At 69.5% G+C, this 111,450-nt stretch carries 110 protein-coding genes, 3 pseudogenes and 1 riboswitch (1 of these 114 only partly in view); of the genes and pseudogenes, 45 read left to right on the top strand and 68 right to left on the bottom strand.

What is annotated here, in order from left to right; all coding sequences use genetic code 11:
- The first annotated feature begins 63 nt into the window (after positions 1-63).
- The 3 genes from ACFYWJ_RS21270 to ACFYWJ_RS21260 all read left to right on the top strand — a co-directional run bounded on the left by ACFYWJ_RS21270 (position 64) and on the right by ACFYWJ_RS21260 (position 4,119).
- Positions 64-1,284, top strand: a complete 1,221-nt coding sequence (locus ACFYWJ_RS21270; protein ID WP_355272437.1) for a PE-PPE domain-containing protein — start codon at positions 64-66, stop codon at positions 1,282-1,284.
- Between the two features lie 105 nt (positions 1,285-1,389).
- Entirely contained in the window at positions 1,390-2,433 is a 1,044-nt protein-coding gene (locus ACFYWJ_RS21265; protein WP_355272439.1) for a TetR/AcrR family transcriptional regulator, read from the top strand.
- Between the two features lie 108 nt (positions 2,434-2,541).
- Positions 2,542-4,119, top strand: coding sequence for an FAD-binding protein (locus ACFYWJ_RS21260; RefSeq protein WP_355272440.1), 1,578 nt, complete (start codon positions 2,542-2,544; stop codon positions 4,117-4,119).
- Here ACFYWJ_RS21260 and ACFYWJ_RS21255 read toward each other — a convergent pair.
- Positions 4,112-4,930 carry a cyclase family protein gene (locus tag ACFYWJ_RS21255; protein ID WP_355272441.1) on the bottom strand — a complete coding sequence of 273 codons (819 nt, stop codon included), beginning with the start codon at positions 4,928-4,930 and terminating at the stop codon, positions 4,112-4,114. The two genes, ACFYWJ_RS21260 and ACFYWJ_RS21255, sit on opposite strands and share 8 nt — an antisense overlap.
- 128 nt (positions 4,931-5,058) lie before the next feature.
- On the opposite strand from ACFYWJ_RS21255, the gene ACFYWJ_RS21250 reads away from it, so the two are divergent.
- Positions 5,059-6,105, top strand: a complete 1,047-nt coding sequence (locus ACFYWJ_RS21250; protein WP_355272443.1) for an alpha/beta fold hydrolase — start codon at positions 5,059-5,061, stop codon at positions 6,103-6,105.
- A 4-nt stretch (positions 6,106-6,109) separates the two neighbouring features.
- Here the strand turns inward: ACFYWJ_RS21250 and ACFYWJ_RS21245 are convergent, their stop codons facing one another.
- A complete protein-coding gene (locus ACFYWJ_RS21245) occupies positions 6,110-7,018 on the bottom strand; it encodes a LysR family transcriptional regulator (protein ID WP_355272444.1) in 909 nt (302 codons plus the stop codon).
- 75 nt (positions 7,019-7,093) lie between these two features.
- Between ACFYWJ_RS21245 and ACFYWJ_RS21240 the strand changes: the two genes are divergently transcribed.
- From ACFYWJ_RS21240 to ACFYWJ_RS21230, 3 genes are all read left to right on the top strand, one after another.
- The gene (locus ACFYWJ_RS21240; protein WP_355272446.1) at positions 7,094-8,602 is read left to right on the top strand and encodes an MFS transporter; all 1,509 of its coding nucleotides are present in this window, start codon (positions 7,094-7,096) and stop codon (positions 8,600-8,602) included.
- 107 nt (positions 8,603-8,709) lie between these two features.
- Positions 8,710-9,600, top strand: coding sequence for an SDR family oxidoreductase (locus tag ACFYWJ_RS21235; RefSeq protein WP_355272448.1), 891 nt, complete (start codon positions 8,710-8,712; stop codon positions 9,598-9,600).
- Between the two features lie 175 nt (positions 9,601-9,775).
- Entirely contained in the window at positions 9,776-10,729 is a 954-nt protein-coding gene (locus ACFYWJ_RS21230) for a fatty acid desaturase (protein ID WP_355272449.1), read from the top strand.
- 141 nt (positions 10,730-10,870) lie between these two features.
- Here ACFYWJ_RS21230 and ACFYWJ_RS21225 read toward each other — a convergent pair whose 3' ends face one another.
- The 6 genes from ACFYWJ_RS21225 to ACFYWJ_RS21200 all read right to left on the bottom strand — a co-directional run bounded on the left by ACFYWJ_RS21225 (position 10,871) and on the right by ACFYWJ_RS21200 (position 16,553).
- Positions 10,871-12,118: an ABC transporter substrate-binding protein gene (locus tag ACFYWJ_RS21225; protein WP_355272451.1), complete on the bottom strand. Its 1,248-nt coding sequence runs from the start codon at positions 12,116-12,118 to the stop codon at positions 10,871-10,873.
- Positions 12,115-13,170, bottom strand: coding sequence for a branched-chain amino acid ABC transporter permease (locus ACFYWJ_RS21220; RefSeq protein ID WP_355272452.1), 1,056 nt, complete (start codon positions 13,168-13,170; stop codon positions 12,115-12,117). The genes ACFYWJ_RS21225 and ACFYWJ_RS21220 overlap by 4 nt, the downstream gene beginning before the upstream one ends.
- The gene (locus ACFYWJ_RS21215) at positions 13,167-14,048 is read right to left on the bottom strand and encodes a branched-chain amino acid ABC transporter permease (protein ID WP_355272454.1); all 882 of its coding nucleotides are present in this window, start codon (positions 14,046-14,048) and stop codon (positions 13,167-13,169) included. The genes ACFYWJ_RS21220 and ACFYWJ_RS21215 overlap by 4 nt, the downstream gene beginning before the upstream one ends.
- A gap of 3 nt (positions 14,049-14,051) precedes the next feature.
- On the bottom strand, positions 14,052-14,774 hold the full coding sequence (locus ACFYWJ_RS21210) for an ABC transporter ATP-binding protein (RefSeq protein WP_355272456.1): 723 nt from the start codon (positions 14,772-14,774) through the stop codon (positions 14,052-14,054).
- Positions 14,771-15,529, bottom strand: coding sequence for an ABC transporter ATP-binding protein (locus ACFYWJ_RS21205; protein WP_355272458.1), 759 nt, complete (start codon positions 15,527-15,529; stop codon positions 14,771-14,773). The genes ACFYWJ_RS21210 and ACFYWJ_RS21205 overlap by 4 nt, the downstream gene beginning before the upstream one ends.
- 262 nt (positions 15,530-15,791) lie before the next feature.
- Positions 15,792-16,553 carry a 3-hydroxyacyl-CoA dehydrogenase gene (locus tag ACFYWJ_RS21200; RefSeq protein ID WP_355272460.1) on the bottom strand — a complete coding sequence of 254 codons (762 nt, stop codon included), beginning with the start codon at positions 16,551-16,553 and terminating at the stop codon, positions 15,792-15,794.
- A gap of 81 nt (positions 16,554-16,634) precedes the next feature.
- Here ACFYWJ_RS21200 and ACFYWJ_RS21195 point away from each other — a divergent pair, with 81 nt between their 5' ends.
- A complete protein-coding gene (locus ACFYWJ_RS21195; RefSeq protein WP_355272461.1) occupies positions 16,635-17,279 on the top strand; it encodes a TetR/AcrR family transcriptional regulator in 645 nt (214 codons plus the stop codon).
- Here the strand turns inward: ACFYWJ_RS21195 and ACFYWJ_RS21190 are convergent.
- The 6 genes from ACFYWJ_RS21190 to ACFYWJ_RS21165 form a co-directional block, all read right to left on the bottom strand.
- Positions 17,213-18,091 (bottom strand): TIGR03619 family F420-dependent LLM class oxidoreductase, encoded by an 879-nt coding sequence (locus ACFYWJ_RS21190; RefSeq protein ID WP_355272463.1) that lies wholly within the window; start codon positions 18,089-18,091, stop codon positions 17,213-17,215. The two genes, ACFYWJ_RS21195 and ACFYWJ_RS21190, sit on opposite strands and share 67 nt — an antisense overlap.
- Positions 18,088-18,900, bottom strand: a complete 813-nt coding sequence (locus ACFYWJ_RS21185; RefSeq protein ID WP_355273048.1) for an SDR family NAD(P)-dependent oxidoreductase — start codon at positions 18,898-18,900, stop codon at positions 18,088-18,090. The genes ACFYWJ_RS21190 and ACFYWJ_RS21185 overlap by 4 nt, the downstream gene beginning before the upstream one ends.
- A 5-nt stretch (positions 18,901-18,905) precedes the next feature.
- On the bottom strand, positions 18,906-19,409 hold the full coding sequence (locus ACFYWJ_RS21180; protein ID WP_355272465.1) for a nuclear transport factor 2 family protein: 504 nt from the start codon (positions 19,407-19,409) through the stop codon (positions 18,906-18,908).
- Between the two features lie 90 nt (positions 19,410-19,499).
- Positions 19,500-20,030: a VOC family protein gene (locus ACFYWJ_RS21175; protein ID WP_355272467.1), complete on the bottom strand. Its 531-nt coding sequence runs from the start codon at positions 20,028-20,030 to the stop codon at positions 19,500-19,502.
- Positions 20,031-20,134: 104 nt separating this feature from the next.
- Complete coding sequence (locus ACFYWJ_RS21170; protein WP_355272469.1) at positions 20,135-20,452, bottom strand: hypothetical protein; 318 nt, start codon at positions 20,450-20,452, stop codon at positions 20,135-20,137.
- 122 nt (positions 20,453-20,574) lie between these two features.
- Complete coding sequence (locus ACFYWJ_RS21165; protein WP_355272470.1) at positions 20,575-21,453, bottom strand: helix-turn-helix domain-containing protein; 879 nt, start codon at positions 21,451-21,453, stop codon at positions 20,575-20,577.
- Positions 21,454-21,543: 90 nt separating this feature from the next.
- Here ACFYWJ_RS21165 and ACFYWJ_RS21160 point away from each other — a divergent pair, with 90 nt between their 5' ends.
- The 3 genes from ACFYWJ_RS21160 to ACFYWJ_RS21150 all read left to right on the top strand — a co-directional run bounded on the left by ACFYWJ_RS21160 (position 21,544) and on the right by ACFYWJ_RS21150 (position 24,391).
- Entirely contained in the window at positions 21,544-22,335 is a 792-nt protein-coding gene (locus ACFYWJ_RS21160; RefSeq protein WP_355272472.1) for an SDR family oxidoreductase, read from the top strand.
- 10 nt (positions 22,336-22,345) lie between these two features.
- Positions 22,346-23,443: a diacylglycerol kinase gene (locus ACFYWJ_RS21155; protein WP_355272474.1), complete on the top strand. Its 1,098-nt coding sequence runs from the start codon at positions 22,346-22,348 to the stop codon at positions 23,441-23,443.
- A 300-nt stretch (positions 23,444-23,743) separates the two neighbouring features.
- Positions 23,744-24,391: a cyclase family protein gene (locus ACFYWJ_RS21150; protein WP_355272475.1), complete on the top strand. Its 648-nt coding sequence runs from the start codon at positions 23,744-23,746 to the stop codon at positions 24,389-24,391.
- 25 nt (positions 24,392-24,416) lie between these two features.
- Here ACFYWJ_RS21150 and ACFYWJ_RS21145 read toward each other — a convergent pair whose 3' ends face one another.
- On the bottom strand, positions 24,417-24,992 hold the full coding sequence (locus tag ACFYWJ_RS21145) for a helix-turn-helix domain-containing protein (protein ID WP_355272477.1): 576 nt from the start codon (positions 24,990-24,992) through the stop codon (positions 24,417-24,419).
- Between the two features lie 61 nt (positions 24,993-25,053).
- On the opposite strand from ACFYWJ_RS21145, the gene ACFYWJ_RS21140 reads away from it, so the two are divergent.
- Positions 25,054-26,016, top strand: a complete 963-nt coding sequence (locus ACFYWJ_RS21140; RefSeq protein WP_355272479.1) for a TauD/TfdA family dioxygenase — start codon at positions 25,054-25,056, stop codon at positions 26,014-26,016.
- 60 nt (positions 26,017-26,076) lie between these two features.
- Here ACFYWJ_RS21140 and ACFYWJ_RS21135 read toward each other — a convergent pair whose 3' ends face one another.
- The 5 genes from ACFYWJ_RS21135 to ACFYWJ_RS21115 form a co-directional block, all read right to left on the bottom strand.
- Positions 26,077-27,141 (bottom strand): LLM class flavin-dependent oxidoreductase, encoded by a 1,065-nt coding sequence (locus ACFYWJ_RS21135; RefSeq protein WP_355272481.1) that lies wholly within the window; start codon positions 27,139-27,141, stop codon positions 26,077-26,079.
- A 242-nt stretch (positions 27,142-27,383) separates the two neighbouring features.
- Positions 27,384-27,875 carry a DinB family protein gene (locus tag ACFYWJ_RS21130; RefSeq protein ID WP_355272482.1) on the bottom strand — a complete coding sequence of 164 codons (492 nt, stop codon included), beginning with the start codon at positions 27,873-27,875 and terminating at the stop codon, positions 27,384-27,386.
- A gap of 150 nt (positions 27,876-28,025) precedes the next feature.
- A complete protein-coding gene (locus tag ACFYWJ_RS21125; RefSeq protein ID WP_355272486.1) occupies positions 28,026-28,199 on the bottom strand; it encodes a CsbD family protein in 174 nt (57 codons plus the stop codon).
- Positions 28,200-28,313: 114 nt separating this feature from the next.
- Entirely contained in the window at positions 28,314-29,420 is a 1,107-nt protein-coding gene (locus tag ACFYWJ_RS21120; RefSeq protein ID WP_355272487.1) for a glutamate--cysteine ligase, read from the bottom strand.
- A 152-nt stretch (positions 29,421-29,572) separates the two neighbouring features.
- The gene (locus ACFYWJ_RS21115) at positions 29,573-30,682 is read right to left on the bottom strand and encodes an AI-2E family transporter (protein ID WP_387162253.1); all 1,110 of its coding nucleotides are present in this window, start codon (positions 30,680-30,682) and stop codon (positions 29,573-29,575) included.
- Between the two features lie 178 nt (positions 30,683-30,860).
- Between ACFYWJ_RS21115 and ACFYWJ_RS21110 the strand changes: the two genes are divergently transcribed.
- Entirely contained in the window at positions 30,861-31,634 is a 774-nt protein-coding gene (locus ACFYWJ_RS21110; RefSeq protein WP_355272489.1) for a MarR family transcriptional regulator, read from the top strand.
- A complete protein-coding gene (locus tag ACFYWJ_RS21105) occupies positions 31,631-32,026 on the top strand; it encodes a VOC family protein (protein ID WP_355272490.1) in 396 nt (131 codons plus the stop codon). Before ACFYWJ_RS21110 ends, ACFYWJ_RS21105 begins: the two co-directional genes overlap by 4 nt.
- Before the next feature lie 27 nt (positions 32,027-32,053).
- Here ACFYWJ_RS21105 and ACFYWJ_RS21100 read toward each other — a convergent pair whose 3' ends face one another.
- The 3 genes from ACFYWJ_RS21100 to ACFYWJ_RS21090 are packed head-to-tail and all read right to left on the bottom strand — an operon-like array spanning position 32,054 to position 36,912.
- Positions 32,054-33,559, bottom strand: a complete 1,506-nt coding sequence (locus tag ACFYWJ_RS21100) for an aldehyde dehydrogenase family protein (RefSeq protein ID WP_355272492.1) — start codon at positions 33,557-33,559, stop codon at positions 32,054-32,056.
- Between the two features lie 31 nt (positions 33,560-33,590).
- Positions 33,591-35,378 (bottom strand): long-chain fatty acid--CoA ligase, encoded by a 1,788-nt coding sequence (locus ACFYWJ_RS21095; protein WP_355272493.1) that lies wholly within the window; start codon positions 35,376-35,378, stop codon positions 33,591-33,593.
- A gap of 49 nt (positions 35,379-35,427) precedes the next feature.
- The gene (locus ACFYWJ_RS21090; RefSeq protein ID WP_355272494.1) at positions 35,428-36,912 is read right to left on the bottom strand and encodes an NAD(P)/FAD-dependent oxidoreductase; all 1,485 of its coding nucleotides are present in this window, start codon (positions 36,910-36,912) and stop codon (positions 35,428-35,430) included.
- 108 nt (positions 36,913-37,020) lie between these two features.
- Here ACFYWJ_RS21090 and ACFYWJ_RS21085 point away from each other — a divergent pair, with 108 nt between their 5' ends.
- On the top strand, positions 37,021-38,076 hold the full coding sequence (locus ACFYWJ_RS21085) for an AraC family transcriptional regulator (RefSeq protein ID WP_355272496.1): 1,056 nt from the start codon (positions 37,021-37,023) through the stop codon (positions 38,074-38,076).
- 39 nt (positions 38,077-38,115) lie between these two features.
- Here ACFYWJ_RS21085 and ACFYWJ_RS21080 read toward each other — a convergent pair whose 3' ends face one another.
- From ACFYWJ_RS21080 to ACFYWJ_RS21065, 4 genes and pseudogenes are all read right to left on the bottom strand, one after another.
- The gene (locus tag ACFYWJ_RS21080) at positions 38,116-38,349 is read right to left on the bottom strand and encodes a DUF3263 domain-containing protein (protein ID WP_355272498.1); all 234 of its coding nucleotides are present in this window, start codon (positions 38,347-38,349) and stop codon (positions 38,116-38,118) included.
- Between the two features lie 66 nt (positions 38,350-38,415).
- Positions 38,416-39,165: an SDR family oxidoreductase gene (locus ACFYWJ_RS21075; RefSeq protein ID WP_355272500.1), complete on the bottom strand. Its 750-nt coding sequence runs from the start codon at positions 39,163-39,165 to the stop codon at positions 38,416-38,418.
- Between the two features lie 32 nt (positions 39,166-39,197).
- Positions 39,198-40,430: pseudogene (locus ACFYWJ_RS21070) on the bottom strand (class I adenylate-forming enzyme family protein); the annotation flags it as partial.
- A gap of 172 nt (positions 40,431-40,602) precedes the next feature.
- Positions 40,603-41,232: a TetR/AcrR family transcriptional regulator gene (locus tag ACFYWJ_RS21065; RefSeq protein ID WP_355272501.1), complete on the bottom strand. Its 630-nt coding sequence runs from the start codon at positions 41,230-41,232 to the stop codon at positions 40,603-40,605.
- 173 nt (positions 41,233-41,405) lie between these two features.
- Here ACFYWJ_RS21065 and ACFYWJ_RS21060 point away from each other — a divergent pair, with 173 nt between their 5' ends.
- The 3 genes from ACFYWJ_RS21060 (at position 41,406) to ACFYWJ_RS21050 (ending at position 46,660) form a co-directional block, all read left to right on the top strand.
- Positions 41,406-42,950 (top strand): long-chain fatty acid--CoA ligase, encoded by a 1,545-nt coding sequence (locus ACFYWJ_RS21060; protein WP_355272503.1) that lies wholly within the window; start codon positions 41,406-41,408, stop codon positions 42,948-42,950.
- Positions 42,951-43,080: 130 nt separating this feature from the next.
- A complete protein-coding gene (locus tag ACFYWJ_RS21055) occupies positions 43,081-44,277 on the top strand; it encodes a cation:proton antiporter (RefSeq protein WP_355272505.1) in 1,197 nt (398 codons plus the stop codon).
- Positions 44,278-44,440: 163 nt separating this feature from the next.
- Positions 44,441-46,660, top strand: a complete 2,220-nt coding sequence (locus tag ACFYWJ_RS21050) for an MMPL family transporter (protein WP_355272507.1) — start codon at positions 44,441-44,443, stop codon at positions 46,658-46,660.
- On the opposite strand, the gene phaZ is transcribed toward ACFYWJ_RS21050, so the two are convergent.
- The gene (phaZ, locus tag ACFYWJ_RS21045; protein ID WP_355272509.1) at positions 46,637-47,461 is read right to left on the bottom strand and encodes a poly(3-hydroxyalkanoate) depolymerase; all 825 of its coding nucleotides are present in this window, start codon (positions 47,459-47,461) and stop codon (positions 46,637-46,639) included. The two genes, ACFYWJ_RS21050 and phaZ, sit on opposite strands and share 24 nt — an antisense overlap.
- A gap of 10 nt (positions 47,462-47,471) precedes the next feature.
- Entirely contained in the window at positions 47,472-48,689 is a 1,218-nt protein-coding gene (locus tag ACFYWJ_RS21040) for a helix-turn-helix domain-containing protein (protein WP_355272511.1), read from the bottom strand.
- 398 nt (positions 48,690-49,087) lie between these two features.
- Between ACFYWJ_RS21040 and ACFYWJ_RS21035 the strand changes: the two genes are divergently transcribed.
- Positions 49,088-50,767, top strand: coding sequence for an alpha/beta fold hydrolase (locus ACFYWJ_RS21035; RefSeq protein WP_355272513.1), 1,680 nt, complete (start codon positions 49,088-49,090; stop codon positions 50,765-50,767).
- 236 nt (positions 50,768-51,003) lie between these two features.
- On the opposite strand, the gene ACFYWJ_RS21030 is transcribed toward ACFYWJ_RS21035, so the two are convergent.
- Positions 51,004-51,399: a hypothetical protein gene (locus ACFYWJ_RS21030; RefSeq protein WP_355272515.1), complete on the bottom strand. Its 396-nt coding sequence runs from the start codon at positions 51,397-51,399 to the stop codon at positions 51,004-51,006.
- 59 nt (positions 51,400-51,458) lie between these two features.
- Here ACFYWJ_RS21030 and ACFYWJ_RS21025 point away from each other — a divergent pair, with 59 nt between their 5' ends.
- On the top strand, positions 51,459-51,920 hold the full coding sequence (locus tag ACFYWJ_RS21025; RefSeq protein ID WP_355272516.1) for a MarR family winged helix-turn-helix transcriptional regulator: 462 nt from the start codon (positions 51,459-51,461) through the stop codon (positions 51,918-51,920).
- A 10-nt stretch (positions 51,921-51,930) separates the two neighbouring features.
- On the opposite strand, the gene ACFYWJ_RS21020 is transcribed toward ACFYWJ_RS21025, so the two are convergent.
- Positions 51,931-52,554 (bottom strand): TetR family transcriptional regulator, encoded by a 624-nt coding sequence (locus ACFYWJ_RS21020; protein WP_355272518.1) that lies wholly within the window; start codon positions 52,552-52,554, stop codon positions 51,931-51,933.
- Between the two features lie 75 nt (positions 52,555-52,629).
- Between ACFYWJ_RS21020 and ACFYWJ_RS21015 the strand changes: the two genes are divergently transcribed.
- Positions 52,630-53,841 (top strand): oxygenase MpaB family protein, encoded by a 1,212-nt coding sequence (locus tag ACFYWJ_RS21015; RefSeq protein ID WP_355272519.1) that lies wholly within the window; start codon positions 52,630-52,632, stop codon positions 53,839-53,841.
- Between the two features lie 39 nt (positions 53,842-53,880).
- On the opposite strand, the gene ACFYWJ_RS21010 is transcribed toward ACFYWJ_RS21015, so the two are convergent.
- The 4 genes from ACFYWJ_RS21010 to ACFYWJ_RS20995 all read right to left on the bottom strand — a co-directional run bounded on the left by ACFYWJ_RS21010 (position 53,881) and on the right by ACFYWJ_RS20995 (position 57,060).
- Positions 53,881-55,152, bottom strand: a complete 1,272-nt coding sequence (locus ACFYWJ_RS21010; protein WP_355272521.1) for a helix-turn-helix domain-containing protein — start codon at positions 55,150-55,152, stop codon at positions 53,881-53,883.
- 235 nt (positions 55,153-55,387) lie between these two features.
- Positions 55,388-55,555 carry a hypothetical protein gene (locus ACFYWJ_RS21005; protein WP_355272523.1) on the bottom strand — a complete coding sequence of 56 codons (168 nt, stop codon included), beginning with the start codon at positions 55,553-55,555 and terminating at the stop codon, positions 55,388-55,390.
- A gap of 139 nt (positions 55,556-55,694) precedes the next feature.
- Positions 55,695-56,444: a helix-turn-helix transcriptional regulator gene (locus tag ACFYWJ_RS21000; RefSeq protein WP_355272525.1), complete on the bottom strand. Its 750-nt coding sequence runs from the start codon at positions 56,442-56,444 to the stop codon at positions 55,695-55,697.
- Positions 56,445-56,463: 19 nt separating this feature from the next.
- Positions 56,464-57,060, bottom strand: coding sequence for a TetR/AcrR family transcriptional regulator (locus ACFYWJ_RS20995; protein WP_355272527.1), 597 nt, complete (start codon positions 57,058-57,060; stop codon positions 56,464-56,466).
- Between the two features lie 83 nt (positions 57,061-57,143).
- On the opposite strand from ACFYWJ_RS20995, the gene ACFYWJ_RS20990 reads away from it, so the two are divergent.
- The 7 genes and pseudogenes from ACFYWJ_RS20990 to ACFYWJ_RS20960 form a co-directional block, all read left to right on the top strand.
- Positions 57,144-58,259 carry a cytochrome P450 gene (locus ACFYWJ_RS20990; protein WP_355272529.1) on the top strand — a complete coding sequence of 372 codons (1,116 nt, stop codon included), beginning with the start codon at positions 57,144-57,146 and terminating at the stop codon, positions 58,257-58,259.
- 14 nt (positions 58,260-58,273) lie between these two features.
- Entirely contained in the window at positions 58,274-59,401 is a 1,128-nt protein-coding gene (locus tag ACFYWJ_RS20985) for a cytochrome P450 (protein ID WP_355272531.1), read from the top strand.
- 70 nt (positions 59,402-59,471) lie between these two features.
- A complete protein-coding gene (locus ACFYWJ_RS20980) occupies positions 59,472-60,263 on the top strand; it encodes an alpha/beta fold hydrolase (RefSeq protein WP_355272533.1) in 792 nt (263 codons plus the stop codon).
- 112 nt (positions 60,264-60,375) lie between these two features.
- A complete protein-coding gene (locus ACFYWJ_RS20975; RefSeq protein ID WP_355272535.1) occupies positions 60,376-61,338 on the top strand; it encodes a hypothetical protein in 963 nt (320 codons plus the stop codon).
- Positions 61,335-62,096, top strand: coding sequence for an SDR family oxidoreductase (locus tag ACFYWJ_RS20970; protein ID WP_355272536.1), 762 nt, complete (start codon positions 61,335-61,337; stop codon positions 62,094-62,096). The genes ACFYWJ_RS20975 and ACFYWJ_RS20970 overlap by 4 nt, the downstream gene beginning before the upstream one ends.
- A gap of 134 nt (positions 62,097-62,230) precedes the next feature.
- Positions 62,231-62,781 (top strand): annotated as a pseudogene (locus ACFYWJ_RS20965) (class I SAM-dependent methyltransferase).
- Between the two features lie 131 nt (positions 62,782-62,912).
- Positions 62,913-63,185: pseudogene (locus ACFYWJ_RS20960) on the top strand (prenyltransferase); the annotation flags it as partial.
- A gap of 33 nt (positions 63,186-63,218) precedes the next feature.
- On the opposite strand, the gene ACFYWJ_RS20955 reads toward ACFYWJ_RS20960, so the two are convergent.
- Positions 63,219-63,875 carry a class I SAM-dependent methyltransferase gene (locus ACFYWJ_RS20955; protein ID WP_355272537.1) on the bottom strand — a complete coding sequence of 219 codons (657 nt, stop codon included), beginning with the start codon at positions 63,873-63,875 and terminating at the stop codon, positions 63,219-63,221.
- Positions 63,876-63,960: 85 nt separating this feature from the next.
- Between ACFYWJ_RS20955 and ACFYWJ_RS20950 the strand changes: the two genes are divergently transcribed.
- The gene (locus ACFYWJ_RS20950; RefSeq protein ID WP_355272539.1) at positions 63,961-64,107 is read left to right on the top strand and encodes a DUF1059 domain-containing protein; all 147 of its coding nucleotides are present in this window, start codon (positions 63,961-63,963) and stop codon (positions 64,105-64,107) included.
- 210 nt (positions 64,108-64,317) lie between these two features.
- Here the strand turns inward: ACFYWJ_RS20950 and ACFYWJ_RS20945 are convergent, their stop codons facing one another.
- Positions 64,318-64,641, bottom strand: a complete 324-nt coding sequence (locus tag ACFYWJ_RS20945; RefSeq protein ID WP_355272541.1) for a DUF4333 domain-containing protein — start codon at positions 64,639-64,641, stop codon at positions 64,318-64,320.
- Positions 64,642-64,842: 201 nt separating this feature from the next.
- Here ACFYWJ_RS20945 and ACFYWJ_RS20940 point away from each other — a divergent pair, with 201 nt between their 5' ends.
- The gene (locus ACFYWJ_RS20940) at positions 64,843-65,904 is read left to right on the top strand and encodes an acyl-CoA desaturase (RefSeq protein WP_355272542.1); all 1,062 of its coding nucleotides are present in this window, start codon (positions 64,843-64,845) and stop codon (positions 65,902-65,904) included.
- Here ACFYWJ_RS20940 and ACFYWJ_RS20935 read toward each other — a convergent pair.
- Entirely contained in the window at positions 65,892-66,794 is a 903-nt protein-coding gene (locus ACFYWJ_RS20935) for a hypothetical protein (protein WP_355272544.1), read from the bottom strand. The two genes, ACFYWJ_RS20940 and ACFYWJ_RS20935, sit on opposite strands and share 13 nt — an antisense overlap.
- Before the next feature lie 356 nt (positions 66,795-67,150).
- Here ACFYWJ_RS20935 and ACFYWJ_RS20930 point away from each other — a divergent pair, with 356 nt between their 5' ends.
- Positions 67,151-68,803 carry an ABC-F family ATP-binding cassette domain-containing protein gene (locus ACFYWJ_RS20930; RefSeq protein ID WP_355272546.1) on the top strand — a complete coding sequence of 551 codons (1,653 nt, stop codon included), beginning with the start codon at positions 67,151-67,153 and terminating at the stop codon, positions 68,801-68,803.
- Between the two features lie 23 nt (positions 68,804-68,826).
- Here the strand turns inward: ACFYWJ_RS20930 and ACFYWJ_RS20925 are convergent, their stop codons facing one another.
- Complete coding sequence (locus ACFYWJ_RS20925; RefSeq protein WP_355272548.1) at positions 68,827-69,609, bottom strand: SDR family oxidoreductase; 783 nt, start codon at positions 69,607-69,609, stop codon at positions 68,827-68,829.
- Between the two features lie 96 nt (positions 69,610-69,705).
- On the opposite strand from ACFYWJ_RS20925, the gene ACFYWJ_RS20920 reads away from it, so the two are divergent.
- Positions 69,706-70,341, top strand: coding sequence for a TetR family transcriptional regulator (locus ACFYWJ_RS20920; RefSeq protein ID WP_355272550.1), 636 nt, complete (start codon positions 69,706-69,708; stop codon positions 70,339-70,341).
- A gap of 11 nt (positions 70,342-70,352) precedes the next feature.
- On the opposite strand, the gene ACFYWJ_RS20915 is transcribed toward ACFYWJ_RS20920, so the two are convergent.
- From ACFYWJ_RS20915 to ACFYWJ_RS20905, 3 genes are all read right to left on the bottom strand, one after another.
- Positions 70,353-71,561, bottom strand: a complete 1,209-nt coding sequence (locus tag ACFYWJ_RS20915) for an alpha/beta fold hydrolase (protein ID WP_355272552.1) — start codon at positions 71,559-71,561, stop codon at positions 70,353-70,355.
- 291 nt (positions 71,562-71,852) lie between these two features.
- Complete coding sequence (locus tag ACFYWJ_RS20910) at positions 71,853-72,269, bottom strand: hypothetical protein (protein WP_355272554.1); 417 nt, start codon at positions 72,267-72,269, stop codon at positions 71,853-71,855.
- Positions 72,270-72,380: 111 nt separating this feature from the next.
- On the bottom strand, positions 72,381-73,106 hold the full coding sequence (locus ACFYWJ_RS20905; protein ID WP_355272556.1) for an SDR family NAD(P)-dependent oxidoreductase: 726 nt from the start codon (positions 73,104-73,106) through the stop codon (positions 72,381-72,383).
- A 106-nt stretch (positions 73,107-73,212) separates the two neighbouring features.
- Between ACFYWJ_RS20905 and ACFYWJ_RS20900 the strand changes: the two genes are divergently transcribed.
- The gene (locus ACFYWJ_RS20900) at positions 73,213-74,052 is read left to right on the top strand and encodes a LysR family transcriptional regulator (RefSeq protein ID WP_355272557.1); all 840 of its coding nucleotides are present in this window, start codon (positions 73,213-73,215) and stop codon (positions 74,050-74,052) included.
- A gap of 94 nt (positions 74,053-74,146) precedes the next feature.
- Here ACFYWJ_RS20900 and ACFYWJ_RS20895 read toward each other — a convergent pair whose 3' ends face one another.
- Complete coding sequence (locus ACFYWJ_RS20895; RefSeq protein ID WP_355272559.1) at positions 74,147-74,620, bottom strand: hypothetical protein; 474 nt, start codon at positions 74,618-74,620, stop codon at positions 74,147-74,149.
- 88 nt (positions 74,621-74,708) lie between these two features.
- Positions 74,709-75,737 carry a WYL domain-containing protein gene (locus ACFYWJ_RS20890; RefSeq protein ID WP_355272561.1) on the bottom strand — a complete coding sequence of 343 codons (1,029 nt, stop codon included), beginning with the start codon at positions 75,735-75,737 and terminating at the stop codon, positions 74,709-74,711.
- A gap of 80 nt (positions 75,738-75,817) precedes the next feature.
- On the opposite strand from ACFYWJ_RS20890, the gene ACFYWJ_RS20885 reads away from it, so the two are divergent.
- Positions 75,818-76,285, top strand: coding sequence for a VOC family protein (locus ACFYWJ_RS20885; protein ID WP_355272563.1), 468 nt, complete (start codon positions 75,818-75,820; stop codon positions 76,283-76,285).
- 52 nt (positions 76,286-76,337) lie between these two features.
- On the opposite strand, the gene ACFYWJ_RS20880 is transcribed toward ACFYWJ_RS20885, so the two are convergent.
- The gene (locus ACFYWJ_RS20880; protein ID WP_355272565.1) at positions 76,338-76,727 is read right to left on the bottom strand and encodes a helix-turn-helix domain-containing protein; all 390 of its coding nucleotides are present in this window, start codon (positions 76,725-76,727) and stop codon (positions 76,338-76,340) included.
- Between the two features lie 78 nt (positions 76,728-76,805).
- Here ACFYWJ_RS20880 and ACFYWJ_RS20875 point away from each other — a divergent pair, with 78 nt between their 5' ends.
- Positions 76,806-77,216: a RidA family protein gene (locus ACFYWJ_RS20875; protein WP_387162126.1), complete on the top strand. Its 411-nt coding sequence runs from the start codon at positions 76,806-76,808 to the stop codon at positions 77,214-77,216.
- A gap of 111 nt (positions 77,217-77,327) precedes the next feature.
- Here the strand turns inward: ACFYWJ_RS20875 and ACFYWJ_RS20870 are convergent, their stop codons facing one another.
- Together ACFYWJ_RS20870 and ACFYWJ_RS20865 are read right to left on the bottom strand one after the other, a co-directional pair.
- A complete protein-coding gene (locus tag ACFYWJ_RS20870) occupies positions 77,328-80,291 on the bottom strand; it encodes a tetratricopeptide repeat protein (RefSeq protein ID WP_355272566.1) in 2,964 nt (987 codons plus the stop codon).
- Positions 80,288-80,713, bottom strand: coding sequence for a hypothetical protein (locus tag ACFYWJ_RS20865; RefSeq protein WP_355272568.1), 426 nt, complete (start codon positions 80,711-80,713; stop codon positions 80,288-80,290). The genes ACFYWJ_RS20870 and ACFYWJ_RS20865 overlap by 4 nt, the downstream gene beginning before the upstream one ends.
- Before the next feature lie 189 nt (positions 80,714-80,902).
- On the opposite strand from ACFYWJ_RS20865, the gene ACFYWJ_RS20860 reads away from it, so the two are divergent.
- Positions 80,903-82,051, top strand: coding sequence for a serine hydrolase domain-containing protein (locus ACFYWJ_RS20860; protein ID WP_355272570.1), 1,149 nt, complete (start codon positions 80,903-80,905; stop codon positions 82,049-82,051).
- A gap of 25 nt (positions 82,052-82,076) precedes the next feature.
- On the opposite strand, the gene ACFYWJ_RS20855 is transcribed toward ACFYWJ_RS20860, so the two are convergent.
- The 4 genes from ACFYWJ_RS20855 to ACFYWJ_RS20840 all read right to left on the bottom strand — a co-directional run bounded on the left by ACFYWJ_RS20855 (position 82,077) and on the right by ACFYWJ_RS20840 (position 84,111).
- Positions 82,077-83,291: an FAD-dependent oxidoreductase gene (locus tag ACFYWJ_RS20855; RefSeq protein ID WP_355272572.1), complete on the bottom strand. Its 1,215-nt coding sequence runs from the start codon at positions 83,289-83,291 to the stop codon at positions 82,077-82,079.
- A gap of 144 nt (positions 83,292-83,435) precedes the next feature.
- Complete coding sequence (locus ACFYWJ_RS20850) at positions 83,436-83,717, bottom strand: hypothetical protein (protein ID WP_355272573.1); 282 nt, start codon at positions 83,715-83,717, stop codon at positions 83,436-83,438.
- Positions 83,714-83,875, bottom strand: a complete 162-nt coding sequence (locus ACFYWJ_RS20845; RefSeq protein ID WP_355272575.1) for a hypothetical protein — start codon at positions 83,873-83,875, stop codon at positions 83,714-83,716. Before ACFYWJ_RS20845 ends, ACFYWJ_RS20850 begins: the two co-directional genes overlap by 4 nt.
- An 11-nt stretch (positions 83,876-83,886) precedes the next feature.
- Positions 83,887-84,111: a hypothetical protein gene (locus ACFYWJ_RS20840; protein WP_355272577.1), complete on the bottom strand. Its 225-nt coding sequence runs from the start codon at positions 84,109-84,111 to the stop codon at positions 83,887-83,889.
- A 171-nt stretch (positions 84,112-84,282) separates the two neighbouring features.
- Between ACFYWJ_RS20840 and ACFYWJ_RS20835 the strand changes: the two genes are divergently transcribed.
- Positions 84,283-85,632, top strand: a complete 1,350-nt coding sequence (locus ACFYWJ_RS20835) for a hypothetical protein (RefSeq protein ID WP_355272578.1) — start codon at positions 84,283-84,285, stop codon at positions 85,630-85,632.
- Here ACFYWJ_RS20835 and ACFYWJ_RS20830 read toward each other — a convergent pair.
- The 4 genes from ACFYWJ_RS20830 to ACFYWJ_RS20815 form a co-directional block, all read right to left on the bottom strand.
- Entirely contained in the window at positions 85,629-86,162 is a 534-nt protein-coding gene (locus ACFYWJ_RS20830) for an NUDIX hydrolase (RefSeq protein ID WP_355272580.1), read from the bottom strand. The genes ACFYWJ_RS20835 and ACFYWJ_RS20830 overlap by 4 nt on opposite strands.
- Positions 86,163-86,328: 166 nt before the next feature.
- Positions 86,329-87,432 (bottom strand): hypothetical protein, encoded by a 1,104-nt coding sequence (locus ACFYWJ_RS20825; RefSeq protein WP_355272582.1) that lies wholly within the window; start codon positions 87,430-87,432, stop codon positions 86,329-86,331.
- 275 nt (positions 87,433-87,707) lie between these two features.
- On the bottom strand, positions 87,708-88,607 hold the full coding sequence (locus ACFYWJ_RS20820; RefSeq protein ID WP_355272584.1) for a universal stress protein: 900 nt from the start codon (positions 88,605-88,607) through the stop codon (positions 87,708-87,710).
- Between the two features lie 92 nt (positions 88,608-88,699).
- A complete protein-coding gene (locus ACFYWJ_RS20815; protein WP_355273054.1) occupies positions 88,700-89,365 on the bottom strand; it encodes a TetR family transcriptional regulator in 666 nt (221 codons plus the stop codon).
- A 101-nt stretch (positions 89,366-89,466) separates the two neighbouring features.
- Between ACFYWJ_RS20815 and ACFYWJ_RS20810 the strand changes: the two genes are divergently transcribed.
- Together ACFYWJ_RS20810 and ACFYWJ_RS20805 are read left to right on the top strand one after the other, a co-directional pair.
- Positions 89,467-90,399, top strand: a complete 933-nt coding sequence (locus ACFYWJ_RS20810) for an SDR family NAD(P)-dependent oxidoreductase (protein WP_355272585.1) — start codon at positions 89,467-89,469, stop codon at positions 90,397-90,399.
- Positions 90,400-90,458: 59 nt separating this feature from the next.
- A complete protein-coding gene (locus tag ACFYWJ_RS20805; protein ID WP_355272587.1) occupies positions 90,459-91,466 on the top strand; it encodes a YafY family protein in 1,008 nt (335 codons plus the stop codon).
- Here the strand turns inward: ACFYWJ_RS20805 and ACFYWJ_RS20800 are convergent.
- From ACFYWJ_RS20800 to ACFYWJ_RS20790, 3 genes are all read right to left on the bottom strand, one after another.
- Positions 91,456-91,899: an RDD family protein gene (locus ACFYWJ_RS20800; RefSeq protein ID WP_355272588.1), complete on the bottom strand. Its 444-nt coding sequence runs from the start codon at positions 91,897-91,899 to the stop codon at positions 91,456-91,458. The genes ACFYWJ_RS20805 and ACFYWJ_RS20800 overlap by 11 nt on opposite strands.
- 173 nt (positions 91,900-92,072) lie before the next feature.
- A complete protein-coding gene (locus ACFYWJ_RS20795; RefSeq protein ID WP_355272590.1) occupies positions 92,073-93,005 on the bottom strand; it encodes an alpha/beta hydrolase in 933 nt (310 codons plus the stop codon).
- A 52-nt stretch (positions 93,006-93,057) separates the two neighbouring features.
- Positions 93,058-93,597 (bottom strand): nuclear transport factor 2 family protein, encoded by a 540-nt coding sequence (locus ACFYWJ_RS20790; RefSeq protein WP_355272591.1) that lies wholly within the window; start codon positions 93,595-93,597, stop codon positions 93,058-93,060.
- A gap of 475 nt (positions 93,598-94,072) precedes the next feature.
- Between ACFYWJ_RS20790 and ACFYWJ_RS20785 the strand changes: the two genes are divergently transcribed.
- The 3 genes from ACFYWJ_RS20785 (at position 94,073) to ACFYWJ_RS20775 (ending at position 97,201) form a co-directional block, all read left to right on the top strand.
- Complete coding sequence (locus ACFYWJ_RS20785; protein ID WP_355272593.1) at positions 94,073-94,927, top strand: hypothetical protein; 855 nt, start codon at positions 94,073-94,075, stop codon at positions 94,925-94,927.
- 199 nt (positions 94,928-95,126) lie between these two features.
- Positions 95,127-96,179, top strand: a complete 1,053-nt coding sequence (locus ACFYWJ_RS20780; RefSeq protein WP_355272595.1) for an alcohol dehydrogenase catalytic domain-containing protein — start codon at positions 95,127-95,129, stop codon at positions 96,177-96,179.
- Positions 96,180-96,415: 236 nt separating this feature from the next.
- Entirely contained in the window at positions 96,416-97,201 is a 786-nt protein-coding gene (locus ACFYWJ_RS20775; protein ID WP_355272597.1) for an SDR family oxidoreductase, read from the top strand.
- Between the two features lie 357 nt (positions 97,202-97,558).
- Here ACFYWJ_RS20775 and ACFYWJ_RS20770 read toward each other — a convergent pair whose 3' ends face one another.
- Positions 97,559-98,689: an epoxide hydrolase family protein gene (locus ACFYWJ_RS20770; protein ID WP_355272599.1), complete on the bottom strand. Its 1,131-nt coding sequence runs from the start codon at positions 98,687-98,689 to the stop codon at positions 97,559-97,561.
- A gap of 63 nt (positions 98,690-98,752) precedes the next feature.
- Here ACFYWJ_RS20770 and ACFYWJ_RS20765 point away from each other — a divergent pair, with 63 nt between their 5' ends.
- Positions 98,753-99,715, top strand: coding sequence for a WYL domain-containing protein (locus ACFYWJ_RS20765; protein WP_355272601.1), 963 nt, complete (start codon positions 98,753-98,755; stop codon positions 99,713-99,715).
- Here the strand turns inward: ACFYWJ_RS20765 and ACFYWJ_RS20760 are convergent, their stop codons facing one another.
- The 9 genes from ACFYWJ_RS20760 to ACFYWJ_RS20720 all read right to left on the bottom strand — a co-directional run bounded on the left by ACFYWJ_RS20760 (position 99,716) and on the right by ACFYWJ_RS20720 (position 109,639).
- The gene (locus ACFYWJ_RS20760; RefSeq protein ID WP_355272602.1) at positions 99,716-100,375 is read right to left on the bottom strand and encodes a GAP family protein; all 660 of its coding nucleotides are present in this window, start codon (positions 100,373-100,375) and stop codon (positions 99,716-99,718) included.
- 1 nt (position 100,376) lies between these two features.
- Positions 100,377-102,035, bottom strand: coding sequence for a SulP family inorganic anion transporter (locus ACFYWJ_RS20755; protein ID WP_355272604.1), 1,659 nt, complete (start codon positions 102,033-102,035; stop codon positions 100,377-100,379).
- A 47-nt stretch (positions 102,036-102,082) separates the two neighbouring features.
- Positions 102,083-103,057, bottom strand: a complete 975-nt coding sequence (locus tag ACFYWJ_RS20750; protein ID WP_355273056.1) for a DUF389 domain-containing protein — start codon at positions 103,055-103,057, stop codon at positions 102,083-102,085.
- Positions 103,057-104,949: an alkyl sulfatase dimerization domain-containing protein gene (locus ACFYWJ_RS20745; RefSeq protein WP_355272605.1), complete on the bottom strand. Its 1,893-nt coding sequence runs from the start codon at positions 104,947-104,949 to the stop codon at positions 103,057-103,059. Before ACFYWJ_RS20745 ends, ACFYWJ_RS20750 begins: the two co-directional genes overlap by 1 nt.
- 197 nt (positions 104,950-105,146) lie before the next feature.
- On the bottom strand, positions 105,147-105,761 hold the full coding sequence (locus tag ACFYWJ_RS20740; RefSeq protein WP_355272607.1) for a (2Fe-2S) ferredoxin domain-containing protein: 615 nt from the start codon (positions 105,759-105,761) through the stop codon (positions 105,147-105,149).
- Positions 105,758-106,546, bottom strand: coding sequence for an ABC transporter ATP-binding protein (locus tag ACFYWJ_RS20735; RefSeq protein WP_355272609.1), 789 nt, complete (start codon positions 106,544-106,546; stop codon positions 105,758-105,760). The genes ACFYWJ_RS20740 and ACFYWJ_RS20735 overlap by 4 nt, the downstream gene beginning before the upstream one ends.
- On the bottom strand, positions 106,543-107,610 hold the full coding sequence (locus ACFYWJ_RS20730; RefSeq protein ID WP_355272611.1) for an iron chelate uptake ABC transporter family permease subunit: 1,068 nt from the start codon (positions 107,608-107,610) through the stop codon (positions 106,543-106,545). Before ACFYWJ_RS20730 ends, ACFYWJ_RS20735 begins: the two co-directional genes overlap by 4 nt.
- Positions 107,607-108,605 (bottom strand): iron chelate uptake ABC transporter family permease subunit, encoded by a 999-nt coding sequence (locus ACFYWJ_RS20725; protein WP_355272613.1) that lies wholly within the window; start codon positions 108,603-108,605, stop codon positions 107,607-107,609. Before ACFYWJ_RS20725 ends, ACFYWJ_RS20730 begins: the two co-directional genes overlap by 4 nt.
- Positions 108,602-109,639: an ABC transporter substrate-binding protein gene (locus ACFYWJ_RS20720; protein WP_355272614.1), complete on the bottom strand. Its 1,038-nt coding sequence runs from the start codon at positions 109,637-109,639 to the stop codon at positions 108,602-108,604. The genes ACFYWJ_RS20725 and ACFYWJ_RS20720 overlap by 4 nt, the downstream gene beginning before the upstream one ends.
- A gap of 27 nt (positions 109,640-109,666) precedes the next feature.
- Positions 109,667-109,862: riboswitch (cobalamin riboswitch) on the bottom strand.
- Positions 109,863-110,112: 250 nt separating this feature from the next.
- On the opposite strand from ACFYWJ_RS20720, the gene ACFYWJ_RS20715 reads away from it, so the two are divergent.
- Both ACFYWJ_RS20715 and ACFYWJ_RS20710 read left to right on the top strand, forming a co-directional pair.
- Complete coding sequence (locus ACFYWJ_RS20715; protein ID WP_355272616.1) at positions 110,113-111,192, top strand: DUF1152 domain-containing protein; 1,080 nt, start codon at positions 110,113-110,115, stop codon at positions 111,190-111,192.
- Between the two features lie 194 nt (positions 111,193-111,386).
- On the top strand, positions 111,387-111,450 hold the start of the coding sequence (locus ACFYWJ_RS20710) for a hypothetical protein (RefSeq protein ID WP_355272618.1). Its footprint extends 287 nt past the window's final position; 64 of the gene's 351 nt are visible here — the first part of the coding sequence; the start codon lies at positions 111,387-111,389; its stop codon lies beyond the right edge, outside the window.

Raw genomic sequence — 111,450 nt, 5'->3', positions numbered from 1 at the left:
ACCGGTAGACGACGTTCAGCGGCACGCGGGAGTACATCCGCCGCGCTTCTCACGGCACTGGGTGTGGCATGGCTGGAGATACAGAGTGTCGGCGCGGTCGCGCTGGCGGCGACGACGGTGCTGATCGTGCCCGGCACGGGTACCAGCGACCCGTCGGTGGCCCACGATTTCGAGAGCAACGCGTACCAGAACTTCGTCGTTCCCGGCGCACACGGTTGTACCGACAACGCTTGTCCCGGCGTCACCTTCGTTCCCGTTCCCTATGACGCGTCGCTGTGGCCGGTCATCTCGTCGAAGGGCCCCGGGGCGTCGTCGGCGAAGTGGGATCCTTCGGTCGCCGACGGCGTCGCCACTCTCGGCGCGCTGGCCGCGCGTCAGCTGGGTGCCCCGGGGAACGGCGGCATCGTGATCTTCGGCTATTCGCAGGGTGCGACGGTGGCCAGTGCGGAGAAGGCCGCCCTGGCGGGGCTGACGCCGGCGGAGAAGAACCGGCTGACCTTCGTCCTCATCGCGAATCCGAACCGTCCCAACGGCGGCATCATCGAACGGCCGGTGCGTTTCGGTGAGATCCCGGTCGCCGACATCAGTTTCGGCCCGCCCACCCCGACCGACACGGGCATCGCGACCACGGATATCGCCATGCAGTACGACGGCATCTCGGACTTCCCCGCCTATCCACTCAATGTGCTCGCCGATGCGAACGCCCTGCTGGGCACCCTGCTGATCCACCCCTCCTACCTGCAGCCGAAGGGCGACGGCGCGGGCAGCGAACCCAAGGCGGGCGCGGCGATCTACGGCTACCGCGATCCGGCCGACTTCGTCGCCCAGCAGAACTGCGATGAGCATCCCGAGAATTGCCAGAGCCACGGTGACACCGTCTACAAGACGATCCCCAGTCCCGAGGGCACCTTGCCCCTGCTGTACCCCTTGCGCGCGGTCGGACAGCACACGAACACCACGAATGTCACCGAACCCGCCGCGGTCCTGCTGGAACCGGCGCTGCGGGTCCTGATCGAGACGGGATACGACCGCACCGACTACGCGGAGCCGACACCGTTGCGGTTCGACCAGCCACTGAACCCGAGCAAAACCGCCACCTTGCCGGTGGACCTGCCCGCCGCGATCGACGAGGGCATCACCGACGCCCTCGCGGAAATCGACGACCCGGCACGCACGCCGGACCGGACCCTGCCCCCGGCCGCGGCCCTGGCCAATCTCGACGACCTCCTGCCCCCGAACCCGGTGACACCGCTGCTGCGCGACTTCTTCCCACCCGCGCCCTGAGACCACGCCGGAATCGCCGCATGCTTGATACCGAAACTAATAGTTTCGTATGCTGCCCTGGTGGCGACAGGGCGACGAGGGGCCGGCCGACCGCGCGAGGAACGCGTGGACGCGTCGATCGCGGCGGCGGTGCGTGCGGTGCTCGACGAGCGCGGGTACGCGGGGTCGACCGTGGACGCGGTCGCGACCCGCGCGGGCGTGAGCAAGGCGACCATCTACCGCCGCTACGCGACCAAACAGGAGATGACCTTCGCCGTCCTGCTCCACGATCTGCGCGCGGCGGCGCCCGCCGACACCGGCAGCCTGTCCGGCGATCTGCGCGCACTCACCACCCAGATCGCGACGCAGGTGCGCGGCGCGGGCGCGGACAACCTGACCGGCCTGCTCGCCGACATCCGCGCCGACCCCCGCCTACGCACCCGTTTCGCGACGACCTTCCTGCCCGTGGAACGACGCATCATCACGACGGTGCTCGACCGCGCGATCGCCCGCGGTGAACTGACCCGCGCACCGGACCCGGCCGTGGTCCAGGCGCTGCTGCTCGGCCCGCTCTACTCCTGGCTGATCATGCTCGACGAAAACCCCACGCGCGCCACCGAACTCACCGGTCTCGTCGCCGCCGCGGTCACCGAGGCGCTCACCACGAATCTGCTGCCGACCCGCAGATCACCCGCCGCGCGGCCGAGGACCGCGCCCGGCGGGCCACGGCCACCACCGGCGCCACGAGCGTCCCCATGGCCAGGACTCAGCACTTCCACCGAAGATCGTCCCGAACAGAGGAGTTCCATGAACAAGACATTCACCGCCGTCGCCCGCGTCGCGGCCGCCGGGGTTTGCGGCCTGGCGTTCGTCGCCGTCATCGGTTCCGGCACCGCGCAGGCGGCACCGCAGGACTGCCGGGTCGAACGGGATTTCTTCGGCGCGGCGGCCACCTGTCAGCCCGACGGCGGAAGCAACTACGTCCTGCACCTCGACTGCTTCGGCTTCTACGCCAACGGCCCGTTCCCGATGTACACGATCGGCTCCTACACCGTGCTCAGCTACCCGTTCGAGCCCTCGGGCCAGCGCATCTCGGCCGCGTGCACCGGCATGGGCCCGGGTGTCGTCGCGGCCGCCACCAACGCGTACGTCGAGGTCTATCGGGGCTAGCGAGCCCGCGGCGCGCCCGATGTGGTGACCACTCGCATCGGGTACCCGCGGCACCCCGGTTCGGCTAGGGTCCGAGCAGATCGACCCGCGCCGAGCGAAAGGAGCACGATGTCGCTCTCCCGTCGGCAGTTGCTCGCCGCGGCCGCGCTCGGCGGCGCCGTCACCACATTCGGGCTGCCCGTCGCGCGGGCCGAGGGCCGTGTGCTCGGTGCAGGCGACCACGAGTACGAGGAGCTGACCCGGCGCGGCTACAACCGCCGGTTCCAGGCCCGACCCGCGAAGATCTACTTGCCCACGACGACCGAGGAGGTCCGCACCGCGGTCGCGAGATCCGTCGCCGAGGGGACGCGGATCGCCGCACGCTCGGGCGGCCACTGCTTCGACGACTTCGTCGACCACGCCGCCACCCGGTCGCTCATCGATCTGAGCAGGATCGACGCCGTGTACTGGGACGAGCGCCTGCGCGCGTTCTCGGTCGGCGCAGGCGCCGACATCGGCACCGTCTACGAGGCACTGCTCCGGAACGGGGGCGTCACCGTGCCGGGCGGGATCTGCCTCGGCGTCGGCATGGGCGGCCATCTCTGCGGTGGCGGCTACGGCCCACTGTCGCGGCGGCACGGACTCGTGGCCGACCACCTGGCCGGAGTGGAAGTGGTGACGGTCGACGCCGACGGCGCGGCGAAGGTGGTGCTCGCGACCCCCGACGGACCCGACCGCGATCTGTGGTGGGCCCACACCGGTGGTGGCGGCGGCAATTTCGGTGTGGTGACGCGGTTCCTGCTCCGCTCCCCCGGCGCCGACGGTACCGATCCCGCCGCGGCCCTGCCGAAGCCGCCGGGCAGCATGCTCAGCACGCGACTGATCGTGCCGGTCACGACGGAGGAGTCGTTCGTCCGCTTCGTCGGCAACTACCTCGCCTTCTTCCAACGGCACAGCGCGCCCGGCGACGAGTTCACCGGCCTGTACGCCCCGCTCATGATCAGGACGACCGGCACCGCCGCCGCGGAGCTGCTCGTCCTGCTCGACGCCGACGTACCCGACGCGCGCGCTCGACTGGACGCCTTCGTCGCGACGGTGACCGACGGTGTCTTTCCCCCGGCGATCCCGACGCCGGTCGCCCAGCTGTCCTACCCCGACACCGTGCGCCAGGTGTACTACGCGAAGGGCCCGAGTGCGCTCCGGGTCAAGGTGAAGGCCGCCTATCTGCGCACGGCGTACTCGCCCGACCAGCTCCGGATCTTCTACCGCTACCTCACCAATCCCCGGTTCCTCGGCGAGTCCCAGCTCGAATTCCTGCCGTTCGGCGGCGCGATCAACGCCGTCCCCGCCGACGCGACCGCCATGCCCGCGCGCGATTCGTTCATGACGATGCTCATCCACGCCGCCTGGCGCCAGCCCACCGGCGACGACCGCTTCCTGCGCTGGGCCCGCGAGATGTACCGCGACGTGCACGCCGACACCGGCGGGGTCCCGGTCCCCGGCGACACCTACGGCGGCAGCTACATCAACTACCCGGACCCCGACCTGGCCGACCCGGCGTGGAACACCTCCGGCCTGCCCTGGCATGCGTTCTACTACCGCGACAACTACCCCCGGCTGCACCGGATCAAAGCCGATCGGGACCCGGGAAACGTTTTCGCGCACCAGCTCTCGATCGGCAGGCCCGAGTGGGAACCGATCAGGTGAGGGCGAGCACCCGGCACGGTCCACCCGTGCCGCCCGCGTGTTTCGGCGCGCCAACGACGACCGTCGCCCCGGACGGCGGAACCGTCGCGAGGTTCGCGAGCATCTCCACGCCGTAGCGGCCCGCGCCGAGCAGCATGGTGTGCGCGCCGAAGTCCGGGTCCGCGCCGCAGTCCAGGCTGAGCGTATCGACGCCCGCCCCGACGATCCCGCACTGCGCGACAAGGTATTCCGCGGCATCGGCCGAGAATCCCGGCGCGTGCGGCCTGCCCTGACCGTCCAGGTTGAGGAAGGTCGACGGTTCGGCCAGGCGCCGCTCCCAGCCGGAATACATCGCGACGAAGGCCCGCTCGGGGATCTCCCCGAACTGTGCTCGCCATCGGTCGATATCGGCGACGGTGACCACCGCGTCGGCCTCGGTGGCGGCCTTCGCGCTGATGTCGATGACCACGAGCGGGGCGACCAGATCGTCGACGACCAGCGCATCCGTCGTCGCGCCGCCGACGATCCGATGCGCGGGCGCGTCGAGGTGCGTGCCGGTGTGTTCCCAGTAGCCGAGAGCGAACTGCCCGAAGCCACCGGAGGCGTGCCACGCCACCGGCACCAGGGCGATCGGCGGATTGCCCGGCCACACCGGCAACTCCGGTGTGAGCGTGTGGGTCAGGTCGATCACGCCCCCGGCACGCGGCGCGGCGACAGCGGGAGCGGGAGCCGCCGCGGCGAGCGCGGTCAGGCCCGCGAGACCGAACAGGGCCCGCCGGCTGGGACGCGGCGCACCGTCATGGGCGAGACGAACGATCTCCGGCGAGCACATCGGCCCAAGATAGCCGAGCGCGCCGGGCCCGGCGCAGATCTACGCGCCGGGCGAATGCGCCTCCCCGAGATAAGTCGGACACGATGTCCAGGTAAACTGTGTGGCGAGCACGGTCGTGGAGGTATGTGATGGTCAGCTGGGACAACGCCGTGCGCAATGTGGGCGCGCTGCTCGGCCCCGGAATCGAGCCGTATGTTCCGACGCCGTCGGAGGTCGTCTACGACCATCCGCACCGGCGGTTGCGGCGCTATCGCCGCAGCACCGAGAGCACCGGCAACCCCGTTCTGCTGGTCCCGCCGCTGGCGGTGACCATTTCCTGCTACGACCTGCGGCCCGGCCAGAGCCTGGTCGAGTATCTGCTGGAGATGGGGCGCGACGTCTACGTCCTCGACTACGGCGAGATCGGCTACGCCGACCGGAACCTGGGTTTCGAGGAATGGGTCGACGACATCGTGCCCACCGCCGTCCGCCGGGTCAGCGCGGCGCACGCGCACGCCCCGGTCGACGTGATCGGCTGGTCCTTCGGCGGCACGATCAGCCTGCTCACCGCGGCCGCCGACCCCCGGCTGCCGCTCGCCTCGCTCACCGCGGTCGGCACACCGTTCGATCAGCGCCGCAACGGCCCGATGGCGCTCGCGCGCTCGGTCGGCCGCCTGACCTCGGGCCGGATCGTCACCGAGCCGGTCCGGCTCGTCGGCGGAATACCGAAACAGGCTGTGCGGCTGGGCTTCCGGGCCCAGGCGCTCGATCGTGAACTCACCAAACCGTGGTACATCGCCCGCAATGCCGGTGATGTGGAGGCGCTGGCGCGTATGCAGGCCGTCGACCGGTTCATGGACGAGATGCCCGGCTATCCCGGCCGGTTCTACCGGCAGGTCTATCGCCAGCTGATCGTGCGCAACGAGATGTGGAAGGGCACCGTGCATCTGAGCCCTTACCACGCGATCGAGCTGGCCGCGATCACCGTTCCGGTCCTGCTGATCGGCGGCCGCCGCGACAAACTCGCCTCGGCCGCCTCCGTTGCGGCCGGGACCGAGGTGCTCACCGGCGCGCCGGTGCGCTTCGCCGAGGTCGACGGCAGCCACCTGGGCATCATCGCCGGTCCCGGTGCCCGCGACTCCAGCTGGGCCGCGATCCGCGACTTCCTCGCCACCGAGGTCCCGCAGTGCGTCTGAGCCGCTAGTCCGGCTCACTCGCGAAGGCACCGAGGATGGTGTCACGCAGCCAGCGCTGCGCCGGATCGGTGTCGAGCCGGGCGTGCCACGACAACCGCACCTCGACCGCGGGCAGCGGCGCGGGCATCGTGAACCAGCGGATGCCGAGGGCCGGACCGTATTGCTCGGCGAGGCGCTGCGGAACGAGGCCGACGTAGCGACTCGACGACACCAGCAGGGCGGCGACCGCCGAGGTGGGCACCACGGCGGCGACCTGACGGCGCAGCCCGGCGGCCTCGAGCACCTCGTCGAGCGGACCCCTGGTCCGTCCGCGCCGGGACGCCGACACGTGCGGATGACGACACAGCTGCGCCAGGGTCGGGCGCCGGTGCCTGCCCAGCGGGCTGTCGGCGCGGACGATGCCGACGAGTCGTTCCCGGTACAGCGGCGCCGTCCGGATATCGGGTGCGGCGCCGTCACCGGCGCCGATGTCCAGGTCGACGGAGCCGTCGCGTAACGCCTCCACGCTCTCGGTGCCCTCGGTGACGAACCGCAGGATCACTCCCGGGGCCAGCGCCGCGGTGGCCTCCACCACGGTGGTCGCCAGGGTGGCGGCCACGCCGTCGTTGATGCGAATCGTGAAGGTGCGCTGCAGATCCGCCGCGGCGATGTCGCGCTCGGCGCTGATCAGCGCCGACGCCTCGTCGAGCAGTGAGCGCACGCGGGGCGCCGTGCGCAGCGCGAACGGGGTCGGCGTCATCCCCCGGCCCGCCCGGACCAGGATCGGATCGTTCATCGCTCGCCGCAACCGGCTCAGCGCACGACTCGTCGCGGGAATCGACAGGTGCAGCCGTTCGGCCGCCAGGGTGACGCTGTGGTCCTGCAACAGCGCGTCGAACACCCGCAGCAGGTTCAGATCGAGCTGCTCCGCCATAGTTGCATCCTACGCAAAGTATTCTTGCCAAAGTTGCGTGGCAGGAAGTAATAGCAGGCACATAGCGTTTTTCCCATGCAATGGAATGTGCTCACCCGCGAGCGGATGCCGCGGGAATCGTCATCGTCACCGGCCTCGGGCCCCGCCCTCCTCGCGATCATGTGCGCCTGCGTCGTCCTCGTCGTCGGCATGGTGGCCGCGATCAACCTCGCCGTCCCGATGCTGGCGTCGAGCGGCCTCCGCCCGTCCGCGTCGGCACTGGTCTGGATCGTCGACTCGTATGTGATCGTGTTCGCCTGCCTGGTGATTCCCGGTGGGGCGGCGGGAGATCGGTTCGGCCGCAAGGGCGTGCTGATCGCCGGTCTGGTGGTGTTCGCGAGCGGTGCACTGCTGTCCGCCGTCGCGCCGAACATCGCGGTCCTGCTCCTCGGCCGGGCGCTCACCGGGGTGGGCGCCGCCGCCGTACTGCCCAATACGCTGGCGGTGCTGCTGCACGCCGTCGCCGCCGAACGCCGGGGCCCGACCGTCGCGACCTGGGCGTCGATGACCGGCATCGGTGGTGTCGTCGGCAATGTCGGCGGCGGGGCGATCCTGTCCGGAGGATCCTGGCGGTGGCTGTTCGTGGCGGTGGTGCCGATCGCGCTGGTTCTCGTGGTGCTGGTGGCCCTGTTCGCGCCGGTGTCACCGCGGCACGACCGGCGACTCGATCCGCTGGGAACGGCCTTGCTCGTCGGAGCCTCGGTGGCACTGCTGGTCGGCATCGTCGAGGGGCCCGAGGCGGGGTGGGGCAGCACGGTCGTGATCGCCGGATTCGGCTGTGCCGTCGTGCTGTTCGCGCTGTGGGTGTTCGTCGAGCTGTCGGTCGAGCATCCACTGCTGGATCCCCGCGTGTTCCGCTCGCCCGAGCTGCGCAGCGCCTGCCTGGGGATGACGACGATCTTCTTCGGCATGTTCGCGCTGTTCTATGTGAACGCCTCGTTCCTGCAGTACGGCAAGGGGTTCGGGGTGCTGCGGACCGGGCTGGGCATCGTCGCGCTGACCGTGCCGATCATCGTCGGCGCACGCCGGGTCGGCGGGCTGGTGCGGCGCATCGGCGCGGACGCGACGATCGCGCTCGCGTTCGTGTTCGTCGGTGGTGGCCTGCTCGGGTTGTCGACCTGTACCGCGAGCACGCCCTATCCGGCCTATGCCGCCTGGCTCGTCGTCACCGGAATCGGTGTGACACTGGCCCTCCCGACGCTCTCGGCCGCCATCGCCGGATCGCTGCCGCCCGCACAGGCCGGTGTCGGCGCCGGACTCCAGGCCACCACCCGGGAATTCGGCAGCGCGCTCGGGGTGGCCGCGGTGGGCACCGTGCTCACCGCACGGTTCTCCGACCTGCTGCCCGCGGACCTGCGCGCCGCGCACGCACCGCACACCGTCGCCCAGGCACTCGCCGTCGCCCCCGATCGCGCCGACGACATCCTCACCGCGTTCGTCTCGGGCACCCAGTCCGGGCTGTGCGTGATCGGCGTGGCGGTGCTGGTTCTCGGCGGCGCGGTGGTCGCGCAGTCCCTGGTCTCCGGGCGCGGAGAGCAGCGGTAGGACCGGCGAAACCGCCCTCCCGCTCTGAATTTCACCCTTCTGCGGCCGCGAGTCGACCGCCTCTACCCCGTCCGCGTAACCGCGGGCAACCCTCGAGGAGTTCCACCATGCATGTCTTCATCACCGGAGCGACCGGATGGATCGGCTCGGCCGTCGTCGATCACCTGCTCGCCACCGGACACGTCGTCAGCGGCCTCGCCCGCTCCGAGACCGCCGCGGAGGTGCTCGCGCGCAAGGGCGCCCGGCCGCGGCGCGGCGACCTCGACGACGTCGACGGCCTGCGCGCCGCCGCCGCGGCCGCGGACGCCGTCGTCCATCTCGCCAACAAGCACGACTGGGCCGACCCGGCCGGAACCAACCGCACCGAACGCGCCGCGGTCACCGCGATGGCCGAGGCACTGACCGGCAGCGACCGGCCGTTCGTCCTCGCCGCCGCACTCTCCGGCCTGACCCGGGGCCGCCCCGCAACCGAGCGCGATCCCTCCCCCGCCGTCGGCCCGGATTCACCCCGCGGTGGCAGCGAGAACCTCCTGCTCGCGTACGCCGACAGGGGCGTGCGAGTGATCAGCAGCCGATTCGCGCCCTCGGTCCACGGGCATGGCGACACCGGATTCGTGGCGAGTCTGGTCGCGGCGGCCCGGCGGCATGGCCGCTCCGCCTACCTCGGTGACGGTGACACGGCCTGGGCGGCCGTGCATCGCGGCGATGCCGCCCGGCTCGTCCGGCTCGCGCTCGAAGCGGCACCGGCCCGATCCGTCCTGCACGCCGTCACCGAGGAGGCGATCACCACCCGCGCCATCGCCGACGCCATCGGGCGGATGCTCGATGTGCCGGTCGTGTCCATCCCACCCGAGGACGCCACCGAGCACTTCGGATTCGTCGGCCGGTTCTTCGGCATGGACATGTCGGCGTCGAGCGCGCACACCCGGGAACTGCTGTCGTGGACGAGTTCCGGTCCCGCCTTGCTCGCGGACATCGAGAACGGCGCGTACGCCTGAGACCGGGCGTCGACGCCCGCTGGTCCTCGGACAGCGGGTGTCGACGAGCGCCCGTCTTCCCGGTACGGCGATCACACAGATGTGACGCTCGGTACTTTCACCCTGTCGCGGACCGCGCGTCGATGGCAGGATCGGCTGCGGGAGTTGCCTGATCTACCCGGAGTGACGCTGCATCATGACCGAAACCCGCACCCCCGGCCCGGCTCGCCCGTCGAGATCCACCGACGGCGACCTCGTGAACGTCCGGCTCATCGCCCTGGCGATGGCCATCGGCTCGACCCAGCTGTTCATCCTCCCGCTACTGCTGCTTCCACGGAACGTGGCCTGGGGCTGGATCCTGGTGCCGCTGGCACTGACCACCACCCCGTTCTGGTCGCTGATCCACGAGTCCATCCACGGCACACTGCTGCGGGACCGCGCACGCAACGATCGCGCGGGCCGGGTGCTGGCCACCGTGTACGGATCACCGTTCGCGCTGCTGAAAGCCGGTCACCTGCTGCATCATCGCTACAGCCGGGTCCGCGAACGGGCCGAGATCTACGATCCCGCCACGACCAGCCGGTTCCGTGCCACGCGGTCCCACTACCTTCAACTCCTCGGCGGCCTGTATCTGCTCGAGCTCATCGCCCTGCTCCTCGCCGTGCTGCCGGCGCGGACGATCCGCGCGCTGGCCCGCCGGGTGGAGGCCCCCGAGTCGGTCGGTGGCCTCCTGCTCGAGCGGGTCGCCCAGCCCGCCGTGCTCGACAGGTTCCGCACCGACGCCGCCGCGATCGTCGCCGTCCACGCGGTGGCCTTCCTGGCCTACGGCGCGCACGGCTGGATGCTGCTCGCCGCGATCGCCGCTCGCGCCCTGGTCATCTCGCTCTCGGACAACGCCTACCACTACGGCACCGACCTCGACGCACCCCGCGAGGCGATGAACCTGCGCCTGCCCCGCCTGCTCGAACGCTGCACCCTCAACTTCACCCTCCACGACGTCCACCACCGCCACCCCGGCCTGCGCTGGCACGAACTCCCCACCCGATTCCGCGACGACGGCGCCCACTACCACCTCGGCTGGTTCACCGCCGTCGCCCGCCAGTTCCGCGGCCCCATCCCCCTCGACCGACCGACCGTGCGCCACGACTGACTCCCGCACACACCACGGAGGGCTCGTGGACTCGGACAACCCCTTTCGGTCACCGAGATCAGCCGAGCGCAGGCCCGTCGGTGCGGGGCGGAAACGACTGCTGGTCCCGCGCCTCGGCACGGGACCAGCAGTCGGGGTGTGCTAGCCGGTGGTGTCGATGATGGAGCCGACCAGGCTCCAGCGGTCACCGGTCAGGCGCTGGATCTGGAGGGCCTCGATGGGGAACGCGTCGCCGTTGCCGGTCTTCAGCGAGACTCCCGGGAGCAGCAGGTCGATCGGGATGTTGTCGAGGTTGCGCATGGAGTCGCGCAGGCCCTCGCGGGTCGGGCAGGTGGCGGCGGCCATGGTCTTGGCGAAGCTGTCGGCACTGGTCCAGCCGATGATCGCGTAGTTGCTGGTCGGGTCGATGCCCTGGCCGTAGCGGGCCAGCTTGTCCTTGTAGTCCCGCATCGCCGGGTCGGCGTCGCGGGCGGGGTCGGCGGGGTCCTTGGTGTAGGCGGCCGACACCACGCCCTGGATGTTCTCGACGCCGACCGGCTTCAGCGTGGTCACCGAGTTGGAGACGGTGGTGATGACATGCAGCGGGTTCCAGTCGCCGGTGCGCGCGTCGGCGGCGAGGGCCTGCGCGGTGAACTTCGGGGTCGAGAAGTTCAGCAGCACATCGGCTTTCGAGGCAGCCAGGTTGCGCACCTGCGGCTCCACCGTCGGGTCGGTGACCTCGTAGCTCTGCTCGGCCACGATCCGCACGCCGCTGCCCGCCACCGCCGCGCGGAAGTTGTCGAGCAGGTCCTTGCCGAAGTCGTCGTTCTGATAGAGCACCGCGACGGTCGCGTCGGGCCGTTCCTGCCGGACGTACTTCGCGTAGGCCCGCGCCTCGGACCGGTAGCTCGGCTGCCAGCCGATGGTCCACGGATGCGCGGTATCCGAGCCCCACTTCGTGGCGCCGCCGGCGACGAACACCTGCGGGACCTTGCGCTGGTTCAGGTAGTCCCACACCGCGGACGAGGTGGCCGTGCCCAGCGTCGGGAAGACCGCGAACACCTGATCCTGCTCGACCAGCCGGCGGGTCTCCTCCACGGTCTTGGGCGGCTGGTAGCCGTCGTCGCGCACCAGGTACTCCACCTTGCGCCCGTTGATGCCGCCCTTCTCGGCGTTGAGATAGTCGAAGTAGGCCTTCCCGGCCTTGCCCGCCTCGCCGTAGGCCGACGCGGGCCCCGACAGCGGGTACACCCCACCGAGTTTGATGGTGGTGTCGGTGATGCCGACGGTCTGCTGCCCCTGGCAGTCACCGCCCGCCGTCGTCGCCGTGTCGCCGCGACCACCACACGCGGTGAGGGCGAGCATCGCCGCCGCCGTGACACCGGCGACCCGGAATACCTTGGTTCTCATGGTCTTACGCCTTTCCGAGCAAGCAGGGTGAGGAGGTGACGAGGGAGCCGGGCGAGGAGTCCGGCCAGTCCGGTGGGTGCGAGATACATCAGGCCGATGACGACGATGCCGAAGATCACCCCGGGTGCGGCGTCGTTGACGTCCTGGGCCAGGCTCGGCACGAACATGACGAACGCGGCACCGAGCACCGCGCCCCACAGCGACCCGAGACCGCCGACGACGATGCCGGCGAGCAGCGTGATCGACAGGGCGACGGTGAACGAATCCGGTGACACATAGGCGATCACCCAGGTGTAGACGCAGCCCGCGATCCCGGCCAGCATGGCGCTCCAGGCGAAGGCGAGGGTCTTGTAGACCGCGAGCCGGACGCCCATCATCTCGGCGACGATCTCGTTGTCGCGGATCGCCCGCAGCGCCCGGCCGACGCGTGATCGCAGCAGCCCGGCCACCGCCGCGAAGCTCAGTGCCGCCGTGGCCGCCGCCAGGAAGTACAGCCACTGGTCCTCGGCCAGACCCGTCCACGCCGGGGCGCTCGGCTTGGTGACGGTCAAGCCCATGGATCCGCCGGTGACCGCATCGAATCGCTTCAGCAGCGGCACCAGGAAGACCGCGATCGCCAGCGTCACCAGGGCCAGGTACAGCCCGTGCAAGCGCAGCGCCGGGATGCCCACCGCGACACCGAACAGGAAGGTCACCGCGGCGGCCGCCGGGAGAGCGGCGAGGTACGGTGCGTCCCAGTGGTACATCATCCCGGCGGCCACATACGCACCGGCGCCGAAGAAGGCGCCGTGCCCCAGCGAGATCTGCCCGGTGTAACCGACGAGGAGGTTCAGCCCGAGCAGCGCGATCGCGTAGACCATCACCATCGAGAGCTGGAAGGTGTAGAACGGCGCCAGCTGGAACGGTGCCACGCAGACCGCCACGGCCAGTGCCGTGAGGACGAGCGCGGTCCGGTGCGCGGTCACGAAGGCGACCAGGCGCGCACGCGGTGCGGGTGGCGTCCCACCGGGTTCGGCGGCGGGCGCGGCGTCGTGCAGTGCGGTGTCGCTCATACTCGCTGCACCGCCTGGGTTCCGAAGAGACCCTGCGGGCGCACCAGCAGGACGGTGATGATGATCAGCAGCGGCACGGCGATCTTGAGCTCGGTGCCGATCGCGTCGATATAGGCGCCCGCCAGTGTCTCGCTGACACCGACGATCAGGCCACCGGCGACCGCGCCGACCGGGGAGTCGAAACCACCCAGCGTCGCCGCGGCGAAGGCGTAGATGAGGACGCCGCCCATCATGTTCGGTTCCAGGAACAGCATCGGTGCGGCGAGGATGCCCGAGACCGCGCCGACCAGGGCCGCCAGGCCCCAGCCGAGGGCGAGTACGACGCCGACGCGAATCCCGTTCAGCCGGGCCGATTCCGGGTTCGCGGCCACCGCCCGCATCGCCAGCCCGATCTTGGTGAACCGGAACAGCGCGAACAGCGCCACCATCACCAGGCCGACCACCGCGAGCACGCCGAGACTCTGATAGCTCGCGCTCACCCCGCCGGTGCCGATCGCGCCCGCGGGGAACGGGCTCGGAAAGGTGTGCAGCTGGAACGACCAGATCCAGCCCGCGGCGGCATTGACGAAGAAGTACAGGCCGACGGTGACGATCACCAGCGTCAGTTCGGGTGCGCCCTCGACCGGGCGGATCACCACCCGTTCGATGAGCAGGCCGCCGGCGAAGGAGACCGCGAGGGCGGTGAACATGGCCAGCCACAACGGCATTCCGCTCTGGCCGAACTGCCAGGCGAGGAACGCCGAGAACATGGCCAGCTCGCCCTGGGCGAAGTTCGCGACGCCGGTGAATCGGTAGATGAGGACCAGTCCCAGCGCCAGGCTCGCGTAGATCGCGCCCGCGGTGAGACCGCCGAGGAGTTGTTCGAGAAATCCATGCATGGGTCAGGCCTGATATCCGAGGTAGGAACGAGCGATGTGGTCGTCGGCGTCGATCTGGGCCGGAGTGCCCGACAGCACCACCCGGCCCGTCTCCAGCACATGGGCCCGATCGGCGATGGCCAGCGCGAGATGCGCGTTCTGTTCGACCACCACGACGGTGGTGCCGTCGGCTTCGTTGACGGCGGCGATGATGGCGAACAGCTCCTGGGTCACCAACGGTGACAACCCGAGTGAGGGCTCGTCGAGCAGCAGCAGGCGCGGCCGCATCATCAGCGCGCGGCCGAGCGCCAGCATCTGCTGCTGACCACCGGACAGGCCGCCCGCCTGCTGCCGCAGTTTGTCTTTCAGGATCGGGAAGTAGCCGAAGACCTTGTCCAGGTCGGCGCGGATCGCGGCGGTGTCGCGGCGGGTGAACGCCCCGGCGCGCAGATTCTCGGCGACCGTCAGCGGCGCGAAGGTGCCCCGCCCCTGCGGCACGTGCGCGACGCCGAGCCGCGCCACCGATTCCGGCGTCGATCGGCCCAGCACCACCCCGTCCACGCGCACGCTGCCCGCGCGCGCCCGCACCATCCCGCTCGCGGTCCGCAGCAGGGTGGTCTTGCCCGCGCCGTTCGGGCCGAGGATCGCGCACACCTCACCCTGGGCCACCGACACACTCACCTCGTGCAGCACCTGCGCCGCACCGTATCCGGCGCACACGCCGTCGACGACGAGGAACTCGCTCATGCCGGGGTCCCCAGGTAGGCGGCGACGACCTCGGGATGCCGTTGCACCTGTGCGGGCGTGCCCTCGGCGATCACCCGGCCGAAGTCCAGGCACACCACCCGATCGCACAGGCCCATCACGAATCCCATGTGGTGCTCGACCACGATGACGGTCAGGGCGAACTCGGCGTGCACGGCGCGGACGAGCGCGGCGAACTCGAAGACCTCGCCGTGGCTGAGGCCGTTGACCGGCTCGTCCAGCATCAGCAGCCGCGGCCGGCAGGCCAGTGCCCTGGCCAGCTCGATCCGCTTGAGTGTGCCGAACGGGAGTCCGGCCGCCGGGTGGTCGGCGACGTCCAGCAGATCCAGGCGTTCGAGGACCTCGTCCACGTCGGCGACGAGCCGGGTCTCCTCGCGCCGGACCCCGGGCAGCCACAGCGCCGCCGCGCCGAATCCCGACGTCGCCCGGTGGTGCGCGCCGACCAGGACGTTCTCGCGCACCGTCATGTGCTCGAACAGGCCGAGATTCTGGAACGTGCGGGCGATTCCCAGCCCGGTCAGCTCGTCGGGACGCTTCCGCAGCACATCGATTCCGCGATAGGTGACCGTGCCGGCGTCGGGCTTGCCGCGGCCGGTCAGGCAGTTGAACAGTGTGGTCTTGCCGGCGCCGTTCGGGCCGATCAACCCGAGCATCTCCGACTCCCCGACGTCGAAGCTCACTCCGTCCAGGGCGGTCACGCCACCGAATCGGACGGTGATGTTCCGTATTTCCAGCAAGCCGTCCTCCGCTCCCCGGATCGTGTCGCCACGATGTCGAGCTGTGCGCTGCCGACGCTGGTCTGCGCGTCGGGCGCCAGTATCAAATCAAGGGCCGGCGGCGGCGGGGAGGACGAACGAGTAGCACCGATGGAACGAGTGAAATGTCCCAATTGTCCCGGATGGCCGGGGTGGGATGCGGTAGCCGGTCACGGCACCGGACCCGGACAGACGACCACCGGCCGGGCACAGTGCCCGGCCGGTGGTCATGGTGCCGATCGGATCAGCGCGGCGCCATGCGGATCGCGCCGTCGAGGCGGATGGTCTCGCCGTTGAGCATGGGGTTCTCCACGATGTGCCGGGCCAGCGCGGCGAACTCGGTGGGCTGGCCAAGGCGCGAGGGGTGCGGCACCTGCGCGCCGAGCGACTGCAGCGCCTCCTCGGGCAGCGTCTCGAACAGCGGAGTCCGGAACAGACCGGGCGCGATGGTGACGACCCGGATCTTGAAGCCCGCCAGATCACGCGCGACCGGCAGGGTCAGGCCGACGATGCCGCCCTTGGACGCGGAGTAGGCGGCCTGGCCGATCTGGCCGTCGTAGGCGGCGACGGAGGCGGTGTTGACGATGACGCCCCGCTCCTCGCCGACCGGCTCGGTGGCCGCCATGCGCTCGGCGGCCAGCCGGATCACGTTGAACGTGCCGACCAGGTTGACGTTGATCACCTTGGTGAAGTCGGCGAGCGGGAACGCGCCCTTCTTGCCGACCGTCTTGATCGCGTTGCCGATGCCCGCGCAGTTCACCGCGATCCGCAGCGGCGCCAGCGATTCGGCGACGTCGAGGGCCGCGGACACCGCCGATTCGTCGGTCACGTCCGCTGCCGCGAAGGCCGCGCCCTCGCCCAGCTCCTTGGCGATGGTCGCACCGTTGGACGACGGCAGGTCGACGATGACGACCTTGGCGCCCTGCGCGTGCAGTTCCCGCACGGTCGCCAAGCCCAGACCCGACGCGCCGCCGGTGACGATCGCGGACGCATTGACGAATTCCATACCAGTTACTCCTGTTCGATGAGGTGACTCGTGGTCGACCGCAATATTGACACACCTCGCCAAAACTGGTTGGCTTTCGCCGTGACGCCGCCCTCTGCCCGCCGCCCCGGCCGCCCGTCGGTGCTGGACACCCGGGCCGTCTCCGTGGGTGCGCTGCGCCTGTGGACCGAACGCGGTTTCGCCACGACGAGCTGGAACGACCTCGCCGAGGCCACCGGGATCAGCGCGCGAACCCTGTTGCGGCACTTCTCCTCCCGGTCCGAGATCGCCTGGCTGGGGGTCGCGCCTGCCACGGACCGGCTGCGCGACGCGCTCACCGGCGCGGCCGAAGACGCGCCGCCCGCGCTGGTGGTCCGCACGGCGATCGTCGAATCGGTGTCGCGCGACCCGCGGATCCACGAGCTCGCGCCGGATTGGCTGCGGCTGATCTCCTCCGAACCCGAGCTCGCCGCGACCGCGCCCCGGATCTACCAGCCCTGGATCGATACGCTGTCGGGCTATCTCGCCCGCCGGCTACCCGGCTCCCCCGCCGCCATCTGCCGGGCGCTCGCGACCGCCTACCAGTCCGCGACCTTCGCCGCGCTGATCGAGTGGGCCGAGTCCGGCGCGGGTGACGACTGCGCCGACTCGGTCGATCGGATGCTGCGGTGGATGGACGGTCACCTGCCGGGAACCGGCACCGCCCCGGACTCCTCGTCACGGATGTCGGCCAGCGCGCCGAGCTGATCGCAGTAGTGCTCGGCCGAGGTCGCGGTCAGCGCGGCCCCGATCACCGTCGCGCCCGCGCGGGTCGCCGCCGCGAGCTTCTTCCTTGTCCCCGTGGGGTTTCCGAGCGGGTCCAGGGATCCGGCCGAGAGCACGACCTCGAAGCCGGCGGGCGGCTCGCGGCGGGCGAGCAGTGTGCCGATCTCGTCGAAGGTCAGCCCGAACGGGACCCAGCCGTCGGCCAGGTCCAGCGCGCGCCGCAGCGACCGGGCCGTGCGGCCACCGATCCACAGCGGGACCGATTCCTGGACGGCGTGCGGTTCGACCACCAGGTCCGAGAACCGGTGATACGGGCCGTCGTGGTGCGGGACGCGCTGCGACAGCGCGGCTCGCAGCGCGACCAGGGCGGCGTCGGCACGGGCGCCACGGTCGTCGAACGGCACGTCGAGGAGCTCGAATTCCTCCTGGAGGGAGCCGACCCCCAGGCCGAGGACCAGCCGTCCACCGCTCACGACATCGAGCGTGCCGTAGCGCTTGGCGATCTCGAGCGGATGGTGATAGCCGAGGACGAGCACCTTGGTGGCCAGCCGGATCCGTTCGGTCCGCGCGGCCAGGTAGCCCAGGGTGGCCAGCGGATCCCAGTACGTCGCGCCACGCACCGCCGCGACGGCGGTCGGCACCGCGACGTGTTCGCTGCACGTGAGGTGATGGAAACCGAGCCGGTCGGCGGCGACGGCGATCCGCGCCAGTTCGGCGATGCCCGCCGACTCCTCCCACGGGCTGTGCGCGCCGGGCACCCGGGTGACCACCGGGGTGTCGATCCCGATCCTCATCGCGCCGCCTCCCGAGCACCCGGCGGCGGCAGGAGCTTGCGCGCCCCGGCGCTCGCCGCCAGCAGCAGCTCGGCCCGGTCGGTTCCGCTGTTGCGCTCGGCGATCGCGGCGAACTCAGTCACCACGACCACGGGTCCGTTCGGCAGGCTCGCCAGCCCTTGCGCGGCGACCTCGCGTGGTTCGGAGACCCGCAGGCCGGGGCGGTCCATCCGCAGGCCCGCCCGGGCCATGGCCGGGGTGCGGGTCACACCGAGTACCAGGTGCAGGACATCGACGTCGAAGTCGCGCATCTCCAGCCACAGACCCTCGGCGAAGGTCCGCAGGAACGCCTTGGCGGCCGCGTAGACGCTGATCTGCGCCGACCCCAGATAGCCGCTGAGCGAGCCGACCAGCAGGATCCCGCCGCGCCGCCGCTCGCGCATGGGCGCGCCGAAGTGCTGGACCAGCCGCAGCTGGGCGGTGATGTTGAGGTCGATCACCGCGCGGAATCGGTCGAGGTCACCGGTCACGAACTCGTGGCCGTAGGTGTTGGCGCCCGCGTTGTAGACGAGCAGGCCCACGGTCAGGTCCTCGGTGAGGGCCGCGATGCGGTCGAGCGCGTCCGGGGCGAGCAGATCGACCGACAGGGTCCGCACCTCGACGCCGTGAGCGCGGCAGACCTCGGCGGTCGCCAGCAGCGGTTCTTCCTTGCGCGCCAGCAGCACCAGATGTGTGCCGGCGCGGGCGAGCTGCTCGGCGAATTCGGCGCCGACTCCTTCCGATCCGCCCGCGATCACCGCCCAGGGTCCGTACTTGTCGAGATCCATGATGATGCTCAGCTCCGTTCGGATCCGGTGCCGACGCCGCCGAGCAGCTCGCGCGCCTCCGGCCTGCCGTCCAGCAGCCGGGCCACCCGGCGCTCCACCTGCCAGCGCCCGTCGGCCTTGACCAGTTCCCAGCGGTTCGCGGTGATCCGCGCGACCCGGAAGTCCGCGGTCGTGCCCGGCACCTTCAGCACCAGCTGCGAATGGCCGATGGCCACCGCGCGGTCCCCGTCGACCTCGATGTGCGGCAGGCCGAGCAGGTGCGCCGAGCCGTTGGTGATGAAGCCCTGATGCGGTGCGCCGCCGACCATCGCGCGCAGTTCCGCGCGCCCGCGCAGCATCCCCGAATCGACGTCGTACTCACCGTCTTCGGACCACAGTGCGGCCGTGGCGTCGGCGGCTCCGCTGTCCACCGCGGGACCATAGGCGGCGATCAGCTCGAGGATCTGCCATTTGTCCTCCATCACCTGCACGCGTCGCAGCAGTGCGCCGATGTCCCCGGTCGTCTGTGTCATGGATCCCTCACGTCGTCGAATGGCTTCGACAGTAACCACGTTCGACCTGACGGTGTAAGAAATTCCTCCCACTCAGTGGGCCGAATCCGGTCAGGATAGGGCGGCCCGCCGCGCCGCGACCCGGGCCCACACCTGCGGGTCGGTGCGCGGACCGCCCGGGGTGTCGGCGCCGTACCGGCGGATCTGGGCGTCGATATCCAGCGGCGCGGTCAGGGAGGTGCCGGGCGCCAGCGCGTCTTCCACGTGCGCGTCGGGCACCAGCCAGCACACCTCGAACTCGATGCCGTCGGGGTCTCGCGCGTAGAGCGCCTTGGTCGACCCGTGATCGCTCGCGCCGGTCAGCGCGTCCGCGGCGGCCAGGGCGTCGCGGACCGCGGCCAGCTCCGCCAACGTATCCACTTCCCACGCGACGTGATACAGCCCGACCGAGCCCTGTCCCGCACCGCGCGTCCTGGCCTGGAAGAGCCCGAGATCGTGGTCGTTGGCCGAGCCGGGGTGACGCAGGAAGGCGCCGCCGGGGAACCCCTCGGCGAGCCGCTCGAATCCGAGCACGTCCTCGTAGAACGCGATGCTGCGCGGCAGATCCGCGACGAACAAGACGATGTGGTTGATTCCCCGCATGCCCGGTGACCTCCTGGATGGACTGTTCTCGACCCCTCACCGTCCCACGGAACCGCGCCGGGACGACATCGGGTGACCGCCGAGTGGGACTGTTCGCGCGGTCCTCACTTCGGGACCAGCACCCCGGACAGATCCGCGTCCCGGATCGGCGTATCCGGATTCGCCTCCACGCCGCACATCAGGTTGATCGCGGCGACCGCCAGGTCGACATCGTTCTGGTCCGCCGCCGCGTTCCCGCGGCCCTCTTCCTCGAGCAGCTTCGTCACCGTGGTGTGCTTCTTCGCCGAGTCCTGGGCGAGGTACTCACTGCACCGGGTGTCACCGCCCTTGTTGACCGCTTTCTCCAGCTCCGCGCATCCCGTCGCCCCGCCCAGCGCGGCCAGGATCAGCGCGGTCGTCACGATCGTCGTTCGCAGGTCCATGATCACTCTCGTTCCTGTCGCATCCGTGCGCCGCGAAGGCCCTACACAGGGGGCATAGCCACGATCGACGTCGGTAATCAGCCGCGCCCGGCCTCAGCGGGACGAATGCGTCCGCGCGGCCGTCATCCGCGCCGCGCGAGCGCCACCGACAGCGCCTCGGCACCAGCGCGGATCGTGTCGACGTACCGTTCGCGCTCGGCCCGGCGCACCGTCGATCGCAGCGGGCCGATCTGGACCTCGTAGGGCGCGCCGGCGCCGGTGAGCACCGGCGCCGACAGATAGCTGACGGGCAGCGGGTGCTCGTCGGCGAGGTCGGCTTCCCGGTAGGGGCGCGCGGTCAGGCGGGCCAGCTGCCGCAGCACCCGGGCGCGGAGTTCCGGCTGGACCACCTCGCCGCCGACCGCGCCGAGCAGCTCGGCGAGCACCTCCACCAGACCCGCGTCGGCGGAGTCCGGCCCGAAGATCGCGCAGCCGTGGGTGGTGACGAACCGCAGCAGCGCGGGTGCCCCCCGCCGGGCCGGACCGGTCGCCGCGGCCGACCACGCGCGGCGTTCGGCGTCCCCGCGCCACGGCATCACCGCCGCGCCCGCCGGGTAGGACAGCGGAATGGATTGTCCGACCGCCAGTCCCGGCACGATGCGCGCGCCCCGCGCGTACTCCTTGGCCACCACGGTGAGCCGTCCGTCGGCGATGCGGCTCAGTGTCACGCCGCACTGCGCGGCCACCGCCATCGCCCGTAGCTCGGCGCTCACCGTCGCGGCCGGGATCTCGGCGTCCGCGACGGACAGCGCGGCGAGCGCGGGGCCGGGACCGAAGCGCCGGTCGCGGTCGCGGCGTACCCATCCGGCGTCGGTGAGTTCGGTGAGTACCGCGGTGACCGTGGCACGGGCGAGCGAGAGCGCCGACGCGATCTCCGAGGCGGTCAACGCCCGGTCGCCGCGCGTCAGCAGTTCCATCACCTCGATGACCCGGCGGGTCGGCGGCGACGCGGATTCCGGCATGACACCCCTTGTCTGCGGATGTGACCCGCCCTACACTGCTTCGACTATTCGCCACATATTAGTCGAATATTCGACGCACGAGAGGTGCTCATGATCCTCGACCAGTTCCGTCTGGACGACCGGGTAGCCGTTGTCACGGGAGCGGGACGCGGCCTCGGCGCCGCGATCGCCACCGGATTCGCCGAGGCCGGTGCCGACGTGGTGATCGCCGCGCGCACCGAGGCCGACCTGCGGCGGGTCGCCGATCAGGTCGAGGCGGCGGGTCGGCGCGCGCACGTCGTGGTCGCCGACCTGGCCGACCCGGACGCCGTCACCGCGCTGGCCGACGCCGCGACCGCGCGGTTCGGTCGCCTGGACATCGTCGTCAACAATGTGGGCGGGGCACTGCCGCGACCGTTGCTCGACACCTCCCCCGACGATCTCACCGAGGCCTTCGCCTTCAATGTCGGAACGGCGCACGCCCTGGTGCGGGCCGCGGTGCCGAAGATGCTCGAGACCGCGGGCGGCGGATCGATCGTCAACATCACCTCGACCATGGGCAGGCTACCGGGCCGCGCGTTCGCCGCCTACGCCACCGCCAAAGCCGCCCTCGCGCACTACACCCGCAGTGCCGCCATGGATCTCAGCCCACGGATCCGGGTCAACGCGATCGCCCCCGGCTCGATCCTGACCTCGGCGCTCGACATCGTCGCGGGCAACGACCAGATGCGCACGGCGATGGAACAGGCGACACCGCTGGGGCGCCTCGGCGAGCCCACCGACATCGCCGCGGCCGCGCTGTTCCTCGCCTCGCCCGCGGGCGCCTTCCTCACCGGGAAGGTGCTCGAGGTCGACGGCGGGCTCATCGCGCCGAATCTGACCATCCCCCTGCCGGATCTGTGAGGACGACACCATGGTTCACCGCGTAGTCCATTGGGGCACCGGCAATGTCGGGCGCCACGCCCTGGCGGGAGTGCTGGCCGACCCCCGCTTCGACCTGGTCGGCGTGCGCGTCTCCGGTCCCGACAAGGCCGGTCGCGACGCCGCCGAACTCGCCGGATCACCCACGCCCACCGGCGTACTCGCCACCACCGACACCGCTGAGATCCTGGCGCTGCGGCCCGATTGCGTCGTCTACACCGCCATGACCGACAACCGGCTGATGGAGGCGCTGGCCGACCTGCGCGAACTGCTCGCCGCCGGGATCAATGTGGTGGCCAGCGCGCCCGTCTTCCTCCAGTACCCGTGGCAGGTGCTGCCCGCGGACCTGCTGGACCCGGTGGAACAGGCGGCGGCGCAGGGCAATTCCTGCCTGTTCGTCAACGGCATCGACCCGGGTTTCGCCAACGACCTGCTGCCGCTGGCCCTGCTGGGCACCTGCCACTACGTCGAACAGGTGCGCTGCCTCGAGATCGTCGATTACTCGACTTACGACAATCCCGCCGTCATGTTCGACATCATGGGCTTCGGCAGGCCCATGCACCAGACGCCCCTGCTGTTGCAGCCCGGCGTGCTCTCGCTGGCATGGGGCAGCGTGGTGCGCCAGCTCGCCGCCGGTCTGGACCTCGAGCTCGGCAGCGTCACCGAGCATTACGAGCGCCTGCCCGCGCCGGAGACCTTCGAGATCTCGTCGGGCACCATCCCCGCCGGTACCGCGGCGGCCCTGCGGTTCGAGGTCCGCGGCATGGTCGGGGACCGGCCCGTCACCGTGCTCGAACACGTCACCCGGCTGCGGGCCGACCTCGCACCCGAGTGGCCTCAGCCCGCCCGTAGCGGCGGGTCCTACCGCGTCGAGATCACCGGCGAGCCGCACTACACCCTGGACCTGGCGATGTTCAGCGACCACGGCGACCACAACCACGCCAGTCTCGTCGGCACGGCGATGCGGGTGGTCAACGCGATCCCCGCCGTCATCGCCGCGCCGCCGGGCATCCGCACCACGCTGGACCTTCCCCTCGTCACCGGTGCGGGCCTGGCCGATCCGGGCCGAAAGCCCGGACAGCGCAGGTGAAGAACGGCCGACCCGAGGGTCGGCCGTTCACTCGTCCGCGTTCGGACCGGCGACACCGGCCTCCCGTCCCCACGCCGGCGGGTCCACCACGGTCGGTCGGATGTCGGCGGGCGGCCAGGTCGTCCAGGCGGCCGCGGCCGCGTGTTCAGCGATGGATTTTCCCCAGTTCCACATCGTTTCGCTCCTCCCCAGAGCTCCTCGGTGGTCTCACCAGGCTATCCGGCGATGATGTGGAGGGCTAACGATTATTCGCCGCGCGCCGCATCCGCGCGGCGCCGGACCGGTTCGTAAGCTGCGGGTGTGCGCCTGATCGACCTGACCCAGCCGATCCACACCGGCATGCCGGTGTTCCCCGGCGACCCGGAAGTCCTGCTGGAACCCGCCCTCCGGGTCGCCGACGACGGGGTGAACGTGCTGCGCGTGCACCTCGGATCGCAATCCGGGACCCACGTCGACGCACCGGCTCACCTCGACGACCGCCTGCCCACCCTGGACGAGCTGCCGCTGGAACGGTTCACCGGGCCCGCGCACCTCGTGGATGCCCGTTCCGTGCCCGCGCGCGGCGCGATCGGCGTCGAGCTGTTCGCCATCGATCCGGTTCCGGGTGCGGTGGTGCTGATAGTCACCGGCTGGTCGTCCCGCTGGGGCACCGCCGACTATCTAGGCCACCCCTACCTGCACCCGGATGCCGCACAGTGGTTGGTGGACAAGGGAATCCGGACCGTCGGCATCGACGCACCCAGCATCGACCCGTCCGAGGCCGACGATCTCACCCTTCCCGCGCACCGGATCCTGTGCGGCGCGCACGCCGTCATCGCCGAGAACCTCACCGGACTGGACCGGCTACTCACCGTGGGCGGCTCGATCGAGATCTCGCTGTTCCCACTGCGACTCAGCGGGGCCGACGGTGCCCCGGTCCGGGCGGTGGCCCGAGTGAGCGACCGGTAGCGGTCCGGCCGCAGGTCGTTCGCGATCAGGCGTCGCCGTCGAGGATCCGGGTGGCCCTGGCGGTGGCGTCGCGGCGCAACTCGGCGTCCGGCACGTCCTGCAGGCCGGTCGCGGCGCGCAGGAACGGCCCGAACATTTCCCAGCCGACCAGCAGGGCGGCCGCGTTGGCGGCGGCGAGAGCGGCGGACCGGTCGTCGGCGCCCGCGGCCGCGGCTCGGTCGACGAGGGCCGCCATGATCGGGAAGCGCTGCTGGAGGCGACCGACCGGGTAGCCGTCCAGGAGGCAGCGCGCCAGCACGGTCAGGTGCAGGCGGGTGGCCGGATCGACCGGACCCGTTCCGCTGAGGTCGGTGGCGGGTCCGTGCAGGTCGCCCAGGTGGTCGAGCACGGCGGCGACGAGGTTCTCCTTGGCGCCGAAGTGCCGGAACACCAGCCCGTGGTTGACCCCGGCGCGTTCGGCGATATCGCGCACCGAGGTGGCGGCCGGGCCGCGCTCGGCGAACAGTTCGGCCGCGTGCTCGATGACGGCCGCGCGCACGGCCTCTCGGCCGGTGGGAGTTGGAATCTCCGCGATTCGATCCGTCCTCGGCCCTGTAGTCATGCGACTACGGTAGCCGTATCCGCACTGTAGTCGGTCGACTACATGAGCAAGGGAGATCCGGATGTCCGAAGCCACCGCAGTCGCGGCGCCGCAGAACCACGACGAGCCGGCCGTGCGGCCGTTCCCCCTGCCGGGGTACTCGATCACCGTCGGACCCTTCTCCCACCTGCGGGCCGAACGCGAGCGGCTCTCGGCCCTGCGGTGGCGGCACTTCGACGCCGAGCAGGTCGGCGCGACCCTCGGCGCGGAGATCAGCGGCATCGACCTCACCGTCGCCCAGTCGGCCGAGGTCGTCGACGAACTGCGCCGGGCGCTGCACGACTACAAGGTGCTGTTCTTCCGCGACCAGCCGCTGACCCCCGCCCAGCACGTCGCGTTCGCGCGGCGCTTCGGCGAGCTGGAGATCCATCCCGCGCTGGCGGCCAGCGCCGACCAGCCCGAGCTGGTCCGCTTCGAGAAGGACTCCCAGATGGTCGGGGTGGAGAACGCCTGGCACCACGACGTCACCTGGCGCGAGCACCCCTCGCTCGGCGCGGTCCTGCACGCGGTCGAGGTACCGGCGATCGGCGGCGACACCCTGTTCGCCGACATGTACGCCGCCTACGAGTCGCTCGACGCCGACACCCGCGCCGAGATCGACGGCCTCGACGCGATCCACGACTTCACCCGCGCCTTCGGCTTCCGCGCCACCCCCGAGCAGCAGGCCGAGATGCGCCAGCGGAATCCGTCGGTGCGCCACCCGGTGGTCGCCACCCACGCCGCGACCGGCCGCAAGCACCTGTACGTGAACCGCATCTTCACCGACCGCATCGTCGGCTACGACGAAGACCGCAGCCGCGCCCTGATCGATCGTCTCGCCCGCCAGGCCGACTACCCCGAGCACCAGGTCCGGTTGACGTGGCGTCCCGACACGGTCGCGTTCTGGGACAACCGCGCCGTGCAGCACTACGCCGCCAGCGACTACTGGCCCCAGCGCCGAGTCGTCGAGCGTGCCTCCATCACCGGTCCCCGACCGACCCGCTGAGCACGGCGAGGGGCACCGAACCGCGCCGCGAATGTCCCTGCGACGCGGCGCTGTCCGTGCTCAGTCCCCGAGCAACGGCAGCAGCTGAGCGCCCTGGCGTTCGATCTCCCGCAGGTACGGGGTATCCGACAGCACGAAGTGGGTGATGCCCAGATCGCGGTACTTGCGCAGCGATTTGGCGACGTCCTCGGCGGAGCCGACGAGCCAGGTTGTGCCCGCGCCGCCGCCACCGTAGGTGCCCGGCGCGGTGTAGAGATTGTCGTCGAGCACCTCGCCCCGGGCGGCCAGGTCGAGCAACCGCTGCTGCCCGACCGCGGTCCGGCGCCGCGGCTCCTGCGGTGCGCCAACGTGATTCGCCGCCATCTCCGCGACCCTGGCCTCGGCGTCGGCCCAGGCCTGCTCGGTGGTGTCACGGACGAAGGTGGTGATCCGCAGCCCGAATTCCAGCGGCGCGTGCTCGCGGCCGAGTTCGGCGCTCAACGCGCGCAGACGTTCGATCCGTTCCCGGACGCCGTCGAGGGGTTCGCCCCAGAACAGTTGCACGTCGGCCTCGGTGGCGGCGACGCGTTCGGCGGCCGCCGAGGCGCCGCCGAAGTACAGCGTCGGGTGGCGACGCTCGCCGCGGGGCACGATGCGCGGCGTCACCGTGGAATCGGTGACCTGGAAGTGCTCGCCCCGGTAGGTGACGTTCTCCTCGGTCCACAGCTTGCGGACCAGCTGCAGGAACTCCCTGGTGCGGGCGTAGCGGTGCGCCTGATCGCCCTCGCTGTCGCCGTAGGCGGCCAGGTCGTCCTGCCCGGAGACGATGTTCACCCGCACCCGGCCACCGGTGAGATGGTCGAGAGTGGCGGCGGCGGAAGCGAAGTTCGCCGGCCGCCAGTACCCGGGACGGATCGCGATGAGCGGTTCGAAGGTGCGGGTCCGCGCGGCCAGCGCCGCGGCCACGGTGAGGGTGTCCGGGCGGCCCCAGCCGGTGCCGAGCAGGGCGCCCTTCCAGCCGTTGGCCTCCAGCGCCTCGGCGTGCGCGGTCAGCGTGTCGAGGCTGTTGTGGTCGGCGGTGACCGGCTCACCCCGGTGGCCGGGGACGACCTGATTCGGGATGTACCAGAGGAATTCGAGACTCATGCGGGCCGTTCCGTTCGTGATCAGCGGGCGAGGTGTCGCGCGGCGCTGTCACGTCGATGCCGACGGTCGACATCGAGTCCGCGAACTACCCGACATCGGTCGGCCCTGTTCCTTGCCCGGAATTGTCGACCCGGGTCACGCGGATACGCGGGTTCCCGACCACATTCGAGACCCGGAACTGCGGCGGTGACCAGCGATGATGGGAAATAGAATCCCGCCGAAGGGAATTCCCGCGCGCGACCTCAACGGCCGGTGCTGCCGTCGATCAATTCGCGCAGGATGTCGGCATGGCCCGCGTGCCTGCCGGTCTCCTCGATCATGTGCGTGAGCGCCCAGCGGACACTGGGCGCGGGGCGCCCGGGCCGCGGAATCGGTGCGCCGAGATCGGTACAGCCGTCGAGGATGTCGTTCGCGCGCTCGACCGCGGACCGGTAGCGGGCGACGATGTCACCCACACTGTCCTCGGGAGCGACCCGGAAGGTGGCCTGCCAGTCGGTCACGGTGTCCCCGAGGAACATCGCGCGTTCGACGAAGGTCAGATGTGCGAGCACGCCGAGCAGATTCGTGCCCGACGGCACGGCGGCGGTGCGCGCCTGCGGCTCCGGCGCGCCCTCGACCTTCGCGGCGACCGATGTCCGCAGATAGTCGAGGAAGCCGCGCAGCACCTCGGCCTCGCCGCTGCCGGTCCGGGGCGGTGGGGTATCCCTGCGGCGGGTGCGGCGCGGCGTCGGCACGGGGGTCTCCTTCCGTCGCGAGCGTCGGCCCGCGTCGCCCTCGAGTCTCGCCATACCCGCCGCGATCTGGCACGCGAAATTGCGGTTTCGGCAAAACGGCGAGCGCCCGCGGGGCACCGGCGATCGTGCTCGGTGCCCCGCGGACGGGTGTCAGTTCCGGAAGGCGTCCTTGACCTTCTCGCCGGCGTTCTTCAGGTCGGACTTGGTCTGATCCGCGCGACCCTCGTTCTCCAGGTCCCGGTCGTCGGTGGCCTTGCCGGCGGCCTCCTTGGCCTTACCCGCCAATTCCTCGGCCTTGTTCTTCGCCTTGTCCGCAAAGCTCATCGCGGCATTCCTTTCGACGTTCGCTCGGCCACGACGGTGGCCGTGGGCCGTCTTGGGGACCCACCGCGGCGGTACCCGGGTCACGCCGGGACAAACAACGGCGCCGGATCCGCCTCAGCACCCGTCCAGCGTCGCCCGCGCGGATTCGGCCACCACGTCGGCAATGTCGCGCCGGGCGCGGAAGGCCTCGAGCTGGCGGCGCGCACCGTTGCCCCGGCCGATCAACGCGTCGATCGCCGCGACGACGAAATCGTGGTCACCGCTGTCGACGAGTGCCGGCTCGATGTGCTCGACGAGGCGTCGCAGCAGGTCCCGGTGCGGGACCACCCGGCTGTCGGCCATGTCGAGGCCGTCGCCGTCCAGGCCGGAATGCGCGGCGTTCCAGTAGGCGGCCCGCAGTACCTCGCCCGACACCGCGAGCGCCGCTTCCCGCCGGGCGATCGACCGCAGCCCCGAGCTCACGATCCCCCGGATCAATGCCGCCAGCAGCGCGGATTCCGCCGCGGTGGCCGGGATATCGCTGACCCGGACTTCCACGGTCGGGAACGATTCCGAGGGCCGGATGTCCCAATAGACCATCTTGTTGTCCAGGATGCTGCCGCTGGCCCGCATCATCGCCACGATCGCCTCGTAATCGTCGAGCGAGGTGAAGTACGGCGGCGGGCCGGCGCTGGGCCAGCGCCGCCACAGGATGCTGCGCCAGCTCGCGTACCCGGTCTCGCTGCCGCGGTAGATCGCCGAGTTTGCCGTCGTGGCGAGCAGGACCGGCAGCCAGGGCCGCACGTAGTTGCCGACGAGCACCGCGGTCTCGCGGTCCGGCACGCCGACGTGGACGTGGCAACCACACAGTCCCTGCTCGCGGGCGAGCATCCCGAACGTGCGCGCGATCCGCTCGTAGCGCGGGGTATCGGTCACCGGAAACCGCTCGGGAACGGTCGGCGGGATCGCGACCGCGAGCAACCGGGCATCGTGCTCGGCCGCGCACTCGGCGACCCGGCGCCGGGACGCGCGCAGCTCCCCCAGCAGTTCGCCGATATCGGAGTGCACCCGGCTGCTGGTTTCCACCTGGCACCGCGTCAGCTCGAGCTGCAGGTCGATCCCGGCCCGCTGCGCGGTGGCGGCGACCTGGCGGTTCTTCGGGGCCGGCGCCCCGGTGCCGGGGTCGGTCAACAGGAATTCCTCTTCGACACCGACCGTGAGAACGTCCGCGTGCCTGCCCACCGCCCGCCTCCTTCGCAGGGATTCGACGAGGTACTTCCCGCCGCGACCACGACACAGCGGCGCCATCTTCACGGTAGTCCAGGCCGTGGCCGAGGTGAACCCTGTCGACGTGGTGTCGCGCGGCGGCCCGACGTGATCGTCGTCGAGTTCGGTCAGACGGCGGGGTCGGGCACCACCGACTCCTCGCTGTCCGACTCGTCCGGCTCCGCCGGTGACGCTCCGGTGGCGGCATCGATCTGCTCGCCGATGTACCGGATGACCACCGCGACCATCGCCACGACCGGCACCGCGAGGAACGCGCCGGTGATGCCGTAGAGCGAGCCGCCCGCGGTCACCGCGAGCAGCACGATCACGGCGTGCAGCTCCATGCTGCGGCTCTGCAGCACCGGTTGCAGCACATTGCCTTCCAGCTGCTGCACCGCGATGACGATGCCGAGGACGATCACCGCGGTGGTGAACCCGTTGCCGACCAGCGCGACGAGCACCGCGAGCGCACCGGCGACGAACGCGCCGACCATGGGCACGAATCCGCCGATGAAGGTGATCACCGACAGCACCAGCGCGAGCGGGACATCGAGGATGAACAGCGCGGTACCGATGCAGAGGGCGTCGACCATGCTGACGACGGCCTGGGTCCGGATGAATCCGCCCAGGGTCGCCCACACCCGTTCCAGGACGGCCTCGACGTGGCGACCGCTGCGGCTGCCGAACACCCCGTGCATCCACGGCAGCAGCCGGGGCCCGTCCTTCAAGAAGAAGAACACCAAGACCAGCACCAGGAACACGGTGATCAGGAACGAGGTCGCGGTGGAGACGCCGGTGAACACCCCGTTGGCGATCTGCGCGCCGCTGGACTGCAGCCGCGCCACGATGGCCTCGACCGCGGAATCGAGTTGCTCGTCGCGGATCTGCAACGGCGGGCCCTGGATCCAGTCACGGACCTGATTGACGCCCTCGGTGGACTTGTCGACGAGTTCGGGGGCCTGGTCGGCCACCGACGGCACGATCAGCGCGACGACGCCGGCGACCAGCGCGAGAAACCCCAGCAGCGTCGTCGACGCGGCCAGCGCGGGCGGCCACCGGTGCCGGGTCAGCCACCGGGTCAGCGGCCACAGGATCGTGGCGACCACGATCGCCAGGGCGACGGGCAGAATCACCACCCACAGCCGGGCGGCGACCGAACCGAGCACCCACGCCCCCGCCGCGATCGCCACGATGCACAGCGACCACTTCGCCAGCCACAGCAGCCCGCCGCCGATCACCTCCCCTCGGTCGCGCAACGACTTTCCGTTCGACGCCGTCACTCTGGGTTCTTGCACCGAAGGTTCTTTCACCGGCCCGCTCACGCCGCCAGTCTTACACGCCGGGCCGGAACGCGACGCCGAGACGGGACGCAATTCCATCAAACTCATTTGATGTATTCGGTGCTAGCCTGGAAGGGTGACCTCGCCCCGCCGAACGGTTCCCCCATTCGTTCAGCTGGCCGCTCATCCCCTGCGATGGCAGTTGCTCACCGAGCTGGCCGGTGGCGACCTGCGCGTGCGCGAACTGGTGACGCGGCTCGGCGAACCGCAGAACCTGGTCTCCTACCACCTGCGATTGCTCCGCGACGGCGGGCTGGTCACGGCGACGCGCAGCAGCCACGACGGCCGCGATACCTACAACCACCTGGACCTGGACCGCTGCGCCGACCTGATCGCCGGCGCGGGCCCCGCGCTGCATCCGGCGCTGCGGATGCACCAGGGCGCGCCGTCGGTCGAACCGCGCGCGGCGTCGACGGTGCTGTTCGTCTGCACCGGCAACAGCGCCCGCTCGGTGATCGCCGAAGCCCTGCTTCGGCACCGCGGCGAGGACCGCGTGACGGCACTCAGCGCCGGAACCCGGCTGAAACCGGCGCTGCATCCCGACACCGTGCGCGTGCTGCGCGACGAGTTCGGCATCGATGTCGGCGGCCGCGTACCCCGGCCGCTGGACGAACTGAGTGATCAGCGGTTCGATGCCGTGATCACCCTGTGCGACAAGGCTCGCGAGAACTGTCCCGATTTCCCGAACCACCCGCGACACATCCACTGGAGCATTCCGGACCCGGCCGCGCGGCACCGCGCCGACGAGGACCCCTATCCCCTGTTCCTGTCCACCGCGACCGAGATCGACACCCGGGTCCGCCACCTCCTGCCCACCCTCACCGCCCACCCGAAAGGCAGTGCGCCATGACCACATCCACCGACCTGGCCGCCGTCCGCTACCTCGTCGACGACGTCGCGGCAGCGATCGACTTCTACACCGGGCACTTCGGCTTCACCCTGCGCATCGATGCCACACCCGCCTTCGCCGATGTCGTGCGAGGTCCCCTGCGGCTCCTGCTGTCCGGTCCGGCGAGTTCCGGTGCCCGCGCCACCCCAGCCGACCTGGCCGGGCCGGGCGGCAACCGGATCCATCTCCTCGTCGCCGACCTCGATGCCGAGATCGCCCGGCTCCACAGCGCGGGCGTCGATTTCCGCAGCGACCCGGTGACCGGCCCGGGCGGACGGCAGGTCCTGATCGCCGACCCCGCGGGCAATCTCATCGAGCTGTTCCAGCCCGCCGCACAGCGACCGGGTTCGTAGCCGAACGCGGGCGCGCTCGTCCGGGGGTCAGTGCTTGTTGCCGTACAGGGTGCGTACCGCGCGCCGGACGATGGCCATGGTCGCGGCCGTCCGCTCGAAGGTCAGCAACGCCATGCCGGGGATCGCGAACCGCTGCCGGGCAAGCGAATGCGGGCGGGCGAACTCGCGCAGGCCCTCCTGACCGTGGATGCGCCCGATGCCGGACTCGCCCACCCCGCCGAACGGCAGGGAGGAGATGGCGCCGAAGGCGAGGACCGCATTGATCGAGGTGGCCCCCGCGCGCAGCCGACGGGCGATCTCGACCCCGTGCCGCTTCGAGTAGACCGTGGAGGCCAGCCCGAAGCGGGTGCCGTTGGCCAGCGCCACCGCTTCGTCCACATCGGCGACCGACCGCACGGTCAGCGTGGGGCCGAAGGTCTCCTCCTGCACCGCAGATGACTGTTCGTCGACATCGAGCAGCACGACCGGGTCGATGAAGGGCGCCCGCACCGAGTCGGGCCCACCGACCACGGCGGTGCCGCCGTCGCGCAGCGCGTCCTCGATATGGCGACGGACCACCTCGATCTGGCCCGGCATGGTCATCGGGCCGTAGTCGGCCCCGGGATCGCTGCCGGCCCGCACACCGTCGAGGTTCTTGCGCAGCTCCGAAACGAACTGGTCGCGCACGGATTTCACGACATAGACCCGTTCGACGCCGACACAGGTCTGGCCGCTGTTGGCGAAGGCGCCCCAGGCGATATCTCGGGCGGCGGCCGCGACATCGGCGTCACCGGCGACGATCGCGGCGTCCTTGCCACCGCATTCGAGCAGCACGGGTGTCAGGGAATCGGCGGCCGCGGCCATGATCTTCTTCCCGGTCGCGGTCGACCCGGTGAAGGCGACCTTGTCCACCCCGGCGGTCACCAGCGCGGCACCGGTGGCGCCGTACCCGTTGACGGTCTCCAGAATGCCCTGCGGCAGCTCGGGATTCGCCAGGGCGAAGGCCGCCGCGAAGTAGTTGCCGACGCCGGTGGTGTACTCACTCGGCTTGAACACCACGGTGTTCCCGGCGATGAGGGCGTAGGCGATCGAGCCGGTCGGGGTGTAGACCGGGTAGTTCCACGGCCCGATCACCCCGACCACACCGAGCGGCCGCCACTCGACCGTGGCGGCGAAGTTCGCCATCAGCAGGCCGGGGCGCTCCCGCCGCGAGGCCAGCGCTCGCTCCCCGTGGCGGGCGGCCCAGTCGATGTGGCCCAGCGCCAGGGTGAGTTCGAGGAAGGCGTCGTCGACCGGTTTACCGTTCTCCCGCTGGATCAGCGCGGTGAACTCCTCGGCGTGCCCGGTCAGGTACGACGCCCAGCGCAGCAGCGCCGTGCGCCGCGCCGAGAACGGCTGCCCCGCCCAGAATTCCGCGGCGACGCGCGCCCGACCGACCACGCGCTGGACCTGTTCCGGCGTGTCGATCGGGTACTCGCCGATCGGTTCACCGGTCGCGGGATCGAACGACACCAGTACTTCCGCCGTGACCGGCGCCTGCTCGGTGGTACTCATCTCTGATTCCTCGTCTTCGATTCGGGGTGGGTCAGCGCGCGGCGCTGTACATGGTGTCGATCTCGGTGGCGTACTTGGCCGTGACCGGTGTGCGCTTCAGCTTTCCCGTCGGCGTCAGTTCGTCACCGCCGGGCTGCCAGAAGACCGGCGCGACAACGAATTTCTTGATCTGCTCCACCCTGGCCAGCTTCGCGTTGGCGTCGCGGATGCCGGCGTCGATGATCTCGCGGATCCCCGGTTCGGTGGCCAGCTCGGCCGGGTTCGGGGTCAGGCCGTTGGCGAGGGCGTACGCGGCGGCGGCATCGGGGTCGAGGGCGATCAGCGCGGTGACATACGGCCGCGCGTCGCCGATGGCCACCACCGACCCGGCGAGCGGGCAGGCGACCTTCACGTAGCCCTCGATCTTGCTGGGCGACATGTTCTTTCCGCCGGAGTTGACGATCAGCTCCTTCTTGCGGTCGACGATCGAGACGAAGCCGTCGGCGTCGACGGTGCCGATATCGCCGGTGTGCACCCAGCCGTCCGCGTCGATCGCCTCGGCGGTCTGCTCGGGGTCGCCCAGGTATCCCTTCATCACGATCGGGCCGCGGACCAGGATCTCGCCGTCCTCGGCGATCGATACCTGGACCCCGCGCGCGGCGACACCGACCGTGCCGAGCCGCATCCGGCCCGGCCGGTTCAAGGTGGCGATGGCCGACAGTTCCGACATGCCGTACACCTCACCGACCGGCAGACCGAGTCCGAGGACGAACTCGAGCGCCTCCGGTGCGATCGGCGCCGCCCCGGTCGCGCCGACGAGCAACTCGTCGAGCCCGAGCCGGTGCCGGATCTTCTGCAGGACCAGTCGATCCGCCACCCGATGCCGCGCGGCCAGCCACGGCGAGACTCCGCCGCCGGACGTGCCGAGCTCGGCACGCACCCGCTGCCGCCCGATATCGATGGCCCACGTCGCGAGATTCCGCTTGACCGGACTGGTCTCGGCGGCGAGCTGCGCCTCCAGCGCGCCCTTGATCTTGTACCAGACCTGAGGCACGCCGACGAACGCCGTCGGCCGGGTGTCCGCCAGCGCGGTCACGATCTGCTTCGGGTCGGCCAGGTCGGTGACCGGTCCCCCGCCGATCATCGGGAAGTAGTGGCACGTCCAGCGATTCACGATGTGCGCGTCCGGCAGGTAGGACACCGTCCGGTGTTCGAACCAGGGATCGAGCATGTCGCGGACGCCGTCGATATTGCTCAGGATGTTGGCATGGGTGAGCTCGACGCCCTTGGGGGTTCCGGTGGTGCCGGAGGTGAAGATGATCGTCAGGACGTCCGTGGCGCGGACCTGTTCCCAGGCCGCCCGGAAGTCGAAGCCGGGCAGCGGGTTCGACTCGAGCTCGGCCAGCGACACCGTGTCGGCCCCGCCCTCGTCGACGACAACGACCGTGTCGACGGTCCGGTCGACGGCGCGGGCCGCGGCGATCTGCGGCAGGAACTGCTTCTCGCACACGATCACCCGGCTCCCGGTCTTCGCCAGCTGATAGGCGATCGTCTCGACCGGGTTGGTGTTGTAGATCGAGAAGGGCACCGCGCCCAGGTGCATCGCGGCGGTGTCGACGAGATGGAATTCGGGCCGGTTGGTCAGCATCAGCGCCACGGCGTCACCGGCGGCGACACCCAGATTCGCCAGCCCCGCGGCGATCCGCTCCACCCGGCGCGCGCACTCGCCCCAGGTGATGCGGGTGGTGTCGCCGGGTGTGCGCAGGGCGACGGCGTCGGGCATGCGGGCGGCGGTGCGCTGGAACGCTTCGCACAGGGTGGTCGGCAGGACAACGGTCATCGGTCGGCTCCGGCAGGTCTCGTCGGGAAGGGGGTCGATCGGGCGCTGTTCACAGCCCGGGGCGGTCGGCCGTGGCGGGGACCACCTGGTAGTCCGACAGCGCGAAGGTGCGCGTGCCGCGGCGATAGCTGGACACGGTGCCCGGCCAGTTGTTGGTGATGCGTCCGGCGGCGGTGCGGTACCAACTCGTGCACCGGGTCCACGGGGTCCGTTCCAGCCGCCGCTGCACCCGGGTGTCGTACGCCTCGGCCACCTCGGCCCGCACATCGAGCACCCGTCCCGGGTGCCGGGCGATCTGCTGGACGGCCTGGCGGATGTAGCGGGCCTGGGATTCGATCATGTAGACGATCGACCCCACGCCGAGATTGGTGTTCGGGCCGTAGATCAGGAACATGTTCGGGAAGCCGGGGACGGCCATGCCCTGGTAGGCGCGGGCGCCGCCGTCCCACGCGTCGGTCAGCTCGCGTCCGGCGCGCCCGGTGATCCGCATGGGCCACAGGAATTCGGTGCCCTTGAATCCCGTACCGTAGATGATCACGTCCGCGCCGTGCACGACACCGTCGGCGGTGCGCAGCCCGTCGGGCAGGATCTCGCTGATCGCGCTGGTCTCGACGTGTGCGTTGGGCTGGGTGAGGGCCGGAAAGTAGTTGTTGGAGAACAGGCCTCGCTTGCAGCCTGCCGGATAGTCCGGCAGCAGCGCGGCTCGCAGCCGCGGGTCCCGCACCTGGTTCTCGAGATGCCGGGTGGCGATGCCGGTCACCAGCGGCCGGATCGCGGGGACATCGACGATGCCCAGCGACAGGAATTCGCACAGGGCCCAGACCGCGAACCGTTCCGCCAGCCGGATCGGTGGCACGGCGGCGAACACGGTGTGGTGCCAGGGCCGGTACTCGATGTCCGGCTTGGGCAGCACCCAGGCGGCCGACCGCTGGAACAGGGTCAGCCGCTCCACCTTCGGCTGGATGGCGGGCACGAACTGGATCGCGCTGGCGCCGGTCCCGATCACCGCGACCCGCTTGCCGGTGAGGTCCACCGCGTGATTCCACTCGGCCGAGTGGAACGACTCCCCCTGGAAATCGTCGATTCCCGGGATGTTCGGCAGCGCCGGACGCGACAGCTGTCCCACGGCCGGGATGAGGATGTCGGCGGTGATCGTCGCGCCGTCCGCCGTGCGCACCGTCCAGGTGCCGGTGGCGTCGTCGAATTCGGCCGCCGTCACCTCGGCCCCGAACCGGATCTTCGGGATCAGACCGCGTTTCTCGGCGACCCCGCGCAGGTAGGCCAGGATGTCGGGCTGCTCGGAGAACCGCTTGGGCCAGTCGGTCCGGGGTTCGTAAGAGTACGAGTACAGCGGTGAGGGGATGTCGCAGCCCGCCCCGGGGTAGGTGTTCTCCCGCCACACACCGCCGACGTCGGCGGCCCGTTCCAGCAGCGTCACCCGGTCGAATCCGGCCTTCTGCAGTTCCATCGCCATGCCGAGGCCGCCGAAACCGGTGCCGATGATGACGATCGACGGGGTGGTGCGCGCGCTCATCCCAGGACTCCTCTGTCGCTGCTGTCGCTGTCAACGCTACGACCTGCGCGAACACCGGGGACAAACAACGACGGCCAGCAAATCAATATTTTCGGCCATACTGGGCGGATGCGTACCGTCGAAGAGCCGGAAGTCCGGACCTGGGACTTTCCGCGCGGCATCGCCAGCATCGCGGTGATGGCGGCCTTCGCGGCCGATCACGGCGTCACCGGCGATCGCGTGCTGGCCGGCACCGGCCTCGCCGAGACGGCCCTGACCGCGCCCGATCTGCAGGTGCCCGCCGCGACCGAGCTCGTCGTCGTGCGCAATCTCGTGCGCGAGCTCGCCCACGTTCCCGCGCTCGGCGTCGAGGTGGGGCGCCGCTACCGGCTCTCCACCTTCGGCATCTTCGGCTTCGCCTGCGTCACCAGTCCCACACTGCGCGAGGCGATTTCGCTGGCGCTGCGCTACTACCACCTGGGCTACGGATTCTGCACGCCGGTCGTCGAATCCGGCGACGGCGGGGTGCTGGCCCGGATCCAGCACGAGCTCGTTCCCCCCGACGTGGTGCGCTTCCTCGTCGAACGCGACATCGTCGCCATGCATCGGGTGATGGGTGACCTGCTCGGTCACGAACTCGCCGTGTCACGGATCGAGTTCGACTTCGACGCGGGCGACAGCGCCGAGCGCCTGGCCGAGGTGCTCGGCGCTCCGCCGGAGTTCGGCCGCGCGCAGACGGTGTTCACCCTCGACCCGGAGGTGCTGGCCCAGACTCTGCCCCAGGCGAACGCCCAGACCTGGAGCCTGTGTGTCGCGCAGTGCGCCGATCTCCTGCAACGGCGCAGCGCCCGCACGGGCATCACGGCGGAGGTCCGCGAGCTGATCCTGCCCGGCGGCGAGTCCGCGGGCATCGCGTCCCCGCCGACCATCGAGGTGGTCGCGCGCGAACTGGGCACGAGCCCGCGCACGCTCCGGCGGCGTCTCACCGAGGCGGGTACCGGCTATCGCGCGCTCGTCGACGAGGTCCGCTGCACGCTGGCCGAGGAGATGCTCACCGGCACCCCGCTCTCGATCGACGACATCGCGATCCGGCTGGGCTACGCCGAGGCGACGCCGTTCATCCACGCCTTCAAACGCTGGACCGGGACCACGCCGTCGGCCTACCGGCGCTCCCGCGTCCGCTGAGGGACAGCGAACGCCGACTCGGCTCACACGGAGACCGGGCTACCGCCACAACCGATTCCGACACTGTTCCCGCAGTGTGGCGACAGTCGCGTTGGTGACCGTGCACGCGGCGCGCGAGCCGAGCAACCGGTGCAGTCGGCGGTGGAATTCGTCGGCGCCGAGCCCGAATCGGACAAAGGCCTCGGCATCGTTGCCGCCGTAGGGCGCCCACGCGGTGGCGAATTCGAGCAGCTCGATGTCGGCGGCGCTCAGCACCGCCGGCCGGTCACCCATCAGGCCACATCCGTGCCGGTGGGCGCGCCCGGCGTCGGCGCACGCCACGCCCGGTGCGGAATCTCTTCACACATGGCTGAACTCGCCGCCGCGGAACGAGGCCGCGTCACTCAGCCGCTGTCCGCCGTCGATCACGAAGGTCTCGCCGGTGATCCGGCCCGCCGCGTCGGAGGCGAGGAAGGCGATGGCGGCACCGATGTCCTCGGGCTCAGCGTGGTCCGCCGCCGCGACGGCCGATTGCGGCTGGTCCGGCGGCGTGCGGACGGTACCCGGCGCGACAGCGTTGACCCGCACGCCGGGCGAGAGTTCCAGCGCCAGTTGCTCGGTGACGTGGATCAGTGCGGCCTTCGCGGCGTGGTAGAGCCCGAGGTCGGATGTCGGGCCGCCGATCGACGCGGTGTTGATCACGACCCCGCCGTGCTCGCCCATCCAGGCCCGCGTCACCAGCGAGGTCCACAGGATCGGCCCCCACACGTTCACCCCGAAGGTCTTGGTGAAGCGCAGGTAGTCCTGGTCGAGGACCGGCCCGGCCGACGGGTTGCGGTCCGCGGCGTTGACCAGGATGTCGATGCTGCCGAAGCGGCTCATCGTGGCCTCGACACACCGCAGGGCCGCCGACTCGTCGATGCCTCCGGCGGCGAAACCGAGCGCTACGCCCCGCAATTCGGCTGCGGCGGCATCGGCGACCTCCTGCCTGCGTGCGGTGAGGACGACATTGCCGCCCGCCGCAACGATGGCCCGCGCGGCGGCGAGGCCGATTCCCGCCGAGGCTCCGGTGACGATCGCGGTGCGTCCGGTCAGATCGAGTCGGCTCATGTCGGTCCGCCGTCCGCGTCCGGTGTCCGGCGTCCGGTTCCGGCGGTGTCGGCGAGGCGGTCGATGAGGTAGACCCTCCCCGCGTCGTCGATGCGCACCACGTCACCGGTGCGGAGCCAGCCGCCGACGATCGTCTCGGCGGTCGCCGCCGGGCGATACCAGTATCCGGCAGTGACATTGGCACCACGGACGACCAGCTCACCGATGTGCGGCACATCGCCGATCGGGACGATCCCGATGTCCACCGACGGCACCGCGTAGCCGACGGAGTCCGCGTGCGTGACCGCGTCGCGATCGGGCAGCACGGTGATCAGCGACGCCGTCTCGGTCGTGCCGTAACCGTTGGTCACCGTCGCGCGGGGAAAGGCCGCGAGCAACTCGCGCACCAGCGACGGCGCGATCGGGGCACCGCCGTAGCCGACCATCCGCACTCCGGACACGTCCGCGGTGGCGAAGTCCGGGTGCCGCAGCAGCGCCGAGTAGACCGACGGCACCGTCACGACGAAGGAGATCCGTTCCACCGCCAGCGTTTCGATCAGCAGCGCGAGATCGGGCGCGGCCTGGATCACCGCGGTTCCACCGACGTAGGCGGCGACCACCAGTTGCGAATGGCAGGCCGTCACCTGGAACAGCGGCATCGAGATCAGGGTCCGCAGATCCGAGCCCACCTCGCGGGGCAGCGTGCAGCTGCGGATCATGTTCTCGGCATTGGTGACGAAGGCGCCGTGGGTGGTGGGCACGCCCTTCGGGCGCCCGGTGCCGCCCGAGGTGTAGAACAGCGCGGCCAGGTCGTCGGCGCAGAGCCCCTCCGCCACATAGGGGTCGCTGTCCGGCAGCGGGGTGTCCGCGGTGAGATCGACCGCGATGTCGGCGTCGGTGAGGACGAATTCCACCTCCGAGTCCGCCGACCGGGTATTCACCGCCACGGCGATGCCGCCGGCCATGATCGTGCCCCAGAAGGCGAGCGCCCAGGTCGTCCCCGACGGGTAGCGCAGCGCCACCCGATCCCCGCGCCGCACTCCGGCGGCACGCAGGCCACCGGCCGTCCGCGCGGCGCGGTCCCAGAGCTGCCGGTAGGTCAGCCGGTCGCCGCCGACTTCCGCGACGGCTTCGGCGTCCGGTCGCTGCTCGACGTGGGCGCGCAGGACATCGATCAGCGTCTCCTGGACCGAGGCGTAGCGCGGGGTTCCCGTGCTGTCGCGCGTCACCTCCGACTGCGGAAAAGGATTGCGCGCACGCGTGACTTCGATGACAGCGGTGGTCACGCGGCAACTCCGAACGCTCGATGGAATGGTGAGTGAGCATGGTGGCCAGGTGTTCCCCTAACACGCCACCAATACTCGATCTCGAATCTATTTCGAGTTTATGGACACCGCGGAGCCCTGTCAAACAATCGGCCGATGGTCCGGCGTCTCCACTCGGCCCCCGAAGGAGGGGTCAGGCCCTCGGCGCGTAGGTCTCGAGATAGGCGGCGACGAGCCGTCGCGCTTCGGCGATCGTGGCTTCGTCACCGGAAGACGACCGCCGGAAGGCGATGTCGAACAGCCGGTTGCCCGCCTCGAAAGCGAGCTCGACGGGGAGCAGCGGCGTCTCGGCGTCGACGAACTCGCGGTCGATGAGGTACCGCCAGAAGCGTTCGGACTGCGCCGCGTCGAACACCCGCGCCACCTCGGCGATCGCCGGGGGACGCCCCACGAACCAGAGTTCGATGAAGCCGGGAAACTCCCGGTAGTAGGCGAGAAGCAGATCGATGATCACATCGGTGGCCTGGCGCAGATTCCGCGCCACCGGACGCTCCAGCGCCGCGGTGATGCGCGCGTCCAGTTCGCGGACATGGCGGTGCGCCAGTTCGACATCGACCTGATAGCGGTCGGCGAAGTAGTGATAGATCGACGCCAGCGGAATGCCGGTCCGGTCCCCGATCGCCTTCAGCGTCGCCGCGTCGTAGCCCTGCTCCCGCAGCAAGGAATCGGCGGCCTCGAGAATCGCCTGCACACGCTCGATCCCGCGACGCTGCACGGGAGCGGGGCGGGCCGAGGCCTGCGGGGCCACCTTGTTCTCGAACACGACTTGACATCGTAACAGCCGACGGCATCGTCGACCGTCGACCAACGCGGGACTCGACCCCGCTCTCCTTCGCCGGTGACGCGCCTTGACAGGGTCAGGATTCCGCCCCTAACGTCAATCTCGATTCGACTTCGAATTCTCTCGGCCTCCCTCATTCGCGCAAGGACGTACCCGTGCTGAACCTGTCGGTCCTCCTCGAGGACTCCGCCCGTCGCCATCCACACCGCGACGCTCTCGTCCTGGGTGGGACCCGGCTGACCTATGCCCAGGTGGACGCCGCGGCCAATCAGGTGGCCAACCTCCTGGTCGCGCGCGGGATCCGGCCCGGCGACAAGGTCGCGCTCAGCTGCCCGAATCTGCCGTACTTCCCGATCGTCTACTACGGCATTCTCAAGGCGGGCGCGGTGGTCGTGCCCCTCAATGTGCTGCTCAAGAGCCGCGAGATCGCCTACCACCTGCGCGATTCCGGCGCGGTGGCGTACTTCTGCTTCGAAGGCAGCGCCGAGCTTCCGATGGGCAGCGAGGGTTTCGCCGCCGCCGGGGTCGCCGAGGTCGAGCACTTCTTCCTCATGACCGCAGACCCCGCGGCGCCCAGCCCGCTCTCGCGTGCGGAGACGCTGGGGACGGCGGTCGCCGGTGTCAGCCCGGCCTTCGAGGCGGTAGGCACCGAGTCCACCGACACCGCGATCGTCCTCTACACCTCCGGGACGACCGGGCAGCCCAAGGGCGCGGAGCTCTCGCATTCCAACACCCTGATCAACGCCCTGACCCTGAACCAGTTGCTGCGCAATCGCCCCGCGGCCGACAGCCACATCGTCTGCCTGCCGCTGTTCCACACCTTCGGCGCCACCGTGCAGATGCACGCGGGCTTCGCGACGGCTGCCACCCTGCATCTGGTGCCACGTTTCGATGCAGCGCAGGTCGTTGCGCTGATGAACACCGAGGACATCACCTTCTTCGCCGGCGTGCCGACGATGTGGTGGGGCCTGCTCAACGCCTTGACCGCCGAGATCGACGTCGAGCGAATCGCCCGCAACCTGCGCATCGGTATCTCCGGCGGCGCCGCCCTGCCCTTGGAGATCCTGCATCAGGTGAAAGATCGCCTCGGGGTCACCGTGCTCGAGGGGTACGGCCTGTCCGAGACCTCCCCGGTGGTGTCGTTCAGCGACCCCGATCGAGGTCTCCGTCCAGGCTCGATCGGGGTGCCGATCTGGGGTGTCGAGGTCAAGCTCATCGACGACGACGGGTCGGAGATCACCGAAGTGGGGGCCGTGGGCGAAATGGCGGTCCGCGGTCCCAATGTGATGAAGGGCTATCACGGCCGCCCGGAAGCCACAGCCGAGGTCATCCGCGACGGCTGGTTCCGCACGGGCGACCTGGCCCGCAGGGACCAGGACGGCTTCTACTACATCGTCGACCGCACCAAGGACCTCATCATCCGCGGTGGATTCAACGTCTACCCGCGCGAGATCGAGGAAGTGCTGCTGACCCACCCGGCGGTCAGCCTGACCGCGGTGATCGGCGTGCCGCACGACAGTCACGGCGAAGAGGTCAAGGCCTTCGTGATCCTCGAACCCGGGACCACCGCCACCCCCGAGGAACTCGTGGCCTGGAGCCGGGAGCAGATGGCCGCCTACAAGTACCCGCGCATCGTGGAACTGGTCGACGCCCTCCCCATGACGGCGACCGGCAAGATCCTCAAGCGCGAGCTCCGCTGACGGACGAACCGCACCCGCACCTGCGCCGAGGCGGTGCCGCCGACACGCCAGCGGTACCGCCCGAGCGGGCGAAGGTCTCCTAGCATGGGATTTCCGATAGCAATCGTCTCGACCCACCGGCGGGAGAAGCATGTTCGTCGCGATAGCGGTGACGATGGCCATCATCCTGGTGTGGGCCTGCTACTCCCGCGCCTTCGCGCGCTGGAGCGTCACCGAGCCGGTGGCCATGATCGTGGCGGGCGCCGCCGTCGGGCTGACCGACGACGAGTGGTTGCTGCCCTCGATCGATACCACCGCCGCGCTGCGGATCGTCGAATTCCTGCTCGCGCTGTTCCTGTTCACCGATGCCACCGAGATCCGGGACCGGATCGCCAAGAACACCGGGGTGACCCGCATGCTGGTGGCGTTCGCTGTCAGCCTCGCGATCGCCACGGTCGCCGGGAAATACGTGCTGTCGGTGGATTCGTGGCCGCTGTTGCTGATCCTCGCCTGCATCGTCATGCCGACCGATCTGGTGCCCGCGCAGTCCATCCTGCGGGACAACCGGATCACCAAGCGGGTCCGCGACACCCTCAATGTCGAGAGCGGACTCAACGACGGACTCGTCGCCCCGGTCATGCTGTTCGCCCTCGAGGCGTATCGGCGCAGCACCGACTCCGACGAGGTGCTGGGAGCCTTCGGCCACGCGCTGCAGGCCGTGGTGAAGTCCGTACTGGTCGGCCTTCCCATCGGCGCGGCCGCCGGGCTCGCGCTGTCGGCGGCCGCGGCCCGCGGCTGGACCGACCCCAGGACCGTGCGCTGCGGCATTCTGGCGATCCCGGTGCTCACCTTCGCGCTGGCCATCCAGCTCGACGGCAACGGGTTCGTGGCGGCCTTCCTGGCCGGGCTCGCCTACCGGGCCACCCACCGAGACATCCCCGGCGAACCCCTGGAACTGACCGAGGGCTTGGCCCAATTCCTCGGCCTGGGCCTGTGGTTCGTGGTCGGCGCGATCGCGGTCGCCATTCCCGGGCTGGACTGGCAGGTCGTCGTCTACGGACTACTCGCGCTGACGGTCTTCCGGATCGTGCCCGCGGCGCTCGCCCTGATCGGTTCCCGCTTCACCGCGCCCGAGCGAATCCTGCTGTGCTGTCTGGGCCCGCGCGGCGTCGCCTCCATCGTCTTCGGCCTGCTCGCCGTGAACAGCCTGGCGGGCACGTCGGACGCGAATCTCGTCGTCGGAGCCACGCTGGTCGTCGTGTGCGGCAGCATCGTGCTGCACGGCATCGGCGCACCGCTCGTCGCCGCGCAGTTCGGTCGGCGCGCGCGGAACTCGCGCACTCGCTGAGAACCGGCAGGCTCGACGAGATCACACTCCAGAACAGCGCCGCTGTCAGCTATTCCTCAGTTTCGCGTGCCACCATCGGCGACACCGTCGACACCTCGACCTCTGCCACAGCGGTGTGGGGCAGTCGCCGATGCCCGTTGCCCCTGCTGTCGAGGAGTCGCTTGTGTTCACCCGTTGGGGCGACCTGGTCTATCGGTTCCGTTTCGCGGTGCTCGCCGTCGTCGGCGCCGCACTGCTGGCACTGGGCGGCTTCGGGCTCGGCCTGGAGAACCAGCTCACCTCCGGCGGGTGGGACGACCCCGGTTCGGAGTCGTCGCAGGGCGCGAAGATCGCCGACCGCGCGTTCGGACGCGACCACACCGCGGACGTCATCGTGCTGTACACCGCCCCCGCGGGGACGACCATCGACGATCCGGAGTTCAGCGCCGAGGTCGTCGACAGCCTCTCCCGGGTGGTCGCCGAGCATCCGACCGCGGTCGACAAGATCAACGGCACCTATTGGACAGTGGGCGCCACCCCCGGCGTGCCGTCCGTGTTCGGCTCCAAGGACAAGCAGCACGCCTTCGCGTCGATCGCGATCGTCGGCGACAACGACACCGAGGTGCTGCGCAACTACCGGGAAGTGAGCGACGCGTTCGCCATCGACGGCGTCCAGGTGGAAGTGTCCGGATTGCAGGCCGTCGGCGGCACCCTCAACGACACCATCGCCCACGACGTGCAGCGGATGGAGATGCTGGCCATCCCCGCGGTCGCGGTGCTGCTGTTCTTCATCTTCGGTGGCGTGGTCGCGGCCGCGCTGCCGCTGATCATCGGCGGGCTCACCATTCTCGGCGCCAACGGCATCGTCATGGGCATCACCCACGTCACCGACGTCAACTCGTTCGTGTCCGCCGTGGTGTCGATGATCGGACTCGGCCTGGCCATCGACTTCGGGTTGTTCATCGTCAGCAGGTTCCGCGAGGAACTGGCCGACGGCTACGACACGCGGGCCGCGGTGCGGCGCACGGTGATGACGGCGGGACGCACGGTCGTGTTCTCCGCGACGATGATCATCGCCAGCCTCGGTGGCATCCTGCTGTTCCCGCAGGGCTTCCTGCGCTCGGTCGCCTACGGCACCATCGCCACGGTCTCGCTCGCCGCGCTGACCGCGGTGACCCTGCTACCCGCGATGCTGGCGGTGCTCGGCCCGCGCGTCGACATGCTCGGACTGAAGCGGTTCCGCAAGACCAGGACGTCGGAGGAGATCGAGAACGGCTTCTGGGGCAGACTCACCCGCTGGGTGATGAAGCGTCCGCTCCAGGTGGCCATCCCGATCGTCATCGGCTTGCTGCTCCTGATCATCCCGGTCGGAAACCTGGCGTTCGGTGGCATCAACGAGAAGTACCTGCCGCCGGACAACAGCACCCGGCTCGCGCTCGAGCACTTCTACGAGATCTTCCCGCTGAAGAAGACCGACCCGATCCAGCTCGTCTTCGTCTCCGACAACACCCCGGCGATCGGCCGGATCATGCGCGAGGCCAACCAGGCACCGGGGCTGGTCAGCTCGTTCGGGGTCCCGAGCAATACCGGGTCCACCGACCCGACGGTGTATCGGACCTCCGCCACCCTGGTCGACCCGACCGGCAACGCCGAGCCGACGATCGACTACCTGCGCTCGATCGAGGTGCCCGACGGCGTGACGATGTACGTCACCGGCCAGCCCGCGATCATGGCCGACAGCATCGACACGTTGCTCGATCTGATGCCGTTCATGATCATCCTGGTGCTGGCGACCACCATGGTGCTGATGTTCCTGGCCTTCGGCTCCCTGGTGCTCCCCCTCAAGGCCGTGGTGATGAACGTGCTCGGGCTCGGCGCGACCCTGGGCATCCTCACCTGGATCTTCATCGACGGACACGGTTCCGGCATCCTCAATTTCACGCCACAGCCGATCAGCGCTCCGGTGCTGATGCTGATCATCGCGGTGATCTACGGCTTGTCGACCGACTACGAGGTCTTCCTGCTCTCCCGGATGGTGGAAGCGCGCGCCCAGGGCGCGTCCACCACCGACGCGATCCGCATCGGCACCGCCCAGACCGGGCGCATCATCACCGCGGCCGCGCTGATCCTGATCGTCGTCACCGGCGCGTTCGCGTTCTCCGATCTGGTGATGATGCAGTACATCGCCTACGGCATGATCGCGGCCCTGATCATCGACGCGACCGTCCTGCGCATGCTGCTGGTCCCCGCGATCATGAAGCTGCTCGGCGACGACTGCTGGTGGGCGCCGCAGTGGATGAAGCGGATCCAGCAGCGGGTCGGGCTCGGCGAGACCACCCTCGACGACGAGCGGCCACCGCAGCACGCGGTGACCGTCGGCTCAGCCTCCGGTGGACACGGCTGACGGCCGCAGGAAGGCCGCGACGCGGGGCGCGAGGTCGTCGGCACGGGTGATCAGGCCGAGGTGGCCGTCGGGATAGACGTGCAGGGTCGAGTGCGGCAGCAGCCGATGCATGATCCGCGCGTTGACGAGGGGAATGATCGGGTCGTCCGCGCCGGCCAGGATCAGCGTGGGCTGCCGGATCAACGGCAGGAACGGCAGACTGGTCCAGCCCGCTCCACCGATCAGCTGCAGGGCGTAGCCACGACCGGGCGCCACCCGGGCGTGGCGGATCAGAATCTCGGTCGCCAGCTCCGGTTCGTCGCGCAGGCGCCCGCCGTACAGCTGCGCGGCGATGGCCGCGGCGTAGGCGGGGTCGCGATACCGGCGGGGGGTGATCATCTTGCTCAGTACCCGCGGCCGGGCCGGGACCATCACCATGCCGGTCGCCGTGGCGACGAGCACCAGGCGACGGCAGCGCCGGGGATTCTGGAAGGCGAACTGCTGGGCCAGGCCCCCGCCCCAGGAGATGCCGAGAACGTCCACCTCGCGGCAGCCGATGTCGTCGAGCACCGTGCCGAGCAGGCAGGCCATCGTCGCGAAAGTGTAAGGCAGCCTGGGCAGTTCGGATCCGCCGATCCCGGGAACATCGAACCGGACGACGGGGATCGCCGGGTCGAGCTCGTCGACGAACGGCTGGAGCAGATCCAGGTTCGCGCCGATGCCGTTGCACAGCACCAGCGGCCGCCCCTCCCCCGCCCGCACCGAGACCCGGACACGCCGGCCGTTGATCCGCAGTTCACGAACGGTGTCGACAGGGGTCACGCGCACTCCTTCAGGCCGTCGCCGGGATGGGCTGGCCGAACTCGGGGAACATCCGGATCGCTTGCAACGCGGTGGTGAGGTCACCCAGATTCCGTGGGTCGTCGAGCGAGCCGCCCAGATGCTGTTCCAGTCGATGGATGCGGCCGCGCACGGTGTTCTCGTGGCAGTAGAGCAGACGGCCCGTCTCGGCGGCCGAGCCGCGCGCCTGGATCCACGCGGTCGCCGTCGCCAGCAACGTGGTCCGTTCGTAGTCGGACAGGGCGAGGACACCGCCCAGCACCCGCAGGACGAATCGCCGGGTGGTGTCCCGGTCGCGGACGAGCAGGTCGATATTCGGCTCGTCGGCCAGCTGGCGAACGGATGCCGCACCGGGAGACAGCGTTTCGAGGGCCACGTGCGCGAGCCGCAGTGCCCGGGCCGCGCCGTCGAGCCGAGCGAACACCGGACTCACCCCGATCCGGCCGATGGCCACCTTTCGCACCGCGGCGAGTACCTCCTCCGGATCACGGCGCCTGCCCAGGGAGAGGACGCCGATCTCGTGATCCGGTTGTGAACGCCACGCCGAACCGACATCGAGCTGCCGCAGGCGGTCCTCGAGATGCGGCAGCGGCGCCGAATTGCCGTCCACCGCCTCCGTGACGAGCACGAGGAACGTCCCGTCGTAGGGCAGATCGAGCAGCCGCGCGACCTCCCAGGTGCTGTGCGACCCCGAGCCGGGGCCGTCGAGGATCGCGGAGAGGAGACCGGACCGGCGCCGGTCGGCGGTGATCATCCGTTCGCTCATCGCTTCCCGATACGCCTCGGTCACCGCCAGCGAGACGTCGTCGGCGATCTCCCAGATCGTCGTGGCCGTGTCGAGGAGCGCGTCCACCGTCCGCTGCCCCGAGCTCCGTGCCGCGCCGAGCAGCCGCCGCCACAGGAAGGCGAAGCCGAGGCGGTAGGCCCGCAGCACTTCCGGCAGCGGCATGTCCTGTTCCGCGCGGGCGCGGCCGGTCTCCCGGGGCGCCGACAGCTCGATCGCCCGATCGCCGCTCAACCGACCGAGGATCTGATTCATATTGGCTATCAGCGAGCTCTTCAGCTCACGACGATCGACGATGCACTCCAGGCGATAGACCTCGATCCGATCGACGATCCGGACGAGGAGCTGGTCGGCCAGCACATCGATCCGTTCCAGCAGGCCGGCCGCGAGTTTCGCCACCGAGGGAGCGGGACTGAGGGTGGACACCACGACAGGCTATCGACGACCGCACCGTTGCGCCGAAGCGAAACGGCGGACTGTGGGCGCCGACACGCTGCCCGCCGATTTCCTGTCGGCGCCGACATTGGCAGGCACTACCGAGTGCGCCACTGTGGGATCACGCGTTCGGCACGGTGGCCGCACTGGGATGCGGGTCATCATGCGTTCGCCGCCGAAGCCGACTGCCACACCCACTCCTCGATCGATAACCGCCGCGCCCTCGGATCACTGCGGGAGATCCACGCGGACCCATCGACAACACGCTGCGCGAGCCGACTCGCGCGGCCGTCCAGGAGTGGAGACGACATCATCACCATCGGCAGGAATCCACAGGATGCCGCTCATCGGGTCGTCGGCGGCGACCACGCTGGATCGGAGGGACTCCGATGACGAGCACTCCGGAAGACACCACGGTTCCGCTCGACCAGATACTGGCCCGCGCCGCGTTCGGGTCGGCCGGTCGCTGGCTGCCCGGCAGCTCGGGTGCGCGTCTGCTCGACGCGCTGGCCCAGCACCCGGACCGGGTCAAGGCCCGGATCGGCGGACTCGTCGACGAACTCGGCCGGATCGCGAAGGGCACCTCCGAAGTCACACCGCAGCGCGGCGACCGCCGCTTCACCGACCCCGCATGGTCGGAGAATCCCCTGTTGAAACGCGTCGTCCAGGCCTATCTGGCCGCCACCGACACCGCCGAAGGCCTGCTGCGGGACGCACCGCTGGAGTGGCAGGACGCCGAGCGGCTGAAGTTCGTGGTGTCCAACATCGCCGAAGCCCTGTCCCCCAGTAACAATCCGCTCATCAGCCCGGTCGCGTGGAAGGCGTTGTTCGAGTCCGGAGGCGCCAATACGATCGCGGGCCCGCTCAACCTCGTGCGCGATATCGCCAGCGCCCCGCGCATCCCGTCGATGGTCGAGCCGGACGCCTTCCGGGTGGGCGCCGACCTCGCGGTGACGCCGGGCGCTGTCGTATACCGCGCGCCGATGTTCGAGCTCATCCAGTACCTGCCCCAGACCGAGACCGTGCACGCGGTGCCGCTGCTGATCGTCCCACCGACGATCAACAAGTACTACGTGCTCGATCTCGCGCCCGGCCGCAGCCTGATCGAGTACCTGGTCAAGCAAGGGCACCAGGTGTTCGTGGTGTCCTGGCTCAATCCCGACGAACGGCACAGCGAGTGGGGCATCGATGCCTACGCCGACGCGGCGATCGATGCGTTCTCGGTGGTCGACCGGATCATCGGGGCCGGCTCCGTCCATGTCATGGCCGCCTGCTCCGGTGGCCTGATCACCAGTTTGGCGGCGGCCCATCGGGCCGCGATCGGGCGCATCGGCGCACTCGCGAGCCTGACCCTGCTGGTCACGATGATCGATCAGCGCCGGGCCGGTGTCGCCGGATCGCTGGTCGACGAAGGCGTCGCGCGGGCGGCGATCGCGCGCTCGGCGAGCAAGGGCTATCTCGACGGTCGCCATCTCGCGGAGGTCTTCGCCTGGCTGCGCCCGTCGGATCTGGTCTGGAACTACTGGGTCAACAACTATCTGCAGGGCAAGACCCCGCCGAAATTCGACATCCTGTTCTGGAATGCCGACACCACGCGCATGCCTGCCGCCCTGCATCGCGACTTCATCGAAGCCGCGGTGCACAACAAGCTCGCCACCCCCGGGGCGGTCACCGTGCTCGGCACACCCGTCGACCTCGGTGAGATCGCTGTCGACTCCTATGTCGTTGCCGGCTCGGCGGACCACATCTGCCCCTGGGCCAACTGCTATCGCAGCTCCCAATTGCTCGGGGGGAACGTACGTTTCGTCCTGTCGACCAACGGCCACATCGCCGCGCTGGTCAATCCCCCCGGCAACCGCAAGTCGAGCTACCAGGTGTCGGACGACACTTCGCTCGATGCCGCGGAGTGGCGCGGCGCCGCGACCACCGCACAGGGGTCGTGGTGGCCGGACTACGCCGCCTGGCTCGCCGACCGTTCCGGACCACGGATCTCCCCGTCACCGCTGCTCGGCAACACCGAGTTCGCACCCCTCGGTGTCGCCCCCGGCACCTACGTGATGGCCCGGTAGCACCCCGGTCCGAGCGCGAGTTCGTCCGCGCTCGGGCCGACCGGCGCCGGTCAGCGAGCACCCTGATAAACTCGATATCGAGTCGAGTTCGTAACCAGCGAACGCTGGAAGGAGTGAGGGAATGGTTGTCGCGATCGAGATCCTCGTCATCGCCTGCGCCGTCATGATCACGTGGTTCGCGGGCTACGTGATCTATCGCCTCGTCACCGAGGAACCCAACCGCTGACCACGAGCCGTCAGATCGCCGGACGTGCGGCGGCCGGACGCGTGCGCACCGCCACCACCCCGATCAGGATCAGCACGGCGAGCGTGTCGAAGACCGTGCTGAACAGCGGCGCGTCCGGCCGCGTCGCCGGATCCGACAGTGTCAGCACGAGATTCGTCGTCTTCGTGACGATCGCAGCCAGGGCGACAGGCACCCGCACCGACGGCACGAACGCCGCCCAGACCAGCGCGGCACCCAGCACCAGCTGCATCATGCCGCGGTGCCGGAGCAGGGCTTCCTCCATCGGGGCCAGCTGGGTGAGCCCGTAATACTCCAGGGCCACCGGCGTCACCAGGGCGAGCACCGGCGTCATCGTGATCAGGCCGAGGACTACGAGGACGATCTTGACGGCACGGGAATCAGACATTCGACACGCTCCAATCATCAGTGGTACTGACGATCAGCGTACGTGACTAGAGTGGGCTGATGCGAGAGACGAATCCGGTGGCACGGATCACCCAGGCGCCGCTGTTCCTGTTGTTCCGGGTCGGCGACGCGGCGCGCGAGGCCGTCGAGCAGGCGCTGGATCGTTACGACTTGCGCGGCAAGGACTTCCGCGTGCTCGCCTATGCCGCGACGGGCACGCACTCGCAGCAGGATCTGGCCCGATCGACGGGCCTGGACCGGACGACCATGGTCGCCGTCGTCGACCGCCTCGAGCGCACCGGCATGGCCACCCGCGAACGCGGCGCCGACCGGCGCAGGCACGTGGTCGTCCCGACCGCGCAAGGCCTACGCACCCTCACCGAGGCCTTCGCCGACCTTGAGCGCACGCAGGCCGACTTCCTGGCCGCCCTCAGCCCGGCGACACAGCAGGCCATGGACACCGCGCTCACCCAGCTGTTCACCGCGCACGATCCGTCCTGCCGCCCGCGGCCCGACGCCTGACGGGCTGTTGTCAGCGCCCCCTGCGCGCCACCGCGAGGGCGAGTTCGGTACAGAGCGTGGCCAATTCGACACTCGACTGGCGGGGGTCGCGCAGCCAGGCGTCGATGAGCTGATTGATCCCACCGACGACGAAGAGCGCTTCCTGGCGCCGGCTCTCCGGAGTCGCGGGGGCGTCGAGGAACTCCGCGCTGTACTGCACGACGAGATCGGTGATGATGCCGACGGAGCGGGCCCGAAGCTCTTCGAGGCCCGCGGTGCCGTGGGTGTCGCTGGTGAGGATGCGGTGGATCCGCGGGTCGTCGGCGATGGCGTCGAGGAACGCCGTCAAAGCCCGCAGCAGTTTGTCCCGCAGGCCGTCAGCCTGGGCCTGACTGGCCTCGACCAGGGTGGCGGCCAGCTCTTCGTGCACCTGCTCGGCGACGGCGAGCACCAGCGCGTCCCTGGTGGCGAACTGCTCGTAGAAGTAGCGCGGCGTCAATCCGGAGGCGGCACAGACGCGACGCACCGTGACCTCGGTCAGCCCGGCCTCGCCCCAGACCTGCCGACCCGCGGCGAGGAGCTTGTCGCGGCGTTCGTCCCGGCGATTCGCCGCGCTCATGCCCCGATAGGGCCGGACCACCTCCGCACGCGCCATTGACAGCACTTTAGCAGGCGGCCTACTTTGGATATCAGTCGTTATCCAGTTTACGTCGCTCAACGAGGAGTGCCGATGCGTACCGTTCCCACCCGACACCCCGACCGCCCCCACCGCACCCCGGTGATCGTCGGCGGGTTCGCGGCCACCCTGGGTGTCCACGGCCCCGACGCGGACCAGTGGCGCCGCCTCGGCGAGGGACTGCTCGTCGGTGACGAGCCGATGGATCAGCTGGTGGAGTGGATGGTCACCGCGGGCAGCAAGCAGATGCGCCCGCTGTTCGACCGGGCGCTCACCCACGGCATCGCCGCCGTGCCGGACGCGCCGGAACCGCTGCGCGCGTTCTTCGCCGAGGTCGAGGCGGTGCCGGCGTGGGTCGATCACGACAAGCTCGCGCGCGGGGCCAAGGTGCTGCTCAGCAGCGGGGCCGACGGTATGTACATCGCGCGCGACGTCGCCATGCTCGGCGGCTACCAGTTCTCCGGCTTCAACAAGACACTGCTGCGCACGGGCGCCCTGGAGAAGGGCTCCAATCAGCGCTGGGCCGAGACCATGCAGTGGGCGATGGACGTCCTGTCCGAGGACGGGCTCGCGCCGCTCGGCCTCGGCTATCGCTCCACCATCCGGGTGCGGCTCATCCACGCCTTCGTGCGTCGCCACGTGGCCGCGATGCCGGATTGGCAGGCCGAGGACTGGGGGATGCCGATCAATCAGACCGATATGGCGGCCACGCTGGTCGGCGCCTTCATCGCACCGGCGATCGGCGCGCTGGGGATGGGCGTGCTGCTCACACCGTCCGAAGCCGACGACCTCGCGCACCTGGTCCGCTATGTCGGCAGCCTGCTCGGCGTCGAGGAGCAGTGGCTGCCGCAGTCGTTCCGCGACGGCGTGCGCGTCCTGGTGCACACGCTCTCGGCCCTGGCCGACCCGGACGAGTCGACCCGCCAGCTGGCGGTGCCGATGTCGCGAGATCCGCTGTCGTGGAACTACGACCGGCTGCCCGCCGTGCGCCGCCGCCTCGCCTACGCCCAGCACCTGTCGGTGACGGGGACCTTCCTCGGCCGCCGCACGATGCGCGCACTGGGCCTGCCGACGGTGGTGATTCCCTGGTATCCGGCGCTCCGGATCCCCACCAATCTCGTCCGCTCCGCCACCCGGGTACTGCCCGGCGGACTGGACCGGGCCGCGACGCGCGGTGCGCGGGAACAGGATCGATTCATGCGCACGCTGGTCGGCGCCCGCCCGGCGATCGGCGCCTCCGCCGCCCAACTCACCCACGCCGCCTAGCCGCCCGGCCTCACCGTCCCGACGACGGAACCGGGTGGATCACCCTGCGCGCGAGCGGGTTTCGTCGTCGGGATGGCCGTCTTCCGGCTTACCCATTCCACGGTGCGCGCGGATCAGCAGGGCCGCGCGCAGGTAGCACAGTCCCGTGACATCGTTCAGGTCGAAACCGGTCAGCTGCCCGATGCGCTTCAATCGGTAGTCGACGGTATTCGTGTGGACGAACAACTCGCGCGCGGTATTCGTCCGGCGCAGATTCGACGCGATGTACACCTCGAGCGTGCGGAGCAATTCCGGATGGGCCTCGAGGGAATCGACGACCGAACTCAGATAATCACGCGCCGCACCCTCGCGCGTCAGCTGATATTCGAAAGCCAATTCGTGCGGGCGGTACACCTTGCTCGGACCACCGAGCCGGTGCACTATTTCGACCAGTTCGTGGACCTGCTCGGCGGCGCGCGGAATGTCGGCCGGCGCCGCGGGCGTCGTCACCGCGCGCACCGGCACCTGCGCCGCCGCGGACAATCCGATGACCAGCTCGTCGAGCTCGTGTTCGGAGAACTCCACCGTGGGCAGCAGCAGCGTGCCGCCGTCGACGCTGAGCAGCGACAGCACCTTGCCGACACAGCGATTGGCCAGCTCGGCCTGCACGCGCCGCAACTTGCGCCGGGCGACCACATTCGCATCGAGCGCCGGGTCGAATTCCTCGGCGTGCGGCGGCAGCGCCAGGGCGATCACGTGGTATCGATCGGCGATCTCGATCCCGCATTCCCTGGCCATCGTGGAGGTGCTCTGCCCGCCGAGCAGGGCCGAGGTCAGGGTGTGCACGGCGGTGTGGTGCTCGCTGACGACCGACCGAAGTTCCCGCACATAGGCCGCCGAGACGGCGGCGGTGATCGTGCTCTGGACATCGGTCAGCCGCCGGGCCACGCCGACGACGGTCGCGTGGTCGTGGTTGTTCACATTGGCGGTCACCAGGTCGAAACCGAGTTTGAAGCCCTCGTGCACCGCGTTGTGGATGGTGTCGATCGGAATGCCCTCGCGCGCCCAGCCCGCGGCCGCCGCCTGGATCCGCTCCAGACGCCCGGGGAGGTCGCGGCCGTCGAGCACACCGCCGGTCAGTTCCAGGCACACCCGCGTCACCGTGGTGACGTCACCGTCGAGGACTTCGGTGGGCAACGTCGCGCAAGGCGCCACGTTCTCGATGAAATGGCCCACCATCTGGCGGGATATCGCCCGCACATCCTTCAGCGGGGTCGATACCGGACGGCCCGCTGCGGTCAAGAACGGTGTGAGGGATGCTGAGCCAGCCATGATGAATCCTTCCCACCCAGACAACTGGGCAAGCTCCCAACTTACCGCGTAGAACAAACCGCCACGTCGGGTTCGCTTGTGACAGGCGGTAAGGGAATACCGGAATGTTTAGGGATTCCCCCAACGGCACCGGCGCGCGAACCCGCCGTCCGGCGGTGATGAAACCTGACGGGACCGCGCAATCCCGCTCCTTACGGACGGTTCCACCACCACCGGAGACATTCCGGCTAGCGGATCACAAGCACAAGCTCACCTCGAGCGGACCGACCGGCAGGGGCAGGCACACCTCGACCGACCCCGCCACCGGAGCCGGGGCCGCCGCGGTGGCGGTTCCCGCACCCAGGGCGCAGGCGGACAACGCCAGCACAGCGACGGCGAGCGGACGGGCAGTTCTGGAATTCATACAGTCAACCTCGATTGCATTCTTTCTGATCGCCCCCATCTCGGGGACATCTCGATCAGATCACAGGCAGATCGCGGCGGGTTCACTTCGCGGGAGTTCTTGATTTTCTCCGTAGAATTCGGGAAATCGTCATGGATACCTACAAGTCGACCAAACCCACCAGCAGCAGCCGATTCGGGTGCGGCAGTGGGGTACTGAACTGCTGGACCCGTATTCCGAAGGGCTGACCGGTCTTTCGGTTCCGCAGCCGGACGGCGGGGTCGCGCCGGTCCAGATACACCCGGCCCGCGCGCCAGAGTCGCTGGAAGTCGGGCTGGCCGCCCAGCTCGCTCAGCAGGTTCCGCAGGTCGTCGCGGTCGCCGACGCGCCCGGCGTAGCCGCGGAAGCAGCCGGTGATCACGGTCGCCTCGCGTTCCCACTCCTCGATCACCAGGCGGGCCCGCGGATCGGTGAACAGCCAGCGCAGCAGGTTGCCCTTGGCCAGCAACCCCGGCAGGGCCGCGTCGAAGGCGGCATTGGCGCCGATCACGTCCCAGCCGCCGTTCAGCACGGCCGCCAGATGCGGGCTCATGGCGTCCACGGTGGTGCGCAGTTCCGGCTCGAGATGCCGGGGATGCGCGGCGGCGGGACGCCGGAACCGTTGCTGCGCCAGGTGATACAGGTGCGCGCGCTCGTCGCCGTCGAGGGCGAAGACCTCGGCGAGCGCGTCGAGCACCGACGGACTGGGATTGCTCGCACCGCCCTGCTCGATCTTGGCGATGTAGCCGACACTGGAGTGGATGGCCGTGGCCAGCTGCTGGCGACTCATGCCGCGCGGTCGGTCCGGACCGGTCGCGCGCCGATGGGCGCGGACGAAGTCGGCGAGTGTCGGCACCCCTGGCCCGTGCATGATCCTCCTCTGGTCCGGCTCACTCTCGCGCGGCCGCACCGTCTTTCGCAATCTCGATCAGTGCCAGCGCGGCCCGCCCGATGCGCGCGGCGGCGCCCTCGGGATCGGGGCGGCCCACGTCCAGCCAGGCGATGACGGCGTCCAGGATGAAGCCGGGAATCACCTGTGTCGCCCAGTCCTGCCAGGGCCCCTCCGGGATCGTCTGGGTGAGATACCGCTGCGCGACCACGGTCGAATAGCCGCGCACCAGATCGGTGATGTCGCGAAAGTCCGGCTCCTGCACCGCATGCCGGAACAGCAGCCGGAAGGCGTCGGGATCGGCGGTCGCGGCGGCGAGCAGCGCGGGCAGGCTGGAGCCGCCGGGGTGCTCGGTCCCCATGGTGTCGCCGAGCCGGGTGTAGGCCCGCTCGAGCACCGCCCGGAACAGGTCGGCCTTGGACGCGAAGTGCCGGTACAGGATGACGTGGGTGATGCCCGCCTCGGCCGCGATCTGTTCGAGGCTGGTCGCGCCGAATCCGTTGCGCGCCAATACCCGCGTGGCCGCTTCGAGGATCTGCTCACGCCGTTCGGCGCGCGGCATGCGACGGCTCGGCGCGGGTGTGCTGCTGGCGGCCACGGACCTACCTCCTTGTTCAAGTCGAATGGTACAACTTCTTATGTTTAACTTCGCTTGTACAAGCGAACATATAGGAGTGAGTGATGACCACCGACGCACCCCAGCTCGCCTGCCCGATCCAGCGGGTCCAGACCCTCACCGGTGATCCGGCCTGGCAGGTCTGCGGCTACGACCGGGTCAAGAAGCTGTTCACCGACCCCCGGCTCGGCCGTTCGCATCCGACGCCGGAGACCGCCGCCCGGACCACCGCCTCACCGTTCTTCGGCGCTCCCCTGGGCAATTTCGAGACCGAACCCGCCGACAACGCCCGGATGCGGGAGTTGCTCAACCCGTTCTTCGCCCCGCGCGCGATGCGAGCCCTGCAACCCCAGGTGGAGGCCTACACCACCGAGCTGCTGGACGAGATGGCGGCCAACGGCTCGCCCGCCGATCTGCACGAGGCGCTGGCGGTACCGCTGCCGCTGCTGGTGATCAGCGAACTGCTCGGGGTGCCCTACGACGACCGCGGCATGATCCGGGAGTGGACCGCCGGTCTGTTCGACAAGTACGACGCCGCGAAGGCTTCACGGGCCGGCGCGGAATGGTTCCTGTACTGCAAGGAACTCGTCGAGCGCAAGCGCAAGGAGCCCGGTCCGGGCGTGCTGTCGAAGCTGTGCGAGGTCGAGGACATCAGCGACGACGTGATCGCCACCCTCGCGCTGGGCCTGCTGCTGGCCGGGCACGAGACCTCGGTGGTCGAGATCGGTTTGGGCACACTGGCACTGCTGCGCCAGCCGGATCAGTGGCAGCTGCTGGTGCGGCGACCGGAACTGGTGCCCCAGGCGGTCGAGGAACTGCTCCGGGTGCACAAGTCGACCGGATTCGCCCGTTACGCGCGCACCGATCTGGTGATCGAGGGCGTCGAGGTGAAGACCGGGGAACTCCTGCTGCTCGATGTGGATTCGGCCAATCACGATCCGACCGTCTACACCGATTCGCGCAAGGTCGACATCCTGCGCCAGCAGGGCGCGCACCTCGGTTTCGGCTATGGCCCGCGCTACTGCCTGGGCGCGCCGCTGGCCCGGGTCGAGCTGCAAGCGGTGTTCGGGCAACTGACGCAGCGCTTCCCGACCCTCCGGTTGGACGCGGACCCGGAGACTCTGCCCCGGCGCGACGATGTCGCGACCAGCGGCCTGCTCGCCCTGCCGGTGGCCTGGTGAGAAAGGAGTCCGCGATGACCACGGAGTCGACCTCCGCCCGGTGCCCCGTCACCACGACCCTGCACCGGACCACCACCGCGCTCGGCCATGAGGGCTGGGTCGCCACCGGTCACGCCCAGGTCCGCAAGCTCTACGCCGATCCCCGGCTGGGCCGCGCCCATCCCACTCCCGAGACCGCCGCGCGCGCCTCGGACTCGATGTTCTTCGGCGGACCGATGGGCAACTTCGACACCGAGCCGGCCGATCAAGCGCGCCTGCGGGAGCTGGTGGTGCCGTACTTCTCCCCGCGGCGCATGCGCGATCTCACGCCCCGGATCGAGGAGCTCACCACCGCCCTGTTCGACGAGATGGCCGCCACCGGCTCACCCGCCGACCTGCACACCGCCGTGGCGGTGCCGCTGCCGCTGCTGGTCATCTGCGAGCTGCTCGGCGTGCCCTACGAGGATCGCGACCAGTTCCGTACCTGGACCGAGGGCCTGTCCGAGCAGGTCGACACCGTGAAGGTGCAGGAGGGCGTGGCCGGGCTGTTCGCCTACTTCCTGACCTTGATCGAGCGGAAGAAGGCCACCGGCGGCGACGATGTCCTCGCCCGGCTGTGCGCCCGGGGCGACCTGGGCGATCACGGCATCGCGATGCTGGGTCTGGGGCTGCTGTTCGGCGGGCACGAGACGACCGTCGTGGAGATCGGTCTCGGGGTGAAGCGCCTGCTGGAGAACCCGGAGCAATGGCAGGCGCTGGTGCGCGATCCGGACCTGGTACCGACCGCGATCGAGGAACTGCTGCGCGTCGCGCCGATGCCCCGGATTCCCCGGTACGCCCGCGACGACGCCGAACTCGACGGGTGCCCGGTCCGCAGGGGGGACCTGGTGCTGCTGGACCTGGACTCCGCCAATCACGATCCGGCGGTCTTCCCCGATCCGGACCGGTTCGACGTGACCCGCACCGGCGCGGCGCACGTCACCTTCGGCCACGGGCTGCGGCACTGCGTCGGCGCACCGCTGGCCCGGATCGAACTGCAGACCGTCTTCCGGCAGCTCGTGACCCGGTTCCCGACTCTGGAACTGGCGGTGGATCCGTCCGAAATATCATTGCGCACAACCACTTTCACCGGCGGCGTGCGGGAGTTACCCGTGCGGTGGTGACCGGCGGCCGACCGGGCTCTTGTTAGGCTGCGACCCCCAGGGGGTCGCACGACTGACAGGAGCCACGGTTGTGCCGTACGCGATCTCCGCGGGCGCGAAAGTCCACTTCGTCGACAGCGGCGGCGACGGTCCCGCGCTGATCCTCGGCCATTCCTTCCTGATGGACCACGAGATGTTCGACGACCAGCTGGCCGCGCTCGCGCCGGAGTACCGGGTCGTGGCGGTGGACGCGCGCTGCCACGGGCTGACCGAGAGCCCCGACACCGTCTTCAGTTTCTGGGATCTGGCCCGCGACGCCTGGGCGGTCGCCGACCATCTCGGGCTGGACCGGGTGGTGGCCGGCGGCGTGGGGCAGGGTGGTTTCATCGCGCTGCGCATGGCGTTGCTCAGTCCGCCACGGGTGGCGGGGCTCGCCCTCGTCGGCACCTCGGCGCGGGAGTTCTCCGAGCCGCAGCGGGTCGGGTTCCGGCAGGTCACCGACGCCTGGGTGGGGACGAGCCCGCTCGCGGCCATCGCGAAGATGATCGCGGGGCTGGTGATCGGCAACGATCGCACCGATCATCAACGGTGGCTGGACAAATGGCTCAGTGGTGACCGCCGCCGGGTCGCGCCCGCCGCCGACGCCCTGGTCAATGTCGACTCGATCGCGGACCTGCTCGGCGACATCGACTGTCCCGCGCTGCTCGTGCGCGGCGCCTCCGACCCGGCGTTCGCCGCGGAGGCGATGACCGCCCTGGCCGAGGGCCTGGGCGGGCCGGTGCGGTTCCACACCGTGGCGGGCGCGGAGCACACCGTCAACCTCACCCACGCGGACGAATTCCACGAACTGCTCCGCGATTTCCTCGCCGAGCTGCGCCCCTGAACCCGCGCGGTAGTACTACTCGCCAGGGGTACCACCGGCCGGGAGGCGGCTGAGAGGTGGTCCGGCGGCGCTCTTGCCGGTGCCCCGGCCCGCTTGCTGTATTCGATGGGTGATGAGGTTTGCTTACTTGTTCGGCGGTCAGGTCAGTGCGACGCCGGAGACGATCGACGAATTCTGCCGAACCTGCCCGGCGGTGGAGAAGGCCTACGACGAGGCGGCCGAGTGCACCGGATTGTCCGTGGACATCCTGCGCGGCCGGCATCCGGACGCGGAACTGCTCGGCACGCCCGAGGACCGGCACAGCATCGGCGCCCTACGACAGGCCGCGCTGAATCTGGGCCTGGCCGACGATCTCTCCGCCCGGGGTGTGGAGGTGGTGGCGACGGGCGGCCTGAGCCTGGGAGCGTTGATCAGCACCTGTGTGGCCGGGGCGGTGCAGCGGCACGAACTGTTCGGGATGCTGCGCCATCGACGACTGGTGCCGAGACCGGACGATATCGCGGCCCAGGGCATGGCGCTGCTGTCGGTGCCGATCGAGGACGTGCCCGAGCGCTACTACGGGCAGGCACGACCCGGGCTGTACCTGGCCGTCGACACCGGACCCATCGACGGCGTGAACCGCTCCTTCGTGCTGTCGGGATACACCGCGGCGCTGCGCGAGCTCCACGCGGAGATCGAGGCCGCGGCCGACGCCCGGCACATGTTCGTGCTGGACGCATACCAGGGCGCGTTCCACTCCCCCTTGCAGCAGTACGCCGCCGATTTCATGCGGGAGTTCGTGAGCGGCATGACTTTTCAGGATCCGCGCATCCCGGTGTGCTCCCCGGTGTCGCAGCGCAGTCTCACCACGGCGGCCGAGGTGCGGGATTTCGTGTGGCACAACAATCTGCTGCCCGCCCGCTACGAGCCGATCATCCAGGAAATGGACCGGCTCGACGTCCGGGGCGGGCTGGTGGTCGGCCCGGGGCTGCCGCCGCCCGCCGTCCAGCCGTTCCCGGTGGACGTGGTCGCCGAACCTGGCGATCTCGACCGGCTGCCCGCGTCCGGACCGGTCGCGATCGTGGAGGCCCGGTGAATCGCCTCGCCGGGCGCCGCGCGCTCGTCACCGGCGCCGGCTCGGGCATCGGCCAGGCCATCGTCGCGCGCCTGCTCGCGGAGGGCGCGGTGGTGACCGGGGTGGGGCGCACCGCCGCGGCGCTGGCGAAGACCCGGCAGCTGGCGGCCGATCACGGTGCGGCCGAACGGTTCAGCTACGAGATCCTCGATGTCACCGACGACGTCGCGGTCGCGGAGGTGGTGCCGAGACTGTCCGCCGACGGGCTCGACGTCCTCGTCAACGCCGCCGGGATCATCCGGCTGTCCCATCTGCACGAGACCGGCATCGAGCTGTGGAACACCGTGCTCGGCACCAACCTCACCGGCCCCTTCCTGGTCACCCGTGCCGCGCTCCCCGCGCTGCTGGAGAGCGAACACGCGGTAGTGGTCAACATCAGTTCCAGCGCGGCCACCTATGCCGCGCCTTACCGCGCCGCGTACGCCGCGAGTAAGGGTGGGCTGGAATCGTTCACCCGCACACTGGCTTTGGAGTACAGCAAGCACGGCCTGCGCGCGGTGTGCGTCTCACCGGGCGGCATCGAGACACCGATGACCTACAGCCTCACCGATGTTCCGGCCGATATCGACGCCGGGCTGCTGAGCAAGATGGCCCCGGCCATCGGACCACTGCTCGGCTCGCCCGAGATGGTGGCGGGTGTGGTGGCGATGGCGGCCTCCGACGACGCGGCGTTCATCACCGGCACCACCATCCAGGTGGACGGGGGCGCGCACATCTGAGGCTGTCGCCTATGGGACCCGCAGGATACGCAGGGCGGCGCGCTCGATGCGGTCGGCGACCTTCTCGTAGGACGCTTGGCCATGTCGGCGCGGACCAGCGGTCGAGGCCATGACCAGCCCCACCCGGAGGATCCATGCTGACCGTCGACTTCGATCGCTTGGGCGTCGGACCCGGTTCCGGGTGATCGAAGTCGGCTGCGGGGCCGGACGGCACGCGGTCCAGGCCTACCGTCGCGGCGCCGACGTGGTGGCCTTCGACCAGAACACGGACGACCTGGCGCAGTTGGACGCCATGTTCGAGGCCATGGCCGCAGTGGGTGCGGCGCCCGGTACGCCAAGACCGAGACCGTGCGCGGCGACGCGCTCGACCTACCCTACGGCGACGGCGAGTTCGACGTGGTGATCGCCTCGGCGATCCTCGAGCACGTTCCCGCCGACGACCGCGCGATCGCCGAGCTCGCCCGGATCGTGAAACCCGGTGGCGCGCGGGCTGCGCTACGTCCACCAAGAGTGCGCGGTCGGCGTGCGCGACGACAACAACGCGCTGGTACGCGCCTGACACCGGCTGTTGGTGTGGGACATGATGTCGATGCCCGCGCTCACCCGCACCGCCGAACGCCTGCTCAACCCGCTCGTCGGCAAGTCCGTCGCCCTCTACTTCACGAAGCCGGCGGTGCGCCGGTGACCCCGGCCCTCTCCGCCGTCCCGGGGTCGTCTCGGCGCGGCCACACCGCCGACACCATCACCGCCGCACAGGAACCCGACGGGGTGATCTCCTGGTTCACCGGCGGGCACACCGATCCGTGGGACCACGTGCGGATCGCGCGGCGGCGGGAGGAGTTCGTCGACTCGGATCTCGGCATCCGCTGGGTAGCCGAGGCGCCCTGGGTCACCGGTGCCGAGACCTGCCAACCGGTCCTCGCCCTCGGCGCGATCGGCGACACCGCCACGGCGACCGAGCTTTTCACCGCGATGCAGCACCTGCGCGATCCCGACGGATCCTATCGGACCGGCCTGGTGTGCACCGACGGCAAGCGCCGGCCGGAGGAACGCACCACGTGGACCGCGGCCGCCGTCGACGCCCTGAGCCGCCAACGGCATCCTCCGCGACGCCGTCGACCGCTAGCCGCACGCGGCGACGCGCTGCAGGATGCGCAGCGACCCGGTCACCGAGAGCTCGCGGAACTTGCCGCTGTCGAGCGCACGTCGGTAGATGCCGAACGGGGCCTGCCCGCCGTCGGCGGGGTCGGGGAAGACGTCGTGGATCGCCAGGAGCCCACCGCCCGCGATCCAATGCACCCAGTTGTCGTAGTCGCGCCGGGCGGCCTCCTCGGTGTGGCCACCGTCGATGAAGAGCATGGTCAGCGGCGTACGCCAGAGGCGCGCGGCGGCGGTGGAGGACCCGATGATCGCGGTGACTGTGTCGGTCAGGCCGGCCCGCACCATGGTGCGCCGGAACGCCGTCACGGTATCGAAGACACCGGTCTCGGGGTCGACCAGACTCGTGTCGTGGTACTCCCAGCCCGGTTGGTGCTCCTCCGAGCCACGGTGATGATCGACGGTGACGACGGTCGCGCCGGTCGCACGGGCCGCGGCGCCCAGATAGATCGCCGACTTGCCACAGTAGGTACCGATTTCCAGAATGGTTCCCGTCCCCGCGTAGTCGCGGGCGGCGGCGTAGAGCGCGCGCCCCTCGTCTGCCGGCATGAATCCGGTGACCTGGTCGGCGAGCGCGAACAGCGCACCGGCCTCGGCGGAGATCTCGTCTACGGGTCCCATGACTCACGCTAACACAGCAATTGGAATACACTCCGGACTACCGTCCAGCAGATCGCCGGACAGTGACCGGCACAGGAGACACGTGATGAAGACTCGCCTCAACTGCCCCTGCGGTACCCAGATCAACGCCGACAACGAGGACGACCTGGTCGCCCAGACCCAGGCGCACCTGGCCGCGAACCACCCCGATCACGACTACACGCGCGACGAGATCCTCTTCATCGCCTACTGACCACGCTACTTCGCGGTCGGCAGAGAGTTCTGCAGTCTGCCCACCTCGGTGATCGTCCAGCCCGCGTTCCGCTCGATGGTCAGCGACCAGGTGACGGTGATCGGATCTGGGTCGCCGAGACCATCTCCCGCTCCCCCAGCGGCAAACCCGACTACCGCTGGGCGAGCGACTACGTCGCGGGGCGCGCCGCCGACCACGCGGCGGACTGAGCTAGTTGGGCGTGTCGGCGACCTCGATGTCGAACTTCGTGTTGTCGCCCTCGACCGAGGTGACCGTCACCTTCACGTCGTAGGTGGCGCCCTGCTCGGTGAGCGTGCAGGTCATCGTCGCGCCCTTCTCGGCCTTCAGGTCCTCGGGGCAGGTGACCTGGTCCGGGGTCTCGCCCACCTGGTTCGCGAGCTGGGTGCTGATCTGCTCGGCCACCGCCTCCTTGTCGACGGTGGCGGTGCCGACCGAAACCGAACATCCGGCGGATACCGCTGCCGCCGACAGCAGTGCCGCGAGGACGGCGGGAACAGTACGCGGTGCCCTCATGATCGAACCTCACTCATGCCGAGGGAAAAGCGGGTTAGCTGCAAAGTTACTCCCGGATCCCCCGTCCGGGAGGAAATTCGGGGGCGACGTTGTCGAACTGTGCAATTTCGCGGCACGGGCCGAAAGATCACTCCGCAGTCCTATTCGTTGTCATACCGCAGGATTACGAGAGGCGAGAATTCCGCCGATAACTTCGGGATCATGACGACGTCCTCCCTGGTTCCCGCCTCCTCTCCACCGGCACCGCGGCGCGGCGCCGACGGTGACTACGCCCGCCTGCTGCGCCGCATTTCCGAGGCCGGGCTGATGCGCCGTCGGCCCGGCTACTACGCCGTCCGGCTCGGCCTCGTCGGGACCGCTTTCGTCGGCGGATGGGCGGCGTTCTTCCTCGTCGGTGATTCCTGGTGGACCCTGCTGGTCGCCGTCTTCCTGGCCGTGGCTTTCGCGCAGATCGCGTTGGTCATGCACGATGTCGCCCATCGCCAGGTCTTCCGGCTGCGGCAGCCGACGGAAGTGATGGGCCGCATCGTCGGCAATGCCGGTATCGGTCTCGGCTACGGCTGGTGGCAGGACAAGCACACCCGCCATCACGCCAATCCCAATCACGAGGAACTCGACCCCGATGTCGCGCCCGACATTCTGGTCTGGTCACAGCAGCAGGCACGCTCCAGCCGCGGTCTGCCCCGCCTCATCGGCCGGGCGCAGGCATTCCTGTTCTTTCCGCTGCTCCTGCTGGAGGGCTTGAATCTTCACGTGGCCGGCGTGCGCGCGCTCGCGAATCGATCGATGAAGCACCGCGTGGTGGAGGGTGCGCTGCTATTCGGCCATTTCGCCGGGTACGCGACCGCGGTCTTCGCGGTGCTGCCCGCCGACAAAGCCATCGCCTTCATCGCCGTGCACCAGGGACTTTTCGGCCTGTACATGGGCTGCATCTTCGCCCCGAACCACAAGGGCATGCCGACCCTGACCGGCGACGATCGTCCGGACTTTCTCCGTCGTCAGGTCCTGACCTCCCGCAACGTGCGTGGTGGCCTCGTGACCGACCTCGCGCTCGGCGGGCTCAACTATCAGATCGAGCATCATCTGTTCCCGAGTATGCCGACCCCGAATCTGGGTCGCGCCCAGGTGATCGTCCGGGACTACTGCGCGGAAATCGGCGTCCCGTACCACGAGACAGGGCTGGTCGCGTCCTACCGGGAGGCGCTCGTCCACCTGCATCGCGTCGGCGCGCCCCTGCGCGAACCCGACCGTCAGCCGAAGTAGCCCGCGTAGTCGCGGTACGGCACCTGGCCGGTGGGGCTCGCCTTGATCGCCTCGGCCACCTGCGGCGGGATCGGGGCCCAGTAGGCGGGCATCCCGGCCGCCAGCGTGGGGTTCAGGATGTAGATCAGGGCGAAGTTCACGATCCACAGTGGCGGCGCCATGGACATGCCGACCTCGGCGCTGACACCGCCCTTCGTGTTGGTCACCAGCTGCGCGGCGCCCGACATCTGCTGTGCCGCAAATCCATACGCGGCCTGGACCGTGTAGGCCGAGCGGTAGAGCGCGGTCAGGCTGTGGAGCGCGCCGTTGTCCCGCAACCAGTTGCCGACGAAACCGCCGGGCGCGATGAGGGTGTTCACCTGCCGGGTCGGTGCGTCGGCGTTGGCCGGGCTCTCCAGCAATCCGCTGGGGTTGACGTACAGTCCGTAGCTGCCCAGCACCGAGGTCACGCTCTGCCCGTCGATCTCGGAGTAGACGGGGCGGCCGACGGTATTGGTGAGGATCTCGACGCAGGCGACGATCACCGCGGCCGCGTCGAGGTTCCCGCCGACGCCGCCCCCGGACGTGAGGTCGAGATACTGCTGCTCGCTCAGCGCGTCGGCCCTGTTCAGACCGATCTGGCCAGCGATCGTGTCGGCCCACTCCTGGCCGAGTGGCTGATTGAGCTGGTCCGGACTCGTCAGCTGCGTCGGCGCGACGTATTCGTAGGCGGGCGCTCCGGAGAAGGGAATCGAGAAGCCGGTACCGTCGCCGTTTGCCACCGGTTGCCCGGAGACCGTCTGAGTCCCCGCGACCGCGAGGAGGCACGCACCGATCAGTGCCACTATCAGGCGGAACCCGTGCCCGACAGCCGACCGCCGCGCCGGGCCCGCCCACGATGTGCTGCGCATTTCTACCCCTCAGACATTGTCGAACGAGGTGAAACCAGCTTCCTGGTCAGTCAAAGCCGTGGTCGCCACCGTGTCAACCCTGAGGCAGCCGCTCCCGGCTCGACAATGCCGAGAAGTTGCCGTCACCCGGGTTCTGCGGTGACTGGGGCGCCGTCGATATTCCGTTGCCGACGCCTCGCCGCCGCCGCTAGGGTCGATCCCATGTGTGGCACCGCGATGATGAAGCCCTGGTCGTTCCGCTGACGGCGGCGACCGGACCTTTCTGACACCCCTTCTTCCGCCGCCGTCCGAGCAGTCCTGCCGGGCGGTGTCTCCTGTGCCCTGCCCGGCTCCTTCCTCGAACGACGGAGCCCTCCATGTCGAATTCCCCCGCGCCACGCCGCGGATCCGCCGACGACCTGCCCGCGGGCGCGAGCGCGCACATCAGGGCGATCGGTGTCCATCACACCCTCGGTGATCGTGCGGTCCTGACCGATACCTCGATCACCGTGGCCGCCCGGTCACGGCTGGCGATCGTCGGCGAGAACGGCCGCGGCAAATCCACCCTCCTGCACATCCTGGCCGGGCTGATCCGGCCCGACGCCGGATCCGTCACCCGGGTGGGCACCCTCGGGATCGCCCGCCAGTCCATTCCCTGCCGAGCCGGGGAGACCGTCGGCACGCTGGTCGCGGAGACGATCGGCCCCGCGTTGCGGGCGCTGCGGGCCCTCGACGCGGCGACTCTCGCCCTCACCGACGGCGGGCCGGGCGCCGATGACGCCTACGCCGACGCGCTCGACGCCGCCACCCGGCTCGACGCCTGGGACGCCGAACGCCGCGTCGATATCGCCCTGGCCGCCCTCGGCGCGTGCACCGACCGGGACCGCGCGCTCGCGACGCTGTCGGTGGGCCAACGCGCGCGCGTCCGGTTGGCCTGTCTGCTCGGCGCGGCGCCGGACATCATGCTGCTCGACGAGCCGACGAACCACCTCGACCGCGCCGGTCTCGAGTTCCTCACCGAACGGCTGCGCACCCATCCCGGTGGGGTGGCCGTGGTGAGCCACGACCGGGCGCTGCTTCGCGACGTCGGCACCGAGTTCCTCGACCTCGACCCCAGCCTCGACGGCCGACCGCGGCTGTTCAGCGGCGGCTACGCGGGCTGGCAGGACGGCAGGAATCGGGCACGGGCGCACTGGGAGCAGGAGTACGCCGACCAGACGGCCGAGCACGCGCGCCTGCGCGAGGCGGTCGCCGAGGCCCGTGATCGGCTCAGCACCGGGTGGCGCCCGGAGAAGGGACACGGCAGGCACGAGCGCCAGTCCCGGGCGCCCGGCCTGGTCCAGGCGCTGAACCGGCGCAGGGACGCACTGGCGGCACACGCGGTCACCGTGCCGGAACCTCCACTGCGCCTGCGCTTTCCGGAACCGCAGGTGCGGCCGGGAGCCGCGCTGGTGCACGCGCGGGGTGTCACGGTGGCGGGCCGCCTCGACGTGCCCGCGACGGTGTCGGTGGTGACCGGCGAGCGGCTGCTGGTGACCGGGGCCAACGGGGCAGGCAAATCGACGCTGCTGGCCGTCCTCGCCGGTCGGCTCGACCCGACCGGTGGCGCGGTCGACCGGCGGCCGACGGCCCGGATCGCGCTGATCGGCCAGGAGGTTCCCGCATGGGACCCCGCGCTGACGGCCCAGCAGCTCTACGACCGCCACCTCGGCGCGCTCGACGACGCCGAGCCGGTACCCCTCGCCGCCACCGGGCTGCTCGAGCGGCGAGCACGGCACACTCCGGTGGGCAGGCTCTCGCAGGGGCAGCAGCGCCGACTCCAGCTCGCCGTCCACCTCGCCGCCCGCCCGGAACTGCTGCTGTGCGACGAGCCGACCAATCACCTGTCGGCCACGCTCGTCGACGACCTCACCGCCGCCCTCACCGGCACGGGCGCGGCGGTGGTGATTGCGACCCACGACCGGCAGCTCCGCGCCGACCTGGCCGACTGGCCCCGCCTGGAGCTCACCCCGGCGCTGGCCGCCGGGTAGCGCGGGCTGTCAGCGGTGAGTGATCAGGTGTGGGCGGCGCCGTCGATCCGGATCTCGGTGCCACTGATGAAGCGGCCGTCGTCGGAGACGAGCATGGCGATCACGCCGGCGACATTCTCCGGACCGGCCAGTTCCTCCGGGTTGTCCTGCGGGACAACGGCGATCAGGCGGCTGAACAGCGACCAGTCGGAGTCCTGCGGGAGGTAGCCGGGCGTGGCGTCGGTGATGCCCGACTTGATGCCGCCGGGGGCCACGCTCACCGCGCGCAGGCCCTGCTTGCCGTACTCGAGGGCCAGCACGTGGGTGAGGGATTGGACGCCGCCCTTGCTCGCGGAGTACGCGGCCATGTACGGATGCGCGAAGGTCGCCGAGGTGGAGCTGAAGTTGACGATGGTGCTGCTGGGGTTGGCGAGCAGGGCGGGCAGGGCCTCGCGGGTCACCAGGAACGTGCCGGTGAGGTTGATGTTGATGATCTGATTCCACAGATCCAGGGACGTCTCGTGGGTATGCGCGGCGCGGAGCACGCCCGCGGCGTTGACGAGAGCGTCGAGCCCACCGAGGGTCTCGACGGCGCTCGCGACACCGGCGACGACATCGGACTCGTCGCCGATGTTCATCTCGAGGGCGGTGAATCGGGTGTCGGTGCCCGCTTCGGCGGCGCGCTTGCCGGTCATCTGCAGGCCCTCGGCATTGACATCGGCACCGACGACGACCGCTCCCTCGGACAACAGGCGGAGCACGGTGGCCTGGCCGATGCCGGATCCCGCTCCGGTAACCAGGATGCGGCGCTGTTCGAGACGGTTCATGAGATCTCTTCCTCGTCGTTCAGGGTGTTTATGGCACAATATGCCAGAAATGACACGATGTGCAAGGAAGTCGCCGATGCTGGGTATAGTGCGCCGGTGACCAGGCAACGGAACCAGGCAGCGACCGCACCGGGGCGGCCTGCGCTCAACGAGATCCGCCGAGCGGCCACCCGGCGCGAGGTGGCCATGGTCGCGGCCCATCTCTTCGCCGAGAACGGCTACGCCGCGACGACCGTCGAGGACATCGCCGCGTCGGCGGGGATGGGGTTGCGGACCTTCTACCGGTACTTCTCCGGCAAGGAGGACGTCGTCGCCCCGCTGCTGGCCATCGGCACCCAGGCCTGGGCCGACGAGCTGGCCGCGTGCCCGCCCGAGTTGTCGCTGCGTGAGGCGCTGAGCCGCTCCTACCGTGCCGCCACCACCGCGGCCCTGGTCGACGCCGACGTCGCCGACAAGCTCCTGCACCCGCTGCTGCGTGCCGCCACCGAACTCCCCGCCCTGCGAGCGACCTGGCTGCGCGTCCAGCAGGACTGCGAAGCCAGCCTGATCCCCATCATCGCGGCCCGCACCGGCCGCTCCCCCGACGACCTCGACGTCGCGCTCGCCGCCGCCATGGCCAATACGGCCGTGCGCCTCGGCACCGAACGGTGGGCCGCCGAAGCCGAGCCCGGCTCGGCCGCCGACGTCGTCGACACCTGTCTGGCCCGCCTCGCCGCCCACGCACTCCTGTAGCGGCGGGTCACTCAGGTGAGCGCTTCGTCGGCGAGGGCGCGGGCCGCCTCTTCGGGCGCGTAGCTCGCCAGTGCGACGACGAGGCTCCTGATCCCCGCCCGCGTGGATCGCGGCAACGGCGCGTGACGGGCCACATCGAGCTCGTTGGCGATCGTCAGCACGGCGAAATCATGCAGTTCAGCGCCCTGGACCAGCCGGGAACCGCCGGTGAATCGGTCGGCTACCGCCAGCGGCTGTCGCCCGAGATCGCGGTAGGTCCGGTCGCGGTCGCAGCCGCCGTAGAGGTACACCAGAGCCTCCGCGTCGTGCCCGATGACGTCCGCGAGGCGCCCTCGATCGGTGGTCGGCAGGAGGGCGGTCGCGAATCCGTCCGTGCCGTAGGACGCGTGGCAGATCGCGGCCAATCGGGTTCGCGGCGCGGCGTTCCACTCGACCACGAGGTCGTGCACTCGATGCAAGTGTGCGTGCAGTGCACCACCGGGATGGTCGATGTTCTCGGCGCCGAGGGCTCGCTGCAGGTCGAACGCGTCCTGCACGACCCCGGCGCCAGCGACCCAGAGGGTGGCCTGCCGTGCGACGATGCGCGCGAGCTCGGTGGGGGCGTCCCGCGCGACGAGATGACCGGCGTCCGGCACCCAGGAGACCGGGACACCGCGATCGGCGAGAAAACTGTCCACTTCCGCGTCGGTCAGCGGCGACCGGCCACCGCGCACGAGCAGGAGGGGCACGTCCGATCCGACGGCTGTCGCGTGCAGCGCGGACCCCGCCGCGAGACAGTCGTCCACGAGCTCGGAATGCCGATCGCGAAGCCCGATCTCGCCGAGCCAGGAACGCACCCGATGCGGATCGGATCTCGGAATCACGTCCACCAGCACCAGCCCGGCCACCCGGCGAGCGATATCCGCTTCGCCGAAAGCGGCGATGGCCGCGAGCCCGCCGACCGAGGCCCCCACCACGACGACCGGCGTCGGCTCGCGCCGCACCATGTCGGCCACATCCTCAGCGAGCACGCGAAGATCTACCGCCTCCCCCGTGCTCTCACCATGACCCCGCAGATCGAAGGCCACCGCCCGGAATCCGGCCGCGGCGACCCGCGACGCGACCGGACCCCACACGCCGCGGTGCTCACCCCCGGCATGGAGAAACAGCACCGTCGGGCCCGCGCCGGTCACGGTGCCCCGCAGGACGGCCCCACCCCGGGTGAAGCTGACGGCGGTCACGGGCGATCCGATCGCTCGATGTCACCGCTGACACCGGACGGCCTCGGATCGCCCTTGCGCACAGCAGAATCAGCCGCATTCATCGATGCTCCTCGCCGACCTCGGGAATGACGGGGTTCCGTCACGGACTTCGGGTCGACACCCACCCGCATACTCCGTCCCGAACGGGTCGGAGCAGGGGACGAGTTGCCGCCCTGTGCCCACCCCAATCATCAGCGACATACCACCAACGGGTCAATCGTCTTGTCCAAGCACCACCTTCGCCGGTGGCGCGCCACACCCCTCGCCTGTTCAGACCCGGCGCATGGTGGCGTCGTAGGCCGCCTCGGCCATGTCCGGACGATCCGGGTCGGGCAACCACGAACCGGTGATCGTGGCACCGTCGGCGATGATGGTGCCGGTGTAGGTCATTCCGAGACCGGCATGCACGAGAGTGTCACCTTCACGGCTCCACCGGTAGTTCAGCGGTGCGCCGGGACCCGAATACACATGCGCGGCGAACCCGGAGGCGGCCTCGTCCGGCCAGATCAGTTCCAGGCTGTGGATCTCGGTGCCCCCGATCCGCATCCTGCCGTCGAGCTGTAGGAGCCCGCCGTCCAGGATGCGTGTCGCGGTGAGTTCCCCGGTGATGTCGTCGTGGTCGGACTTGTGGGTGCGCCCGGTGAGCTCCCAGGCACCGAGCAGTACATCGAGATCGTTCGCGGTCATGCGCTTCCTCCCTCGGGTAGGTCCTCCGGCCTTTGCCGGTCTTCTCCTTCATAGGTCGAACAGGAGCGGCGGAGATCGACACGTGTGCCGGCCGAGGCACGGGATTTCTCCTCACCAGGGCACTGGTCCCGCGTCGTCGAAGAATCCGCCGGTCGGTCCGTCGTCGGGCAGGGTCGCGAGGTGAATCGCGATCGCCGCGCCCTGCCGGGGTGTGCGGACGCCACGGAAATCGGTGAGGTCGGTGGCGGTGAAACCGGGGCAGGCGGAGTTGATCAGGATCTTGGTGTCGCTCAGTTCCTTCCCGTATTGGATGGTGACGGCGTTCAGGAAGGTCTTCGACGCCAGGTATGCCACGGGAATCGGGCCCATGTCGATGCCGGGCGTGGTGTGCAGGGCGAGCGAGCCCGCGCTGCTGGACATGTTGACGATGCGCGGTGACGCCGAGCCGCGCAGCAGGGGCAGCATCGCGTTGGTGACCCGGACGACGCCGATCACGTTGGTCTCCACCACGGCTCGCACCGTCGCGGGATCGACCGTGGTGGGAGTCTGCGGCAGAGCACCGCCGATCGCGGCATTGTTGACCAGCACGTCGAGCCCGCCGACCTGATCGGCGATCAACTCGGCCGCGGCCGCGACACTCGCGTCGTCGGCCACGTCGAGCGGGACGGCGAACGCGTCGGTCCCCGCCGCACGCAACTTCTCCACCGCGGCCTCCCGGCGTTGCCGATCCCGCGCGCCCACCCCGACTCGCCAGCCGAGGGCGCCCAGGCCCGCCGCGATCTCGTATCCGATTCCTTTGTTCGCGCCGGTCACCAGCGCGATCGTGGGTTCACTCATGCCGTTGATCATGTTGCGGGCTCGGGTGCCGCGTCCAAGACCGACTGGGTGGCGGCCGATACCGCACGGGTATCGGTCGTGGTGAACGCCCGGATACGATCACCCGGTGGAGACGCGAGAGTTGCGATACTTCGTCGCGGTGGCCGAGGAGTTGCACTTCGGGCGGGCGGCCCAGCGGCTCGCGATGGCGCAACCGCCGCTGTCGCGGGCGATCCAGCAGCTCGAACGACGACTCGGAGTCGTCCTGCTGCACCGTGGTTCGCGCGCGATCACCTTGACCGAGGCCGGGGCGGTGCTGCTGCGGGAGGCCCGGCTCGCGCTCGACGCGGTCGACGCCGCCGAGCGCCGCACCCGCCGTGCCGCCGCCGACCTGCCCGGTGTCGTGCTCGCCACCAAGGCGGGAGCCGCCAGCGAATTGTTGTCGAAGCTGCTGGACGCCTACGCCGCCGAGCCCGGCGCTGTCGCCGTCGAGGTGATGTTGTGTGGCCCCGGCGAACCGGAACGACTGCTACGCAACGGAAGTGCCGACGTCGCGCTGCTCCTCCGCCCCTACGACACGACGACCGGATTCGACACCGAGGACCTGCACACCGAACCGCAGGTCGTGGTCCTGCCCGCCGGACATCCCCTCGCCCACCGACCCCACCTCTCGATGACCGAAATCAACGCCCTGACCGACCTGCCCCTGCCGCGCTGGCCCCGGCGAGACGGCAGCTACCCGGACGGCCCCGGCCCGCAGGTTCGCGACCACACCCAGTTGGCCCAGCTGATCACCCTCGGACGGGCCTGCGCGATCGTCCCCGAGTCGCTCCGCGCCCAACTCCGCGCCGATCACGCCACCGTGCCGGTACTGGACGCGCCAACCGTCACGACCGTCATCGCCTGGCCGCCACACAGCACATCCCGAGCCGTCGCCGACCTCGTCCGTACGGCGACACGCCTCTAGCCTCCGCCCCCGCTGTTGATCGGCGCCCGGGGCGATGAGCAGCGGGTGAATGAGCAGCGGCGTCGCCACGGGTCGGCTGAGGGCCGGCGCACGATCAGCCCGAGGACTCGGAAACCGACCTGTCCAGCCGGCGATCCGGTGGAGTCGGCGGGATCTCCGGCGCGCGGCGTTCGGCTTCCCCGGACGGGCTCGACAGCTGGAGGAACCGGGCCAGTTGCCATTCGTAGCTCTGCGATGAACCGCGGATGGCGAGTCCGATGTCTTTCCGCACGACCTCATAGAAGCCGCGGCGCGCTTGACTTGCCTCTTCGACTGCTTGCGCCCAGGGGACATCGGAGATTCTGCCGGTGGCTATCAACTGGAGACGGAACCCGCTCTCGTGCCACCTGCGGCCGGCGACCACCGCGTCTTCGCTTCCCAACATCAGCACCGACTCCCACATCATCGTTCGCGCTTCCTCCGCGGCGGCGAGGGCGACCAGCCCTTCGTCGAGGGGAAGTTTGTCGATGTCGGGGTGCATCCCCTGGTGCGCGGCGATCCGGACCGAGAGACCGATCGCCTTCTTCACCGCGTAGGCGTACTCGGTGTAGGCGGTGAGTCGCTTCTCATCAGCCTGTCCGATGAATTCTCCCAGTACGCAACATCTTTGGATAGGGTCACGGCATCGCGCGGGCGGCGCGGGCGGCGCGCCGGGAGAGGGTGGCGAAGGCGTCGCGGAGTTCGTCGGGTCCGATGACTTCGATCTCGGTGTCGAATCGGGCCAGGGTCGCGGCGAGCGCGGCCCAGGACCAGGATCCCGTCAGGAGCCTGGTGCGCGCGGAGCCGAGTTCCTCGACGGTGCCGTCGCCGGCGAACGGCGCCACCCGGGCGGCGGGCAAGTCGAGAATCACCTCGCCGCGACACGGCCAGATGTTCGCGGTGCCGGAGCCTTTGAACCGCGCGGAGAGGAAGGCGGCGATGTCGCCACCCGGCACCTCGCGTGGGGTGAAGCGGGGGCCGTTGGGGATCCGCAACACCATCCGATCGGCGCGGTAGGTCCGCCACTCCTGCCGCTCGGGATCCCAGCCGATCAGATACCAGCGACCACCGCGGGCCACGAGGTGGTGTGGTTGCACCCGCCGCGCCGGCGGCGACTCCGCGGGTGTCCCCGCCGCGGACCGGTAGTCGAACCGGATCTCCTCCACGGCGCGCACCGCGGCGCTCAGGGCGAGCAGAACAGTGGGGTCGACCTGGGGATCTGTTCCGCGACCCGCCGATTCGACCGCGGTCACGTCGAGCGCGTCGACCCGGTGCCGCAGGCGCGCGGGCAGGACCTGCCGCACGGTCGTCAGCGCACGGGCGGCGGCCTCTTCGATCTCCGCGCCCGTTCCGACCGCGACCCGCAGCGCCACCGTGAGCGCGACCACCTGGTCGTCGTCGAACAGCAGCGGCGGCATTGCGCTCCCCGCCGCGAGCCGGTAACCACCGTCGGGACCCTTCGCCGCGTGAATCGGATAGCCGAGTTCGCGCAGCCGCTCGACGTCGCGCCGCACCGTGCGTTCACTCACGGCCAGCCGCTCGGCCAGCACCGCGCCCGGCCAGTCGCGGTGGACCTGCAACAGGGACAGCAACGCGAGCAGGCGACGAGAGGTCACGGTCGAGGACGCGATCGGCATGCTGACCAGCCTGCCACGAATAGCGGACATTCCCTGTCCGGTACTGCTGACACGGTGGTCTTGTCGCCGGAGCCTCCGGCGCGAAACCACTTCCGAAGGGACCGCTCACCATGTCGGTAAACACTGTCGCGCACTTGAACTTCCACGGTCAGGCCCGTGCCGCCCTGGAGTTCTACCAGTCGGTATTCGGCGGACAGCTCACCGTCGCCACCTACGGCGACTTCGGGATGCCCGCGGCGCTGCCCGATGCCACCAAGGTGATCTTCGGTCAGATCGTCGCCGACACCGGGTTCCGGGTCATGGCCTACGACGTGCCGGGCACGGACGCGCCGGTCGCCCTCGACCAGCCGACCACCCGCCGCGAGAATGGCACGACCCTGACCACCGAGCCGTTCTTCCTGTCCGTCCGCGGCGACACCGTGGAGGAGGTCGGCGCGCTGTGGGAACGCCTCGCCGACGGAGCGAGCGTCATCGAGGACTTCGGCCCGGCGCAGTGGGCACCCGGGTTCGGGATGCTGCGCGATCGCTTCGGCGTGACCTGGATCCTCGACGTCGCCACCGAGTACGCCCAGGCCTGATGCCCGTTCCCGGGGTGCGGCCATCGCGGTCGCACCCCGGCGGGATGGTCTGCTATCGCAGCGTCCCGGGGTCGTTCTCGCCCTGGTGATCGTCGAAGCGCGCACGTGCCTGCTGGACCGCGGGCAGGGTGTCGGTGGTCCAGAGCAGCAGTGCGTCGATGAGTCCCTGCAAGGTCCGGCCGATCGGCGAGATCCGGTACTCGACAGCGATGGGCCGGGTGTGGGTGATCACTCGATCGACCATGCCGTTGCGTTCGAGGCGACGCAGCGCCGAGGTGAGCGATTTCTGTGTCACCTCCGGGATCGCCCGGCGGAGCTCGTTGAACCGCAACGGCTGATCACACAGCGCCTCCATGATCTGCAACGACCATTTGTCGAGCATCTGGTCGAGCAATTCACGGTGCTGCGCGGTGAGCTGAGCGGCCTCGTCGGTTTCCTGCATGACACCTAGTCTCGTTGAAGTGCCCTTCGAATACCACGTATACAAGGGATACCTAGTCGATCCGCGAAGGGAACCACCGTGCCCGTGCAGCTCATCACCCCGCCGAAGATGTTCGGTCCCGTTCCGTACCACCATGTTTCGATCAGCACCGGAACCCGCCACGTCCACGTCGCCGGTCAGATCGCCCGCGACGCCGACGGCAACCCGGTCGCCCCCGGCGACCTCGCCGGCCAGCTCGCCCACGCCCTGCGGAACACCGCCCGCGGCCTGGCCGGAGCGGGCGCCACCTTCGCCGACGTCGTCCGTCTCAGGTTCTTCGTCACCGACTGGACTCCCGACAAATACGCCGACTTCCTCGACGGCATCAACCAGGTCGCCACCGAACTAGCCCTCCCCGATCCCCTCCCCCCGGTCTCCGCCATCGGCGTCGACTACCTCTTCGAACCGGATGTCCTCGTCGAGGTGGAGGCCTACGCCGTCCTCGACTGACGCACGCCTACACGGCGGCCTGGTCGACACTGAATTCCCCTCGCCGAGGGACGGATTGGCCCGAGGACAGCGCGGCGCGCGCCGAAAACCTGGAGGACCTGCCCCTGGGTGTCAGTCCTGGGCGGCAGCGGCGCGCCACGCGACCAGGCGCCGGGTGGCGTCGTCGTGTTCGGCGGCGCCGAGCCGGTCGTAGAGCGCGACGGCGGCCGAGAGGTGCGCGAGGGCTTCGTCGATGGCCCCGCGCCGGCGGGCGACCTCGGCGAGCCCGGCCAGTGCGTGCGCTTCCTCGTAGGTGTCGTGCAGTCCGGCCGCGTCGGCGAGTGTGCCGGTGAACAATTCGGCAGCGGTGTCGAGGTCGTCGCCGCGTGCGGCGAGCCCCGCCAGGAAGTTGACCGCGTAGATCTCACCGGCACGTGTGCCCACAGAGCGGTAGATGTCGCGTGCCTCGGAAAACAGTCGACCCGCCTCGTCGCGGTCGTCGTCCAGATCGTGGATCCGACCGAGCGCGACCAACGCGTTCGCTTCACCGAAACGGTCGCCCGCCGCACGGTAGTCGGCCAGTGCCGAATCGGCGTGCGCGGTGGCAGCCTCGGCATCGCCTGCCGTGCAGTGCAGATGGGCCAGCTCGACGAGCGCGCTGGTCGCGCAGATGCGATGGCCGACCTCGCGTCCGATGGTCAGCGAGCGGGTCTGGAGGTCGAGGGCCTGTCTGTAGTCGCCGCGACGTCGCAGGACGAGTCCGAGTTCGCCGAGTGCGTAGGCTTCGCCGACCAGGTCACCAGCCTGCGCGTGCAGCCGCGCTCCGTCTGCCAGCAGCTCGGTGGCGGCGGCGAAATCACCGGTCAGCCGGTGGACGCGACCCTGTTCGACCCGGCAGTTCGCCTGCAAGGCGGGATTGCCGGTGTCGCGAGCGAGCGCGCTCGCCACATCCTGCTGGGCGACAGCCGCGGGGTAGTCGGCGGCCAGCCGGTGGCCGATGCCGAGGTGGTGGACGGCGTCGGCCTCGCCCCGGCGGTTGCCCAACTGCCGGAACGCGGCCACGGCGCTGCGGTGCACGTCGATCGCGGCCGGGTAGTCGCCGGTGATCTGGTGCAGGATGCCGATCGCGTGCAGGGCCTGCGCCTCGCCGAGCGGGTTGCCGATGGTGCGGCACAGGTCGAGTGCCTGCTCGTGATAGGCGACGGCGGCCGGGTAGTCGCCGCTCAGTCTGCTCAGCGTGCCGAGTTCGTTGACCGTCTCGGCCAGGCACAGCGGCTGATCGATCGCCGCATAGAGCTCGCGGGCGGCGGTCAGCTCAGCGGCAGCCGTCCGATAGTCGCCAGTGATGATGGCGACGAGTCCGAGGTTGTATCCGGCGGTGGCCCGGCCGAGCCGGTCGCCGGACTCCTCGAAGATCGCGAGCGCGGCTCGCAGCAGACTGCGGGCGTGATCGAACTCGCCGAGTTCGTGCAGCACGTGACCGATGTTGTTGAGGGCGTTGCCCTCTCCGGTCCGATGCTCGATCCGACGGTAGGTCTCGAGCGCTTCGGTCAGCAGATCTCGTGCCTCGGCGTGTGCACCGGTGAGATCCCGGACGACGGCCAGATCGTTGAGGGCGTTGCCGTAGGCGAGCTGGTCGCCGCCGGTCCGCGCGTATTCGGCGACCCTGCTGTGCAGACGGGCCGCCTGTTCCCAGGGACCGTCCAACCGGAGCAGGCCCGCCAGGGACGAGGTCAACCGGAAGAGGTGCTCGAAATGTTCGATGCCCCAAGCATACTCGATGCAGGCGAGCAGGTTGGCGCGTTCCGCGCGCAGCCAGCGGAGAGCGGCGGCGAAGTCACGGGGGCCGGAACGGCCGGTTGTGGCGGTCCCGACACCCGCTCGGCGGGTAGGGCGCGTGGTAACGCCCAGAAACTGCTCCGCGAGTTCGGCGATGTCGGCATAGTGGGCGATGAGGCGGCGCACCGCTTCGGCGGATTCGAGCGCGGGATCGCGCGCGAGCAGGGTGCGCGCGTATTCCCGCAGCAGATCGTGGGTGCGGAAGCGGCCAGGTGACTTCTCGTCGACGAAGTGATCCTCATAGAGCGCTTCGAGTTCGCGCCGCGCGGTGGCGACGCTGCAGTCGTGGAGAGCGGCCGCGGCGTGCGCGTCGATGTCGGTTCCAGGATGCAGGGCCAGTCGCCGGAAGAACTGTTGCCGTCCGGCGGGAACGGCGCGATACGACATCTCGAACGCCGCACCGACCGCGCGGGTCCCGGAGGTCAGTTCACCCAGACGATCCTCGGCTCCGGTGAATTCCGCGGCGTAGTCCGCGATCGACCAGCTCGGATGATGGGCGAGGCGACCGGCCAGCAGGACCAGGGCCAGCGGCAGGCCCTCACAATACTCGACCAGCTGGGCGACCGCGGCCAGATCCGCCGCCGGCCATGTCCGGCGTCCGGACAGATTCCGGAACAGCTGGGCGGCATCCTCCGTGGGCAGCATGTCCAGCGGCGTCGGGACGGCGTCGTCCATGGCGACGAAGCGGCGCCTGCTGGTGACGAGGGTGAAGCAGCGACTGCCACTGGGCAAGAGGGGGTCGACCTGCCCTTGATCGCGCGCGTCGTCGAGGACGACCAGGATCCGCTGATGGCTGACGCGATCCCGCCACAGATCACGTCGGGCATCCAGGCCGTCGGGAATGTGTCGCGGGTGGATGCCCAGATCGATCAGGAGTGTGGCGAGCACGTCGGCGGGTTCGGCCGGTGTCGCTCCGGGCCGGTGGCCGCGGAGGTCGACGAAGAACTGGCCGTCGGGGTAGTGCGACACGAGAGCATGCGCTACGCGGATGGCTACCGCGGTCTTGCCGATCCCCGCGGTGCCGCTGATGGTGCCGATGGCGGTGTGCCCACTCGCCGCGCCGGTCACCAGGGACGCGATGACTTCTTCCCGATCGACCAGCGTGCGCAGGTCTCGCGGCAACAGATGCACGGCCGGTCCCCGTGGCGCGAGCGCCGTCTCCTGGACAATGGTCGCGTGGACATCGCGGCCGGCTTGGATGCTGGTCCCGCCGTCCACCGAGGCCACGAGCTCGACCCGGGGCGGTTCGGCCGTCACGGCAGTGGTGGCGGACCGGAGAGGTGGGCGTCACGCCCGGCCTGGATGCTGATACCGCCGCTGACCTCCGCGGTGAGCGTCACCGAATGGTCCTCGACCGGAACCGCGCCCGGCGCTGCGGGCCGCAGGTTCTCGTCGAGGACTCGCCGCAGTTCGACGGCCAGTTCCGGGTCGTGCTGGAGCAGTCGACGGAGGCGGTGCTGCCATGATTCGGCCAGCACGGCCTCGATGGTGGTGTCGCCCGCGGCCTGGGCTGCTTCCAAACCGGGGCGCTGGCGTTCGAGATCGCGCCCGACCTCCTCGGCCTCCTCCGGATCACCGTGCCGCCACAGGCCCACGATCGCATCCCGTGCCTGTGTCCAGGTCTGGGTGGTCAACGCGGTCACCAAGGCGGACCCGGCAGCGATGATCAGTTCATCCATTGAGAGTCCTTAGAACACAGGATGTTTCGATCGAGAATACCGGGCCGGAGCCTTCTGCGGTCGGAGCTCGACCTCGGTCATCGACCTTTTCGGTTCGCAGGGATCGCACCGTCGTCACAGCGATTCGGGGACTCGGGTCCGGGTTGTCCCTGATGTGCGCAAAGGCCTTGCGATGCAAGGGTGTCAACCATGCATCTGCGTAGGTTCGTGCTGGTGGCCGGGGTCGCGACGCTACTCGCGGGCGGCGGGCAGGTCATCGCCCACGCGACACCGGCCGACCAGCTCCGCCGCGACACCGCGGCGCTCCACGCCCTCGGCGTCAGCGGCGTCCAGGCCAGGATGATCGCACCGGACGGGCGGCACACCGTCGCCACCAGCGGCACCGCCGACCGCACCACCGGTCGTCCGGTCCCGGCGGACGGCTACTTCCGGTTGGCGAGCACGGCCAAGGCGTTCGTCGCCACGACGGTGCTGCAACTGACCGCCGAGGGCCGGGTGTCCCTGGACGACACCGTCGACCGGTGGCTACCCGCGGTGGTGCGCGGCAACGGCAACGACGGCTCGCGGATCACCGTGCGCCACCTGCTCCAGCACACCAGCGGCCTGCACGACGACCTGCCCGGATACACCACGCCGCAGGAGTACTACGAGCAGCGCTACGACGTGTACACGCCCGAGCAGCTGGTCGCCCGAGCCATGGCGCATCGGCCGGATTTCGCGCCCGGCACGGGCTGGGGGTACTCGAACACCGGCTATGTCCTGCTCGGCATGATCATCGACCAGGTCACCGGCCGTCCGGTGCACCAGGAGATCGAGGACCGCATCCTGCGCCCGCTCGGCCTCGACCAGACCAGCTGGGCGGGTACCTCCCCCACCCTGCCCGTGCCGCATGCCAGGGCGTATCAGCTGTTCGGGCCCGACGCGGAAGTCGATGTCACCGAACAGATTCCGGTGGATCCGGACATCCTGTCGTTCGTCACCACCACCCGCGACGTGAATCTCTTTCTGCGCGCACTGTTCACGGGACGTCTGTTGCCCGCCGAACAGCTGGCCCAGATGCGCCAGACCGTCCCTGTGAGCGAGGAGCTGGAGCCGCTGTGGCCCGGTGGACGGTACGGGCTCGGCCTGGTCGAACGCCCGCTGAGCTGCGGCGGCAGCTACTGGGGTCACGAGGGCGGCGACGGCGGCTACATCACCCACAACGGCGTCACCGCCGACGGCACACGCAGCGTCGTCGTGTCCATGTCCGAAGCGTTGGGCGATACCCCCGAACACATTCTGGCGCAGGAGAACGCGGCGAGCACACTGGTCGATCACGCGCTGTGCGGCGAGCAGTGATCGCGACACCACCGCCGATCAGCGGCTAGTTGTTGGCGCGTTGGATGGCGCGTTGGACCAGGCTGCGGATGCCGGGGAGCTGGATCGCGCGGAGCATCATTTCGCCCGCCCACACATGGGTGCGTGTCGGCGGGGCGAATCGGCTGATTCCCCTGCGCGCCAATGCCTGTCGCTTATCCACCTCCGGCCGCAACGCCGTCTCCCAGGCGTCGAGCGCGGCGGGGATGTCGTCGCCGTGTTCGGCCAGCGCGGTGCCGAGCCGGTCGGCGCCGTCGAGGGCGAGGGCGGCGCCGTAACCGGCGAAGACCGTGACGCACCAGGCCGCGTCGCCGAGCAGCACGATCCGGCCCTGGCTCCAGCGGTCCATCACGATCTGGCCGACCGAATCGAAGTAGGCGTTGCCGGGCTCGGCGGCGAGCTGACCGAGTGCGTCGGCGACACCGCCGCCGAGGTCCCCGAATGATCGAGTGAGCGCGGGTGCGGCACCGAGATCCAGTTCGGTGGCGGAGTCGGCGTCGGGGCAGCGGTAGGCGAAGAACGCCGAGGACCTACCCGGCCCCAGGTTCATCACCGCGGCCGTTCGGCCGGGACCGATGAACGTGGTGCCCACCCCATCGGGCATCCGGTTGGGAGGTGTGTCCAGCGGAAACGCACCGACCATATGACCCAGGTCCACGAAATACTCGGACTCGGCGCCGAAGACGAGCTCTCGAACCCGCGAGTGCACGCCGTCGGCACCGATAAGAAGTTCGGCGCGGAGGTGGGTGTCGTCGCTGAGGGCTACTTCGACCTCCCCCGGAGTCTGGGTGATGGCCCGCACCGTGGTGCCGAAACGGATATCGGCGAACTCGGCGACGGCGTCGTACAGCGCCGACTCCAGATCGCCACGGAACAAGCTCAAGGCCCGGTCCCCGACAGCGGCCTCGGCAACGGCAGCGGGAATCCGGAGTTTCTCCCGGCCGTCGGCGTGGACGAGGACCGAGGTGAAGAATCCGATATCGCGCGGGGTCAACGCCGGGAGCAGCCCGAGCCGCTCGGCCGCGTCATATCCGGGCCCGTGCAGGTTCACCAGGTAGCCGCTACTGCGGCGACTCGGCGCACGCTCGACCACGACGACATCCCAGCCCTGCTGACGCAATCGCAGCGCGGCCGCCAATCCGGCGATCCCCGCGCCGACGATCACCGCCTGCCTGCCCGATGGCTCGGCTTGCCTGCGCGCAGCGCTGTCGAAGGTTTCCATGACGACTCCTCGGTTCAATGGGATGTCGGCGAAACCCTCACGAACTTCCGCCGTGCGTCAACTAGTAGTTGACGCACGACCTATCGTCAACTACTAGTTGACGCATGGTTCAGCAGGTACCCCTGGACGATGCGATCGCCGCGATCACACTGCTCGGTCGAGCCTTGATGGAGCAGGCTTCAGAAGCTCCAGACCAGCGGCGTTGACCCACCAGAGCACCCCGCCCGCGTACTCGCGGTACTGCACGAGGCGCAGCCGGTGCAGTTCGCCGAGGTAGGCGCCCGTCTGACGAGTGTCGTGACGCAGCGCAGCGGCGAGCTCGTACACCGTGGTGCCCTGAAGGCGAGTCGGTGCGACAGCGGCGAGAGACTCGAGCGTCCAGCGCTGACAGCGGGTCAGTGTCGCGGGCGCGTTATTGTCGATCACTCGTTCCCTGCCCCGAGCGCGTGGCGCCCCGCGAGCGCGGCCGGAGTCTCGGAGTCGAGCTCGCGCAGCCAGGTGCTGTCTTCCCACGGACCGAATGCGACCGTGTGCTCGCGGCCTTCGTCGTCGATGCGCGACCACGAGCCGTCCAGTCGTTGCAACCAACCAAGTGTCACCGGACGGACTTCCGAGGCGGTGTCCGCAGCGGCGGCCAGATCTGCCAGAGGTCACGTTGCCTGCGGAATGCGAAGCCGTCGCGGAACAGCACCCCGAGGGCGCGGCGCGCCTTCCACGTCGATAAGCCCGCGCCGCGGGCGATCTGGTCGACAGTCAATATGCCGGCGGGCCTCAGAACATCGAGCACGGTGCGCTGCCGTGCGGTCAGGTGGTCGAACATCGCGCCCCTTCACGGCGTGGGTGTTGGTCGGCCTCGAATCGAGGCTGAATTCAGCACACCGCGAGCTGCCTTCCCGGCGTAAGGCGTGCGACATGGGCGGGTGTGTGCACAGGGGGTGTGCACGGAATCGGATTCCTGGCTATGCAGTCGAGCCCGTGCCACACTCCTGAGATGGGACGCATGCCGAAGCAGCCCAACCATCTGCTGCACGACCTGGTCGGCGAGACCGGCGTTCTCCGTAAAGCATTGGCCCGCAGAGTCGTACAGCGTGGCCGCTCAGTCGGCGTAGAACTGGCTTACGATCACACCTCCGTCGGACGCTGGTTGGCCGGCGAGCAGCCGGCGCCACCGGTACCAGCGCTCGTCGCCGAAGTGATGAGCGAGCTCGCCGGGCGCCGCGTCACCCCGGCCGATTGCGGGATGACTGGCGGCGACTCCGCCGATCTCGGCCTGGAATTTTCGCTCTCCATCCCCGAAGCGACCGAGGCAGCGACCGCGCTGTGGCGCAGCGATGTCGAGCATCGACGTTTCCTGCGCGACTCGTCCTACGCCGTGGCCGCCTACTCGGCAGCGAGCATGCGCTGGCTGACCCTTCCCGGTCCCGAGCGGCCGGCCTCTGCGAAGGGATCTCGTCGGGTCGGGCTGTCCGACGTCGACGGCGTGCGGATCATGACCAAATCCTTTGCCGAACTGGACAATCGAGTCGGCGGCGGCAGAGTCCGCAGCACCGTGGTCCACTACCTGCACAGTTCGGTGACTCCGCTCTTGCGCGGCATCTACGACGAAGCCACGGGCCGGAAGCTGTTCGGCGCTACCGCAGAGATGACAAAGCTCGCCGGGTGGGCCGCCTATGACCTCGAGGAGCACGGCCTCGCGCAGCGGTACCTGATTCAGGCGTTGCGAATGGCGCGCGCTGCCGGCGACCCGGCGCTCGGCGCCGAGATCCTGAGCGCGATGTCACATCAGGCCACCTATGTCGGCCGCCCCGGTGACGCCGTCGACCTGGCACGCGCCGCACAGATCGCCGCCCGCTCGACCGGGTCGGCGACCTTGGAGGCCGGTTGCCTGATGGTCGAGGCGCACGGGCACGCGGCTCGAGTCGACCGCGGATCGTTCGCCACCACACTGAACGCCGCCGAGCGGGCTTTTGATCGCGGCGACGCGCACCTGCCCGGCTGGCTGTCCTACCTGGACAGCGCCTACATGTCAGCAAAGACTGCCCAGTGCTTCCGAGAACTGGGCGATCACAAACGCGCCGCCGGACTGGCTCGGCAGTCGCTCGACATGAGCGATGGCTATGAACGGGGCAAGGCGTTCAACCTGTGCCTTCTCGCCTCGACACTCGCGCAGGAGGACCCGCACGAAGCTGTCCGAGTCGGCAACGAGGCGCTCGAGCTGGCGGGCGAAGTGGCGTCCAAGCGAACCGGCGCGTACCTCCGGGATGTCCGGGCGCGTCTGGCCCCGCATGATGCGCTGCCCGATGTGGGCGACTTCCGACAGCGCGTGATGGCGAGCGCCTAAGTCAGCGACAGTGCTCGGTAGATCCCGACCACCGTTGCCGCGCCGACGATCTCACCGCGGTCGATCATCTGCACCGCCTCGTCGAGCGGCACCCAGCGAACCTCTTCGGCCTCGTTGACATCCGGGGCTGCGCCGGTCGGCTCAGCGCCCCGTGCCAAGTAGATTTCCTGCGGCTGATCAAGCGTGCCGATCGCGGGCTGATACGTGACCAGGTGCTGCATCGACGTGGGCCGCCAGCCGGTCTCCTCTTCGACCTCACGGGCGGCAGCTGCGGCGACATCCTCGGCGCCGTCGACGTAGCCACCGGGGACTTCCCACACCCACTGGTCGATCAGGAACCGGTGCCGCCTCATCAGCAGCACCTCGCGGGAGCCGTTGAGCACCAGGGTCATCGCGCAGCGTGGCAACTTTGCAGCGTACTGCGTGAATCGGACGCCATCGGGCAACTCGATGTCCACCGTCGTCAGGCGGATGTGACGGTTCTCGTCCACCAGGGTCTCGCCGAGGATCTTCCACTGTGTGTCGCTCACGCCCTCGACGGTAGCGCGGTCACCGCCACTTGTGGTGCGAGTGATCGACTCCTCGGTGACCGGCGGCCAGTAGACGACGGCGTCACACCGACGGCAAGGCCACCAGCGGTGCGGGCCACCGGCGGCCAAGCACGCGAGAGCCCACACGAGTACCCCTGTCAGGCAGTCACATCGGGTAGCGCAGGATTGCCGCGGCCGGCCCGCCACCGGGCACCTCCGACCCGCGCACCGCGAGTACCCGGCCGTCCGTGAGCAGCACCCGGCGCGCGATCTCGTCGAGCACGTCGAGACCTTCGGCGTCGGAACCGAATTCGACCGCACCGTCGTCGGCGGCCAGCGTGCCCGGTAGCGCGGTCTCGATGTCGACGAAGAGGATGCCGACGATGCCGAACGTCGCCGCGCGGGCGATGTCGGCGATATCGGACAGCGCACGGCCTTCCGACATCCGCTTGTCGAACAGCGTCCTCAGGTCGGCGAGCTGGGCGGCGTAATAGCGGTCCAGGATCGGCCTCGTCTGGGCGGCGAGCTCGTCCGGGCCGAGGTGCTCGGGGTTGCCCGGCAGGCTCTCGTCGAGCAGATCCGGGTAGCTGTTCACCGACCGGAACAGTGAATCGGTGGGCTCCGTCGCGGCGAGCACCAGCGGGACGTCACGGCCGGTCAGTGTGGTCCGCAGCTGCTGGTCCACGGCGCGCGCGTACTGCCGCACCCGCATCTTGCGCCCCTCGTATCCCTGGACCCGTCCCTTCGGCGCCCGATCGCCCAGCGAGGACTTCCCGGCATGGTCGGAGGCGCTGCTCGGCAGATCGCGAGGGGTGACGTCGACCGCGGGGCCCTCGGCGTCGACATCGATCAACCGGGCGGCGCCCTCCGACAGGGCGAGGACATAGGCGGACTGCGGAAAGGTCACCGTGCGCAGCAGCGGCTTGAGCAGGAATCGGTCGGCGACCGTGGTGGACGCCGGCAGCCGATTCGGCAACCGGTAGATCCGGATCCGCTCGGGGGTGGCCAGGACGACGAGCGTGCGCGACTGGAACCGCCAGAACTCGGGATCGTCGAGCAGGTCGTCGAATTCCTCCGACAGCGCCGCCCGCTCCCCCGCCGAGGTGACCCGTTCGAGCGCGTCACGCACCTGATTGGAAAAGGCGACCCGGCTGATGTCCGGTTCGGCGGGATCGATCTCGGTGGGTGTGTAGATCGACACCGACCAGGGCGCGGTCATCGCGGCGAGGACAGCGATCTCACGGCGGGTGGGGACATCGGTGTGCAGCACGCGGACTCCTCGATAGTGTCGCTTTCAGGTGCACAGGTCGTCGAATCACCAGTATCACCAGACCGTGCCCGCGTTCGGGCTACCGAAGACCGAGTTGTTACCAAGTGGTTGCCAGCCCTGTCGAGTGCCAGGTGCGGAATGTCAGGCAAGTGCCAAATATCCCGTTATCCCTGGATCAACACTCGAGAATCGCGATGATCACCTCGATTTCCCGCGTCGCTGGATAGTCGCCGAACAGCGGAGAAGCACTCGATGATGATCTTCGATCGGGACGTTCAATGCTCTGTTGCGCGATGAACGACCATGACCGGGCACCGCGCGTGCTGGACCAGCGCATTGCTCGTCGACCCCAGCAACAGGCCACGGAAACCACCGCGCCCGCGGCTCCCGGTGACCACGAGCTGCGCCTCGACGGACCATTCGAGGAGATGATGGGCCGGGCTGTAGCGATAGACCCGTTCCTCGACGTCGACATCGGGGTGCGCGGCCCGGCCCGGCGCCAGCACCTCGGTCAGCAACCGGTGCGATTCCGCGATCGAGTCGGCGTCGTCGACCGGATCCGGCAGCGCGGCCGCCTTCTCGTAACGCAGGTCGTCCCAGGTATGGACGGCAACCAAGCGCACGCCGCGCAGTGCGGCTTCGGCGAAAGCCGCTGCCGCCGCGGCACGACTGAGATCACTGCCGTCCACCCCGACCACGACCGGTAGGTCGGTGCGCGCGGCGAGATCGCCACGCACCGCGACGACGGTGCCGGCCGCGTACGCGGTCACCGCGAGCAGCGTGGAACCCAGCCGATTCCCCCCACGCCCGGCGCCGATCACCGTGAGATGGGCGCCGCCCGATCGTGCGACGAGCGCGTCGGCGGCGTCTTCCTCAGTGAGTTCGACAGCCACCGCCAAGCCGGGATCGATGGTGTCGACCACTCGACGCGCATCCTCGAGACGTTCCTCGCCCTGCGCGCGGACGGTATCCGACAGCGCGGGCGTGAACAGGTCGAAACGTCCGAAAACCGACTGTACGGAGCTGATTTCGAGGGCACAGAGCAGACGGAGCGGGCGCCGCCGAGCCAAGGCCGCGCGGGCGGCCCAACGCACCACCGAATCACTGTGCCCGTCAACACCCACCACGACCGGCGCCAACTCACGATCCGGAGTATCCGATACCGGGCTGCCCATGGTCGCGACCTTTCGCGTCGACGAGACGAGGTGCTCCTGGTGATGCTCGCCCCATCCTAGAAGCTCCCGGCCAGAGGACGAGAAGGGAAAGTTCAGCCGCGTGGCAGCACTCCCAGCAGCATCGAGGTGAAAGACACGCACAGAGCGTCACGCAGGTCCCGGTGGAGCACACCGAGCGCGGGCTCGTCCTCGTAGGCGGCGAGCACGCTGGGCGGCGGCGAGGCGTACGCAGACAGGGCGCCCGCCGAGACGAGGCTCATCAGGCAGAACAGCTGAGCCTGGTCATCGGCGAGCTCGGGGACGTGGCGGCGCACGAGCTCGGTCATGGCCGCGAGTCGCACGAGGGAAGACCGCTTGTGCCGCTTGACCACCTCGACCGAAACGTTGTGCTCGAGGACGCCGCCCTGTGCGCCGAAGAGGTCGCACAGGACGACCCGGTCCGCCAGTGAACGACTGAGAATCTCGGCGAGTTGGCCGGCCCGCACTTCCGGCGGCTCCTGCGCGTCGATGCCCGCGGCCAGTTCGTCGGCGAGCGCGGCAAGCCAGTTCTCCAGGAAAAAGTCCAGCAGTTCGAGCAGCACCGCCTCGCGCGACTCGAAATACCGCAGGACATTCGACTTGGCCAGGCCCACCCGCCGGCTGAGCTCATTGAGGCTCACCGCGGCTACCGGCATCTCGGCGAGCATCTCCGCCGCCGTGTCCAGGATCGCCTGTCGGCGGATCTCTCGCTGCTCCGCACTGCGCGCTCGCTGAAACATCACGCCGTCATCCTAGCTTAGAGACCGCCGGTCTCTTGACATCAGACCACCGGTCTCTTACGTTGGATTCATAACAGACCGCCGGTTCTTTAGGAGAAGTCATGAGCAGCAACTGGACTGAGCAGCGCATCCCCGATCAGCACGGCCGGGTCGCGATCGTGACCGGAGCCAACACCGGACTGGGCTTCGAGACCGCTCGGCTGCTTGCCGCGCGCGGCGCGACGGTGGTGCTGGCCGTCCGCGACGTCGAGAAAGGCAGGCGAGCGGCCGCCCGCATGACCGGTGAGGTCACCGTCCAGGCACTCGACCTCACCTCCCTCGAATCGATCCGGTCCGCGGCGGCCGACCTGCGCGAGGCCCACCCTCGCATCGACCTGCTGATCAACAACGCGGGCGTGATGTACACCCAGCGACAGACCACCGCCGACGGCTTCGAATTGCAGTTCGGCACCAACCACCTCGGCCATTTCGCCCTCACCGGCCTGCTGCTCGACCGACTCCTGCCGGTCCCCGGTTCCCGCGTGGTGACGGTCAGCAGCACCGGACACCGCATCCTGGCCGGCATCCATTTCGACGACCTGCAGTGGGAGCGCTCGTACAATCGCGTCGCCGCCTACGGCCAGTCCAAACTGGCCAACCTGATGTTCACCTACGAACTGCAGCGTCGGCTCGCCCCGCACGACACCACCGTCGCGGTCGCCGCCCATCCCGGCGTGTCCAACACCGAGCTCGTGCGCAACTCGCCCGCCGCGTTCCGTGTGCCGGTCACCTGGCTCGCGCCGCTGCTCACCCAGAAGCCCGAGATGGGCGCCCTGCCCACCCTGCGCGCCGCCACCGACCCGGCCGTCGTCGGCGGCCAGTACTACGGACCCGGCGGACTGGGTGAGATCCGCGGCTACCCGAAACTGGTCACCTCCAGCGCGGATTCCCACGATCAGGCTGTCCAGCAGCGCCTGTGGAGCGTCTCCGAGGAGCTCACCGGGGTGACGTTTCCCTGCGGTGAGGCAGTGACTCCGCTCCGCAGCGATTACTGAGGTCGTCGAGCCACCAGCTAGGACAAATATCGTCCTAGCTGTGCGGAAGAATGTGCGGGGTGTTGGAAACTTCGGCTCGCCTACTCGAACTGCTTTCGCTCCTGCAAACACCCCGCGTGTGGACCGGCGCCGACCTGGCCGAGCGCCTCGACGTCGATACCCGAACCGTCCGCCGCGACATCGACAAGCTCCGCAACCTCGGCTATCCCGTCCACGCGGTCTCCGGTGCGGCCGGATATCGCCTGGGCGCGGGAACCAAACTGCCACCGCTGCTCCTGAACGACGAAGAGGCGGTCGCCGTCGTCGTCGGATTACGCACGGCGGCAAGCGGAACGATCACCGGCATCGAGGAGAGCTCGCTGCGGGCGCTGGCCAAACTGGAACAGATCCTCCCGTCCCGGTTACGTCACCGAGTCTCGGCGCTCCAGGCGGCGACCGTCAGCATGCCGGCAGGCACGCCGTCGGTGGACGCGGACGTCCTCACCGCGATCGCCTCCGCGATCCGCGACCACGAACAGCTCCGCTTCGACTACCGCACCCATGACGGTGCCGAGATCCGGCGGGCGGCCGAACCGCATCGGCTCGTGCACACCGGTCGGCACTGGTATCTGGTCGGCTGGGACGTCGAAAAGCAGGACTGGCGCACCTACCGTGTCGATCGCCTCCGCCTCCGCGTCCCCAACGGGCCTCGATTCACCCCGCGCGAGGCACCCGAGGTCGACCTGACCGGCTGGGTGTCCCGCGGGATCAGCACCGCTCCCTATCGCTACCAGGCGCGCATCACTCTCGAGGTGTCGGCCGCCGTGGCGGCGGATCGTATCCCGCCGACCGTCGGTGTCATCGAGGCGATCGACGACGGGCACTGCCTGTTGCACACCGGCTCGAACTCGCTCGATGAAATAGCCGTCTACACCGGACTTTTCGGCTTCGGATTCCAGGTTCACGAGCCGCCCGAACTCATCGACCACCTGCGCGCGCTGGCGGATCGCGTCGCCGCGGCCATCACTCCCCGCGACAACGGCGGCGAATGCAACACACGACCGCACACCGTGGGCATCAATCCTTGACGACTTGGGTGCCGCCCGCGAAGTTGTCGTGCCAGCCCTGCTTGGTCGAACTCGAACTCACCGTCACCGCGATCCCGATCGCCGCGATGAACCACAGCAGGCCGCCGACCCAGGGAATCAGGTTCAGCAGCATGTAGGCGTTGCGCTTGGCGGACTCGGCCAGATCCGGTTTGCTCGCGCCACCGGCGCCGTTGACACGCAACCCGAGGATCTTCTTGCCCGGCGTCGATCCCGTCGCTACTTCGAAGGCCACGAAGTACAGGAACCCGAATCCGGCGCCCGGCAGGATCGCGATCCAGCTGGGGAGATCGGTGACTCGCTCCAGTAGCCAGAACAAGACCGCGCCGATCAGTCCGGCGATGATCCAGTCGATGAACCTCGCTGCGGCCCGACGTCCGATTCCGGCGGGTGTGATGCCGACTGTGTTGGTCATGGTGTCCTCCTCGACGCGATCACACGTCACCGTCCTCGACGCAGAAACCGCCAGTCACGGTGGCACACCGAGTATCTCACCGCTTCGCAGTGCAGGGAGATGAACGGTCCGGGAGCTCGTCCGGGGCCGCCGCGACGCGCGCGCTAGATTTCGGGCGGGGCGCACGGCGCGCGCTACGCTCCGCTGTGCAGGCGGATGAAGGACGCGGCCTCGTCGAGTGCCTGACGAGCCTCTGGGATGGGGAAGTTGGGCCAGACGTGCACCATGCCCGGGTAGTGCCGATGATCGACCGATGGATTGGCGGCCTTCAAACGGAGTGCGTCGGAGTCCAGGATTTCGCGGTCCCCACTGAAGAGCAGGATCGGTGGCAAGTCGGCGTGGGAGGCGAACAGCGCGCTGACTCGCGGGTCCTGCGGCGGAAGATCTTTGAGCCACCGCTCGCCGATCTCGTCCAACACGGCACGGGAGAGAATGGGATCGCGACGTTCCAGCGCCTTCTGACCGGGGTCGGTGCCGGTGAGGTCGAGCGCCGGAGAGAAGAGGATGAGCGCCTTCGGCTGGGGAAGTCCCGCATCGCGCAGCGCCTGTGCGAGGAGCAGCGTCAGCGAGGCGCCCGCGGAGTCGCCGAAAACGATGATGTTCTCCGCGCCATGGGCTTCGGCGAGGGCGAGGTAGTGCCGCTGGATGGCGCTGGTCGTCTGCTGCCAGTCCGCTTCGGGTCCGAGCGGGTAGATCGGTGCCACTACCTCGGCGTCGACGCGTTTGAGCAGACCGACCGGGATGTTCCATTGGATCGTCTGCAGGTCCATGATGAAGGCACCGCCGTGCAGGAAGAGCAGCCGCAGTGGTGCTTCCGGGGCGCCCTTGCGTGTGGCGCGGAACGTGCGCAGTCCCGCCACGATGTCCTCCCGGAAGTCGAGTTCGGCGAGTCTGCGACGGGACGGCCGCTGCGGCCCCGCCGCACGATCTCTCTCGATCATCCTGGCGAAGTAAGCCGGGTCGCCCAGGTCGATCGACGCGAGCCTTATCGCGCAATAGAGCGCTGTGCTCGGGAGCTGTCGCCAGCGGCGTGAAATCACTCGAGACAACGTCGATGTTGTTTCCATCAGATACCTCTCGTTCGTCTGCAGAGGCTCACTACCGAGCCACTGCATCCAGCTACTCGCGGCCGTATTTTCCGTCGATGGTCATTCCGCGCAACTCGGCCATCTCGAAGGCGTCGTGGGTGTCGATGACGGGCGCCACCGATTCGATGGTCTGCACGCCCGGGAACTCCTTGTATGTCTCGACATCGAGCTGACGTTCCATGAACTTTGCGTAGTTGGCGTCGGTGTAGAGCCGCTCGGCGGAGATCAGTTCCGTCTCGGGATCGAAGGTCATCACCACCAGGTACAGCCCTTTGAGCCGGCTCCCCTCGGGCGTGTTCCAGGACACCCAGGCCTCGCGGACCAGCGAGTTCGGCCCGCCCGCGTGCACTCGTTTCTCGGCTGCGATATTCCACTGCTGCGCGCCGGGAAGCATCCGCCGGTAATGCTCGCGAATCGCGTCGAGCCCTATTGCCACCAACCCATCGCTCGGAAACTCCCAGCGGCCGTTCGGGGACACGGTCGCCATCGTCGCTTCGATATCCATCTCCAACTCGGCCTTCTCGTGCGCAAGCAAGATGTTTTCCATTTGTTCGAAAGTGAGTTCACTCATGGTGATTGCACCTGTTCTAGAATGCCCGGGACGGAATCGTTCGGCCAATTGACCATGCCCAACTCGGGAGGCTTCGGCGGGACCATTTCATGCCGGTCAGGCCGCTCCCGCAAATCGTAGGAACACGGGATCGAATTTGTCAATGCCGCACTCCAGGCGCGCGAACGGCCGGAACCCGGTGATATTTGTGCCACGTTTGGCGGGTACCGCCAGAACTTCCGGAACGCAATAATTGACAATTTATGCACACATCCAGAGGGGGCGGGACATGCCATTTCTCGGCTGAATTCGACAGACGATTCCCGGCCCGCGCGTATCATCGTCGAATAGACGACGGCGCGATTCACACGACCTACGCTCGATCACCTACGTATGGAGGAACGTACTCGTGGGAAAGCTGTCCCCGGATGTGAGCGAACCCTTCGAAGTCGTCCGGTACTTCGATGCGCTCATCTCCAGCAGGGTCGGACTCGATGTGCTGCTGCGCGGCGCGGCCGTCCTCGCGGGGACCGTGGCGGGCGCGGTGTGCAACGGGCGGGTCTCGCGTTTCGACCCGGCCGGCCGGGGTGTTCCCGGCGACGGGGGGCCGAGGAGGCCGGAGCGGTCGATCGAGGGCGGGAGTGTGTGGCTCGAGCGCGACGATGCCGCCCATGCCAACGATGAGATGATCCTCGAGCGGTTGGCCTTCGCGGTCGGGCTTCTCGGCGCATGGAGCGACCGGGCCGCTGGGCTCGCTCTCATCATCGATCCGGCACGATCGGTCGATGAACGAGCACCAGGGCTGGCCCGGCTCCACATCGATCCGGGCTCCCGGATCAGGCTCATCGCCACCGACGTGGGTGTCGCGCCGTCGGGCATCTCGGCGGCCGTTCCCACACGATACGGAATTCTGCAGGCCAGTCTGGATATGAGCGGACGGATAGATCCGCCCGGACCCGCCGGCTTGGGGATGTGGGTTCGTGCCGACCACGCTCCGGAATCGTGGGAGGGCGCGGTCATCGCCCACCGGCTCACCAACTCCTCGACGCCCGTCGTCGACGCCACAGATCTCGGCGCGATGATCATCCTCGCCGGTGCGCACGATCCAGCATCGCCACACGGAGACGTGGCAGCCCTCGCCCACCTCGATGTTCGTTCTGCCGAGGTCCTGCGGGTGCTCTGTGATCTACCCAGTCTCCGCAGTGCCGCGGTCGAACTCGCCATGCACCATTCGACGCTGCAGGCCAAGCACGAGAGCCTGACCCAACTCCTCGGCTACGACGTGCGCACGACCGCGGGCCGAATGCGCTACATCGCCGCGGAGTTCCTTCGCCGGCTCGGCGAATACTGATTCGGCTGTCGCTCGGGTTTACCGCGCATGGCGTGCGAATGGCGGGTAGATCGCTCATCTTCCGCCGCGTTCGGCGGATGGCTCGCACCCGGACCGGGGGCCAGGATGGGAATACCGACCGGTGCCCCTCAGCGGCATTGCCCTTCCGGCATCGGATTCAACGGGTCGTAGGCCACCACACACTATGAATGAGGCACGCATGAAGGCAGCAGTTCTCCACGGCAAGGAAGACCTCCGAGTCGAGGAAGTTCCCGAGCCCGTCACCGGTCCCGGACAGGTGAAAATCGAGAACGCCTACGCGGGCATCTGCGGGTCCGACCTGCATTTCTACTTCGCACCCGAGTCCATTCCCTACGATCTGACCACACCGCATCCGCTGACCGGTGCCAAACTCCCGCAGATTCTCGGCCACGAGTTCAGTGGCACCGTCGTCGAAGTCGGCGACGGTGTCACTGATATCGCGGTCGGCGATCGTGGCGCCATTTATCCCGTCGTCGCCACCTGCGGTGGATGTTCCGCGTGCCGGCGCGGAGTTCCGATGACGTGTGCGCTGATGGGATCGCTCGGCGCGAACGCTGTCGGCGGCGGCCTCTCGCGGTATGTCACGGTGGACGCGCGGCAGTTTCACCCGTTGCCGGACAGCGTGGACCTGCGCACCGGCGCCCTCGTCGAGCCGATGTCGGTGAGCTGGCACGGCGTCGAACGCGGCGGTGTGCAGCCCGGCGGAGCCGCGCTCGTCGCCGGTGCCGGTCCGATCGGCATCGGTACATGGTTCGCGCTCGCGGCGCGCGGCATCGATCGAGTACTGGTGTCCGAGCCCAACGCCGAACGGCGCGCGACCATCGCCGCACTGGGTGCGAGGGTCGTCGACCCGGTCACCGAAGACCTCGCGGCCGCGGTGGCAGCAGTGACCGACGGCGAGGGACTCGACGCGGTGTTCGACGCCGCCGGAGTCGGGCCAGCGATCGAGTCCGGGGTGGCACACCTCGCGCCCAACGGCCGCCTCGTGGTCCTGGCACTACACGAGCACCCGATGGCGTTGCAGCCCACAGATCTCATGATGGCGCAGAAGGAGATCGTCGGTGCGGTCGGCTACCAGCCCGACGAGTTCGGCTCGGTTATCGCGGCGATGGCTGACGGCGTCTACGACACCACCGGGTGGGTCCAGGAATGCGACCTCGACGACATCGTCGAGGCGTTCCACACCCTGCGCGCCGGATCTGCTTCGAAGATCCTCATCCGCTCGAGCTGACCTGCTTCGAGCCGGACCGCGTGGCACCGGCCCTCCGACCACCGCCGGGCCCGACTATGCCGGTCGTCCTCAGCGAGCGCGGCGACGCCAGCTCTCTACGACCGCGACCGGTGGCGATGGGCGTCTGCTGCCGTGAGCGCACCAGCCGGTTCGCTCACCGTTCCCGTCGGACAGTCGCCGCGCCGACACTGCCATACCTCAACCAAGTGAATTGTCTCCCCGAAAGGATCTCTCCTATGCGTACTGTCGCTCCCATCCCCGTTCGTTTGCCGTTGGCGAGTGCGTTGGCCGGTGACACCGTCGTCATCGCCGGCGGAACCTCCGGCATCGGGCTTGCCGCCGGCAGGCTGTTGCGTTCGGTGGGCGCCCGTGTCGTGCTGATCGGACGCGACCCCGAGCGACTCGAAGCTGCGATCTCTCGCCTCCGCAGCGAGAATCCCGGCGACGAAGACGTACTAGGCGTCGCCGGCGACGGTGGAGACGAGAAGGTCCTGGCCGAAGCGTTCGACCGCGCCGGGAACGTCGACCATCTGTTCGTCACCGTAGGCGGGGCAGGCGGCATGGGTCCACTGACCGACATCTCGACCGACGTCCTACGCACGACTTTCGACTCCCGCGTTCCGGCGGCCTACGCCGCCGCCCGGATAGCCGCGGGCAGACTCCCCGCCGGGGGCTCGCTGACCTTCAGCTCGGGCACCGTCGTAGTTCGCCCCTTTCCCGGCGCATCGGCCGGGCTGGCCGCGGCCGGTGCTGTGGAGGCACTCACGCGGTCGGTGGGCGTTGAGCTCGCCCCCGTGCGAGTACGCGTCAACACCATCCGCTTCGGCCGAATCGATACCCCGCTGCTGCGCTCGGCCCCTCTGATGGATACCGAAGAAGGCGTTGCCGCCGCGGGTGCGACATGGCCGCTCGGTCGGTTCGGCACTGCCGAGGAGGCCGCCGCCACCGCGCTGTTCCTGATGGCCAACAACTACGTCACCGGACAGATCATCACTGTCGACGGCGGCGAAACCATGGCCTGACTTCGATCCGACGCTCGTGTGGATGGGCCGGAATATAGGTTCCGCCCCATTCTCCGGCGGCGCTTGTCGGCTGCGGTGATGGGCCGTGACTGCGACATGCCACCGCGCGATGAGCCGTTGTACGACTTCAGGCGCAGCCGAGCATGTAGTGCGCCGAATCCACTCTGAGCGCACCGAGATCCGAGCTGCTTCCTCGAACAGCGACCGGGTAGGCCGACACCGAGAATCCGCCCCGGCCCGATCATCGCTGAGTTCGGACCGGCACGAGGTCGTCCGAATGGCCGGGAACCAGTACCGATCCCGGTACTTCGACCCATCTCGTGTGGGTTCTCCCCGGCCGCCGGCCCGCCGTCGTGATCAGGAAATACTGCGGAAGAAGGCACCAATGTCGTTTGCGAGAAGTTCCGGCTCCTCCATCGCGGGGAAATGGCCGCCTTCGGTGAACTCGCTCCAGTGGGTGATCGCCTTCCACGGGTCGACCGCGCGGCGCATGAGCGGGTGGGTGTCGAAGACGGCCCATGCCGATGGCACGTCGGCGGCCATGATCCAGTCGAGTCCGGAGTGCTCGCCCTCGTAGTAGAACTGCGCGCTGGACTCGCCGCTGCGGGTGAACCAGTACAGGCTGATGTTGGTGAGGAGCTGGTCGCGGTCGACCGGCGGCCGGGAGGCACCGGACCAGGTCGTGAATTTCTCGGCGATCCACGCGAGCTGGCCGACCGGCGAGTCGGTGAGCGCCGCGCCGATCGTGTCGGGGCGGTGGTTCTGGATCTCGAGATATCCCCGCTCGGCCGCGACCTCGGTGCGCACCGCCTCGAGCTGGGCGATCTGGTCGTCGGACAGACCGTCCGGGAGCGGGAGCTTGTCGCCGACGAACGCGAGCAGCCGGGAGTCGGCACCGGTGTGCGTGCCGATGACCCGTTCGGGGTGCAGCGCCGCGAGGCGGCCGGTGACGCCCGATCCGATGTCGGTGCCGTGGGCCGCGAACCGCTCGTAGCCCAGCCGCGTCATGATTTCGGCGTAGGCCTCCGTGGTCCGTGCCAGCTCCCAGCCGGTCCCCGACAGCGGGGTGGAGAACCCGAAGCCGGGCAGCGACGGGACGACGAGGTGGAACTCGTCGGTCAACAGCGGGATGAGGCGCTGGTACTCGACGAACGATCCGGGCCAGCCGTGGCTGAGAAGCAGCGGCGTGGCCTGCGGGTTCGCCGATCGCACGTGGACGATGTGGAAGGTCTGGCCGTCGACGACCGTCGTGAACTGTTCGTGCTCATTGAGTTTCGCCTCCTGCGCACGCCAGTCGAACCCGTCGCGCCAATACTCGGCGAGCTCCTTCAGGTACGGCAGCGGGATGCCCCGGCTGAAGTCCGTGCGATCGTCTCGGCCCGGCACGGGGATCGGCCAGCGCGTGTGGGTCAGCCGGGCGCGAAGGTCCTCGATATCGGCCTGCGGGATGTCGATGCGGAAGGGAGTGAGTGCGGTGTTCTCGTTCATGACACCCAGGCTCCCGGGTAATGCGGCAGGATAGCTTCCGCAATTGCTGGAATGATCGAGAATATGTTGGAATCCTCGGCCCGCCTGCTCGAACTGCTGTCGTTGCTGCAGCTCAAACGGGACTGGACGAGTGCCGAGCTCGCCGGCCGACTCGACGTGAGCACGCGGACGGTGCGCGCCGACATCGGCAAGCTGCGGTCGCTCGGCTATCCCGTCGACGCGCGCCCCGGCGTCGCGGGTGGGTACCGGCTGGTCGCCGGGACGGCGATGCCACCGCTGTTGCTCGACGACGACGAAGCCGTCGCCGTCGCGGTCGGACTGGGTGCGGTCGCGACCCAACGGCTCGGTGTCGAGGAGACATCGCTGACCGCGCTCGCGAAGCTGGAGCAGGTGCTGCCGTCTCGCCTGCGCCGGCGGGTCGAGGCGGTACGCGAGGCGACGAGCGTCGTCCCAGGAGCCGAGCCACCGCTCGATCTCTCGGTGCTCGCGGCGGTCGCTACCGCGATTCGCGGTCACGAGCGGCTCCGGTTCGGCTACACCAAGCCCGGGGGCAGCGAAAGCGCCCGCCATACCGAGCCACAGCGGCTGGTGAGCTGGGGTTCGCTCTGGTACCTGCTCGCCTGGGATCTCGACCGTGGCGACTGGCGGATCTTTCGGGTCGACCGCATGGTCGCTCACACCCCGACGGGCGCACGGTTCCAGCCGCGCGTGATCCCGGCGGACGAGGCCGTCGACTACGTCGTCCGACGCGTCAGCAAGGCCGCCTGGCAGTATCGCGCCCGCGTCCTCGTGCACGCTCCCGCCGCCGAGGTCGCCGCGAAGATCCGGATCCCGGTCGATATCGAGGTGGTCGACGAATCCACCTGCCGGGTCGAGCTGGGTTCCACCGACCCGGACCGGCTCGCACTGTGGGTCACCCAGCTCGACCTCGACATCGAGGTGATCGACGGCGACGAGCTCGCCGAGGCGTTCGATCGCCTCGCGACGAGGTTCCGCCGCGCGGCGAGCAGCCCACCCGCGCGGTGATCAACCGGCGAGGTTGACGATGCCGCGGACGGCGAACAGCGTGCCGAAACCGAACAGCACCGACAGGGTGAGGGCCCTGCTGTGCGCGAGCATCCATTTCTCGAGGACGGCGAGGCCGTGTTCGGCATGCTCACCGGCGATGATGAAGATCCCGATCGGAATGATGAAATCGGCGACGGCCGCGACGAGAAGCACCAGGGTGGCGACGAGCGCCGCGCCGGTCCCGACAGCCGCACTGGAGATGGCGCTCATCCCCGCCAGCATGATGAACAGATTCGGGTTGAAGACGCCGAGCACCACGCCCAGCGCGAAAGCTTTACGCGGACCGGCCGAATCGAGTTCGGCGAGTAGTTTCGGTCGCTCGGCGGTCGGTCGGGGTTTGCGGTACAGCAGCCAGCCGCCGATCGCCAGGAACAGCAGGCCGACGATGAGTCCGGCGTAGGCGGAAGTCCGGGCGGAGGTCGCGGCCGGATCGGACGCGCCGCCGAGCACCGCGGCCAGCGCGACCAGGAAGTAGACGACCAGGAATCCGGCGCCCAGCATCGAGGCGTTGCGCACCGGCTCGCGCGAACGCAACAGCAGGACACAGCCGATGACCGCACCTGGGGTGATCATCAGGCCCAGGATCTCGGGCACCAGCAGAAGTAGTAGTCCACCCACGTCAGGTCCTCCGTCGCTGGTCGATCCGGACCTCGGCGTCGGCGTAGGCCGACAACGTCGATTCCCCGATCGTGCTGGATGCCGGATAGAACTCGATCTCGATGCCTTGACTGTCGAGCAGTTCGTCGGTCCAGACCGCGCGGATCTGTGGGTCGATCCCGCTCAGGTAGAGGCGTCCGCCCACCTCGTCGAGGCGGCGCGCGTAATCGGCGATGATGTGCAGGAAGGTCGAGCTGACGCTGGCGCGGCCCCGCAGACGCAGGATGACGATGCACCCCGTCGCTCCGGCCGGATCCGGCAGCCGCGTCTGCAAGGTCCGCGCGCCCGCGTAGAACAGGCTGCCGTAGACATCCAGGATCACGATCTCGTTGTCGGACAGGTGTTTCGGCACCGTCGACTCGAGCAGGTGGTCGCCCTCCACCCGCAGGCGCACGACCTTCAGATCGATGGCCTCCTGGTTCATCTGCATGAGCAGCGAGATCGCCACGCCGACCCCGACCGCCGAGGTCACCGGCAGCAGCAGGGTCGCGACGAAGGTGACGCCCAGGGCGGTGCGCGAGATGGTGCCGCTGCTCCAGATCGCCATCACCCGGTCCGGATCCATCGAGCCGACCGCGGCGACGATGAGGATCGCCGCCAAGGTCGGCATCGGCACCCGGCCGACCACGCCGCTCAGCGCGACGAGGATGACCAGAATCCACAGTCCCGACCACATCGCCGCCCACCTGGTCCGCGCGCCGGAACTCACGTTGATCGCGGTCTGGCCCACGGAACCACCCACCGGCATCCCGCGGAACAGGGCGGCGAAGACATTGCCGATGCCCTGCGCGCAGAAGTCACGGTCGGTCTTCGCGCGGGAACCATCCGGGTTCGGCGACGATTCGGCCACCCCGGCACCCTGCACCAGCACGATGACGGTCACCGCGAGCGCACCCGCGATCAGCGACGGCGACAGCACACTCAGCTCGGGCACCTGCGGCAGGGGGAATCCGCGGGGAATCTCACCGGAGTCCGAGACGGTCGCCACGCCCTCCCAGCCGAGACCGATCACCAACGCGGTCGGCACGATGAGACCGGCCAGCGAGGCGACGGTGCGGAACCTGGTGCGGGCCAACGCGACCAGCAGCACGATCGCGAGTCCACCGACGACGGCCGAGGGCCAGTGGATCTGACGCGGATGCAGCACCACATGCACCGCCTTCAACGCTGCCACCGACCCCTCCGACGGCGCACCGACCAGCACGGGCAACTGGCCGAAGACGATGTTGGCCGCGACGCCGAGCAGGAAGCCGGTCATCACCGAATGGGAGACGAACCGGGTGTAGCGGCCCAGCCGCAATACGGCCGCGGCGATCATCGCGACGCCGCCGACCAGGGTCAGCACGACCATGGCGGCCGAGCGGTCCTCGGGGGCGACGTCGGTGAGCACCGAGCCGGCCGCCAGGGCCGACGCGCTGGTCGTGGTGATCACCATGAGCCGCGTGCTGGTGCCCATCCCACCGAAGAAGCGCCCGGCCAGGCTCGCGTAGAGCCCGTGGACCGGGCTCACTCCGGCCAGCATGCCCGCCGCCATTCCGTCGGGCACCCCGCCGATCGCACCCGGAACTCCCGCGACGACATCGGCCTTGGTCATGCGCTGCCCCGCGAATGGGTTACGCATGCCACGCCCCTCCTGGCCCGGCGGTCGGCCCCTGTGCGGCGATCATCTCAATCCTCGAGCCTGGCGCCGACGGTGTGAACGACGATCACTTTCGGGTCGAAGGGCACGAGATCGTCCACCACGTCCTGTAATTCGGCGACCGGTGGCAGCTGCTGCGGGCCGAGCACCGAGACCGTCGCGATGTCGCCCTGCAGCGTGACGTCGATGACTTGCGCTCCTGGCGCGTCACCCAGCCAGTCCCGGGTCGCGTCGGCGATCTGCCGGGCCCACAGGGTCGACAGCGAATTGATCACCATCGGGATCGCGACCAGCACCAGCGCGGCGCCGAGCACCAGATACGCGCGACCACGCCGGGCCGAGGAGGCCTGCGCCTCCCCCGCGTAGCCCGCGATGAGCAGCACCGCCGTCACCGTGATGATCATGGCGAGGACGTTCGACGCGAACAGCACGAAGGCGCCGAGTGCGAGCGACGGCGCGTCCGAGCCCAGGCACACCCCCACCACACCCAGCGGTGGGACCAGCGAGATCGCGATCGCCACACCGGGCAGCACATCGCCGACGTCACGCCGGGTGATGGCCACCGCCGCGACCAGCCCGGTGGCCAGCGCGGCGGTCAGATCCATCAGTTTCGGCGAGGTCCGCCCGACCACCTGTGCGTTCGTCAGTACGTTGACCGGGTTCGGCAACACCTGCGCGAACACGAATCCGAGCGCGACGACCACCACGATCCCGGCCAGCACCAGAATCAGGCTGCGCCCGACCAGTGCGGCGCGGCCGGTGACGACGCCCAGCGCGACACCGAGGATGGGCACCGACAGCGGCGCCACGATCATCGCGCCGATCACGGTGGCGGTGGAGTCACCGATGACGCCCGAGATCGCGATCACCGCCGAGAGCACCAGCATGATCCAGAACGCCGACCGCTTCGCGGTGACCGCACCGACCGACAGATCCAGTTTGTCGGTGAGCTCGTCCAGCGATCGGCGTTGATCCGTGGGGACCAGGAAGTCCAGTGCGGGCATCACGGCGTCACGATCGAGAAATCCGGATCGGGGGCATCGAGGTAGCCGACGAGTTCGGTCAGCGTGCTCGCGTCGCCCTCGACCGTGATCCGACCGGCGGTGATCATGTCCGGCAGCGACTCGCCGCCGAGCAGCGCCGCCCGCAGGTCCTGCTCGGTCAGCGTGAATGTCGCGGCCGCGGGCGGGAGATCGCCGTCGACGTCGAAGTGGACGAGCAGCCCGTTGCGCAGGTGCGTGCGGTGCACCGGCCCACCCTGCACCCGCCAGTCGATGACGATCGTCGCCGACCAGGCGCGCGGGCCGTCGATCCGCAGGGCCAGGGCGTCGAACAGCTGCTCCACCGACAGTGCCGCCTGAATGTCCGGCGAAGCGGTCACCGTCGGTGTCCCGACTTTGCCGTTGCGCAGTTCGTAGGCGCCCATCAGGAAGAAGTTGCGCCAGGTGCCGTTCTCGGACCCGTAGCCGAGCTGCTCGAGCGTGTCGGCTTGCAGCGCTGTGGCTTCGGTGTTGTCCGGCTCGGCGAAGATCACGTAGTTGAGCACCTGGGCGACCCAGCGGAAGTCGCCGTCCGCGTAGGCCTTGCGGGCCTTGGCGATCACCTCGTCCGCGCCGCCCATGAACTCCACGTGCCGGATCGCCGACGCGACCGGCGGATGCTGCCACAGGGTGGCCGGATTGCCGTCGAACCAGCCCATGTACCGCTGATAGATCGCCTTGACGTTGTGGCTGACCGAGCCGTAGTAGCCGTGGGTGGACCACGAGTTCTCGAGCGACGGCGGCAACTGGATGTCCTCGGCGATCTCGATCCCGGTGGCGCCCTTGTTCAATGCCCGCAGCGTCTGGTCGTGCAGGTAGCCGTAGAGGTCACGCTGGATCGACAGGTACTCGGTGAGCCGGTCGGTGCCCCATGTCGGCCAGTGATGGGAGGCGAAGACGACATCGGCGCGGTGCGCGTAGCGGTTGATCGCCTCGGTCAGGTACTTCGCCCACACGTGCGGGTCACGCACCAGCGCGCCGCGCAAGGTCAGCAGATTGTGCAGGGTGTGCGTGGCGTTCTCGGCCATGCACAGTGCGCGCCGGTCCGGGAAGTAGAAGTTCATCTCCGAGGGCGCCTCGGTCCCCGGCGTCATCTGGAATTCGATGCCGACGCCGTCGACGGTCACGGTCTGGCCGGTGTGGTCGATGGAGATGGTCGGCAGGATCAGTGTCGGCGTGCCGGTGGAGGTCGTCGGTCCCAGTCCCGCGCCGACCGCGCCCAGCGGTCCGCGCGGTAGTGCCGCGCCGTACATGTAGGCCGCGCGCCTGCCCATCGCGGTACCGGCGTACACGTTCTCCTCGACGGCGTGCTCGGTGAACCCGACCGGTGCGATGACCGGGACTTTCCCCGACTCGACGTCGGCCTCGGTCGTGACGCCCTTGACCCCGCCGAAGTGGTCGATGTGGGAGTGCGAGTAGATCACTCCGGTCACGGGGCGATCGCCACGGTGCGTGCGATACAGGGCGAGGCCGGCGGCGGCGGTCTCCGCGGAGATCAGCGGATCGATCACGATCACGCCGGTGTCGCCCTCGATCAGGGTCATGTTGGACAGATCGAGGCCACGGATCTGGTAGATACCGTCGGCGACCTCGTACAAGCCTTGCATCGCAACCAGTTTCGACTGCCGCCACAGGCTCGGGTTGACGGTGGGCGGGCAGTCGTCGTCGAGGAAGGAGAACGTTCCGCTGTCCCACACGACGTCACCGCCCGCGTTGCGCACCACACCCGGCGACAGCGAAGCGATGAACCCCCGCTCGGCATCGGCGAAATCCTGGGTATCGCCGAACGGTAGCGTGCGCGCGGCCTGCTCGTTGCCCGCTTCGATACCGGCCGAGGCTTCCTGCTGACTGGTCATCGGTTCCCTTCCCACGACAATTAGCAACACCGACGGGTTCCCGCACGGGCGGAGGCCGCCTCCGCAGCATCACACCGCGACGCCGTCGCGGCCTCATCCGAACGGGATGAACTTGGCCGAGCGTCCGATCACGCGATCGGCGACGCGTCGGCCGCAATGTCGTGCGCGGACGGCCAAGCCCCACATCGTGTTCTGAACTAGGCGGGCGGCTCGGGGTGGGAAACAGCGGCGGCGGAATGCCACTGTCCGTCGGGATAGGTGATGTACAGGGGTCCGAGGTTGCAGGGTGTCAGGCAGCCGGTCGGGGTGACGAGGGCGTCGGGATGGGTGGTGCGCAGACTTCGGTGGAGCTCGGCGGCTCCGTACGCGGTACAGCGCGGACCGCGGCAGACCAGGATGTGGCCGGTGTGCCGCGGAATCTCCGACCAGGCGGGACTGCGGAAAGCGCGGGGGCTCGCGGTGACGGGCGTGCCCGGTTCGCCCATGCGGGTGCGGATGGCGTCGGTGAATCCGGTGGCGGTGTCGACGCCGTCGGTGCGGCGGATGTCGAGGTCGATGGCGCGGGTTTCGCGCCAGTTGGCGACCGCGCGATCGATCCAGGTCTCCAGGTAGCGGTCGCGCGGGACGGCCAGCGGGATGAGGGTGACCGCGACATTCTCCGCTGCGGCCGCGTCGAGAACCTCGTGGATCGTCGGTTCGCCCTGGTCGAGGAGGGCGTAGCCGAGGCCGCAGGCGCGCGCGAGCGCGTCGACGGCGGGCACGTCCACACCGGACGGGGTGGGACGGGCGACGAGGAGGTGGCGACGGTTCACGCGGTCCGCACCTCACGACCGGCCGGCACCACCAGCGGGGTACCCGTCATCGGGTCCTCGATCACCGCACACGTCACCCCGAAGACGTCGGCGACCAGGTCCGGGTGCACGATGTCGGCCGGGGCGCCCTGCGCGACCACCCGCCCGTCCTTCATCGCGATCAGGTGGTCGGCGTAGCGGGCGGCCAGGTTCAGATCGTGCAGCACCGCGATGATGGTGCGCGGCAACAGGTTCCGCAGCACGTCGAGGATGTCGAGCTGGTGCGCCAGATCGAGGAAGGTGGTCGGCTCGTCGAGCAGCATCACCTCCGGTTCCTGGGCGATGGCCAGTGCCAGCCACACCCGTTGCTTCTGCCCGCCGGAGAGCTGGTCGAGGGTGTGGTCGATCAGGTCGAGGGTGTCGGTGGCCGTCAGCGCGGCGCGCACCGCGGTCTCGTCCGCCGCCGACCACTGCCGGAACCAGCGCTGGTGCGGGTGCCTGCCGCGCCCGACGAGTTCGCCGACCGTGATCGAGTCCGGGGCGACCGGCTGCTGCGGCAGCATGCCGAGCCTGCGGGCCACGGCCCTGGCGGGCTGGGACGCGAGGTCGGCGCCGTCGAGCAGCACCGCACCGGCACTGGGCGGCAGGAGCCGGGCCAGGCCGCGCAGCAGGGTCGATTTGCCGCAGCCGTTGCGGCCGACGATCACGGTGAACCGGCCCGCGGGGAAGTCGACGGTGGCGTCGGTGACGATCGCGCGGTCGCCGTAGGTGAGGGTGAGCGCGTCGGTGGTGAGATGTGCGGTCATCCAGCGTGTCCGATCCGGGTTGCGCGGGCGAGGAGATAGACGAGGACGGGCGCGCCGAGCAGCGCGGTCACCACACCGACCGGCAGTTCCGCCGGAAACAGCGACCGGGCGGCCAGATCGGCGGCGACGACCAGCAGCGCACCGGTGGCGGCGGCGGGCGCGAGCCCGGCACCACGTTCGGCGAGCAACCGACGCACGATCTGCGGCGCGACCAGCGCGACGAAGGCGACCGGCCCGGCAGCGGCGGTGGCCAGCGTGGCTGCTGCCGCCGCGAGCACGACGAGGGCGGTGCGGTGCGGACCGCGCTGCCCCGCCAGCGAATTGGCGAGTTCGTCGCCCAGCTCGAGCAGCGGCAGCGAGCGGGCGAGCACCAGCAGCGGTGGCACGACCACGATCAGGGCCGCGGCGGCGAACCAGACATGGTTCCAGTCGCGGTTGGCGAGGCTGCCGGTGAGCCACATGGCGGCCGTGTGCGCCTGGTACACGGTGGCGGTCGTCAGGACGTAGGAGATCGCCGAGGTCAGCATGGCGGTCACACCGATGCCGACCAGGACGAGGCGGTAACCGTCGAGGCCGTCCTTGGTCGCCGCCACGACGATCAGCGCCATGGCGGCGAACGCACCGGCCAGCGCACCGCCGACGAGTGCCACCCCGGCACCGCCGAGCACCACGCTCACCACCAGCGCGCCCAGCGAGGCACCGGCGTTGATGCCGATGATCTCCGGGCTGACCAGTGGATTCGTCGCGATGCGTTGCAGGATCGCCCCGGACAGCGCGAACGCGGCACCGACCCCGAGCCCGGCGAGCGCCCGCGGCAGCCGGTCGGCGACCACCACGTCGTATTCGATGAGGGTGCCGCCGCCCGCGAGCACCCGCAGCACGTCGGCAACGTCGAGCGGGAAGTGACCGACCGTCAGCGAGTAGGCGGCCACCCCGAGCGCCGCGGCGGTGATCAGTGCCGTGAGCAGCAGGGATCGACGCTGGACGCGGATCACGATCCGCCGGCTCGGCGAGCGCACCAGCAGGGTGCCCGCGGGCAGCACCCGTCGTTCGGTCGTCGTCACAGCGTGGCCACCTTCCGGTTGCGCACCAGATAGAGGAAGAACGGCGCGCCCGCGAAGGCGGTGACGATGCCGACCTGGATCTCCACCGGGCGGGCGACGAGACGGCCCAGGATGTCGGCGAGCAGCAGCAACGACGGCCCGAGCACCGCCGACCACGCCAGCACCCACCGGTAGTCCTGGCCCGCGAAGAACCGCGCGATGTGCGGAACCACCAGCCCGACGAACGCGATGGGCCCCGCGATCGCCACGGCGGCACCGGCCAGCAGCACGACACCGGTGGCGCCCAGCGCGCGTACCGCGCCGAGGCGAGTGCCGAGGGTGCGGGCCAGGTCGTCGCCCATGGCGATCGTGTTCAGCGGCCGCGCCACCACCGTCGCCAGCGCCGCGCCCGCCACGATGAACGGTGCGATCGCCCAGACGGATTCGCTGTCGGCCCGGGTCAGCGACCCGACCACCCAGAACCGGAAGTTCTCGAACTTCGTCCGGTCGAGCAGTGTGATCGCCGTGGTGATAGACCCGCACAGCGCGGCGAACGCGGCACCGGCCAGGGCCAGCTTCACCGGCGTCGCGCCGCCGAAGCCGAGGGATCCCAGCGAGTAGACGAAGACCGCTGCCACAGCGGCGCCGAGGAAGGCGAACCAGACGTAGCCGGCCGGCGTCGCCACACTCAGCCCGCCCATGGCGAGCACGATCGCCAGCGAGGCCCCCGCGTTGATGCCGAGCAGGCCCGGGCCAGCCAGTGGATTGCGGGTCAGCCCCTGCATCACCGCCCCGGCCAGCGCGAACGCCGCACCGGCAAGCACTCCGGCGACGGTGCGCGGCAGGCGAATGTAGCGGACGATGTGGTCGCTGTCGGAGCCGGTGAAATCGGTGAACGCCGCGATCGCCTGGCCCGGGGGCACGGCGTTGGCCCCGATGAGGATCGACGCGGCACCGATGACGGCCAGCACGGCCCCGGCCACGAGCAGGCCGGGACCGCGAACCGCGCGCGTCACCGTCCGAACAGCTCGGGATGGATCAGCTCGGCGACCAGCTCGGTCGCGTGCGCGATCCGCACGCCCGCAGCCCGATCCGCGAACAGGAACGGGTGCACCTTCCCAGCCCGAACAGCGGTGAGGGTGGCGAAGGCCGGGTTGCCGACGATCCGGTCGACCTGCGGCTTCGCGTCGGCACGGGTGTAGGTCGCCTTGCAGCACTGGCTGGTCAGGATGATGTCGGGGTCGCGGGCGATGAGCTCCTCGGCACCGATCTGGACATTCCGGCGCGCGGTGAGATCAGCGAAGGCGTTCACCCCACCCGCCGCCTCGATGATCTGGGTGACGAAATCGATGCCGCCCGCCACCTGAAAAGTGCCGTCCTCCTTGGGCGAGACCACCGCGACCCGCGGCCTCGACGCGGTGCCGACCTTCGCCCTCACCGCGTCGATGCGGGCGCTGAGCTCGGCCACCACCTCGTCGGCCCGCGCCGAGACACCCCAGAGGGCGCCCAGGTCACGCAGGTCGGCGTAGACATTGTCGAAGCGCACGGTCTTCGGGTCGATCGCCTCGTCGGCCAAGCCGTCCGCACTCGGGCACAGCGGGCTAAGCACCCAGGTGCGCACCCCGAGTTCGTGCAGGCTCGCACGGGTACCGACGCTCTGCTGCGCGGACTTCGCGAACACCCCGTTGAACCCCGACAGCACGAAGTCCGGATTCTGGGCGAGCAGTTCGTCGCGGCTGGGCAGCTTCTCGACATAGACCGACTTCGCCTGTGCGTCTTGATATTCGGGCAGCACGGTCGAATCGAGGAAGGCGGTGCCGACGAGGCGGTCGGTCACGCCGAGCGCGTGCGCGATCTCGATCGAGGGCTGATACGCGGCGTAGATCCGCTGTGGTGGTGCGGGAACGGCGATATCGATTCCGCAATTGGCGCGGGTCACGGCAGCCGCGCCGTCGGCGTGCGGGCCGGGTTGCACGCCGCAGCCGGCGATGACGATCGCGCAGGCGATCAACGCGCCGGTACGTAGGCGCGTGAGAACAGACAGGGTCACGGTGTCGGCCTTCCAGGTCCTCGTGGAATGGGTGTACTAGGCCGTGGCCGGTCTCCTGGCTGACGGGGTTGTGCGCGGCGGATCCACCTTCCCAGGACACAAGTGCCCCAGTGGCTCCGGTCGACAGATGTCGTCCGGATCGATCCGCCGCTCCCGATCACAGTGGCGAGGGCCGCACCGGTTTCTCACCGGTTTCCCGAACACCACGGCTCGGGCACTGTATCAAGATCATCGTTCCGACTGGTCTGTCGGCATTGATTTCGGGCCATTCGGACACTTCGCCCGTGCGTTACCGGGTCGACAGCGGTGCCATGGCCGGACGTAACCAGCCGAGAGCCCAGCTCGGCACGACACCGCGGTCTCCCCCACCTCCGTGACCCAGTTGACGCGTCGGAACGGCCAGTACCCTAGGCCACTAGCCGCGTTGGCCACTTTTTCGCTCGACGACAGCAGGCAGACTCATGAGGAACGCAGTGGCCTTCGCCGCAGGTGGTGGTGGAGATGCCATCTCCGCCGCCGTCCTGGGGCACGCGCTCGCCGATCAGGTCACCGTCTCGGCCATCATGAGCTGGTCGTGGGACCGGCTGCTGATGGACCCTTCGCCCGGTCCGCGCAGCGCCGCCGACTTCGACGGTCTGGTCGACCGTGGATCCGACCTGTTCGAGGTCGGACCGAACGCCAGCCTGAACACCGGCGGGCTGTCCAGCCTCCCCCGCGTCGCCGGCCACACGAACTTGCCGATGCTGCTGGCCGATCCGACGAGGGGAGCCCGGGGACTGAGCCGTCAGCTGGTGCGGGCGGCACAGGTTTTCGACGCAGACATGCTTCTGGTGGTCGATGTCGGAGGGGATATCCTGGCAGCCGGCCACGAGCCCGGGCTACGCAGCCCTCTCGCCGACTCGCTCGCTTTGGCAGCAGCCGTCAAGACTGGAATACCGACCGATGTCCTCGTCACAGGGTTAGGCCTCGACGGCGAGCTCAGCGTCGACGAACTCGAGGGTCGGCTTGCTCGACTCGAGGCCACTCCCCTCATCGATCTACAGCCGCAGCACACCACTCAGCTGGACGGCGTATGGCAATGGCACCCATCCGAGGCGAATGCCCTGCTCGCAGTCGCCGCGAACGGCTGGCGCGGACGTGTCGAGTCTCAACGCGAAACCGCGATTGCCGTCGACGACCGGTGCACCACGGTCTTTCGCATCGACGCGGACCGCCTGGCCGACGACTCGATCGCTGCGGACCTGGCCACATCCAGAACCCTCGACCATGCCGAACATCTTGTCCGCTTCCGACGGGGCATCAGCGACATCGACATCGAGCGAGAGCGGCTCGTTGCGCGGCGCCAGCCCCGCACCTCGGGTATCGACGATATCCGCGCCCTCGACCGATACGTACAGGACGCGGCAGCCCGCGGTACCGATGCGCTCACCATCCGACGCGTTCTCGAACTCGCCGACGCGACAAGTCCATCTGGTGCCGACGCCTTCCGCACGGAGCTTCAACGGCGGCGCCCGCACAACTTCCTGCCGCCCCTGTATCTCACCTCGCCCTAGTCCGGGCCGAAGCCCCGCCGCGGGTCAGAGATGTCCGTCCCGCCCAGCTCAGATGGATCGGGCGTCTCCGTGGCCCGGTGCGACCCGAATCGGCCGGGCATCACCGCGCCAGGTAACCGCCGGAGCCTACCGCTCGAGGCGGATGTCCAGCCCGAGGGTCAAGGGCTGTCCGTCGTTCGCGCTGATCGGGAACGATGACGCGGGCGTCGAGCGGTCCGACGCCAGTTGTTTCGCGCAGCGTGGTGCTGTGCTTCATCG

Source organism: Nocardia sp. NPDC003269 (genome assembly GCF_042888005.1).
Taxonomy (GTDB): Bacteria; Actinomycetota; Actinomycetes; order Mycobacteriales; family Mycobacteriaceae; genus Nocardia.
The sequence above is the reverse complement of the archived record's forward strand: the minus strand, read 5'-3'. Positions and strand labels throughout refer to the sequence as shown.

Coding starts and splice junctions, on each gene's coding strand:
- ACFYWJ_RS21165 (WP_355272470.1), bottom strand. CDS start 21,453: ATGCCGGAATCCGCGTCGCCGCCGACCCGCCGGGTCATCGAGGTGATG.
- ACFYWJ_RS20950 (WP_355272539.1), top strand. CDS start 63,961: ATGAAGACTCGCCTCAACTGCCCCTGCGGTACCCAGATCAACGCCGAC.
- ACFYWJ_RS21105 (WP_355272490.1), top strand. CDS start 31,631: ATGACCACATCCACCGACCTGGCCGCCGTCCGCTACCTCGTCGACGAC.
- ACFYWJ_RS21170 (WP_355272469.1), bottom strand. CDS start 20,452: ATGGACCTGCGAACGACGATCGTGACGACCGCGCTGATCCTGGCCGCG.
- ACFYWJ_RS20990 (WP_355272529.1), top strand. CDS start 57,144: ATGACCACCGACGCACCCCAGCTCGCCTGCCCGATCCAGCGGGTCCAG.
- ACFYWJ_RS21015 (WP_355272519.1), top strand. CDS start 52,630: ATGCGTACCGTTCCCACCCGACACCCCGACCGCCCCCACCGCACCCCG.
- ACFYWJ_RS20815 (WP_355273054.1), bottom strand. CDS start 89,365: ATGTTTCAGCGAGCGCGCAGTGCGGAGCAGCGAGAGATCCGCCGACAG.
- ACFYWJ_RS20890 (WP_355272561.1), bottom strand. CDS start 75,737: ATGTCCGCTATTCGTGGCAGGCTGGTCAGCATGCCGATCGCGTCCTCG.
- ACFYWJ_RS21135 (WP_355272481.1), bottom strand. CDS start 27,141: ATGAGTCTCGAATTCCTCTGGTACATCCCGAATCAGGTCGTCCCCGGC.
- ACFYWJ_RS21225 (WP_355272451.1), bottom strand. CDS start 12,118: ATGAGAACCAAGGTATTCCGGGTCGCCGGTGTCACGGCGGCGGCGATG.
- ACFYWJ_RS21240 (WP_355272446.1), top strand. CDS start 7,094: ATGCAATGGAATGTGCTCACCCGCGAGCGGATGCCGCGGGAATCGTCA.
- ACFYWJ_RS20765 (WP_355272601.1), top strand. CDS start 98,753: ATGTTGGAATCCTCGGCCCGCCTGCTCGAACTGCTGTCGTTGCTGCAG.
- ACFYWJ_RS20955 (WP_355272537.1), bottom strand. CDS start 63,875: ATGGGACCCGTAGACGAGATCTCCGCCGAGGCCGGTGCGCTGTTCGCG.
- ACFYWJ_RS21085 (WP_355272496.1), top strand. CDS start 37,021: ATGCGTACCGTCGAAGAGCCGGAAGTCCGGACCTGGGACTTTCCGCGC.
- ACFYWJ_RS20775 (WP_355272597.1), top strand. CDS start 96,416: ATGCGTACTGTCGCTCCCATCCCCGTTCGTTTGCCGTTGGCGAGTGCG.
- ACFYWJ_RS21250 (WP_355272443.1), top strand. CDS start 5,059: ATGGTCAGCTGGGACAACGCCGTGCGCAATGTGGGCGCGCTGCTCGGC.
- ACFYWJ_RS20925 (WP_355272548.1), bottom strand. CDS start 69,609: ATGAACCGTCTCGAACAGCGCCGCATCCTGGTTACCGGAGCGGGATCC.
- ACFYWJ_RS21175 (WP_355272467.1), bottom strand. CDS start 20,030: ATGCGGGGAATCAACCACATCGTCTTGTTCGTCGCGGATCTGCCGCGC.
- ACFYWJ_RS20905 (WP_355272556.1), bottom strand. CDS start 73,106: ATGAGTGAACCCACGATCGCGCTGGTGACCGGCGCGAACAAAGGAATC.
- ACFYWJ_RS21125 (WP_355272486.1), bottom strand. CDS start 28,199: ATGAGCTTTGCGGACAAGGCGAAGAACAAGGCCGAGGAATTGGCGGGT.
- ACFYWJ_RS20910 (WP_355272554.1), bottom strand. CDS start 72,269: ATGACCGCGAACGATCTCGATGTACTGCTCGGTGCCTGGGAGCTCACC.
- ACFYWJ_RS20880 (WP_355272565.1), bottom strand. CDS start 76,727: ATGCAGGAAACCGACGAGGCCGCTCAGCTCACCGCGCAGCACCGTGAA.
- ACFYWJ_RS21245 (WP_355272444.1), bottom strand. CDS start 7,018: ATGGCGGAGCAGCTCGATCTGAACCTGCTGCGGGTGTTCGACGCGCTG.
- ACFYWJ_RS21160 (WP_355272472.1), top strand. CDS start 21,544: ATGATCCTCGACCAGTTCCGTCTGGACGACCGGGTAGCCGTTGTCACG.
- ACFYWJ_RS20800 (WP_355272588.1), bottom strand. CDS start 91,899: ATGACCAACACAGTCGGCATCACACCCGCCGGAATCGGACGTCGGGCC.
- ACFYWJ_RS20780 (WP_355272595.1), top strand. CDS start 95,127: ATGAAGGCAGCAGTTCTCCACGGCAAGGAAGACCTCCGAGTCGAGGAA.
- ACFYWJ_RS20945 (WP_355272541.1), bottom strand. CDS start 64,641: ATGAGGGCACCGCGTACTGTTCCCGCCGTCCTCGCGGCACTGCTGTCG.
- ACFYWJ_RS21075 (WP_355272500.1), bottom strand. CDS start 39,165: ATGAGCCGACTCGATCTGACCGGACGCACCGCGATCGTCACCGGAGCC.
- ACFYWJ_RS21260 (WP_355272440.1), top strand. CDS start 2,542: ATGTCGCTCTCCCGTCGGCAGTTGCTCGCCGCGGCCGCGCTCGGCGGC.
- ACFYWJ_RS21255 (WP_355272441.1), bottom strand. CDS start 4,930: ATGTGCTCGCCGGAGATCGTTCGTCTCGCCCATGACGGTGCGCCGCGT.
- ACFYWJ_RS20940 (WP_355272542.1), top strand. CDS start 64,843: ATGACGACGTCCTCCCTGGTTCCCGCCTCCTCTCCACCGGCACCGCGG.
- ACFYWJ_RS20935 (WP_355272544.1), bottom strand. CDS start 66,794: ATGCGCAGCACATCGTGGGCGGGCCCGGCGCGGCGGTCGGCTGTCGGG.
- ACFYWJ_RS21030 (WP_355272515.1), bottom strand. CDS start 51,399: ATGTCTGATTCCCGTGCCGTCAAGATCGTCCTCGTAGTCCTCGGCCTG.
- ACFYWJ_RS21210 (WP_355272456.1), bottom strand. CDS start 14,774: ATGAGCGAGTTCCTCGTCGTCGACGGCGTGTGCGCCGGATACGGTGCG.
- ACFYWJ_RS21180 (WP_355272465.1), bottom strand. CDS start 19,409: ATGACACAGACGACCGGGGACATCGGCGCACTGCTGCGACGCGTGCAG.
- ACFYWJ_RS20835 (WP_355272578.1), top strand. CDS start 84,283: ATGGGACGCATGCCGAAGCAGCCCAACCATCTGCTGCACGACCTGGTC.
- ACFYWJ_RS20820 (WP_355272584.1), bottom strand. CDS start 88,607: ATGGGCAGCCCGGTATCGGATACTCCGGATCGTGAGTTGGCGCCGGTC.
- ACFYWJ_RS20745 (WP_355272605.1), bottom strand. CDS start 104,949: ATGACCAGTCAGCAGGAAGCCTCGGCCGGTATCGAAGCGGGCAACGAG.
- ACFYWJ_RS20975 (WP_355272535.1), top strand. CDS start 60,376: ATGAGGTTTGCTTACTTGTTCGGCGGTCAGGTCAGTGCGACGCCGGAG.
- ACFYWJ_RS21005 (WP_355272523.1), bottom strand. CDS start 55,555: ATGAATTCCAGAACTGCCCGTCCGCTCGCCGTCGCTGTGCTGGCGTTG.
- ACFYWJ_RS20790 (WP_355272591.1), bottom strand. CDS start 93,597: ATGAGTGAACTCACTTTCGAACAAATGGAAAACATCTTGCTTGCGCAC.
- ACFYWJ_RS21215 (WP_355272454.1), bottom strand. CDS start 14,048: ATGCATGGATTTCTCGAACAACTCCTCGGCGGTCTCACCGCGGGCGCG.
- ACFYWJ_RS20860 (WP_355272570.1), top strand. CDS start 80,903: ATGCATCTGCGTAGGTTCGTGCTGGTGGCCGGGGTCGCGACGCTACTC.
- ACFYWJ_RS21230 (WP_355272449.1), top strand. CDS start 9,776: ATGACCGAAACCCGCACCCCCGGCCCGGCTCGCCCGTCGAGATCCACC.
- ACFYWJ_RS21200 (WP_355272460.1), bottom strand. CDS start 16,553: ATGGAATTCGTCAATGCGTCCGCGATCGTCACCGGCGGCGCGTCGGGT.
- ACFYWJ_RS21020 (WP_355272518.1), bottom strand. CDS start 52,554: ATGGCGCGTGCGGAGGTGGTCCGGCCCTATCGGGGCATGAGCGCGGCG.
- ACFYWJ_RS20985 (WP_355272531.1), top strand. CDS start 58,274: ATGACCACGGAGTCGACCTCCGCCCGGTGCCCCGTCACCACGACCCTG.
- ACFYWJ_RS21190 (WP_355272463.1), bottom strand. CDS start 18,091: ATGAGGATCGGGATCGACACCCCGGTGGTCACCCGGGTGCCCGGCGCG.
- ACFYWJ_RS21220 (WP_355272452.1), bottom strand. CDS start 13,170: ATGAGCGACACCGCACTGCACGACGCCGCGCCCGCCGCCGAACCCGGT.
- ACFYWJ_RS20885 (WP_355272563.1), top strand. CDS start 75,818: ATGTCGGTAAACACTGTCGCGCACTTGAACTTCCACGGTCAGGCCCGT.
- ACFYWJ_RS21055 (WP_355272505.1), top strand. CDS start 43,081: ATGTTCGTCGCGATAGCGGTGACGATGGCCATCATCCTGGTGTGGGCC.
- ACFYWJ_RS20855 (WP_355272572.1), bottom strand. CDS start 83,291: ATGGAAACCTTCGACAGCGCTGCGCGCAGGCAAGCCGAGCCATCGGGC.
- ACFYWJ_RS20865 (WP_355272568.1), bottom strand. CDS start 80,713: ATGGATGAACTGATCATCGCTGCCGGGTCCGCCTTGGTGACCGCGTTG.
- ACFYWJ_RS21095 (WP_355272493.1), bottom strand. CDS start 35,378: ATGACCGTTGTCCTGCCGACCACCCTGTGCGAAGCGTTCCAGCGCACC.
- ACFYWJ_RS20795 (WP_355272590.1), bottom strand. CDS start 93,005: ATGGAAACAACATCGACGTTGTCTCGAGTGATTTCACGCCGCTGGCGA.
- ACFYWJ_RS21090 (WP_355272494.1), bottom strand. CDS start 36,912: ATGAGCGCGCGCACCACCCCGTCGATCGTCATCATCGGCACCGGTTTC.
- ACFYWJ_RS20750 (WP_355273056.1), bottom strand. CDS start 103,057: ATGCCCGCACTGGACTTCCTGGTCCCCACGGATCAACGCCGATCGCTG.
- ACFYWJ_RS21235 (WP_355272448.1), top strand. CDS start 8,710: ATGCATGTCTTCATCACCGGAGCGACCGGATGGATCGGCTCGGCCGTC.
- ACFYWJ_RS20840 (WP_355272577.1), bottom strand. CDS start 84,111: ATGTTCGACCACCTGACCGCACGGCAGCGCACCGTGCTCGATGTTCTG.
- ACFYWJ_RS21080 (WP_355272498.1), bottom strand. CDS start 38,349: ATGGGTGACCGGCCGGCGGTGCTGAGCGCCGCCGACATCGAGCTGCTC.
- ACFYWJ_RS21140 (WP_355272479.1), top strand. CDS start 25,054: ATGTCCGAAGCCACCGCAGTCGCGGCGCCGCAGAACCACGACGAGCCG.
- ACFYWJ_RS21000 (WP_355272525.1), bottom strand. CDS start 56,444: ATGCACGGGCCAGGGGTGCCGACACTCGCCGACTTCGTCCGCGCCCAT.
- ACFYWJ_RS21025 (WP_355272516.1), top strand. CDS start 51,459: ATGCGAGAGACGAATCCGGTGGCACGGATCACCCAGGCGCCGCTGTTC.
- ACFYWJ_RS20735 (WP_355272609.1), bottom strand. CDS start 106,546: ATGACCGCACATCTCACCACCGACGCGCTCACCCTCACCTACGGCGAC.
- ACFYWJ_RS20755 (WP_355272604.1), bottom strand. CDS start 102,035: ATGCGTAACCCATTCGCGGGGCAGCGCATGACCAAGGCCGATGTCGTC.
- ACFYWJ_RS21010 (WP_355272521.1), bottom strand. CDS start 55,152: ATGGCTGGCTCAGCATCCCTCACACCGTTCTTGACCGCAGCGGGCCGT.
- ACFYWJ_RS21035 (WP_355272513.1), top strand. CDS start 49,088: ATGACGAGCACTCCGGAAGACACCACGGTTCCGCTCGACCAGATACTG.
- ACFYWJ_RS20930 (WP_355272546.1), top strand. CDS start 67,151: ATGTCGAATTCCCCCGCGCCACGCCGCGGATCCGCCGACGACCTGCCC.
- ACFYWJ_RS20810 (WP_355272585.1), top strand. CDS start 89,467: ATGAGCAGCAACTGGACTGAGCAGCGCATCCCCGATCAGCACGGCCGG.
- ACFYWJ_RS21145 (WP_355272477.1), bottom strand. CDS start 24,992: ATGACTACAGGGCCGAGGACGGATCGAATCGCGGAGATTCCAACTCCC.
- ACFYWJ_RS21155 (WP_355272474.1), top strand. CDS start 22,346: ATGGTTCACCGCGTAGTCCATTGGGGCACCGGCAATGTCGGGCGCCAC.
- ACFYWJ_RS21100 (WP_355272492.1), bottom strand. CDS start 33,559: ATGAGTACCACCGAGCAGGCGCCGGTCACGGCGGAAGTACTGGTGTCG.
- ACFYWJ_RS20770 (WP_355272599.1), bottom strand. CDS start 98,689: ATGAACGAGAACACCGCACTCACTCCCTTCCGCATCGACATCCCGCAG.